Origin of the sequence: Burkholderia sp. Bp9099, from assembly GCF_003857805.1 — a bacterium.
GTDB lineage: Bacteria > Pseudomonadota > Gammaproteobacteria > Burkholderiales > Burkholderiaceae > Burkholderia.
The window spans coordinates 1-112,697 of sequence record NZ_QTPU01000022.1; the positions used below are offsets into that span (position 1 = coordinate 1).

The 112,697-nt window shown below is 66.9% G+C and carries 103 protein-coding genes, 6 tRNA genes, 1 other RNA gene, 1 pseudogene and 1 riboswitch (1 of these 112 running past the window's edge); of the genes and pseudogenes, 55 read left to right on the forward strand and 56 right to left on the reverse strand.

Annotated features, from left to right (window positions below; translation table 11 throughout):
* The 4 genes and pseudogenes from DIE17_RS24505 to DIE17_RS24520 all read right to left on the reverse strand — a co-directional run.
* A pseudogene (locus DIE17_RS24505) lies at positions 1–93 on the reverse strand (electron transfer flavoprotein subunit beta/FixA family protein); the annotation flags it as partial.
* A gap of 229 nt (positions 94–322) precedes the next feature.
* The gene (locus tag DIE17_RS24510; RefSeq protein WP_124487834.1) at positions 323–1,117 is read right to left on the reverse strand and encodes a MetQ/NlpA family ABC transporter substrate-binding protein; all 795 of its coding nucleotides are present in this window, start codon (positions 1,115–1,117) and stop codon (positions 323–325) included.
* A 27-nt stretch (positions 1,118–1,144) separates the two neighbouring features.
* Positions 1,145–1,798, reverse strand: coding sequence for a methionine ABC transporter permease (locus DIE17_RS24515; RefSeq protein ID WP_044844825.1), 654 nt, complete (start codon positions 1,796–1,798; stop codon positions 1,145–1,147).
* Positions 1,788–2,822, reverse strand: coding sequence for a methionine ABC transporter ATP-binding protein (locus tag DIE17_RS24520; RefSeq protein WP_124487833.1), 1,035 nt, complete (start codon positions 2,820–2,822; stop codon positions 1,788–1,790). The genes DIE17_RS24515 and DIE17_RS24520 overlap by 11 nt, the downstream gene beginning before the upstream one ends.
* A gap of 216 nt (positions 2,823–3,038) precedes the next feature.
* On the opposite strand from DIE17_RS24520, the gene DIE17_RS24525 reads away from it, so the two are divergent.
* Positions 3,039–3,962, forward strand: a complete 924-nt coding sequence (locus DIE17_RS24525; RefSeq protein ID WP_124487832.1) for an alpha/beta hydrolase — start codon at positions 3,039–3,041, stop codon at positions 3,960–3,962.
* 22 nt (positions 3,963–3,984) lie between these two features.
* On the opposite strand, the gene DIE17_RS24530 is transcribed toward DIE17_RS24525, so the two are convergent.
* Entirely contained in the window at positions 3,985–4,908 is a 924-nt protein-coding gene (locus DIE17_RS24530; protein ID WP_044844828.1) for a histone deacetylase family protein, read from the reverse strand.
* A 43-nt stretch (positions 4,909–4,951) separates the two neighbouring features.
* Between DIE17_RS24530 and mltB the strand changes: the two genes are divergently transcribed.
* The gene (gene mltB, locus DIE17_RS24535; RefSeq protein ID WP_082088495.1) at positions 4,952–6,301 is read left to right on the forward strand and encodes a lytic murein transglycosylase B; all 1,350 of its coding nucleotides are present in this window, start codon (positions 4,952–4,954) and stop codon (positions 6,299–6,301) included.
* Positions 6,302–6,377: 76 nt separating this feature from the next.
* On the opposite strand, the gene cysM is transcribed toward mltB, so the two are convergent.
* The 16 genes from cysM to gyrA form a co-directional block, all read right to left on the reverse strand.
* On the reverse strand, positions 6,378–7,280 hold the full coding sequence (gene cysM, locus DIE17_RS24540) for a cysteine synthase CysM (RefSeq protein ID WP_124487831.1): 903 nt from the start codon (positions 7,278–7,280) through the stop codon (positions 6,378–6,380).
* Between the two features lie 206 nt (positions 7,281–7,486).
* The gene (locus tag DIE17_RS24545) at positions 7,487–7,831 is read right to left on the reverse strand and encodes a helix-hairpin-helix domain-containing protein (RefSeq protein WP_124487830.1); all 345 of its coding nucleotides are present in this window, start codon (positions 7,829–7,831) and stop codon (positions 7,487–7,489) included.
* A 74-nt stretch (positions 7,832–7,905) separates the two neighbouring features.
* Positions 7,906–8,898: an ADP-glyceromanno-heptose 6-epimerase gene (gene rfaD, locus DIE17_RS24550; protein WP_044844832.1), complete on the reverse strand. Its 993-nt coding sequence runs from the start codon at positions 8,896–8,898 to the stop codon at positions 7,906–7,908.
* Between the two features lie 58 nt (positions 8,899–8,956).
* Positions 8,957–9,907 carry a D-glycero-beta-D-manno-heptose-7-phosphate kinase gene (gene rfaE1, locus DIE17_RS24555; RefSeq protein WP_124487829.1) on the reverse strand — a complete coding sequence of 317 codons (951 nt, stop codon included), beginning with the start codon at positions 9,905–9,907 and terminating at the stop codon, positions 8,957–8,959.
* 7 nt (positions 9,908–9,914) lie between these two features.
* Positions 9,915–11,315, reverse strand: coding sequence for a UDP-glucose/GDP-mannose dehydrogenase family protein (locus DIE17_RS24560; RefSeq protein WP_124487828.1), 1,401 nt, complete (start codon positions 11,313–11,315; stop codon positions 9,915–9,917).
* Between the two features lie 90 nt (positions 11,316–11,405).
* Positions 11,406–12,578, reverse strand: coding sequence for a lipopolysaccharide assembly protein LapB (gene lapB / locus DIE17_RS24565; RefSeq protein ID WP_124487827.1), 1,173 nt, complete (start codon positions 12,576–12,578; stop codon positions 11,406–11,408).
* A 53-nt stretch (positions 12,579–12,631) separates the two neighbouring features.
* Entirely contained in the window at positions 12,632–12,925 is a 294-nt protein-coding gene (locus tag DIE17_RS24570) for a lipopolysaccharide assembly protein LapA domain-containing protein (RefSeq protein WP_044844835.1), read from the reverse strand.
* A gap of 210 nt (positions 12,926–13,135) precedes the next feature.
* Positions 13,136–13,459 (reverse strand): integration host factor subunit beta, encoded by a 324-nt coding sequence (locus tag DIE17_RS24575; protein ID WP_034187427.1) that lies wholly within the window; start codon positions 13,457–13,459, stop codon positions 13,136–13,138.
* A gap of 22 nt (positions 13,460–13,481) precedes the next feature.
* Complete coding sequence (rpsA, locus tag DIE17_RS24580) at positions 13,482–15,194, reverse strand: 30S ribosomal protein S1 (protein ID WP_044844859.1); 1,713 nt, start codon at positions 15,192–15,194, stop codon at positions 13,482–13,484.
* Positions 15,195–15,336: 142 nt separating this feature from the next.
* Positions 15,337–16,023: a (d)CMP kinase gene (gene cmk, locus DIE17_RS24585; RefSeq protein ID WP_124487826.1), complete on the reverse strand. Its 687-nt coding sequence runs from the start codon at positions 16,021–16,023 to the stop codon at positions 15,337–15,339.
* 12 nt (positions 16,024–16,035) lie between these two features.
* Positions 16,036–17,340, reverse strand: coding sequence for a 3-phosphoshikimate 1-carboxyvinyltransferase (aroA, locus tag DIE17_RS24590; RefSeq protein ID WP_124487825.1), 1,305 nt, complete (start codon positions 17,338–17,340; stop codon positions 16,036–16,038).
* 20 nt (positions 17,341–17,360) lie between these two features.
* Complete coding sequence (locus tag DIE17_RS24595; protein WP_124487824.1) at positions 17,361–18,287, reverse strand: prephenate dehydrogenase/arogenate dehydrogenase family protein; 927 nt, start codon at positions 18,285–18,287, stop codon at positions 17,361–17,363.
* Between the two features lie 186 nt (positions 18,288–18,473).
* Positions 18,474–19,556, reverse strand: a complete 1,083-nt coding sequence (pheA, locus tag DIE17_RS24600) for a prephenate dehydratase (RefSeq protein ID WP_044844839.1) — start codon at positions 19,554–19,556, stop codon at positions 18,474–18,476.
* Between the two features lie 34 nt (positions 19,557–19,590).
* On the reverse strand, positions 19,591–20,673 hold the full coding sequence (serC, locus tag DIE17_RS24605) for a 3-phosphoserine/phosphohydroxythreonine transaminase (protein ID WP_124487823.1): 1,083 nt from the start codon (positions 20,671–20,673) through the stop codon (positions 19,591–19,593).
* Between the two features lie 172 nt (positions 20,674–20,845).
* Positions 20,846–21,445: a DUF2059 domain-containing protein gene (locus DIE17_RS24610; protein ID WP_044844860.1), complete on the reverse strand. Its 600-nt coding sequence runs from the start codon at positions 21,443–21,445 to the stop codon at positions 20,846–20,848.
* A gap of 83 nt (positions 21,446–21,528) precedes the next feature.
* Positions 21,529–24,132, reverse strand: coding sequence for a DNA gyrase subunit A (gene gyrA, locus DIE17_RS24615; RefSeq protein WP_044844841.1), 2,604 nt, complete (start codon positions 24,130–24,132; stop codon positions 21,529–21,531).
* Between the two features lie 536 nt (positions 24,133–24,668).
* Here gyrA and ompA point away from each other — a divergent pair.
* From ompA to ssrA, 4 genes are all read left to right on the forward strand, one after another.
* Positions 24,669–25,340 carry an outer membrane protein OmpA gene (gene ompA, locus DIE17_RS24620; protein ID WP_044844842.1) on the forward strand — a complete coding sequence of 224 codons (672 nt, stop codon included), beginning with the start codon at positions 24,669–24,671 and terminating at the stop codon, positions 25,338–25,340.
* Between the two features lie 154 nt (positions 25,341–25,494).
* On the forward strand, positions 25,495–26,193 hold the full coding sequence (gene ubiG, locus DIE17_RS24625; RefSeq protein WP_044844843.1) for a bifunctional 2-polyprenyl-6-hydroxyphenol methylase/3-demethylubiquinol 3-O-methyltransferase UbiG: 699 nt from the start codon (positions 25,495–25,497) through the stop codon (positions 26,191–26,193).
* 13 nt (positions 26,194–26,206) lie between these two features.
* On the forward strand, positions 26,207–26,923 hold the full coding sequence (gph, locus tag DIE17_RS24630; RefSeq protein WP_124487822.1) for a phosphoglycolate phosphatase: 717 nt from the start codon (positions 26,207–26,209) through the stop codon (positions 26,921–26,923).
* Between the two features lie 17 nt (positions 26,924–26,940).
* Positions 26,941–27,310, forward strand: a transfer-messenger RNA (tmRNA) gene (gene ssrA, locus DIE17_RS24635).
* A gap of 269 nt (positions 27,311–27,579) precedes the next feature.
* Here the strand turns inward: ssrA and DIE17_RS24640 are convergent.
* From DIE17_RS24640 to DIE17_RS24650, 3 genes are all read right to left on the reverse strand, one after another.
* On the reverse strand, positions 27,580–27,933 hold the full coding sequence (locus DIE17_RS24640) for a DUF4148 domain-containing protein (RefSeq protein WP_059599002.1): 354 nt from the start codon (positions 27,931–27,933) through the stop codon (positions 27,580–27,582).
* A gap of 320 nt (positions 27,934–28,253) precedes the next feature.
* Positions 28,254–28,523: a hypothetical protein gene (locus DIE17_RS24645; RefSeq protein ID WP_044844846.1), complete on the reverse strand. Its 270-nt coding sequence runs from the start codon at positions 28,521–28,523 to the stop codon at positions 28,254–28,256.
* 101 nt (positions 28,524–28,624) lie between these two features.
* Positions 28,625–29,731, reverse strand: coding sequence for a substrate-binding domain-containing protein (locus tag DIE17_RS24650; protein ID WP_124487821.1), 1,107 nt, complete (start codon positions 29,729–29,731; stop codon positions 28,625–28,627).
* A 130-nt stretch (positions 29,732–29,861) separates the two neighbouring features.
* Here DIE17_RS24650 and DIE17_RS24655 point away from each other — a divergent pair, with 130 nt between their 5' ends.
* Genes DIE17_RS24655 through DIE17_RS24670 form a run of 4 tightly spaced genes read left to right on the forward strand, consistent with a single transcriptional unit; the run spans position 29,862 to position 35,164 of the window.
* The gene (locus tag DIE17_RS24655) at positions 29,862–30,362 is read left to right on the forward strand and encodes an NAD(P)H-dependent oxidoreductase subunit E (protein WP_124487836.1); all 501 of its coding nucleotides are present in this window, start codon (positions 29,862–29,864) and stop codon (positions 30,360–30,362) included.
* Positions 30,359–31,936, forward strand: coding sequence for a formate dehydrogenase beta subunit (locus tag DIE17_RS24660; protein WP_124487820.1), 1,578 nt, complete (start codon positions 30,359–30,361; stop codon positions 31,934–31,936). The genes DIE17_RS24655 and DIE17_RS24660 overlap by 4 nt, the downstream gene beginning before the upstream one ends.
* A 17-nt stretch (positions 31,937–31,953) precedes the next feature.
* Complete coding sequence (fdhF, locus tag DIE17_RS24665) at positions 31,954–34,905, forward strand: formate dehydrogenase subunit alpha (protein WP_124487819.1); 2,952 nt, start codon at positions 31,954–31,956, stop codon at positions 34,903–34,905.
* Positions 34,906–34,912: 7 nt separating this feature from the next.
* Positions 34,913–35,164, forward strand: a complete 252-nt coding sequence (locus DIE17_RS24670; protein ID WP_124487818.1) for a formate dehydrogenase subunit delta — start codon at positions 34,913–34,915, stop codon at positions 35,162–35,164.
* An 8-nt stretch (positions 35,165–35,172) separates the two neighbouring features.
* Here DIE17_RS24670 and DIE17_RS24675 read toward each other — a convergent pair whose 3' ends face one another.
* Positions 35,173–36,837, reverse strand: a complete 1,665-nt coding sequence (locus DIE17_RS24675; protein WP_044844852.1) for an FAD-dependent monooxygenase — start codon at positions 36,835–36,837, stop codon at positions 35,173–35,175.
* A gap of 130 nt (positions 36,838–36,967) precedes the next feature.
* On the opposite strand from DIE17_RS24675, the gene DIE17_RS24680 reads away from it, so the two are divergent.
* Positions 36,968–38,806: a tetratricopeptide repeat protein gene (locus tag DIE17_RS24680; RefSeq protein ID WP_409333443.1), complete on the forward strand. Its 1,839-nt coding sequence runs from the start codon at positions 36,968–36,970 to the stop codon at positions 38,804–38,806.
* Between the two features lie 75 nt (positions 38,807–38,881).
* Here the strand turns inward: DIE17_RS24680 and DIE17_RS24685 are convergent, their stop codons facing one another.
* Positions 38,882–40,177, reverse strand: a complete 1,296-nt coding sequence (locus tag DIE17_RS24685) for an MFS transporter (protein ID WP_124487816.1) — start codon at positions 40,175–40,177, stop codon at positions 38,882–38,884.
* 104 nt (positions 40,178–40,281) lie between these two features.
* Here DIE17_RS24685 and DIE17_RS24690 point away from each other — a divergent pair, with 104 nt between their 5' ends.
* The gene (locus DIE17_RS24690) at positions 40,282–41,433 is read left to right on the forward strand and encodes a hypothetical protein (RefSeq protein WP_311766324.1); all 1,152 of its coding nucleotides are present in this window, start codon (positions 40,282–40,284) and stop codon (positions 41,431–41,433) included.
* 80 nt (positions 41,434–41,513) lie between these two features.
* Here DIE17_RS24690 and DIE17_RS24695 read toward each other — a convergent pair whose 3' ends face one another.
* Complete coding sequence (locus DIE17_RS24695; protein ID WP_124487815.1) at positions 41,514–42,227, reverse strand: DUF2968 domain-containing protein; 714 nt, start codon at positions 42,225–42,227, stop codon at positions 41,514–41,516.
* Positions 42,228–42,341: 114 nt separating this feature from the next.
* The gene (locus tag DIE17_RS24700) at positions 42,342–43,529 is read right to left on the reverse strand and encodes a gamma-glutamyl-gamma-aminobutyrate hydrolase family protein (protein WP_124487814.1); all 1,188 of its coding nucleotides are present in this window, start codon (positions 43,527–43,529) and stop codon (positions 42,342–42,344) included.
* A 279-nt stretch (positions 43,530–43,808) separates the two neighbouring features.
* Here DIE17_RS24700 and DIE17_RS24705 point away from each other — a divergent pair, with 279 nt between their 5' ends.
* From DIE17_RS24705 to DIE17_RS24745, 8 genes are all read left to right on the forward strand, one after another.
* Positions 43,809–44,501, forward strand: a complete 693-nt coding sequence (locus DIE17_RS24705; RefSeq protein ID WP_124487813.1) for a GntR family transcriptional regulator — start codon at positions 43,809–43,811, stop codon at positions 44,499–44,501.
* Positions 44,498–45,874 carry an amidase gene (locus DIE17_RS24710; RefSeq protein WP_124487812.1) on the forward strand — a complete coding sequence of 459 codons (1,377 nt, stop codon included), beginning with the start codon at positions 44,498–44,500 and terminating at the stop codon, positions 45,872–45,874. Before DIE17_RS24705 ends, DIE17_RS24710 begins: the two co-directional genes overlap by 4 nt.
* Before the next feature lie 149 nt (positions 45,875–46,023).
* On the forward strand, positions 46,024–46,536 hold the full coding sequence (locus DIE17_RS24715) for a disulfide bond formation protein B (protein ID WP_124487811.1): 513 nt from the start codon (positions 46,024–46,026) through the stop codon (positions 46,534–46,536).
* A 614-nt stretch (positions 46,537–47,150) separates the two neighbouring features.
* Entirely contained in the window at positions 47,151–48,155 is a 1,005-nt protein-coding gene (gene xdhC, locus DIE17_RS24720) for a xanthine dehydrogenase accessory protein XdhC (protein ID WP_124487810.1), read from the forward strand.
* Positions 48,156–48,173: 18 nt separating this feature from the next.
* The gene (locus DIE17_RS24725) at positions 48,174–49,199 is read left to right on the forward strand and encodes an adenosine deaminase (protein ID WP_044849230.1); all 1,026 of its coding nucleotides are present in this window, start codon (positions 48,174–48,176) and stop codon (positions 49,197–49,199) included.
* Positions 49,200–49,226: 27 nt separating this feature from the next.
* Entirely contained in the window at positions 49,227–49,655 is a 429-nt protein-coding gene (locus DIE17_RS24730; protein WP_124487809.1) for a hypothetical protein, read from the forward strand.
* Positions 49,652–50,968 (forward strand): guanine deaminase, encoded by a 1,317-nt coding sequence (guaD, locus tag DIE17_RS24735; protein ID WP_044848552.1) that lies wholly within the window; start codon positions 49,652–49,654, stop codon positions 50,966–50,968. The genes DIE17_RS24730 and guaD overlap by 4 nt, the downstream gene beginning before the upstream one ends.
* A 94-nt stretch (positions 50,969–51,062) precedes the next feature.
* A riboswitch (yybP-ykoY riboswitch) is annotated at positions 51,063–51,200 on the forward strand.
* A gap of 78 nt (positions 51,201–51,278) precedes the next feature.
* Positions 51,279–51,851: a TMEM165/GDT1 family protein gene (locus DIE17_RS24745; protein ID WP_044848551.1), complete on the forward strand. Its 573-nt coding sequence runs from the start codon at positions 51,279–51,281 to the stop codon at positions 51,849–51,851.
* Between the two features lie 52 nt (positions 51,852–51,903).
* Here the strand turns inward: DIE17_RS24745 and DIE17_RS24750 are convergent, their stop codons facing one another.
* Entirely contained in the window at positions 51,904–52,605 is a 702-nt protein-coding gene (locus DIE17_RS24750; RefSeq protein ID WP_124487808.1) for a DUF4136 domain-containing protein, read from the reverse strand.
* 186 nt (positions 52,606–52,791) lie between these two features.
* Here DIE17_RS24750 and pepN point away from each other — a divergent pair, with 186 nt between their 5' ends.
* The 7 genes from pepN to DIE17_RS24785 all read left to right on the forward strand — a co-directional run bounded on the left by pepN (position 52,792) and on the right by DIE17_RS24785 (position 60,688).
* Entirely contained in the window at positions 52,792–55,485 is a 2,694-nt protein-coding gene (gene pepN, locus DIE17_RS24755; protein ID WP_124487807.1) for an aminopeptidase N, read from the forward strand.
* Between the two features lie 288 nt (positions 55,486–55,773).
* Complete coding sequence (locus DIE17_RS24760; protein ID WP_124487806.1) at positions 55,774–56,787, forward strand: class 1 fructose-bisphosphatase; 1,014 nt, start codon at positions 55,774–55,776, stop codon at positions 56,785–56,787.
* Between the two features lie 209 nt (positions 56,788–56,996).
* A tRNA-Thr gene (locus DIE17_RS24765) sits at positions 56,997–57,072 on the forward strand.
* A gap of 189 nt (positions 57,073–57,261) precedes the next feature.
* Positions 57,262–58,071, forward strand: coding sequence for a LuxR C-terminal-related transcriptional regulator (locus tag DIE17_RS24770; protein WP_124487805.1), 810 nt, complete (start codon positions 57,262–57,264; stop codon positions 58,069–58,071).
* Between the two features lie 175 nt (positions 58,072–58,246).
* Positions 58,247–59,992: an FAD-dependent oxidoreductase gene (locus DIE17_RS24775; protein ID WP_124521682.1), complete on the forward strand. Its 1,746-nt coding sequence runs from the start codon at positions 58,247–58,249 to the stop codon at positions 59,990–59,992.
* The gene (locus tag DIE17_RS24780) at positions 59,989–60,201 is read left to right on the forward strand and encodes a hypothetical protein (protein ID WP_124521680.1); all 213 of its coding nucleotides are present in this window, start codon (positions 59,989–59,991) and stop codon (positions 60,199–60,201) included. Before DIE17_RS24775 ends, DIE17_RS24780 begins: the two co-directional genes overlap by 4 nt.
* Before the next feature lie 232 nt (positions 60,202–60,433).
* Entirely contained in the window at positions 60,434–60,688 is a 255-nt protein-coding gene (locus tag DIE17_RS24785) for a GlsB/YeaQ/YmgE family stress response membrane protein (protein ID WP_044848544.1), read from the forward strand.
* A gap of 80 nt (positions 60,689–60,768) precedes the next feature.
* On the opposite strand, the gene DIE17_RS24790 is transcribed toward DIE17_RS24785, so the two are convergent.
* The 4 genes from DIE17_RS24790 to DIE17_RS24805 form a co-directional block, all read right to left on the reverse strand.
* A complete protein-coding gene (locus tag DIE17_RS24790; RefSeq protein ID WP_124521678.1) occupies positions 60,769–61,251 on the reverse strand; it encodes a TlpA family protein disulfide reductase in 483 nt (160 codons plus the stop codon).
* A complete protein-coding gene (locus DIE17_RS24795) occupies positions 61,248–62,507 on the reverse strand; it encodes a sialidase family protein (RefSeq protein WP_124521676.1) in 1,260 nt (419 codons plus the stop codon). The genes DIE17_RS24790 and DIE17_RS24795 overlap by 4 nt, the downstream gene beginning before the upstream one ends.
* Positions 62,495–64,843 carry a TonB-dependent receptor gene (locus DIE17_RS24800; RefSeq protein WP_124521674.1) on the reverse strand — a complete coding sequence of 783 codons (2,349 nt, stop codon included), beginning with the start codon at positions 64,841–64,843 and terminating at the stop codon, positions 62,495–62,497. The genes DIE17_RS24795 and DIE17_RS24800 overlap by 13 nt, the downstream gene beginning before the upstream one ends.
* 127 nt (positions 64,844–64,970) lie before the next feature.
* Complete coding sequence (locus DIE17_RS24805; RefSeq protein ID WP_044848540.1) at positions 64,971–65,360, reverse strand: DUF2946 domain-containing protein; 390 nt, start codon at positions 65,358–65,360, stop codon at positions 64,971–64,973.
* A gap of 198 nt (positions 65,361–65,558) precedes the next feature.
* Between DIE17_RS24805 and DIE17_RS37540 the strand changes: the two genes are divergently transcribed.
* Positions 65,559–65,705 (forward strand): hypothetical protein, encoded by a 147-nt coding sequence (locus DIE17_RS37540; protein WP_009690993.1) that lies wholly within the window; start codon positions 65,559–65,561, stop codon positions 65,703–65,705.
* A 227-nt stretch (positions 65,706–65,932) separates the two neighbouring features.
* Complete coding sequence (locus DIE17_RS24810) at positions 65,933–66,526, forward strand: chorismate mutase (RefSeq protein WP_124521672.1); 594 nt, start codon at positions 65,933–65,935, stop codon at positions 66,524–66,526.
* Positions 66,527–66,557: 31 nt separating this feature from the next.
* On the opposite strand, the gene DIE17_RS24815 is transcribed toward DIE17_RS24810, so the two are convergent.
* Positions 66,558–67,685 (reverse strand): exonuclease domain-containing protein, encoded by a 1,128-nt coding sequence (locus DIE17_RS24815; protein WP_124521670.1) that lies wholly within the window; start codon positions 67,683–67,685, stop codon positions 66,558–66,560.
* Between the two features lie 161 nt (positions 67,686–67,846).
* Entirely contained in the window at positions 67,847–68,050 is a 204-nt protein-coding gene (locus DIE17_RS24820; protein ID WP_006476615.1) for a cold-shock protein, read from the reverse strand.
* A gap of 391 nt (positions 68,051–68,441) precedes the next feature.
* Here DIE17_RS24820 and DIE17_RS24825 point away from each other — a divergent pair, with 391 nt between their 5' ends.
* Both DIE17_RS24825 and DIE17_RS24830 read left to right on the forward strand, forming a co-directional pair.
* Positions 68,442–68,711, forward strand: a complete 270-nt coding sequence (locus DIE17_RS24825) for a hypothetical protein (protein WP_044848537.1) — start codon at positions 68,442–68,444, stop codon at positions 68,709–68,711.
* Positions 68,712–69,220: 509 nt separating this feature from the next.
* Complete coding sequence (locus DIE17_RS24830; RefSeq protein ID WP_044848536.1) at positions 69,221–70,363, forward strand: porin; 1,143 nt, start codon at positions 69,221–69,223, stop codon at positions 70,361–70,363.
* Between the two features lie 108 nt (positions 70,364–70,471).
* Here the strand turns inward: DIE17_RS24830 and greB are convergent, their stop codons facing one another.
* Positions 70,472–71,035 carry a transcription elongation factor GreB gene (gene greB, locus DIE17_RS24835; protein ID WP_124496799.1) on the reverse strand — a complete coding sequence of 188 codons (564 nt, stop codon included), beginning with the start codon at positions 71,033–71,035 and terminating at the stop codon, positions 70,472–70,474.
* 131 nt (positions 71,036–71,166) lie between these two features.
* Here greB and DIE17_RS24840 point away from each other — a divergent pair.
* The 3 genes from DIE17_RS24840 (at position 71,167) to DIE17_RS24850 (ending at position 71,519) form a co-directional block, all read left to right on the forward strand.
* A tRNA-Arg gene (locus DIE17_RS24840) sits at positions 71,167–71,243 on the forward strand.
* A gap of 61 nt (positions 71,244–71,304) precedes the next feature.
* Positions 71,305–71,381, forward strand: a tRNA-Arg gene (locus DIE17_RS24845).
* A 61-nt stretch (positions 71,382–71,442) separates the two neighbouring features.
* A tRNA-Arg gene (locus tag DIE17_RS24850) sits at positions 71,443–71,519 on the forward strand.
* A gap of 186 nt (positions 71,520–71,705) precedes the next feature.
* On the opposite strand, the gene DIE17_RS24855 is transcribed toward DIE17_RS24850, so the two are convergent.
* The 4 genes from DIE17_RS24855 to DIE17_RS24870 form a co-directional block, all read right to left on the reverse strand.
* Positions 71,706–74,072, reverse strand: coding sequence for a bifunctional (p)ppGpp synthetase/guanosine-3',5'-bis(diphosphate) 3'-pyrophosphohydrolase (locus DIE17_RS24855; protein ID WP_124521668.1), 2,367 nt, complete (start codon positions 74,070–74,072; stop codon positions 71,706–71,708).
* 63 nt (positions 74,073–74,135) lie between these two features.
* Positions 74,136–74,339: a DNA-directed RNA polymerase subunit omega gene (gene rpoZ, locus DIE17_RS24860; RefSeq protein WP_044848533.1), complete on the reverse strand. Its 204-nt coding sequence runs from the start codon at positions 74,337–74,339 to the stop codon at positions 74,136–74,138.
* A gap of 58 nt (positions 74,340–74,397) precedes the next feature.
* Positions 74,398–75,081, reverse strand: a complete 684-nt coding sequence (gene gmk / locus DIE17_RS24865) for a guanylate kinase (protein WP_124487795.1) — start codon at positions 75,079–75,081, stop codon at positions 74,398–74,400.
* Between the two features lie 6 nt (positions 75,082–75,087).
* On the reverse strand, positions 75,088–76,011 hold the full coding sequence (locus DIE17_RS24870; RefSeq protein ID WP_124521666.1) for a YicC/YloC family endoribonuclease: 924 nt from the start codon (positions 76,009–76,011) through the stop codon (positions 75,088–75,090).
* Between the two features lie 175 nt (positions 76,012–76,186).
* Between DIE17_RS24870 and rph the strand changes: the two genes are divergently transcribed.
* From rph to DIE17_RS24920, 9 genes are all read left to right on the forward strand, one after another.
* Positions 76,187–76,927: a ribonuclease PH gene (gene rph, locus DIE17_RS24875; RefSeq protein ID WP_124487793.1), complete on the forward strand. Its 741-nt coding sequence runs from the start codon at positions 76,187–76,189 to the stop codon at positions 76,925–76,927.
* Positions 76,920–77,549, forward strand: coding sequence for an RdgB/HAM1 family non-canonical purine NTP pyrophosphatase (gene rdgB, locus DIE17_RS24880; RefSeq protein WP_124521664.1), 630 nt, complete (start codon positions 76,920–76,922; stop codon positions 77,547–77,549). Before rph ends, rdgB begins: the two co-directional genes overlap by 8 nt.
* 34 nt (positions 77,550–77,583) lie before the next feature.
* Positions 77,584–78,798 carry a radical SAM family heme chaperone HemW gene (gene hemW, locus DIE17_RS24885; protein WP_124521662.1) on the forward strand — a complete coding sequence of 405 codons (1,215 nt, stop codon included), beginning with the start codon at positions 77,584–77,586 and terminating at the stop codon, positions 78,796–78,798.
* A gap of 42 nt (positions 78,799–78,840) precedes the next feature.
* Positions 78,841–78,928: transfer RNA gene (locus tag DIE17_RS24890), tRNA-Ser, on the forward strand.
* Positions 78,929–79,081: 153 nt separating this feature from the next.
* Positions 79,082–79,483 carry a hypothetical protein gene (locus DIE17_RS24895; protein ID WP_044848554.1) on the forward strand — a complete coding sequence of 134 codons (402 nt, stop codon included), beginning with the start codon at positions 79,082–79,084 and terminating at the stop codon, positions 79,481–79,483.
* Between the two features lie 161 nt (positions 79,484–79,644).
* Positions 79,645–79,938 (forward strand): hypothetical protein, encoded by a 294-nt coding sequence (locus tag DIE17_RS24900; RefSeq protein ID WP_044848553.1) that lies wholly within the window; start codon positions 79,645–79,647, stop codon positions 79,936–79,938.
* Positions 79,939–80,173: 235 nt separating this feature from the next.
* Positions 80,174–80,665 carry an energy transducer TonB gene (locus DIE17_RS24905; RefSeq protein ID WP_044848527.1) on the forward strand — a complete coding sequence of 164 codons (492 nt, stop codon included), beginning with the start codon at positions 80,174–80,176 and terminating at the stop codon, positions 80,663–80,665.
* A 287-nt stretch (positions 80,666–80,952) separates the two neighbouring features.
* Positions 80,953–82,263, forward strand: a complete 1,311-nt coding sequence (locus DIE17_RS24915; protein ID WP_124521660.1) for an MFS transporter — start codon at positions 80,953–80,955, stop codon at positions 82,261–82,263.
* A gap of 103 nt (positions 82,264–82,366) precedes the next feature.
* Positions 82,367–82,606, forward strand: coding sequence for a hypothetical protein (locus DIE17_RS24920; RefSeq protein WP_124521658.1), 240 nt, complete (start codon positions 82,367–82,369; stop codon positions 82,604–82,606).
* On the opposite strand, the gene waaC is transcribed toward DIE17_RS24920, so the two are convergent.
* Complete coding sequence (waaC, locus tag DIE17_RS24925; RefSeq protein WP_124487788.1) at positions 82,603–83,601, reverse strand: lipopolysaccharide heptosyltransferase I; 999 nt, start codon at positions 83,599–83,601, stop codon at positions 82,603–82,605. The two genes, DIE17_RS24920 and waaC, sit on opposite strands and share 4 nt — an antisense overlap.
* 180 nt (positions 83,602–83,781) lie before the next feature.
* Between waaC and DIE17_RS24930 the strand changes: the two genes are divergently transcribed.
* The gene (locus DIE17_RS24930; protein WP_260426261.1) at positions 83,782–85,365 is read left to right on the forward strand and encodes a chloride channel protein; all 1,584 of its coding nucleotides are present in this window, start codon (positions 83,782–83,784) and stop codon (positions 85,363–85,365) included.
* Between the two features lie 116 nt (positions 85,366–85,481).
* On the opposite strand, the gene DIE17_RS24935 is transcribed toward DIE17_RS24930, so the two are convergent.
* The 5 genes from DIE17_RS24935 to DIE17_RS24955 form a co-directional block, all read right to left on the reverse strand.
* Positions 85,482–85,883, reverse strand: a complete 402-nt coding sequence (locus tag DIE17_RS24935; RefSeq protein ID WP_124487787.1) for a YXWGXW repeat-containing protein — start codon at positions 85,881–85,883, stop codon at positions 85,482–85,484.
* A 157-nt stretch (positions 85,884–86,040) separates the two neighbouring features.
* Positions 86,041–86,295 carry a cell division topological specificity factor MinE gene (minE, locus tag DIE17_RS24940; protein ID WP_006486661.1) on the reverse strand — a complete coding sequence of 85 codons (255 nt, stop codon included), beginning with the start codon at positions 86,293–86,295 and terminating at the stop codon, positions 86,041–86,043.
* Between the two features lie 12 nt (positions 86,296–86,307).
* Positions 86,308–87,123, reverse strand: a complete 816-nt coding sequence (gene minD / locus DIE17_RS24945) for a septum site-determining protein MinD (RefSeq protein WP_044849298.1) — start codon at positions 87,121–87,123, stop codon at positions 86,308–86,310.
* 59 nt (positions 87,124–87,182) lie between these two features.
* Positions 87,183–87,938: a septum site-determining protein MinC gene (gene minC, locus DIE17_RS24950; protein ID WP_124521656.1), complete on the reverse strand. Its 756-nt coding sequence runs from the start codon at positions 87,936–87,938 to the stop codon at positions 87,183–87,185.
* A 166-nt stretch (positions 87,939–88,104) separates the two neighbouring features.
* A complete protein-coding gene (locus DIE17_RS24955) occupies positions 88,105–88,758 on the reverse strand; it encodes a GNAT family N-acetyltransferase (RefSeq protein WP_260426262.1) in 654 nt (217 codons plus the stop codon).
* Positions 88,759–89,302: 544 nt separating this feature from the next.
* Here DIE17_RS24955 and DIE17_RS24960 point away from each other — a divergent pair.
* Positions 89,303–90,463: an alkane 1-monooxygenase gene (locus DIE17_RS24960; RefSeq protein WP_124521654.1), complete on the forward strand. Its 1,161-nt coding sequence runs from the start codon at positions 89,303–89,305 to the stop codon at positions 90,461–90,463.
* A gap of 87 nt (positions 90,464–90,550) precedes the next feature.
* On the opposite strand, the gene DIE17_RS24970 is transcribed toward DIE17_RS24960, so the two are convergent.
* From DIE17_RS24970 to serS, 3 genes are all read right to left on the reverse strand, one after another.
* Complete coding sequence (locus tag DIE17_RS24970; protein WP_124921383.1) at positions 90,551–92,086, reverse strand: methyl-accepting chemotaxis protein; 1,536 nt, start codon at positions 92,084–92,086, stop codon at positions 90,551–90,553.
* A 292-nt stretch (positions 92,087–92,378) separates the two neighbouring features.
* Positions 92,379–92,469: transfer RNA gene (locus DIE17_RS24975), tRNA-Ser, on the reverse strand.
* A 131-nt stretch (positions 92,470–92,600) separates the two neighbouring features.
* On the reverse strand, positions 92,601–93,902 hold the full coding sequence (serS, locus tag DIE17_RS24980) for a serine--tRNA ligase (protein WP_044849213.1): 1,302 nt from the start codon (positions 93,900–93,902) through the stop codon (positions 92,601–92,603).
* A 251-nt stretch (positions 93,903–94,153) separates the two neighbouring features.
* On the opposite strand from serS, the gene DIE17_RS24985 reads away from it, so the two are divergent.
* Positions 94,154–94,420, forward strand: coding sequence for a DUF2164 domain-containing protein (locus DIE17_RS24985; protein WP_124521649.1), 267 nt, complete (start codon positions 94,154–94,156; stop codon positions 94,418–94,420).
* A 43-nt stretch (positions 94,421–94,463) separates the two neighbouring features.
* On the opposite strand, the gene DIE17_RS24990 is transcribed toward DIE17_RS24985, so the two are convergent.
* From DIE17_RS24990 to DIE17_RS25000, 3 genes are all read right to left on the reverse strand, one after another.
* Positions 94,464–95,774: a replication-associated recombination protein A gene (locus DIE17_RS24990; protein WP_044849211.1), complete on the reverse strand. Its 1,311-nt coding sequence runs from the start codon at positions 95,772–95,774 to the stop codon at positions 94,464–94,466.
* Positions 95,775–95,976: 202 nt separating this feature from the next.
* Positions 95,977–96,666: an outer membrane lipoprotein chaperone LolA gene (gene lolA / locus DIE17_RS24995; RefSeq protein ID WP_044846204.1), complete on the reverse strand. Its 690-nt coding sequence runs from the start codon at positions 96,664–96,666 to the stop codon at positions 95,977–95,979.
* A 46-nt stretch (positions 96,667–96,712) separates the two neighbouring features.
* A complete protein-coding gene (locus DIE17_RS25000) occupies positions 96,713–99,022 on the reverse strand; it encodes a DNA translocase FtsK (RefSeq protein WP_124521647.1) in 2,310 nt (769 codons plus the stop codon).
* A gap of 415 nt (positions 99,023–99,437) precedes the next feature.
* Between DIE17_RS25000 and trxB the strand changes: the two genes are divergently transcribed.
* The 3 genes from trxB to DIE17_RS25015 all read left to right on the forward strand — a co-directional run bounded on the left by trxB (position 99,438) and on the right by DIE17_RS25015 (position 101,926).
* Complete coding sequence (trxB, locus tag DIE17_RS25005) at positions 99,438–100,400, forward strand: thioredoxin-disulfide reductase (RefSeq protein ID WP_124921384.1); 963 nt, start codon at positions 99,438–99,440, stop codon at positions 100,398–100,400.
* Between the two features lie 136 nt (positions 100,401–100,536).
* Positions 100,537–101,316 carry a Smr/MutS family protein gene (locus tag DIE17_RS25010; protein ID WP_124521646.1) on the forward strand — a complete coding sequence of 260 codons (780 nt, stop codon included), beginning with the start codon at positions 100,537–100,539 and terminating at the stop codon, positions 101,314–101,316.
* Complete coding sequence (locus tag DIE17_RS25015; RefSeq protein WP_044846208.1) at positions 101,303–101,926, forward strand: trimeric intracellular cation channel family protein; 624 nt, start codon at positions 101,303–101,305, stop codon at positions 101,924–101,926. Before DIE17_RS25010 ends, DIE17_RS25015 begins: the two co-directional genes overlap by 14 nt.
* Positions 101,927–102,014: 88 nt before the next feature.
* On the opposite strand, the gene DIE17_RS25020 is transcribed toward DIE17_RS25015, so the two are convergent.
* From DIE17_RS25020 to DIE17_RS25035, 4 genes are all read right to left on the reverse strand, one after another.
* Positions 102,015–103,133 (reverse strand): ABC transporter ATP-binding protein, encoded by a 1,119-nt coding sequence (locus DIE17_RS25020; protein WP_124521644.1) that lies wholly within the window; start codon positions 103,131–103,133, stop codon positions 102,015–102,017.
* 110 nt (positions 103,134–103,243) lie between these two features.
* Positions 103,244–104,101 carry a carbohydrate ABC transporter permease gene (locus tag DIE17_RS25025; RefSeq protein WP_044846210.1) on the reverse strand — a complete coding sequence of 286 codons (858 nt, stop codon included), beginning with the start codon at positions 104,099–104,101 and terminating at the stop codon, positions 103,244–103,246.
* Positions 104,091–105,029 (reverse strand): carbohydrate ABC transporter permease, encoded by a 939-nt coding sequence (locus DIE17_RS25030; protein WP_124487779.1) that lies wholly within the window; start codon positions 105,027–105,029, stop codon positions 104,091–104,093. Before DIE17_RS25030 ends, DIE17_RS25025 begins: the two co-directional genes overlap by 11 nt.
* A gap of 138 nt (positions 105,030–105,167) precedes the next feature.
* Positions 105,168–106,415, reverse strand: a complete 1,248-nt coding sequence (locus tag DIE17_RS25035; protein WP_124521642.1) for an ABC transporter substrate-binding protein — start codon at positions 106,413–106,415, stop codon at positions 105,168–105,170.
* A 431-nt stretch (positions 106,416–106,846) separates the two neighbouring features.
* On the opposite strand from DIE17_RS25035, the gene zwf reads away from it, so the two are divergent.
* From zwf to DIE17_RS25065, 6 genes are all read left to right on the forward strand, one after another.
* Complete coding sequence (zwf, locus tag DIE17_RS25040) at positions 106,847–108,316, forward strand: glucose-6-phosphate dehydrogenase (protein WP_124487777.1); 1,470 nt, start codon at positions 106,847–106,849, stop codon at positions 108,314–108,316.
* Positions 108,317–108,402: 86 nt separating this feature from the next.
* On the forward strand, positions 108,403–109,083 hold the full coding sequence (pgl, locus tag DIE17_RS25045) for a 6-phosphogluconolactonase (RefSeq protein WP_124521640.1): 681 nt from the start codon (positions 108,403–108,405) through the stop codon (positions 109,081–109,083).
* Positions 109,061–110,989, forward strand: a complete 1,929-nt coding sequence (locus DIE17_RS25050) for a bifunctional transcriptional regulator/glucokinase (RefSeq protein ID WP_124487775.1) — start codon at positions 109,061–109,063, stop codon at positions 110,987–110,989. The genes pgl and DIE17_RS25050 overlap by 23 nt, the downstream gene beginning before the upstream one ends.
* Positions 110,990–111,563: 574 nt before the next feature.
* Positions 111,564–111,995 (forward strand): STM2901 family protein, encoded by a 432-nt coding sequence (locus tag DIE17_RS25055; RefSeq protein ID WP_124487774.1) that lies wholly within the window; start codon positions 111,564–111,566, stop codon positions 111,993–111,995.
* Entirely contained in the window at positions 111,995–112,351 is a 357-nt protein-coding gene (locus tag DIE17_RS25060) for a DUF1493 family protein (RefSeq protein WP_124521639.1), read from the forward strand. Before DIE17_RS25055 ends, DIE17_RS25060 begins: the two co-directional genes overlap by 1 nt.
* A gap of 73 nt (positions 112,352–112,424) precedes the next feature.
* On the forward strand, positions 112,425–112,697 hold the 5' portion of the coding sequence (locus DIE17_RS25065; RefSeq protein ID WP_124487772.1) for a type VI secretion system amidase immunity protein Tai4. The gene runs 189 nt beyond the window's last position; only the first 273 of its 462 coding nucleotides appear in the window; its start codon is at positions 112,425–112,427; its stop codon lies beyond the right edge, outside the window.

Below are 112,697 nucleotides of genomic sequence, written 5' to 3' on the forward strand. Positions count from 1 at the left end.
CACGTTCGCGATGTCGACGCCCGTGTTGTCCGACTTCACGCGGACCTTCACGTTGTAATCGACCACTCTTTTCACTGGCACCAGGATTTTCATGCACACGCTCCAAAGTTACGAATACGACCAGAGGCCATTCTATAGCGAGGCCTCATGACTGCGCGGCCAAGCGGACCAATCCATCGCGGCTATCGAGGATAGCGCGCCTCTCCGGCGCGCCGGCAATAGCGAACGGTCGTTCTATTTTAAAAGAGAAAAAACCCGGACGCAAAGCCCGGGTTTTCGATCATCGACTCTAATCGTCACCGGGCGCGCCCCGCATCACGTGTTACCAGGCGGCGATCACCGCGCCGCCGAACTTCTGTTCGATGAACTGCTTCACTTCCGCGGAATGATAAGCCGCGACCAGCTTCGCGACCCACGGCTTACCCCGGTCGGCCTCGCGAATCGCGAGAATGTTCGCGTACGGGCCAGTCGGGCCCTCGATCGCGATCGCATCCTGTTTCGGTTTCAACCCCGCTTCCATCGCGTAGTTGGTATTGATCGCGGCCGCGTCGACGTCGCCGAGCGAGCGCGGAATCTGCGCCGCATCGAGCTCGACGATCTTCAGCTTGCGCGGGTTGTCGACGATGTCGAGCGGCGTCGCCTTCAGCCCGGCGTCCGCGCGCAGCTTCAGGAGCCCCTGTTTCTGCAGCAACAGCAGCGCACGGCCGCCGTTGGTCGGATCGTTCGGCACCGCGATGCGCGCGCCCGGCTTCAACTCGGCCAGCGACTTCACCCGCTTCGAATAGATGCCCATCGGGAACGTGACGGTCTCCGCGACCTTGATCAGCTTGTAGCCGCGATCCTTCACCTGCGCCTGCAGATACGGATCGTGCTGGTAGCTGTTCGCGTCGAGATCGCCCGACGCGAGCGCCGCGTTCGGTTGCACGTAATCCGAGAATTCGACGACGCGGATGTCGAGGCCGCCCTTGGCCGCGACCTTCTTCACCACCTCCATGATCTGCGCGTGCGGGCCGCCCGTCACGCCCACCTTGATGGTTTCGGTCTGCGCGTGCGCGCTCGCGAACAGTGCGGCCGCGCCGAATGCGGCCGCGAACTTCAGCATGAAGCGTCGTTGCATCCTATCCCCCAACGAATGAATGTCGTTTTACTTGTGGCTCAGCCGGCGCACGAGCCAGTCGCCGAACGACTGCACGATCTGCACGAACACGATCAGGATCGCGACGACTGTCCACATCACTTCCGGCAGATAGCGCTGGTAGCCGTAGCGGATCCCGAGATCGCCGAGCCCGCCGCCGCCGATCGCACCGGCCATCGCCGAATAGCCGACGAGCGACACGAACGTGATCGTCAGGCCCGCGACGATGCCCGGCAGCGATTCGGGCAGCAGCACCTTGAACACGATCTGCGAGGTCGTCGCACCCATCGACTGGGCGGCCTCGATCAGCCCGCGGTCGACTTCGCGCAGCGCGGTCTCGACCAGCCGCGCGACGAACGGTGCGGCCGCGAGCGTCAGCGGCACGACCGCTGCGGCCGTGCCGATCGACGACCCCGTGACGAGCCGCGTGAACGGTATGACCGCGACCAGCAGGATGATGAACGGCGTCGAGCGCACCGCGTTCACGATGCCGCCGAGCACGCGATTCACGCCGAGGTTCTGCAGCACGCCCTGGCGGTCGGTCAGGTAGAGCAGCACGCCGAGCGGCAGCCCGACGAGCGCGCCGACCGCCCCCGAGATGCCGACCATGATCAGCGTCTCCCAGAACGACTGCACGAACATATCGAACATCTCACTCAACATACGAAAGCTCCTCTACCACCACACCTTGCTCGCGCAGGAACGCGAGCGCCTGCCCGACCTTGCCCGGTTCGCCGCCCGCGAGCACCGCGAGCGACCCGAACGCCTGCCCCTGGATCTCGTCGATCTGGCCATGCAGGATGTTGAAATCGAGTTCGTACCGGCGGATCGTCTCCGACAGGATCGGCTGATCGACACCCGAGCCGGTGAACGCGAGCCGCAGCAGATGCCCGCTGCCCGTCTTCAGCCGCTCGGCCACGCGCGCCTTCAGCGCCGGCGGCAGTTCCTGCGCGATCACGTCGCCGATCAGCGCGCGCGTCACTTCGTGATGCGGCTGCAGGAACACGTCGATCACGCGGCCCTCTTCGACCACGCGGCCCGCGTCGAGCACCGCCACGCGATCGCACACCTGCTTGATGACTTCCATCTGGTGCGTGATCAGCACGATCGTCAGGCCGAGCTCGCGGTTGATGCGCTTCAGCAGGTCGAGGATCGCGCGCGTGGTCTCGGGGTCGAGCGCCGACGTCGCTTCGTCCGACAGCAGTACCTTCGGCTTGCTCGCGAGCGCGCGGGCGATGCCGACGCGCTGCTTCTGGCCGCCGCTGATCTGCGCCGGATAGCGATCCTTCTGCGCGGACAGCCCGACGAGGTCGAGCAGCGGCAGCACCGCCGCCTCGATCTCGGCACGGCTCGCGCCGGCCAGCTCGAGCGGCAGCGCGACGTTGTCGAACACCGTGCGCGACGACAGCAGATTGAAGTGCTGGAAGATCATGCCGATTTCGCGGCGCGCTTCGCGCAGCGCGCCGGACGACAGCAGCGTGAGATCGCGTCCCCCGACGACGACATTGCCTTCGGTCGGCCGCGTGAGCAGGTTGATGGTGCGCACGAGCGTGCTCTTGCCGGCGCCGCTTCGGCCGATGATGCCGAACACCTCTCCCTGCGGGATCCTCAGATTGACGTTGTGCAATGCGTCGACCCAGCCGGTCGGCCCGGGAAAACGCTGCGACAGATTGCGTAATTCGATCATGTAAACAAAACGGCGGCCGGCTGGCGAGGCCCGCCAGTCGGCCGCCGAAGCATCTGGAATAGCCGGCGATTTTACCGCAAACGCCTCATTCCACTTAATAATCGATTTCGATCTTTTCATAACCAGACGAAATTAGAGGGGCGCTGCTGGGCCGCCGCGCGGCTACCGCGACTATGATCCGGAACACCGATGCCAACGAGACAGGGGACCCGCCAGATGACCGCCACCACCACGCAGGCCGCCGCACCCGCCGCCACCTCGGCATCGGGCCCGGTATCGCCGCCCGCCCCGCGGATGGGCCGGCTGCGTACCGCGGACGGGCTCGAACTGGCGTCGTATCGCTGGCCGGCCGGCGACGGCACGCTGCCGCCGCTTGCGACGATCGCGCTCGTCCACGGCCTCGCCGAGCATGCGGGCCGTTACGCGGCGCTCGCGGCCAGATTGAACGCGGCGGGCATCGACGTGCTGGCGATCGATCTGCGCGGGCACGGCCAGTCGCCCGGCAAACGCGCATGGGTCGAGTGTTTCGACGATTACCTGAACGATGCGGATGCGCTGGTTGCCGAAGCCGCCCGCGGCGCCACGCCGCTCTTCCTGATGGGGCACAGCATGGGCGGCGCCGTCGCGGCGCTGTATGCGATCGAACGCGTGCCGGCTCGCGGCCACGCGCTGGCAGGCCTCGTGCTGTCGAGCCCGGCGCTCGCGCCGGGACGCGACGTGCCGCGCTGGATGCTCGCGATGAGCCGCTTCATCAGCCGCGTGTGGCCGAGCTTCCCTGCAATCAGGATCGATGCGGCGCTGCTGTCGCGCGATCCGGCCGTCGTCGCCGCCAATCGCGCCGATCCGCTCGTGCACCACGGCGCGGTGCCGGCGCGCACCGGCGCCGAAATCCTCGATGCGATGGCGCGCATCGAGCACGGTCGCGGTGCGCTGCGCGTGCCGGTGCTCGTCTATCACGGCACCGAGGACAAGCTGACCGAACCCGATGGAAGCCGCGCGTTCGGCGCCCGTGTCGGCTCGCCCGATCGCACGCTGACGCTATACGAAGGCGGGTTCCACGAAACGATGAACGATCTCGAGCGCGACCGCGTGATCGATGCGCTGATCGCGTGGATTCACGCGCACGTGCCGGCGCGCTGAGCGCGCGCCGATCCGCTGCCGGTCAGATGCCGGCCAGCACGCGCAGGTGCGCGACCACGCTGCGCCCGAGTGCCGACAGGTTGTAGCCGCCCTCGAGACAGCTCACGATGCGACCCTGCGCATGCCGGCGCGCGACGTCGACGACCTGGGCGGTCAGCCATTCGAAATCGGATTCGACGAGACCGAGGTTGCCGATGTCGTCCTCGCGATGCGCGTCGAAACCGGCCGACACGAACAGCATTTGCGGCTTGAACGCGTCGAGACGCGGCAGCCAGAACATGTCGACCGCTTCGCGGATCGCCATCCCGTTGCTGCGCGCAGGCATCGGCAGGTTGACCATGTTCGGCGCCTGGTGATCGGCGCCCGAGAACGGGTACAGCGGATGCTGGAAGAAGCTGCACATCAGCACGCGCTCGTCGTTCGCGAACGCGGCTTCGGTGCCGTTGCCGTGGTGCACGTCGAAATCGATGATCGCGACCCGCTCGAGGCCGTGCACGTCGAGCGCGTGCCGCGCGGCGATCGCGACGTTGTTGAAGAAGCAGAAGCCCATCGCGCGCGCGGGTTCCGCGTGATGGCCGGGCGGCCGAACGCTGCAGAACGCATTCGCGTAGCGGCCTTCGATCACCGCGTCGGTCGCCGCGATCGCGGCGCCAGCCGCACGCAGCGCGGCGCGCCACGTGTCGCGGTTCATCAGCGTGTCGGGATCGATCTCGACGTAGCCGTCGACGGGCATCATGCTGCGGATGTAGTCGATATGGGCCTGCGTATGCACGCGGCCCAGCGCCACCTCGCTCGCGAACGGCGCGGTTTCGTGCACGATCAGGTCGTCGATGCGGCTCGCGATCAGCTGATCCTGGATCGCCGACAGTCGGGCCGGGCATTCCGGATGCCATTCCCCCATCTCGTGCAGCATGCAGTCGGGGTGCGTATAGAAGGCGGTTGCCATAAGCTGTCATCCGCGACGCGGGTTGCGCCGCTGGTCTCCATCAATGATGTCCATCGTCTGCCGCGAATTCGCCGCTAACTTACCACAACGGTGCGCTGCTACGCCCCGGCACGCAAGGTGCGTCGGGTATACTGCGCCGAACCCCATCGCCCTGTCCGCCCGCTTCGACATGAATTCCAGCAAGCCTGCCGCCCTTCTCTCCGCACTGTTCCGCGTTCGCGTTCCGCTCGTTGCCGCTGCCGTCGCCGCTACCCTGGCCGCCGCACCCGCCGCCGCGCAAACACAGCCTGCGAAGTCTCCCGGCACGCTCGTCGCGCAGGCGCAACCGCAGCAGCCGACGCCGCCGGGCCAGACCTTCGAAGAGGAGATCGTTCCGCAGCGTTACGCGAGCAACGCGAAGGTCGATGCGTTCATCGACGAGATGGTGAGCCGCAACGGCTTCGATTCCGCAAGCCTGCACGCGCTGTTCTCGCGCGTCAGCTACTCGGCCACGGCCGTGAAACTCGTGAAGCCGGCGCCGACGCCTTCGGTGAAGAACTGGAGCGTCTATCGTTCGCGCTTCATCGAACCGATCCGCATCAACGCGGGCGTGAAATTCTGGAAGGCGAACCGGGCAACGCTGCAGCGCGCGTCCGAGGAATTTGGCGTGCCGCCCGAGGTGATCGTCGGCATCATCGGCGTCGAAACGATCTACGGCCGCTACATGGGCAACTTCCGCGTGCTCGATGCGCTGACGACGCTCACGTTCGACTACCCGGACACGCCGAATCGCGACAGCCGCCAGGCCACGTTCCGCAAGAACCTCGAGGACTTCCTCGTCTGGACCCGCGACAACCAGCTCGACCCGACCACCGTGCTCGGCTCGTACACGGGTGCGATCGGCATCCCGCAGTTCCTGCCGAGCAGCATCCGCGAGTATGCGGTCGACTACGACGGCGGCGGCCACGTCGATCTGCGCAGCAGTCCTGCCGATGCGATCGGCAGCGTCGCAAACTACCTGAAGCAGCACGGCTGGGAAACCGACCGCCCGGTGGTCTGGCGGATCACGCCCGACACGGGCAGCCTCGGCATCGCCCAGGCGGCCGCGGACGGCCAGCCCGAACCGCACTGGGCACTGTCGCAGCTGCTGCGCGCCGGCATGACGCTCAACGAGCCGACGGTCAATATCACCACCGAAGCCGGCACGCCGGTGACCGTGGTCGATCTGCCGTCGCCGGGGCGCGCAACCGAGTACATGCTCGGCCTCAAGAACTTCTACGTGCTGACGCGCTACAACCGCAGCTTCTTCTACGCGCTCACCGTGTACCAGCTCGGCGAAGCCGTGAAGGCGCAGATGGAAGCGAGCGGCGCGCTGCCGCTGCCCGCGGCGGACACGGAAGCACCAGCGCAGTAAGCTCGGCCCGCGCAAAGAAAAAGCGCCGCTCGTGCGGCGCTTTTTTATCGCGTGATCCTGCCGATGCCGTTCCGGCTCAGGCAGGAAACACGCCGGTCGACAGGTATCGGTCGCCGCGATCGCAGACGATGAACACGATCGTCGCGTTCTCCACCTGGCGCGCGATGCGCATCGCGACTTCGCATGCGCCACCCGACGAGATGCCGGCAAAGATGCCTTCGACGGCCGCGAGCCGGCGCGCCATCGTTTCGGACGCGGCCTGGCTCACGCTCTCGACGCGATCGACGCGACTGCGATCGAAGATCGTCGGCATATAGGCCTCCGGCCACTTGCGAATGCCCGGGATGCGCGACCCTTCTTCCGGCTGCGCGCCAACGATCTCGATCGCCGGATTCTGTTCCTTCAGAAAACGCGACGTGCCCATGATCGTGCCCGTCGTGCCCATCGCCGACACGAAGTGCGTGACGCGCCCCTCGGTGTCGCGCCAGATCTCCGGGCCCGTTCCTTCGTAGTGCGCGAGCGGGTTGTCGGGGTTCCCGAACTGATCGAGGATCACGCCCTTGCCTTCGCGCTGCATCTGCTCCGCGAGGTCGCGCGCCAGTTCCATCCCGCCCTTTACCGGCGTCAGGATGATTTCGGCACCGTAAGCGGCCATGCTCTGGCGACGCTCGACCGACAGGTCCTCCGGCATGATCAGCACCATCTTGTAACCGCGGATCGCCGCGGCCATCGCGAGCGCGATGCCCGTATTGCCGCTCGTCGCCTCGATCAGCGTATCGCCCGGCTTGATGCGGCCGCGCGCCTCGGCCTTGTTGATCATCGACAGCGCAGGGCGATCCTTCACGGAACCGGCCGGATTGTTGCCTTCCAGCTTGGCGAGCAACACGTTGTTGCGTGCGCGAATCTCGTCGTCCGGCAGGCGGACCAGTTGCACGAGCGGCGTGTTGCCGATCGTGTCTTCGATAGTTTTGTAAGCCATGGAGATACCGTGAGTGCGAGGCTGATCAATCGATTGATTGTAAACCAGCGCCGGGGCTCGCGCCGGCAACCCCCATTGCGACGGTGGAATAGGCGTGCCCGCGATTCACGATCGTGCGCGTGCAGCATGCACGCAAAAAACCCGCGGCATGCCGCGGGAAGCCGTCGCAACGACGGCGACTGAAGGAGCCCTTCGCCTCGCGAGCGTTACTTCTGCGCAGTGCGGGCGGGCGCCGCGGCAGGTTTCACTGCCGTGGGCTTGCCCGCGGCGGGTGCCTGCGCACCCGAGCCTGCTGCGCCGATCGTCAACCCCTCCTGCTGAAGGCGCTCGACCGTATGGCCGCCCATGCCTTTCACGCGCGATGCAAGATCGTCTGCATTCCTGAACGGGCCGCGTGCGCCGCGCTCGTCGAGAATCGCCTTTGCCCGCGCGGGACCGATGCCCTTGATACCGACGAGTGCATCCTCGTTCGCGGTGTTGACGTCGACGGCCGCCCAGGCCGACGCGATCGCGCCGAACATCGCTGCGGCGGCAAACCATTTCCTGATCATGTGCTGGATCTCCGATGAAAAACGGTCGGCGGCTGCCGACCGTGAGACCCAGTCTAGCGATGCGACGCGCGGACTTAAACCTGGCCGGACAGCCAACGCACGTAACGGTCGACACCTTCCTGCACCGTCAGGAACGGCGCGTCGTAGCCGGCAGCACGCAGCTTCGTCTGGTCGGCCTGCGTGAAGCACTGGTACTTGCCGCGCAGCGCATCCGGGAACGGTACGTATTCGATCAGCCCCTGCTCGACCTGCTGCGCGAGCGTCAGCGGCGGCAGGCCGTCGAGCGCGCGCAGCGTGTTCACGACCGTCGACGCGATGTCGTTGAACGGTTGTGCGCGGCCGGTGCCGAGGTTGAAGATGCCCGACTTCTCCGGATGATCGAAGAAGAACAGGTTCACCTTCGCGACATCCTCGATCGACACGAAGTCGCGCGTCTGCTCGCCCGGCGCATAACCGTTGTACTCGCCGAACAGCTTGACCTTGCCTTCCGCGCGGAACTGGTTGAAGTTGTGGAACGCGACCGACGCCATGCGGCCCTTGTGCGTCTCGCGCGGGCCGTACACGTTGAAGTAGCGGAACCCGGCGATCTGGCTCTTCGCGCTCGGCAGCACGCGCCGGATCACCTGGTCGAACAGGAACTTCGAATAGCCGTAGACGTTCAGCGGCGCCTCGACCTCGCGCTCCTCGACGAAGCGCGTCGAGCCGCCGTAGGTCGCCGCAGACGACGCGTACAGGAACTGCGCGCCCTGCGCGAGGCACGCATCGAGCACCGCGCGGCTGTAGCGGAAGTTGTTGTCCATCATGTAGCGGCCGTCGGTTTCCATCGTGTCCGAACAGGCGCCTTCGTGGAACACCGCGCGTACCTTGCCGAAATCGCCGCGTGCGAAGCGTTCGACGAATTCCGTCTTGTCGAGATAGTCGTCGATCTCGCAATCGACGAGATTGCGGAACTTTTCCGCGCGCGTCAGATTGTCGACCGCGATGATGCGCGACTCGCCACGCTCGTTGAGCGCCTTGACGATGTTCGCGCCGATAAAACCGGCTGCGCCGGTGACGATGATGGTCATGGTCGTCCTGCCTGAAAAATGGGAGCCGTCCGGCCGGCGCGTGCGCCGCCCGATGCGCTCAGTGAAACAGTTCGTCGTAGCCGACGGTCGCCGTGCCGAGCTTGCCGACCACGATACCCGCGGCACGGTTCGCCAGCACGACGGCGTCGACGAGCGGCACGCCTGCGCCGAGCATCGTCGCGACGGTCGCGATCACGGTATCGCCCGCCCCCGACACGTCGTACACCTCGCGCGCGAGCGCCGGCGCGTGCAGTTCGCCCGCGGCGGAAAAGAGCGTCATCCCCTCTTCCGAACGCGTGAGCAGCAACGCATCGAGATCGAGTTCCGCGCGCAGCTTCGCGACGCGCGCGCGAAGGTCGTCTTCCGAATGCCACTGACCGACGACTTCGCGCAACTCCGCGCGGTTCGGCGTGATCAGCGAGGCGCCGCGATAGCGCGCCCAGTCGCCGCCCTTCGGATCGACGAGCACCGGCTTGCCGGCCGCGCGCGCCTTCTCGATCATCGTCGTCACGTGCGTCAGCCCGCCTTTCGCGTAATCCGACATCAGCACGATGTCGTGCTGCGGCAGCAGCGCGTCGAACCGCGCGAGCCCGGCGAGCAGCACCTCGTGCGTCGGCATCGCTTCGAAATCGACGCGCAGCAGCTGCTGCTGGCGCGCAAGCACGCGCAGCTTGATGGTCGTCGGCAGCGCCGCGTCGCGCTCGAGATGGGGCGTGACGCCACTGCTGCCGAGCAGCTCGACGATCCGCTCACCGGGTTCGTCGCAGCCGACCACGCACAGCAGCCCGGCCTGGGCGCCGAGCGTCACGGCGTTGCGCGCGACGTTGGCCGCGCCGCCGAGCCGCTCTTCCTGGCGCTGCACGTGCACGACGGGCACCGGCGCTTCCGGCGAAATACGGTCGACGTTGCCGAACCAGTAGCGGTCGAGCATCACGTCGCCGACCACGAGCACACGCGAACGCGCGAGCTGCGCGCGCGGGACCGGCACCACTTCGCGAAGGGTCGTCATCGTGCGCTCATCCACGGGAGGGGGACTGCGGATCGACGTGCGGACGCCCGATCGCATGGTAGTCGAAGCCGAGTTCGGCCATCGCGTCCGGTTCGTACAGGTTGCGCCCGTCGAAGATCACCGGCGCCTTCAGTTCGGCCTTCAGGCGCGTGAAATCCGGGCTCCGGAATTCCTTCCACTCGGTGACGATCACGAGCGCATCCGCGGCGCTCACGGCCGCGTCCTGGGTATCGACGAAATGCAGACGCGCAAGCGCGTCGGAAGCCTCGCCGAGATCGAGCGCGAACACGCGGCGCGCCTCGTCGATCGCGACGGGATCGTACGCGCGCACGATCGCGCCACGCCCGAGCAGCGCGGCGATCAGCCGACGGCTCGGCGCCTCGCGCATGTCGTCCGTATTCGGCTTGAACGCGAGGCCCCAGACCGCGAATTCGCGACCGGTCAGGTCCGCGCCGAAGCGCTGCTCGATCTTGCCGATCAGCACGTCCTTCTGTGCGGAGTTGGCCGCTTCGACGGCCTCCAGGATGCGCAGCGGCTGGCCGTTCTCGCCGGCGGTGCGGATCAGCGCCTGCACGTCCTTCGGGAAGCACGAGCCGCCGTAGCCGACGCCCGCGTACAGGAAGTGATAGCCGATGCGCGGATCGGAACCGATCCCGCGGCGCACGGCTTCGATGTCAGCACCGACCTTGTCGGCGAGATTCGACATCTCGTTCATGAACGAGATGCGGGTCGCGAGCATCGCATTCGCCGCATATTTCGCGAATTCCGCCGAACGCACGTCCATGTAGATCGTGCGCTCGTGATTGCGGTTGAACGGCGCGTACAGCTTCTTCATCCTCTCGCGCGCCACCGTGCCCGTCTCGTCGTCGTCGACGCCGATGACGATCCGGTCCGGGCGCATGAAGTCCTCGACTGCCGCGCCTTCCTTCAGGAATTCCGGATTCGATACGACCGAGAAACGGTGCGCGACGCTGCCCGCAAGCCCGCGGGCGCCGAGCGCCTCGTCGACCACCGCGCGCACGCGCTGCGCGGTGCCGACCGGCACCGTCGACTTGTCGACGATCACCTTGAAACCGGTCATGTAACGACCGATGTTGCGCGCGGCCTCGAGCACGTATTGCAGGTCGGCCGAACCGTCCTCGTCGGGCGGCGTGCCGACGGCGATGAACTGGATCTCGCCGTGCGCGACGCTCGCCTCGATGTCCGTCGAGAAGCGCAGACGCCCTGCCGCGCGATTGCGCGCGATGATGTCCAGCAGGCCCGGTTCGTGAATCGGCATCCCGCCGTTGTTCAGGATCTCGATCTTGCGCGGATCGACATCCAGACAGAAGACGTCGTGGCCGATCTCGGCGAGGCAGGAGCCTGTGACAAGACCGACATAGCCGGTGCCGATGATGGTGATTTTCATAGATGTTCCGGTACGTCCCGGTAATTGACTAACTTGCCCGCCGGGCCGGACCCGGCGGGAACCGCAGTGCGTCGGCGCCGCGCCCCGGGATCAACCCGGCATCGCAGGTTCGACGCGGCGCGGCGCATAGGTTTCCCAGCCGCTGCATCCGGGGCACTGCCAGTAGAAGAGCCGTGCCCGGAAACCGCAATTCTGGCACGTATAGCGTGGCAGATTTTTGGTGCGCTGCTTGATCAGCGCGCGCATCATTTCAAGTTCCTTACGGCGCGGCTCGTCGGCGGCCGCGATCTGCGCATCGAGCAGGTGCAGCATGCCCGACAGGTTCGGCGACTTCTCCATCTGCGTGCGCGCGAGCGTATGCGCCGCGTCCTGGCCGCGCAACCCGGCGATGTGCTGATACGCAGTATCGAGCAGGTCGTTCGACGGATAGCGATCGACGTAGCCCATCAGCAGCTCGGCGCCCTCGACCGGCTTGTCGAGCGCGACATAGGCCTTCATCAGCTTGTCGGCGACGAGCGGCAGATAAGCGGGATTTTGCGCCTCGACGCGCTTCCAGTGCTCGATCGCGGCCGCGTGATCGCCCGCCGCCTGCGCGGCATCACCGGACAGGATCGTCGCGCGGACGTTCTGCGGGTTCGCGGCAAGCGCGAGCTTCAACTGGTCGGCCGCGGCAGTGGCGTTCTTGCGTTGCAGCGCGTCCTGCGCGAGTTCGCAGTGGAACTGCGCTATTTCGGTGCCGAGCGGCTTGTCGCTCATCGATTCGATGCGCTTCGCGGTGTCGATCGACTTGTTCCAGTCCTTCTCGATCTCGTAGATCGTCAGCAGCGCCCGCTGCGCGCCCAGCGCGTAGTCGCCGTCGGCGAGCCGGTGGAAGGCCTCCTCGGCACGATCGAGCAGGCCGGCCTTCAGGAAATCCTGGCCGAGTTCGTACAGCGCATGGTCGCGCTCGTTGACCGGCAGGTCCGTGCGGCTCAGCAGATTCTGGTGCACGCGGATCGCACGGTCCGTTTCGCCGCGACGGCGGAACAGGTTACCGAGCGCGAAGTGCAGCTCGACCGTCTCGGGGTCGAGTTTCGCGACCTCGATGAACGCGTCGATCGCCTTGTCCGGTTGTTCGTTCAACAGAAAGTTCAGGCCGCGGAAATACGATCGCGGCAGGTTGGCGCTCTCCGACAGGAGGTTCTTCAGGTCATAGCGTGACGCCGCCCAGCCGAGCGCGAACGCCACCGGAATCGCGAGCAACCACCAGAAATCCAGATCCATGCGAAATATCGAAGCAGAGACGAAAACCGCGCGGGAGTCGCGCGGCGTCCGTGTTAAATGACGGGCGGCATCGGCGGCTGGTCGACGATGGCCGGGGTTTCGCGCGCCGCACGCAGATCGCGCTTCAGGCGCCCGTTCTCGAGGCGCAGGCGGAACATCGCCGGCAGTGCCGACAGCAGGCCGGCCAGCAGCCCGACGACGAAGAACGCGAGGCCGATCAGGATCAGCGGCGCTTGCCATGCGTAGCCGGCAACGAAATTCAGCGTCGCGGTTTGCGTATTGGCCAGTGCGAGCACCAGCAGCAGCACGAACACCAATACCCGGATCAGCCAGACGATAAACTTCATGTAGCCCTCTCTTTGTTGAGGTTTGCCGCGGCGCGCGACTCCCCTTCGCGGCGCCGAATCGACCCGTATTGTAAAGGAAGCGTTTCCGCGTCACCGCACATCCTGCGGATGCGCATTGCCGCACGGCAGCCGGAAATGAAAAAAGCGCCCGCAAGGGGCGCTTTTTTCTTCAGCCTTCGCCGGACGGATTCCGGGCAAGCCGAACGACGTTCAACGTTCGTCGTCCGGATCATCAGCTTTCAGCGGCTCGCCGGCGCGGCCGTCGACGCGTTCACGCAATTCCTTGCCGGGCTTGAAGTGAGGCACGAACTTCTCGGGCACCTGCACCTTCTCCCCCGACTTCGGGTTGCGTCCGACGCGCGCCGGGCGACGGTTGAGGCCGAAGCTGCCGAAACCCCGAATTTCGATGCGATGCCCTTTCGCCAAGGCGTCGGACATCGCATCGAGCATCGTTTTCACCGCGAAATCCGCATCCTTGAGGACAAGTTGCGGAAATCGCAGTGCCAGCTGCGCGACCAACTCGGATTTGGTCATACTTCAGCAGACCTCGTGAGGCTTACTGGTTCTGGCCGTCGAGCTTCGCCTTCAGCAGCGCGCCGAGGTTGGTCGTACCGGTCGCAGCAGCGCTGGTGTCCGACTGCAGGCCGCGGATCGCTTCCTGTTGTTCAGCCGAATCCTTCGCCTTGATCGACAGGTTGATGCCACGCGACTTGCGATCGATGTTGATCACCATCGCGTTGACCTTGTCGCCTTCCTTCAGCACGTTGCGTGCGTCTTCGACGCGATCCTGCGAGATTTCCGATGCACGCAGGTAGCCTTCGATGTCGCCCGTCAGCGTGATGACAGCGCCCTTCGCATCGACCGACTTCACCACGCCGTCGACGATCGAACCCTTGTCGTTCATTGCAACGTAGTTGCTGAACGGGTCGCCTTCGAGCTGCTTGATGCCGAGCGAAATACGCTCCTTCTCGACGTCGATACCGAGCACGATCGCTTCGACTTCGTCGCCCTTCTTGTACTTGCGAACGGCTTCTTCGCCGGCTTCGCTCCACGACAGGTCCGACAGGTGGACCAGGCCGTCGATGCCGCCCGGCAGACCGATGAACACGCCGAAGTCGGTGATCGACTTGATTGCGCCCGTGATCTTGTCGCCCTTCTTGAAGTTGCGGCTGAAGTCATCCCACGGATTCGGCTTGCACTGCTTCATGCCGAGGCTGATACGACGACGGTCTTCGTCGATCTCGAGGACCATGACTTCGACTTCGTCGCCCAGCTGGACAACCTTCGACGGTGCAACGTTCTTGTTGGTCCAGTCCATTTCCGACACGTGGACGAGGCCTTCGATGCCCGATTCCACTTCGACGAATGCGCCGTAGTCGGTGATGTTCGTGACCTTGCCGAACAGGCGCGTGCCCGACGGGTAACGGCGCGAGATGCCTTCCCACGGATCGTCGCCCAGTTGCTTGATGCCCAGCGAGACGCGGTTCTTCTCTTGGTCGAACTTGAGGATCTTCGCGGTGACTTCCTGGCCAACCGACAGGACTTCGCTCGGGTGACGCACGCGACGCCATGCGATGTCGGTGATGTGCAGCAGGCCGTCGATGCCGCCGAGGTCGACGAACGCGCCGTAGTCGGTGATGTTCTTGACCACGCCGTTGACGATCGCGCCTTCCTTCAGCGTCTCGAGCAGCTTCGCGCGCTCTTCGCCTTGCGTTGCTTCGATCACTGCACGACGCGACAGCACGACGTTGTTACGCTTGCGATCGAGCTTGATCACGCGGAACTCGAGCGTCTTGCCTTCGTACGGGGTCGTGTCCTTGACCGGACGCGTGTCGACCAGCGAACCCGGCAGGAACGCGCGGATGCCGTTGACCATCACGGTCATGCCGCCCTTCACCTTGCCGGTGATCGTGCCGGTGACGAGTTCGTTGTTGTCGAGGGCCTTTTCCAGCGACAGCCACGATGCAAGGCGCTTCGCCTTGTCGCGCGACAGGATCGTGTCGCCGTAGCCGTTTTCGAGTGCGTCGATCGCGACGGACACGAAATCGCCCGACTGCACCTCAACCTCGCCCTGATCGTTCAGGAATTCCTCGATCGGAATGTAAGCCTCGGACTTCAGGCCTGCATTGACGACCACGAAGTTGTGGTCGACGCGCACGACTTCGGCGGAAATCACTTCGCCGGCGCGCATGTCTTGACGGGTCAGCGACTCTTCGAACAGAGCCGCAAAGGATTCGGTATTCGGGGTGGAGGTTTGCAGGTCGGACATAAAAATCTGATTGTGCATGGCTCGCTGTGCCACGCCGGCCGGAATGGCAGGCTGAAAGGGCCAGATCGAGGTCCATACGGGGTTAAGGGTTCGAAACACGCTCCGCGCTGCCCGCGCGACGCACCTACTGCCGCCCGCCTTCTCAGGCGGGCTGGCCGAGCGCCCGGTACCACTGCAGCACCTGGTCGACCGCTTCATCGACCGAAAGCGCCGACGTATCGAGCAGCTTGGCATCTGCCGCGGGCCTCAGCGGCGCGGCGGCGCGATTGCTGTCGCGCGCGTCACGTTCACGAAGATCCCGGAGCAAGTCATCTATATTAGCAGAAAAACCTTTTTGCATCAATTGCTTATGCCGTCTGGCCGCGCGCGCCTCGGCGCTGGCCGTCAGAAACACCTTCAGCACGGCGTCCGGGAAGATCACGGTGCCCATGTCGCGCCCGTCGGCGACGAGGCCCGGCGTCTTGCGGAATGCGCGCTGGCGCGCGACCAGCGCGGTACGCACCGGCCCGTGCACGGCAATCGCCGACGCGCGGTTGCCGACCGCTTCGGCGCGGATGTCGTTCGACACGTCGACGCCGTCGAGCTGCGCGCAGCCTTCGCGAAACGTGATGTGAAGATCGTCGATCAGCTTCACGAGCGCGTCGATGTCCTCCGCCGCGATGCCGTAGCGTACGCTCGCGAGCGCGGCGAGACGATACAGCGCGCCGCTGTCGAGCAGGTGGAAGCCGAGATGCGCGGCGACGAGCGCGGCGACGGTCCCCTTGCCGGAAGCGGTCGGACCGTCGATCGTGATGACGGGGGTCGGGTGAAAGGGTCGGGTGGATTTCATCGGTACGGTGGGTCAGGCCTTGGCGAGCGCGGCGAAGCGGTCGAAATAGTCGGGGAACGTCTTGCCGACGCACTTCGGATCGTTGATTCGCACGGGCACGCCGCCCAGACTGACGAGCGAGAAGCACATCGCCATCCGGTGATCGTCGTACGTGTCGATCGCGGCGTTCGGCGTGAGTTGTTGCGGCGGCGTGACGACCAGATAGTCGGGGCCTTCCTCGACGATTGCGCCGACCTTGCGCAACTCGGTCGCCATCGCGGCGATGCGGTCGGTTTCCTTCACGCGCCAGCTCGCGATGTTGCGCAGCGTGCTCGTGCCGCTCGCGAACAGCGCCGCGACCGCGATGGTCATCGCCGCGTCGGGAATCAGGTTGAAGTCCATGTCGATCGGCTCGAGCTTGCCATGGTCGTGGCCGATGCCGCGCACCTCGATCCAGTCGTCGCCCATCGATACGTTCGCGCCCATCTGCATCAGCGCATTCGCAAAGCCGACGTCGCCCTGGATGCTCGCGCGCCCTACGCCCTCGACGCGCAGCGGGCCGCCGCCGAGCGCGCCGGCCGCGAGGAAATACGAGGCCGACGACGCATCGCCCTCGACCATGATGCGCCCCGGCGAACGGTAGCGGACGCCGGCCGGCACGACGAAGCGCTGCCAGCCGTCGCGCTCGATGGTCACGCCGAAGCGCTCCATCAGCCGGATCGTGATGTCGATGTACGGCTTCGAGATCAGTTCGCCGTCGACTTCGACGACGATCCTGCCGTCCTTCGCCTTCACGAGCGGCAGCGTCATCAGCAGCGCGGTGAGAAACTGGCTCGACACGTCGCCGCGCACGCGGATCGGCGCGTCGACCGCGATCGCCGCAGGCTTGATCCGAAGCGGCGGAAAACCGTCGTTCTGCTCGTAGTCGATCTGCGCGCCGATCTGCCGCAGGCCGTCGACGAGATCGCCGATCGGCCGCTCGTGCATGCGCGGCACGCCATGCACGCGATAGTCGCCGCCATTGACCGCGAGCGCCGCCGTCAACGGTCGCACCGCGGTGCCCGCGTTGCCGAGGAACAGGTCGGCGGTCTTCGCGGTGAACGCGCCGCGCGTGCCGGTGACGACACAGGTGTCGCCCTCGCGCGCGAGCTTCACGCCGAGCTTGCCGAGTGCATCGAGCATCACGCGGGTGTCGTCGGAATCCAGCAGGTTGGTGATCGTCGTATCGCCTTCGGCAAGCGCCGCAAGCAGCAGCACACGGTTCGAGATGCTCTTCGAGCCGGGCAGGCGCACGGTGCCCGACGCACTGGAATACGGGCCGAGATCGAGATAGTCCATGGGAATCGTCCTGTTTCCTGTTATTTCTTGACCGGTTCGGCAGCGGGCTGAGCGCCGCGTTCCTGCCATGCCTTGCGGGCCGCGCGCGAGCGCGTGAACACGGCTTCGAGCGCCGCGCCGTCGCCGGCGTCGATCGCCGCACGCAGCCGGGCGAGCACGCGCGTGTAGCCGTCGAGCTCGTCGAGCAGCGCCGCGCGATTCGCGACACACACGTCGCGCCACATTTCCGGGCTCGACGCCGCGATCCGCGTGAAGTCGCGGAAGCCGCCCGCCGCATACGAGAATTTCAGTTCGGCATCCGTCTCGCCGAGGATCTGCTCGACGAGCGCGAACGACAGCACGTGCGGCAGATGGCTGATCGACGCGAACACGCGATCGTGCTGCGCCGTGCTCATCGTGCGCACGTCGGCGCCGGTCGCCCGCCACATCGCGTCGATCCGCGCGACCGCGTCGGGTGCGTTCTCCGGCAGCGGGCACAGCACGACGTTGCGGCCGACGTACAGATCCGGCAGCGCGGCCTCGACACCGCTCGACTCGCGCCCGGCGATCGGGTGGCCCGGCACGAATTGCGCGATCCGCGCACCGAGCACCTCGCGCGCCGCCGCGACGACATCGGACTTGGTGCTGCCCGCGTCGGTGACGAGCGTCGCGGCCTCGAGCCACGGCGCGATGCGCGCGAGCAACGGGCCCGTTTGCGCGACGGGCGCGGCCAGCAGCACGAGATCGGCGCCGGCAAGCGCGTCGCGCAGTTGCGCATCGTCGTCGAGCGCCGCCGCGCGATCGATCACGCCGAGCGCGAGCGCGCGCTCGACTGACGCACGGGAACGGCCGACGCCGACGACTTCGCCCGCGCCGCCCGGTGCGCGCTCGCGCAGCGCGCGCGCCAGCGATCCGCCGATCAGGCCGACGCCGAAGATGACCAGTTTGTTGAATGCAAAGCCTGACACGACAAGAGCCAAGTGACGCGCGCGGAACGATGCCCGCGCGCGGAAGTCCAGATTCCGGGCAACGGGCCCGCACCCGGCACGACCTGCACCGGATACCTCCCGAGCCCGCCTTGGGCAGCGCCGCCCGGCCTGCCCTGCCCGCTTCGCCGCGCCGCCTGCGCGGTGCAGGCGACGGGCCGCTGCGCGTCAGCGCGCGCGCGGATACGAACCGAGTACCTTCAGGAACGCGGCCTTCTGGCCGAGCTCCGCGAGCGCGGCGGCCACGGCTGGCTCGTCCCGGTGCCCTTCGATGTCGATGTAGAAGTAATACTCCCACGTGCCGACGCGCGCCGGGCGCGATTCGAAGCGGGTCATCGACACCCCGTGCCGCGCGAGCGGTTCGAGCAGCTTGAACACCGCGCCCGGCTCGTTCTTCACCGACACGATCAGCGAGGTCTGGTCGTGACCGCTCGGTCCGGCCGGCTGCTTGCCGATGATCACGAAGCGCGTGCGGTTGTGCGGATCGTCCTGGATCAGCGAGAACGCGATCTGCAGCCCGTAGTGCGCGGCCGCGCGGTCGCCCGCGATCGCCGCGACGCTCGGGTCGGCCGCCGCGAGACGCGCGGCCTCCGCGTTGCTCGACACTGCTTGCCGCTCGAGCTGCGGTGCGTTCGCGGCGAGCCACTGCTGGCATTGCGCGAGTGCCTGCGCATGCGCGCAGACGCGCTTCACGCCGTCGAGCGTGCCGCTCTGCGTGAGCAGGTTGTGATGGATCGGCAGCGCGAGTTCGCCGCTGATCAGCAACTGCGTCTGCAGCAGCAGGTCGAGCGTGCGCGACACCGCGCCTTCGGTCGAATTCTCGACCGGCGCGATGCCGAATGCGGACGCGCCCGCCTCGACCGAGCGGAACACCTCGTCGATCGACGGACACGGCAGCCCTTCGATCGACTGGCCGAAATACTCGAACATCGCCTGTTCGCTGTACGTGCCGACCGGCCCGAGGAACGCGACGTGGATCGTCTGCTCGAGCGCGCGGCTCGCGGCCATGATCTCGCGCCAGATGGCGCTGATGTGCTCGCTCGCGAGCGGCCCCGCGCTCATGTCCTGCAGGCGCGCGATCACCTGCAGTTCGCGTTCCGGCCGGAACACCGGCGCATTGAAGTGCTTCTTGACCTCGCCCACCTCGAGCGCCACCGCGGCGCGCTGGTTGAGGAGCGCGATCAGCTGCGCGTCGATCGCGTCGATGCGGTCGCGCAGCGGTTTCAGGCGGGAATTCAGTTCGTCGTCCATGCGTAGTTGCCGTGCTGTTTGAACAGCGCTGCGCTCAGGCGCCGCGCCGTTCGAAGTCCTTCATGTACTCGACGAGCGCTTGCACGCCCTCGAGCGGCACCGCGTTGTAGATCGACGCCCGCATGCCGCCGACGGACTTGTGGCCCTTCAGCTGCAGCAACCCGCGCGCCTTTGCGCCGGCAAGGAAGTCTTCATTGCGCGTTTCGTCGGCCAGGAAAAAGGGCACGTTCATCCGCGAACGCGCCGCCGGCTCGACCTTGTTCAGATAGAAGCTGCTCGCATCGATCGTGTCGTAGAGCAGCTTCGCCTTCTCGATATTGCGGGCCTCGATCGCCTCGAGGCCGCCCTGCCGCTTCAGCCACTGGAACACGAGGCCCGCGACGTAGATCGCATAGGTGGGCGGCGTGTTGTACAGCGAGTTGTTCTCGGCGACGGTTTTCCATTCGAATGCGGACGGGCAGATCGACAGCGCGCGATCGAGCAGATCCTCGCGCACGATCACGACCGTCACGCCGGCTATCCCGATGTTCTTCTGCGCGCCGCCGAACAGCACGCCGTACTTCGCGACGTCCATCGGGCGCGACAGGATGTGCGACGAGACATCGGCGACGAGCGGCACGTCGCCGAGGTCGGGAATCTCGAACGTCTCGACGCCGTCGATCGTCTCGTTCGTGCACAGATGCACGTAGGCCGGATCGTCCGACAGCTGCCACTCGGCACGGGCAGGCGCGCGCGTGAAACCGTCGGCCGTCTTGCCGGAGGCGGCCAGATGCGGCGTGCCGTATTTCTTCGCTTCGTTGAACGACTTCTGCGACCACGAGCCCGTCACGACGAAGTCGGCGGTCTTGCGCGAGCCGAGCAGGTTCATCGGCACGGTCGCGTTCGCGCCGATGCCGCCGCCCTGCAGGAACAGGATCCGGTGGCTGGCCGGCACATCGAGCAGTTCGCGCAGGTCGGTCAGCGCCGCCTCGTGGATCGACATGAATTCCTTGCCGCGATGGCTCATCTCCATCACGCTCATGCCGCTGCCGTGCCAGTCGAGCATTTCGTCGGCGGCCTGCCGCAGCACTTCCTCGGGGAGCGCCGCAGGACCGGCGGAGAAATTAAAGACGCGCATCGTGAAAACCTCGGGAGGGACGCGACCGGCTTGCGACCGGCTTGCCGCCGGCAGAAAGAACCGCGCCTGAAAAGAAATGGCCGCTTGCGCTCGCGCGCAAACGGCCATTATCGCACTGTCATCAGGCTCCCGCCAAACCCGGCCGGACGGCCGGGCGGCGTGCCCGGACAGCTTACTTGCCCGGCTTGACTGCCGCGACTTCCTTGTCAGCCTGCGCGCGCGTCGCCTGGATCGCTTGCGGCATGTACTTCTGCATCAGGCCGTTGACCACGTCGCGGCCGACCTGATCCTGAACCTGGATGAACTTGCGGCCCGTCGGGCTCTTGTAGAACGTCGTCAGATCCTTGATCTCCGACGTGCTGTAGTACTTCGCATAGGCGTCGTACTGAGCCGACATCGCATCGTTCTGGAACTGCTGCGAGCCGAACACCTTGCCCGCGCCGTCAACCAGCTTCGGCACTGCGTTCTTCTGCAGCGTCGGCACGGCAGCCTGCTTCTGCTTGTCGTTCAGCGACTTGTTTTCCGACAGCGCGTCCGACAGGATCGCCGGCACGAGCTGCTTTGCCTGCATCTCGGCGCTGTTGCCGATAGCCGACACGAGCTTCGGCGCGTCGATCGCGTCGAGCAGATCCTTGATCGCTGCCTTCTTGTCGGCGTCGATCGGCGCAGCTGCCGCGGTCGCAGCCGGTGCGGAATTCGACAGCGCTTGCGCCATCGCGAACGTCGGCACCAGTGCAGCCAGCAGAACCAGTTGCTTGAATTGCTTTTGCATCATCACTCCCTTTTGGAAATATGAATGGTTGCTCGCCGACCGCGGCGCTTTTCGCCCGCGGCGGCTCGAGTCTCATCCGTTCTTCAGGCTTCGCCGTCCGACGCCTCGTCGGCCTCGCCATCGCCCTCTTCGGCTTCCGCGATCTGCTGCAGGCCGGAGAGCTTGGTACCCTCATCGAGACTGATGAGTGTAACACCTTGCGTGGCGCGCCCCATTTCGCGAATCTCGGACACACGCGTCCGGATCAACACGCCGGCGGTCGTGATCAGCATGATCTGATCCTCGGCGTCGACGAGCGTCGCGGCGACGACCTTGCCGTTGCGCTCGGACGTCTGGATCGCGATCATCCCCTTCGTGCCGCGGCCGTGACGCGTGTACTCGGTGATCGGCGTGCGCTTGCCGTAGCCGTTTTCGGTCGCGGTGAGCACGGTCTGCTCCTCGCTGCCGGCAACCAGCAGCGCGATGACCTGCTGCCCGTCCTCGAGCTGCATGCCGCGCACGCCGCGCGCTTCCCGGCCCATCGGGCGCACGTCGTTCTCGTCGAAGCGCACGGCCTTGCCTGCGTCAGAGAACAGCATCACGTCGTGCGCGCCGTCGGTGATCGACGCGCCGATCAGGTAATCGCCCTCGTCGAGGCCGACCGCGATGATGCCCTTCTTCATCGGGCGGCTGAATGCCTCGAGCGGCGTCTTCTTCACGGTGCCGAGCGACGTCGCCATGAACACGAACTTGTCGGCCGAGAACTCCTTGACCGGCAGCACGACGTTGATCTTCTCGCCTTCCTGCAGCGGGAACATGTTGACGATCGGACGGCCGCGCGAGTTGCGCGAGCCTTGCGGCACTTCATAGACCTTGACCCAGTACACGCGGCCGCGGTTCGAGAAGCACAGGATGTAATCGTGCGTGTTCGCGATGAACAGCGTCTCGATCCAGTCGTCTTCCTTCATCTGCGTCGCCTGCTTGCCGCGACCGCCGCGCTTCTGCGCGCGATACTCGGACAGCGGCTGCGACTTCACGTAGCCCGCGTGCGACATCGTGACGACCATGTCCTGCGGCGTGATCAGGTCTTCGGTATTCAGCTCGGTCGCGTTCAGCTCGATCTTCGAGCGGCGCGCGTCGCCGAATTCGGCCTTCACCGACGTCAGCTCTTCGCCGATCATCGTCGTGATCCGCTCCGGGCGCGCGAGGATGTCCAGCAGGTCGGCGATCTGCGCCATCACTTCGCGGTACTCGCCGATGATCTTGTCCTGCTCGAGACCGGTCAGGCGCTGCAGACGCATCTGCAGGATTTCCTGCGCCTGCGTGTCGGACAGACGGTACAGCCCGTCGGTCTGCATCCCGAACGCCGGGTTCAGGCCTTCCGGACGGTACGCGGAGCGGCCGCCCGCGGATGCGTTCTCGGTCTCGGCGCGCGTCAGCATCTCGCGCACGAGCGACGAATCCCACGGCTTCGCCATCAGTTCCTGCTTCGCGATCGGCGGCGTCGGCGCGGCCTTGATGATCGCGATGAACTCGTCGATGTTCGCGAGCGCGACCGCGAGACCTTCGAGCACGTGGCCGCGTTCGCGGGCCTTGCGCAGTTCGTAGATCGTGCGGCGCGTCAGCACTTCGCGTCGATGCGACAGGAAGCACTGCAGGATTTCCTTCAGGTTCAGCAGTTTCGGCTGGCCGTCGACCAGCGCGACCATGTTCATGCCGAACGTGTCCTGCAGCTGCGTCGCCTTGTACAGGTTGTTCAGCACCACTTCGGGCACTTCGCCGCGCTTCAGCTCGATCACGACGCGCATGCCGCTCTTGTCGGACTCGTCGCGGATGTCGGAGATGCCCTCGAGCTTCTTCTCGTTGACGAGCTCGGCAATGCGCTCGAGCAGCGAGCGCTTGTTCACCTGGTACGGCAGCTCGTCGACGATGATCGCCATCCGCTGGCCGCGGTCGATCTCCTCGAAGTGCGTGGCCGCGCGCATCACGACGCGGCCGCGCCCGGTGCGGTAGCCGTCGCGCACGCCGGCGACGCCGTAGATGATGCCGGCCGTCGGGAAGTCCGGCGCCGGGATGATCTCGATCAGCTCGTCGATCGTCGCTTCCGGGTTGCCCAGCAGGTGCTGGCACGCGTCGACGACTTCGTTCAGGTTGTGCGGCGGGATGTTGGTCGCCATGCCGACCGCAATGCCCGACGAGCCGTTGATCAGCAGGTTCGGGATGCGCGACGGCAGGACCGACGGCTGCATCTCGTTGCCGTCGTAGTTCGGCTCGAAGTCGACCGTTTCCTTGTCGATGTCGGCGAGCAGCTCGTGACCGATCTTCGCCATGCGAATTTCGGTGTAACGCATCGCCGCGGCGTTGTCGCCGTCGATCGAGCCGAAGTTGCCCTGCCCGTCGATCAGCATGTAGCGCAGCGAGAAGTCCTGCGCCATCCGCACGATCGTGTCATACACCGCGGTATCGCCGTGAGGGTGATACTTACCGATCACGTCACCGACGATACGCGCCGATTTCTTGTACGCGCGGTTCCAGTCGTTGTTCAGTTCGTGCATCGCGAACAATACGCGCCGGTGCACGGGTTTCAGGCCATCGCGGACATCCGGAAGGGCACGTCCGACGATCACGCTCATCGCGTAATCGAGATACGAACGGCGCATTTCCTCCTCTAGGGAGGTGGGCAGGGTCTCTTTGGCGAATTGATCCATGTATCCGTATCGTTTCGGAGCGAAGACGGCGAACGCCTTTCGCGTGGGCGCTGCATGCGCAACGCAACGCGAGATTCTAACATGCGCCCATCAGCCGCCGATTCGCCACCCCCTCTATATGTAAACAGCAAAAATCGCGACCACGGCAGCGGCACCGCGAACCGGCCGCGATCGCGCCCCTTCAGGCGGCTCGGGGGCCGCGCGGATCCGAGTCGCGCACGCGGGTAAACATTTGCGGCCTTTCGCGCAATTTCGCGGACCCACTCTTGACAATCTCTAAAAGTTACGGCAGGCCGGTGTTGCGCATGCACCACAAAGTTGAAGCGATCTTAGGGTGGGGAGGATTTTTTTTCGTAGGAAGGGAACGATATGGCAAAATGCCAACGCACTGAAAGTTAGACGCTGCTCGAAGTCTACACAGAGCGGTGCCGCGTTTTTTGTGCCGCACCAATGTTATACTTCGAGCAATGTATGACTTGTCACCGTCAACAGGCTCGCAGTAAACCTGCGGTAATCTCAATTTCGAGAGGAGAAATATGAATAAACTTTCAAAGCTCGCGTTCATTGCAGCTACCGCAGTTATGGCTGCATCCGCTTCGGCACAGTCGGTGCCGGCGTCGCGTCAAGCCGTCAACGACAACTGGGTGAACGGCACGGGCGAATGGGTGTGGATGAACGGCACGAACGAGCTCTGCTGGCGTGACGCGTTCTGGACGCCGGCCACCGCCAACGCGAAGTGCGATGGCGCACTGGTCGCCCAGGCACCGGCTCCGGCTCCGGTCGCACCGGTCGCTCCGGCAATCACGAGCCAGAAGATCACGTATCAAGCCGACGCACTGTTCGACTTCGACAAGGCAACGCTCAAGCCGCTGGGCAAGCAAAAGCTGGACGAACTGGCTTCGAAGATCCAGGGCATGAACACGGAAGTGGTCGTCGCTACGGGCTACACGGACCGCATCGGTTCGGACAAGTACAACGACCGCCTGTCGCTGCGCCGCGCGCAAGCCGTCAAGTCGTACCTGGTCAGCAAGGGTGTCCCGGCCAACAAGATCTACACGGAAGGCAAGGGCAAGCGCAACCCGGTCACGACGGGCTGCAACCAGAAGAACCGCAAGCAACTGATCGCCTGCCTCGCACCGGACCGCCGCGTGGAAGTCGAAGTGGTCGGTACGCAAGAAGTCCAGAAGACGACCGTTCCGGCACAGTAAGCCGCGGTTTTCGACTGCTTCAAAGCCCCGCTCCGGCGGGGCTTTTTCTTTGATGCCCGTCCGGGCGCTCGCCGCTTCGCCGCTCGTCCGCTTCTTATATACTCGGGTCTGACGAACCGCAGCACCGCCCTCCTTCCGTAGCCCGTTTGCCGACATGACCAACGCCGATCCGCACGAACTCCAGAAATTCAGCGACCTCGCCCATCGGTGGTGGGATCCGAACGCCGAATTCAAGCCCCTGCACGACCTGAACCCGGTCCGGCTCGGCTGGATCGATTCGCATGCGCACCTCGCCGGCAAGCGCGCGCTCGATATCGGCTGCGGCGGCGGCATCCTGTCCGAATCGATGGCCGGACTCGGCGCGCAGGTGAAAGGCATCGACCTGTCGACCGAAGCGCTCGGCGTGGCCGACCTGCACAGCCTCGAAAGCGGCATCACGGTCGATTACGAGGCGATCGCCGCCGAAGCGATTGCCGAACGCGAGCCGGGCACCTATGACGTCGTCACGTGCATGGAAATGCTCGAGCACGTCCCGTCGCCGGCCGGCGTCGTCGCCGCGTGCGCGACGCTCGTGAAGCCGGGCGGCTGGGTGTTCTTCTCCACGCTGAACCGCAACCTGAAGTCCTACCTGTTCGCAGTGATCGGTGCGGAGTACATCGCGCAGATGCTGCCGAAGGGCACCCACGACTACGCGCGCTTCATCCGCCCGTCGGAACTGGCGAGCTTCGTGCGCGGGACCGATCTGCATATCGTGGAGATCAAGGGCATTACCTATCACCCGATCGGCAAGCGCTTCGCGCTGTCGAACGATACCGACATCAACTATCTCGTCGCGTGCCGCCGCGGCGCGTGACCTTCCGACCGGCATGACGACTTCCCTTTCGACCGGGCGGCCCGCACTCGACGAGCCGCGCCTGCTGCACTGCGATGCCGTGCTGTTCGACCTCGACGGCACGCTCGCCGACACGGCGCCCGATCTCGCCGCCGCCGTCAACAAGATGCAGCGCGTGCGCGGCCTGCCCGAAACGTCGCTCGACGTGCTGCGGCCGCTGGCATCGGCCGGCGCGCGCGGCCTGCTCGGCGGCGCATTCGGCATCGGCCCGCAATCGGCCGGCTACGAAGCGATGCGCGACGAGTTCCTGACCAATTACGCGACGGACATCTGCGTGCACACCGTGCTGTTCCCCGGCATCGGCGACGTGCTCGACGAACTCGATGCGCGCGGCGTGCGCTGGGGCATCGTCACGAACAAGGCGATGCGCCTCACCGCGCCGCTCGCCGACCTGCTCGGCCTTGCGCCGCGCGCGGCCTGCATCGTCGGGGGCGACACAACGCCGCACTCGAAACCGCATCCGGCCCCGCTGCTGCACGCGGCCGGACAGATGACGCTCGCGCCCGAGCGCATCGTCTATGTCGGCGACGATCTTCGCGACATCCAGGCCGGCAGCGCGGCAGGGATGGCAACCGTCGCGGCTGCCTATGGCTACTGCGGCGACGGCGCCGCGCCGGCCGACTGGCAGGCGCAGCATCTCGTCGGCTCGACGCAGGAACTGCGCGAACTGTTGCGCGATGTTGGGCTATAATGTTTGATCTTATCCGCGGGGGCGACCTGGTTTCGACAGGGGTTGTGAAGCGGCTAGGGCATGTCGAGGACCCGTCACCTCGTTAATCAATGGGAAAATCGTAACTGCAAACGACGATACGTTCGCACTGGCAGCCTAACGGCCGCCGTCCTCTGCCTAGTTCACTGACGGGCTAGTGTCGCAAGACCGGTAGCAATACCGCCAGAGGTCATTTACGTCAGTTAAGCCCTGTCGGCGTCGCGACGCCAGGGTCGAAAACCTAGCGAATCGCCGTAGTGCAGCGTGTTCGTCCGCGTCGCTGCGGTTAAATCAAATGACTGAACTAAACATGTAGAACTAGTCGTGGAGCGCTTCTGGACGCGGGTTCGATTCCCGCCGCCTCCACCAAATTCCGCGCTTGACGCACGAACCCCGCACGACGCGAGTCTGCGGGGTTTTTTGTTGCCAGTGCGCCCACCTCCCGCGCCCTCCGAAAAAGCGCCCGGCCCCGAGCGGGCCAGGCGGAATGCCACCGATACGCCGGCGACAGGAGGTGACGGAGGTTCGGCGCCGTCCGCGCTGCGCTCGAGCGCAGCGGACGACGCCCTGCCCGGCACCGCGACCGGACGCGATGCATCGTCGCACCGGCCGCGTGGCCCCGCCAGGCAATGCGCAGCTTAGCTGCCGCGATACAGCGACTTCATTTCTTCCGCGCTGGCCGGACGCACGCCGATCGCACGCGAGCCCGCTGCCGATGCGCCCTGCACCTGCGCGCCGTAGCCGCTGGCGTCGGCGCCTTGCGCCTGGGCCAACGCGCTGCGCTGCTGTTCTGCAACACGCGCGGTTGCGGCCTGGATCGCTTCCGGATAGTGCGGATCTTCGCCGCGGGCGGTGTTGTAACCGGCCTGCTGGAGCTGAACCAGTTCGGCGCGAACCTGTGCGCGGGTGAGTGCCGAGCCGGACTGCGCAAACGAAACGACCGGAGCAACGAGAGCGGCAGCAACGACAACGGCTTGAACGAGCGACTTCATGATGACCTACCTCCAGATTTGTCTGATTTCGCGGTGAACACCCGTTCATCGCTGACAAACCGAAGTTTATGTAGGCGGATGCTTAAGAATAAGGCAGGTTTCAGGAAGACATCCTTCCTGGATTACGGGTTAACCCTAGAATCCCGACAGGCACCCGATCCGGCATCGCACGATCGCACTGGACTACGACCGGCCATAAAGCACGAGCCCCGCAAGGCAGCATGCCCTGCGGGGCTCGAAAAGAATCGCGCGGCATCGGCGCGGCACGGCGGCACGGCCGCACAGACGCGTCGACGACGACCCGGCGCGTCTGCCTTGGTTTATTGAGTGTCCAGCGGGCACTTCAGGTTGCAGCCGTTCGGATCCCCCATATCGCCCTTGCGGCGCAATGCCGACTTCTTGCCGCTCTGGTATTTCTGCGACGGCGCAGACGCCGCGAACGGCATCTGCGGATGCTCGTTCAGGCGGAACTGTTCGCTCAGGATGCCGCCAGGCACGCCCGGGGAATTCTGCGCAAGCGCAAACGGCGAAACAGCGACGAGAAGCCCTGCGGTCAACGCTGCCGCGGCGAAGGGAACGGAAAGTTTCATGGCGGGATGACGCCTGAACGGCGTGCTTGTTGGAACGTTGATCAAGCGGCAAGCGTAGCGCAAATCCCTCGCTGCTGCAGCGCGGCTCGCGTGCATTCCCGTTACCGTGCGTTGCCGTCCGGCGTACCGGCCGCGACCGTACCGGCGAAGCCCTCCGCGACACCGGCCAGCGTCCCGCACGCCGCCGGATCGTAGCCGTCGAGATGCGCGACGCGCTCGACGAAACGTGCATCGCGCAGCAAGGCGAGCACGCCGGCGAGCGGCCGCGAGTCGAGCTGCGCGCGTTCGCACGCGAAGTAGTAGTCCTCGTCGACGACCGGGATGAAATCGAGCCCGAAATGACGGGCGGCCGGCTCGACGCCGAAGCCGAGATCGGCCATCCCGCTCGCGACGAACGCGGCGATCGCCGAGTGCGTGAGCTCGGCCGACGCGTAGCCGTCGATACGCTCGGGATCGATGCCGATCGCGCGCAACGCGAGATCGAGCAGCATGCGCGTGCCCGACCCCGGCTGCCGATTGACGAAGCGGATGTCGTGGCGGGCGAGATCGGCCAGCCCGCCGACCTGCTTCGGGTTGCCGCGCGGCACGAACAGCCCCTGCTGGCGACGCGTCAGATGAATCAGCACGTGACGCGTGTCGTCGAGCCACGGCCGGTAGATCTGCGCGCACCGTTCGCGGAACGCGCCGCGCGGCAGATGGAAGCCGGCCAGCTCGCATTCGCCGCGCGCGAGCGCCTGCACGGCCTCGACGCTCTCGCGATACTTGATGTCGACGGCGGCCTGCGCATCGACGAGTGCGGAAACGAGCGCCGCAACCGCATAGCCGTGCGACGCATGGATGCGCACGGCGCCGTCGCGCTGTGCGAGCCGCCGGTTCAGGTTGCTCGCCACCTCGGCCGCCAGCGCGCGCAGGTTCCCGTCGAGACGGCTGCGCGCGAGCCGCTGCGCGTCGACGACCGCCTGCCCCAGCTCCGACAATGTCGATCCCTTGCCGCGCGCGGTCTCGATCAACTCGCCGCCGACGCATGCCTCCAGCGCCCGCAGCATGCCCCACGCGTGCCGATACGACAGCCCTTTCGCCTGCGCGGCCTGTGCAATGCTGCCCGTATCGGCCACGAGCTCCAGCAACGGGGCGACATCCGACAGGCTCGCCGTGCGGCCCTCCGTGTCGCGTACGGTCAGATACGCGTCGCATTCGATTCGAATCAATTATGTACTCCGATTTCCTATTGCGACTGCGAAATCTTCCGCTTATCGTTGCTCAAAATCAATCAGGACGAAGTCCCGGTGTGCACTATATGAATCAAGGGCACATATGAGACTTTGGAGGAGCACAACGATGTCCCCGAATTCCCCCGCGCCCGACGCGCTCGTCGAGCGTCATGCGCGCGCCGGCCGCTCGCTCGTCGCGATCCTGCATGCGATCCAGGACGAGGCCGGCTACGTACCGGCAGGCTGCGTCGCGCCGCTCGCGAAGGTGCTGAATCTGTCGCGTGCCGAAGTGCACGGCGTGCTCACCTACTATCACCACTTCCGCACCGCGCCGCCCGCGCGCGTGACGATCCAGATGTGCCGCGCCGAGGCGTGCCGCAGCATGGGCTGCGAAGCGCTGGCCGCACACGCGGAAGCGCGCACGGGTTGCCGGTTCGACGCCGCGCACGGCGATGGCGCCGACGCGCACGCGCCGGGCGACGTCGCGCTCGAGTCGGTCTACTGCCTCGGGCTGTGCGCACAATCGCCGTCGATGACGGTCAACGGCGTACTGCACGCAAAGGTCACGCCGGAGAAGTTCGACGCCCTGCTCGCCGACGCGGCCGCCCACACCCCGGAGGCCGCATGACGACCCGCATCTACGTTCCGCGCGATTCGTCCGCACTGGCGCTCGGCGCCGACGCCCTCGCCGCCGCGATCGTCGCGGAAGCCGAGCGGCGCGGCGTCGCGATCGAACTGATCCGCAACGGTTCGCGCGGGCTGCTGTGGCTCGAGCCGCTCGTCGAGGTCGGCACGGCCGCCGGGCGCGTCGGCTACGCGAACCTGTCGGCGGCCGACGTGCCCGCCCTGTTCGATGCAAACTGGCTCGACGGCGGCACGCACCCGAGCGGCGTCGGCCTCGTCGACGCGCTGCCCTATCTCGCGCGCCAGCAGCGCCTCACGTTCGCGCGCATCGGCCTGACCGATCCGCTGTCGCTCGACGACTACCTGAAGCATGACGGCCTCGCCGGCCTGAAGAACGCGCTCGCACTCGACGGCGACGCCGCGTGCGAGCTGCTGATCGAATCGGGGCTGCGCGGCCGCGGCGGCGCGGCCTTCCCGGCCGGCATCAAGTGGCGCACGGTCCGGCAGGCGCGCGCCGCGCAGAAGTACATCGTCTGCAACGCGGACGAAGGCGATTCGGGCACGTTCTCCGATCGCCTGCTCATGGAATGCGATCCGTACTGCCTGATCGAAGGGATGATCATCGCGGGCATCGCGACGGGCGCGACGCTCGGCTACATCTACGTGCGCAGCGAATACCCGCATGCGATCGCGGCACTCGAAACGGCGATCGAGCGCGCTCGCGAAGCCGGCTGGCTCGGCGAACGCGTGCTCGGCTCCGCGCATGCGTTCGACCTGCACGTCGCGAAGGGCGCCGGTTCGTACGTGTGCGGTGAGGAAACGGCGCTGCTCGAATCGCTCGAAGGCAAGCGCGGCGTCGTGCGCGCGAAGCCGCCGCTGCCGGCGCTCGCCGGCCTGTTCGGCCAGCCGACCGTGATCAACAACGTGATCACGCTCGCGACCGCGCCGGTGATCTTCGCGCGCGGCGCCGCGTTCTATCGCGACTACGGGATGGGCCGCTCGCGCGGCACGCTGCCGTTCCAGCTCGCGGGCAACATCCGCCACGGCGGCCTCGTCGAGCTCGCGTTCGGCGTCACGCTGCGCGAGCTGCTGTTCGACTACGGCGGCGGCACGGCCAGCGGCCGGCCCGCGCGCGCCGCCCAGGTCGGGGGCCCGCTCGGCACCTACCTGCCCGAACACCAGTGGGACGTGCCGCTCGACTACGAGGCGTACGCGGCGATCGGCGCGGTGGTCGGCCACGGCGGCATCGTGCTGCACGACGACACGTCGAATCTCGCGGAGCTCGCCGAATACGCGATGAAGTTCTGCGCGATCGAATCGTGCGGCAAGTGCACGCCGTGCCGAATCGGCTCGACGCGCGGCGTCGAGACGATCGCGCGGATTCGCGAAGGCGATACGTCGGAGCGTCAGGTCACGCTGCTGCGCGACCTGTGCGACACGATGCTCGCCGGCTCGCTGTGCGCGATGGGCGGGATGACGCCGTATCCGGTGCTGTCCGCGCTCGACCATTTCCCCGAAGATTTCGGGCTCGCCGCCGGCAAGCAAGCCGCGTCGGGTCCGGTCAAGGCTGCGGCCTGACCCAGAAGGAGCCCTGCATGTCCCTCGACACGAACAACGTCCGCCAAGGCGGCTGCGGCTCGGGCCAATGCGCGTGCAAGAGCGCCGCTGAAGCGCGCGCGCGCGATCCGTTCGACGAAACCGACTACGGCACGCCGCAACGGCATGCCGATACCGACGTCACGCTCGAAATCGACGGCCAGCCGGTCACGGTGCCGGCCGGCACGTCGGTGATGCGCGCCGCGATCGAAGCCGGCGTCAACGTGCCCAAGCTCTGCGCGACCGATTCGCTCGAACCGTTCGGCTCGTGCCGTCTGTGCCTGGTCGAAATCGAAGGCCGGCGCGGCTATCCGGCATCGTGCACGACGCCCGCCGAAGCCGGGATGAAGGTGCGTACGCAGTCAGACCGGCTGCAGTCGCTGCGCCGCAACGTGATGGAGCTGTACATCTCCGACCATCCGCTCGACTGCCTCACCTGCCCCGCCAACGGCGACTGCGAACTGCAGGACATGGCGGGCGTGGTGGGCTTGCGCGAAGTGCGTTACGGCTTCGACGGCGCGAATCACCTGCGCGACCAGAAGGACGAATCGAATCCGTACTTCACGTACGATCCGTCGAAGTGCATCGTCTGCAACCGCTGCGTGCGCGCATGCGAGGAAACGCAGGGCACGTTCGCGCTGACGATCGCCGCGCGCGGTTTCGAATCGCGCGTCGCCGCCAGCGAAGGCGAATCGTTCATGGCATCGGAATGCGTATCGTGCGGCGCGTGCGTCGCCGCGTGCCCGACGGCCACCTTGCAGGAAAAATCCGTCGTCCAGCTCGGACAGGCCGAGCATTCGGTCGTCACGACCTGCGCGTACTGTGGCGTCGGCTGCTCGTTCAAGGCCGAGATGAAGGGCACGCAGGTCGTGCGCATGACGCCGCACAAGAACGGCCTCGCGAACGAAGGCCACGCGTGCGTGAAGGGCCGCTTCGCGTGGGGCTACGCGACGCACAAGGACCGCATCACGAAGCCGATGATCCGCGAGAAGATCACCGACCCGTGGCGCGAAGTCAGCTGGGAAGAGGCGCTCACCTACGCGGCGACGCAGTTCCGCAAGCTGCAGCAGAAGTACGGCCGCGATTCGATCGGCGGCATCACGTCGTCGCGCTGCACGAACGAGGAAACCTACCTCGTGCAGAAGCTCGTGCGCGCCGCGTTCGGCAACAACAACGTCGACACCTGCGCACGCGTGTGCCACTCGCCGACCGGCTATGGCCTGAAGACGACGCTCGGCGAATCGGCCGGCACGCAGACCTTCGCGTCGGTCGGCCAGGCCGACGTGATCGTCGTGATGGGCGCGAACCCGACCGACGGGCACCCGGTGTTCGGCTCGCGCATGAAGCGGCGCATCCGCGAGGGCGCGAAGCTGATCGTGATCGACCCGCGCCGCATCGACGTGGTCGACGGCCCGCACGTGAAGGCCACGCACCACCTGCAGCTGCGCCCGGGCACCAACGTCGCGATCGTCAACGCACTCGCGCACGTGATCGTCACCGAAGGGCTCGTCGCCGACGCATTCGTCGCCGAACGCTGCGACATGCGTGCGTTCGAGCAATGGCGCGACTTCGTGTCGCGTGCCGAGAACTCGCCCGAAGCGACCGCCGACGTAACGGGCGTGCCGGCCGCGCTGGTGCGCGACGCCGCGCGCCTCTATGCGACGGGCGGCAACGCCGCGATCTACTACGGCCTCGGCGTGACCGAACACGCGCAAGGCTCGACGACGGTGATGGGCATCGCGAACCTCGCGATGGCGACCGGCAACATCGGCCGCGAAGGCGTCGGCGTCAATCCGCTGCGCGGCCAGAACAACGTGCAGGGTTCGTGCGACATGGGCTCGTTCCCGCATGAACTGCCCGGCTACCGGCACATCAGCGACGAAGTCGTACGCACGCAGTTCGAACAGGCATGGTCGGCCACGCTGCAGCCGGAACCGGGGCTGCGCATCCCGAACATGTTCGACGCGGCGCTCGACGGCAGCTTCAAGGGCCTCTATTGCCAGGGCGAGGACATCGTCCAGTCGGACCCGAACACGCAGCACGTCGCGGCCGCGCTGTCGTCGATGGAATGCATCGTCGTGCAGGACATCTTCCTGAACGAAACCGCGAAATACGCGCACGTGCTGCTGCCGGGCTCGACGTTCCTCGAGAAGGACGGCACGTTCACGAACGCGGAGCGCCGCATCTCGCGCGTGCGCAAGGTGATGCCGCCGCTCGCGGGCTACGCGGACTGGGAAGTGACGCTGCTGCTGTCGCGGGCGCTCGGCTACGACATGCACTACACGCATCCGTCGGAAATCATGGACGAGATCGCGCGGCTCACGCCGACCTTCTCGGGTGTGTCGTACGAGAAGCTCGATGCGCTCGGCAGCATCCAGTGGCCGTGCAACGAACAGGCGCCGGACGGCACGCCGACGATGCACATCGACGCATTCGTGCGCGGCAAGGGCCGGTTCGTGATCACGCAGTTCATTCCGACGCCGGAAAAGGTCACGCAGCGCTATCCGCTGATCCTGACCACGGGCCGCATCCTGTCGCAATACAACGTCGGCGCGCAGACGCGCCGGACCGAGAACGTGCAGTGGCACGAAGAGGACCGTCTCGAGATCCATCCGCACGACGCGGAGGACCGCGGAATCCGGACCGGCGACTGGGTCGGCATCGAATCGCGGGCGGGCCAGACCGTGTTGCGCGCGCTCGTGTCCGACCGCATGCAGCCGGGTGTCGTGTACACGACGTTCCACTTCCCCGAATCGGGCGCGAACGTGATCACGACGGACAGCTCCGACTGGGCGACGAACTGCCCGGAATACAAGGTGACGGCCGTGCAGGTGATGCCGGTCGCGCAGCCGTCGGACTGGCAGCGCGCGTATGCGCGCTTCAACTCGGAGCAGCTCGACCTGCTCGAGCGCCGCGCCGCCACGCCGGCCGTCGTGACGACGGGCAAGTGAGGAAGCGATGGACAACGGACACCTGGTCGACATGGCCAACCAGATCGGCGCGTTCTTCGAATCGATGCCCGATCGCGAAGAAGCGCTGAGCGGGATCGCCGAGCATATCCGGCGCTTCTGGGAACCGCGGATGCGTCGTGCATTGCTCGCCGCGCTAGACGATCCGTCGAGCGAGGCCGGACAACGCGCGGCGCCGATCGTGCGCGACGCGATCGCCGCGCACCGCGCATCGCTCGTGCCGGCCGCGGCCTCCGCCTGAGCACCCCGCTACGCGGGCACCGACATGCCCGCGAACCAGCTTTCGCAGTGGCGCAGCAGCGCGTTCGCGTCGGTGGCGGTACGGCCGCGCACCGCGATGTAGCCATCGGGCCGCAGCAGGTAGAACGACGGCCTCGAGCGGCCGTATACCTGCGCAAGCCCGTCCGTGCCGTCGCTTTCGGCATCGGCGACGCGCCATGTTCGCACGGCGCCCGGCATGATCCGCTCCAGCCCCTGCACAAGCGCCTGCGCATCCGCGGGCATCGGCGGCACGTCGCCCGTCTCGCCGGCGTCGGCACCTGCCGGTTCCTCGAGCAGCAGCAGCGTAAAGCTCGCGGGGTCGTGCAGGTCGTATAGCCGCGCGGTTCCGGGCGCCCGCCCGAGCGGCCCGTCGACCACGTGCACGAGCGCGTCGGGCGCGCGCTCGCCTGCGCGCGGCCCGCCGTCGAGCACGCGTTCGAGCGTGAGCGGGCTTTTCCGGTATTGCACGCCGAGCTCGCTGACGGTGCGGCGTACCGCGTCGCGCACCGGCCCGAACGACGCCAGCAGCGGCACGACATGATCGCGCAGCAGCTTCATCGCGCCGTGGTCGGCTTCGACGATCTGCGTGACGAGGCCGGTCTGCCGCAATACGTCACGCTCGATCGGGTGGCGCTCGGCGTGATACGTGTCGAGCAGGCGCTCCGGCGTGCCCGCGCCGAGCACGCGCGCGAGCTTCCAGCCAAGATTGAACGCTTCCTGGATGCCCGTGTTCATGCCCTGCGCGCCCGCCGGGCTGTGAACGTGCGCGGCGTCGCCCGCGAAGAATACCCGCCCGTGACGCAGTCGCTCGACCATCCGGCTATGCAGGCGGAAATACGTCGACCACGCGAGATCGCTCGGCGCAATCGACGCACCGACGCGCGCGCGCACGATCGCCTCGCATTCGTCGAGCGACGGGGTCGAGGGCGTGAGTCCGTCGGGCGATGCGTCGCTGCCGGGCGGCCGGTCGGCAACGAGCCGGTAGCGGCCGCCGCCCATCGGAAACAGCCCCGCGATGCCGTCGGGCGTCGTGAACAGATGGATCTCCTCGTCCGGCCAGTCGGGTATCGCCGCGAAATCGGCGAGCAGGAAAGTCTGCTCGAACGCATGCCCGGCGAAGCCCAGGCCAAGCAGGTGGCGCACCGTGCTGTGCGCGCCGTCGGCGGCGATCAGGTACGAGGGCGCGAACGCCTGTTCACGACCGTCCGCATCGCGGATCGTCACGTCGAGCGACGGTCCGCCCGCATCGCATGCGGTGAGCGTGACGCCGCGTTCGACGGTCACGCCGAACCCGGCCAGATGCTCGGCGAGCAGCCGCTCGGTGATGCTCTGGTCGAGAAACAGCAGATACGGATAGCGCGTTTGCAGCGGATCGAAATCGAGCCGCGCGATCACGCGGCCGTCCGCGTGCAGCGCGGCCGCATGGGCGCGATGACCCAGCGCGAGAAACGGTTCGACCGCGCGATGCTGCTCCAGCAGTTCGAGCGTGCGTGCCTGGATGCCGATCGCGCGCGAGTACGGCGCGGGCACGGCGAGCCGGTCGATGATGCGCACCGGCACGCGGGCACGCGCGAGACTCATCGCCGCGGCAAGGCCGGTGGGGCCTGCGCCGACGATCAGCACGGGCGGGATATCGAGCAGTGTGTCAGCCATGAGAACCTCGATGACACGCGATTGTGCAAGTCTACGCCGCTCCGCGTGACGGGGCCATATGCCGACCGGCCGATCTGGGGTGCCCGCGCGCAGTGTGGGAAAATACGCGCTTTCCGTCAGTTTTCGCGTCATGGAATCCGCATTCGACCGAGCGTATGCCGCGCACCGCGCGGGCCGCCTCGCCGAGGCCGAGCACGGCTATCGCGCCGCACTCGCCACTCATCCCGCCAACGCCGACGCGCTGCATCTGTTCGGCGTGCTGCGGCATCAGCAGGGCCAGCATGCCGAGGCGGCCGATCTCGTCGGGCGTGCGGTCGAGTTGCGCCCGAACGACGCCGCGCTGCAGCTCAATCTCGGCAACGCGCTGAAGGCGCTCGGCCGGCTCGACGAAGCGATCGACCGCTTTCGCAACGCGCTGACGCTCGCGCCCGAATTTCCGCTCGCGCACTACAACCTCGGCAACGCCTATGCGGCACTGCAGCGCCACGAAGATGCCGTCGACGCATTTGCCCGCGCACTTCGGCTCACACCGGACGACGCATCGATCCACAACAACCTCGGCAACGCACTGAATGCGCTCGGCCGTCACGACGATGCGCTCGCCGCGTTCCATCGCGCGCTCGAGCTGCGGCCCGGGCATGCCGGCGCGCACAACAATCTCGCGATGGCGCTGAACGCGATGGGCCGGGCCGACGACGCGATCGCCCATTTCCAGGCTGCGATCGCCGCGCAGCCGCGCTTTGTCGCCGCGCATTTCAATCTCGGCAACACGCTCGAGGCGCTCGGCCGTCATGGCGAAGCCGCCGCCGCATTCGAAGCCGCGCTCGCGCTGCACCCGCCGTTTCCGCTCGCCCTCTTCGGGCTCGCGAACGCGCTGTGCGCGCAGGCACGCCAGCGCGAAGCGCTGCCCTACTACGAACGCGCGGTCGGTCTCGATCCGTCGTTCAGTCTCGCGTGGTTGAACCTCGGCAACGCGCATCACGCACTCGGCGCGCACGAGATGGCGCTGCGCGCGTTCGACCAGGCGCTGCGCGTCGCCCCCGACCTGAAACTCGCGCAGCTGCACCGCGCCGTCACGCTGCTGACGCTGGGCGACTTCGCCCGCGGCCTGCCCGCGTACGAAACGCGCCACGACACGCCGGGCGCGACGCCGCTCGGCACGCTGCCGCGCTGGCAAGGCGAGCCGATTGCCGCGCGCACGCTGCTGATCCGCGCGGAACAGGGCTTCGGCGACACGCTGCAGTTCGTCCGCTTCGTGCCGCTCGCCCGCGCGCGCTGCGCGCGCGTCGTGCTCGAAGTGCAGCCGGAACTCGTCGCGCTGCTCGCACCGGCCGCGGCACGCTGGCGCGTGACGCTCGTCGCGCAGGGCGCCGCGAAGCCGCCGGCGGCGGACGTCGCATGCACGCTGATGAGCCTGCCGTTCCTGCTCGGCCTGCAGCCGGCCGACATCGTCGCGGGCACACGCTACCTCGACGTGCCGGACAGCACGCAGCGGCGCTTTCGCGGCTCGCTGGGCGGCCAGTCGAAGCGCAAGTTCGGCCTTGCGTGGACGGGACGCCGGCAGGCACAGGAAAACCGCTCGATGCCGTTCGACGCGCTCGCGCCGCTGCTCGCGCTGCCGGACATCGACTGGATCGTGCTGCAGCCGGCACTCGACGACGACGAACGGGCACGCGTCGACGCGCATCCCCGCATGCATCGCCTCGACGGGCGGCTGAACGACTTCGCCGACACGGCAGCGCTGATCGAACGGCTCGACGGCGTCGTCACGATCGATACGGCGGTCGCGCACCTCGCGGGCGCGCTCGGCAAGCCGCTGTGGATCATGCTGCCGTTCGCATCCGACTGGCGCTGGTTCACCGGCGACGACTGTCCGTGGTATCCGCGAGCGAGGCTCGCCCGCCAGTCCGCACCGGGACAATGGCTCGACGTGGCGGCGGCGGTCGCCGCCGCGCTGCGCGACGCCTGAATACCCGAGCGCAGACAAAAAAAGGGAGCGCGGCGCGCTCCCTTTTTTCAGTCGATGTGATGCGATACAGCGGCGTCAGGCCGACTTGTACTGGTTGCGCGCTTCGCGCGTGCGATACAACACGAGCGTCGCGATCAATCCGCAGAATGCGGCGACGCTCAGCCACAGCCCCGGTGCCGCCTTGTTGCCGGTCTGGTGGATCAGCAACGTCGAGATCGCCGGCGTGAACCCGCCGATCGTCGTCGCGAGGCTGTACGCGAGCGAGAAGCCGGCCGTGCGCACATCGGCCGGCATCACTTCGGTCAGCGCGACGACCATCGCGCCGTTGTACGAGCCGTACAGGAACGACAGCCACAGCTCGACCGCGAGCAGCCGCAGGAACGACGGATCCGCCACGAGCCACAGCACGGCCGGATAGGCCGACAGCAGCGTGAGCACCGTGAACGCGATCAGCACCGGGCGGCGGCCGATGCGATCCGACAACGCGCCGGACAGCGGCAGCCAGACGAGATTGGACAGGCCGACGCAGACGGTCACGACGAGTGCGTCGAGCGACGACAGGTGCAGCACTTCCTTGCCGAACGTCGGCGTGTATGCGGTGATCATGTAGAACGACACCGTCGTCATGATCACCATCCCCATGCCGGCGATCACGACGCCCCAGTTTTCGAGCATCGAACGCATGATCTCGCCCATCGTCGGACGGTGACGCTTCGCGAGGAATTCGTCGGTTTCCTTCAGCGAACGACGGATCAGGAACAGGAACGGAACGATCAGGCAGCCGATCAGGAACGGAATGCGCCAGCCCCACGCGGTCATGTCCTCGGCCGGCAACGCGCGGTTCAGCAGCACGCCGACGAACGCGGCGAACACGACCGCCACCTGCTGGCTGCCCGATTGCCACGACGTATAGAACCCCTTGTGCCCCTTCGTCGCGATCTCCGACAGGTAGACGGACACGCCGCCGAGCTCGACGCCCGCGGAAAAGCCCTGCAGCAGCCGGCCGAGCAGCACGAGCACCGGCGCGAGCACGCCGATCGTCGCGTAACCCGGTATCGAGGCCACCGTGAGCGTGCCGAGCGCCATCAGCCCGAGGGTCAGGATCAGCCCCTTGCGGCGGCCGTGATGGTCGATGTACGCGCCGAGCACGATCGCGCCGACCGGGCGCATCAGAAAGCCCGCGCCGAACACCGACAGCGACAGCATCAGCGACGCGAACGCGTTGCCGCTCGGAAAATACGTTTTCGCGATGGCCGACGCGTAATACCCGTAGACCATGAAGTCGTACATTTCCAGGAAGTTGCCGCTGACGACCCTGAACACGGTACGGAATTTCGATTCCTGCGCGACGGCGTGTGTGGCAGTGGACATGGAGTTCTCTCGGCTCGGAAGGCGCGACCTGCGCGCCGTGGGGATCCGACGATGCGCATGCCGGCATGGTTGGCGAATGATGCCACGCGAAGCCGACAATTGCCTTGTACCCGACCGGCGTTGCGGACGCCGCGTCCGGCTCGTACGAATCTCGGCGAAAGGCGCATCAAAATCGGATTGATCCGATCGACCGATGGCGATCGCCTGACCACAATGTCACGATTCGCGACGCACTCCGCGCCGCGGCCGGCCACGCGGCCCGCGTCGCACCGCACACCGCCCTCATGATTCCATCGCCCCTCGTTTCCGTCGAAGGCTCAATCGCCCGCCCTCGCGTCGCGCCGCTCGACGGCGTGCCGCCGTTCGGCCGCGAATGGCGGTTCGGCGCCGCGTCCGGCAGCCGCTCCGGCATCCGCTGCGTGGCAACGTTGACGACTTCGTGCATCGACGTCGACGCGCCGCATCGTGCCTGCCGCTGGCAACCGCTGGCCGCCGTACAGCCGTCGTCAGCGGGCGTACCGGCCGTTGCGGCCGGCGCCACCGGTCGGCATCGGCACATCGCACGTGCCGTTGATCGAGCACATGACCGGCGGGCACGGCATGCCGCCTGCTGGAGCATCGGCGCACTCGCGATCATCGGCGGGCTGATCGTCGCCCACGAACCGTTTCCGGATGTCGCGCGTTCGCCGGTCATGCAAATCGCCGGCGCCGTGCCGGAGCACGCGACGGAATTCACGGGTCGAGTGCGGAGCGCCGGGGCCGAGCCCGCCACGGCCATCACGCCGGCACGGCACCACGCGGCGCGGGCCGTTGCCAGTACACCTATCACATCGTCGCAGCCCGCACGCGACGCTGCGCTCGCGCCGTCGCCGCGACTCGCCGACGCCGACGGCGCGCCGGACGTACGACGCGCCGCCACCGCGGCGGCACCGTCGCCGAATCGACCGAACGGCACGCACGCGACAGCCGCGCAAGTCCACCCGCCTTCCGCGCCGCGACTCGCCGGCCGCCCGTCGATCACGCACGTCGCATCGCGCATGCCAACGCCCGGTCGCGCCGGTTCACTGCCGGTCCCGGACACCCGGCACGACCAGCACGCTTCGCTCGACGATCCACTCACGCTGATCGCGATGGCGAACGCGCTGCGCGCCGATCGCCCGGCATGGGCGGCCGACGCACCCGCCGCAGACTTCGACTGGACGACGCACCTGTCCCACCGCCGCCTGACCGACACACCCACCACGCTCACCCGCTGACGCGCGGGCAATAAAAAACCCGGCGAAGCACGCTGCGCCGGGTTTTCGTTCGTCGACCGGTCCGTCGGGCCGGCCGCTCATCACTTGTGCGCGGGCAACCCCGTTTCGGCCTGCCGCTCGAGTTGCCGTACCTGCTCCTGCAGTTCGCGCAACTGCAGTTGCGCCGCCCGCTTCTCGACCTGCAGCGCCTGCGCCTGTTCGTGCGCCGACTTCTGCCGCTGCGCGACCTCGGCCTGCTGGCTGCGCGCGACGCTCAGATCGGCCTGCAGTTGCTGCGCACGATTCGCCTGCAGCGCGATCACGCGTTCGAGGAACGTCTTCTGCGCCTGCAGTTCGGTGCGGCGGATTTCGACGTCCGCGAGTTGCGTCGTCTGCTGGACGAAGTTCGCGTACACCATTTCCGCTCGGCTCTTCTCCTGCGACTTGACCACGCGCCACAGATGCTTGTCCTGGAACAGCGCGACGTAATACGTCATCTCGCGCGGATCGAACATCAGGCTCGCGCCGTAGCTGCCGTTGTACGTGGTGCGCATCTCGACGATTCGCCCGTCGTGCAGCATCTGCGTGAGCTCGGCGACGTTGCCTTGCGCGGTCGCATCCGTCGCGGAGGCGGCGGACGCGTCGGAAGGGGAAGCCGCCTGCGCGGCATCGCCGCGCAGGCTCGTCACCGCGGGGCGCGAGCCCGCGACCGGCGCGGTCGCGTCGACGGACCACGCTGCGCCCGCGTGCACGCAGGCGGCCAGCGCAACGATCCACGTTGCGCATCGTGCAGGGGAAAAATCTCGGAAGGCCAACGTCAGACTCCGGCGAACGAATCGGGAGTCGCGATTATCGTTCAAAACGAAACGGCCGCATCTCGAATTTAACGGGATGCGGCCGGCCTTCCTGCCCGGCACTGCAAACGCCGCCTACAGGCGCGTTTCGCGTGCCGCGCGCAGGAATGCATCGAGCAGCGGCGTGCAGTCGAGCAGTTCGGCGCCGCCCGCACGATGAAACTCCGGGTGCCATTGCACGCCGACGACGAACGGCGCGCGCCGGTAGCGAATGCCTTCGATGATCCCGTCGCCGGCCGACACGGCCTCGATGTTCAGATCGCGGCCGAGATCGCGGATCGCCTGATGGTGGATCGAGTTCACGATCGCTTCGCTGCGCCCGGGAAACATGCTCGCCAGCGTCGACGAGTCCGGGAAGCGGATCGCGTGGCGATGCTGGTCGTAATGCTCGCTCACGTGCGCGTTCGCGGTCGGTACGTCGGTCGCGATGTCCTGGTACAGCGACCCGCCGAACGCGACGTTGATCAGCTGGCAACCGCGGCACACGCCGAGCACCGGCTTGCCGGACTCGACGAACTCGTGAAACAGCTCGAGCTCGTACATGTCGCGCACGCGGTCGCCCGGCCATTCGGGGCGCGCGTCCGACGCCGCGTACGTTTGCGGCGACACGTCGGCGCCGCCTTGCAGCAGCAGGCCGTCGAGATGCTTCGCGTAGTCGCGCAGGCGGATGTTGCTCGGGTGCAGCATGCCCTGGTGACCGACGGTCGGGATCATGAACACGAGCACGTCGCGCGACATCACCCAGTGCGCGATCGATTCCTCGAGATACTGCAGCGTCTTGCCGCGCAGCCCCTTCGCTCCGGGCTCCGGATGGAAGATCCGCGCCGACACGCCGATGCGCAGCGTGCGCTGAGTGATCCGCTGGCCGGCGCGATCGAATAGCCGGCGTGCGCGCGCCGCGACGATCCGGCCGAATACCGACCACGGCGTGTCGCTTTGCTTCAGGTAAGCCGGCGGCACGTTCTGCGCATTCGCGGGCGGCGGGCGCGGCGTGTCGAAATCGGGCTGCGCGCCGAAACCGGGCGGCGCTGCACCGGGTTTCGGCGGCGCTGCACTGCCTTCGGCGGCGGCACCCGCCGTGCCTGCGGCGCCCGGCTCGGCCGCCGCCGTGACCGGTGCTGCGCCATTCGCCGCGACGACCTGCGCAGCGGCAGCCTGCGTGGCAGGCGCCTCCGGCGTGGGCGCCGGACCGGAACGAGGGGAATCGGTGGAAGCGGAAGAAGTGCCGGGCAGACCGGCCGGGGGAGGCGTGTTTTCGCTCATGACGATGGTCTGGTACGTCGCTCGCGCGTATTGGATTGACGAGGATTCATTATGCTTCAGTGCACGATCGCGCGGTAAACCTGCAACATCCTGTCGAAATTGTTGCAAGTCGTCGCATCCCCCGCCGGGCGTGCCGCCGGCCTCCATCCGGCGGTATCGACGGTCGTCCGGGCAAACTGGACATCAGTGATATATCACAATAATATTCACGGATCGTCCACGTTGCCCGATCGCCCGCGCCATGACCGCGCCCCGTCCGACCACCGCGCCCCCGCCTGCATGAACGCCCTGACCGACGCCCTCCACGACCGGCCCGCCGCATCGGCGGTCAGCCTCGCCGACCGCGCGTACGCGCTGATCCAGCGCGACATCATCACGATGCGCCTGAAGCCGGGCGCCGCGCTCAACGAAGCCGACCTCGTGGCCCGCACCGGCATCGGCCGCACGCCCGTCCATCAGGCCGTCCACCGGCTGGTGCTCGAAGGGCTGCTGGCCGTGATGCCGCGCAAGGGGTTGATGGTGCAACCGCTGTCGCTCGACGACATCGTCGCGGTGACCGACGTGCGCCGCATCAACGAAGCGCATTGCGTCGAACTCGCCGCCCGCCATGCAACACCCGACGATCTCGCCCGCATGTCCGCGCTGCTCGACGACGGCCAGGCCTGCGTCGACTCGCACGACGTCGAGGGCATGATGGAGCTCGACCGCGCGCTTCATCAGACGATCGCCGCGGCGGCACGCAACACGGTGCTCGCGGAAATCCTGCGCGCGCTGCACGAACGCTCGCTGCGCTTCTGGTTCGTCACGCTGTCCGAGCCGCATCACCTGTCTGACGTCCAGCACGAACACCGCGAACTGTTCGAGCGGCTGTCCGCGCGCGACGCCGCCGGCGCACGCACGGCCGTCGAGCGCCACATCGATTCGTTTCGCGCCACCCTTGTCCAACACCTTCGCCCCCTGAGCCGCCCATGACCACCTTCACGCCCTTCCCTCCGCTCGCCCAGCTCGCCGCCGATCTCGCCGCCGGCCGGACCACGAGCCGCGCGCTCGTCGACGTCGCGCTCGACCGGATCGCCGATCCGGCCGGCCAGGGTGCCGCCGTCTTCACCGAAGTCGACGCCGACAACGCGCGCGCGGCCGCCGACGCGCACGACCGCCTGCGTGCCGCGGGCACCGTGCTGTCGCCGCTCGCGGGCATCCCCGTATCGGTGAAGGATCTGTTCGACGTCGCGGGCCAGGTGACGCGCGCCGGTTCGCGCGTGCTCGACGGGGCGCCGCCCGCCAGGGCCGACGCGGTCGCCGTCGCGCGGCTCAAGCGCGCGGGCGCGGTGCTGGTCGGCCGCACCAACATGAGCGAGTTCGCGTTCTCGGGGCTCGGGCTGAATCCGCACTTCGGCAATCCTCGCTCGCCGTACCACCGCGACGTGCCGGGCGATGCACGGATTTCCGGCGGCTCGTCGTCGGGCGCGGCCGCGTCCGTCGCCGACGGGATGGCCGCCGTCGCGCTCGGCACCGACACCGGCGGCTCGATCCGCATCCCGGCCGCCCTGTGCGGGCTGACCGGCTTCAAGCCGACCGCGAGCCGGATCCCGACGCAAGGCGGCGTGCCGCTGTCGACCACGCTCGACTCGTTCGGCCCGATCGGCCTGACGGTTGCCTGCTGCGCACTCGTCGACCGGATGCTCGCGGGCCTCGAACCGCACGTGCCGGCCGCGCGGCCGCTCGAAGGCGTGCGGCTCGGCGTGCTGACCAATTATGTGACCGACGGCGTCGACGCCGACGTCGCCGCCGCGCTCGACGCATCGCTGAAGCACCTCGAAGCCGCGGGCGCGATCGTCTCTGAAGTGCGCTTTTCCGCGCTCGACCGGCTGCCGGACATCAACCGCTTCGGCTTCTCGCCGATCGAGGCGTACGCGTGGCATCGCCCCCTGCTCGCGCAGCACCGCGACCAATACGACCCGCGCGTGCTGTCGCGCATCCTGAAGGGCGAGCCGGCGAGCGCGGCCGACTATCTCGACCTGCTCGCCGCCCGCCACGCGATGCTGGAAGAAGCGGCACACACCGTCTGGTCGCGCTTCGACGCGCTCGTCGCGCCGACGGTGCCGGTCGTGCCGCCGCGCATCGCCGAACTCGAAGCGGACGACGCCGCGTTCACGCGCACCAATGCGCTGATCCTGCGCAATCCGAGCGCCTTCAACTTCCTCGACGCATGCGCGCTGTCGCTGCCGTGCCATCCGCGCGACGCGGCGCCGGTCGGCCTGATGCTCGCGGCCGCGCCGCATCGCGACGACGCGCTGCTCGCGATCGGCCAGGCGGCCGAGGCCGTGCTGAACACGATCCGGTGACCGCCCGCGCGGCATGACGGCGGGCTATGGACCGGACGAAGCGGCGGCGGCCGGGTGCCGCACGCGCGCTGTCAGTTTCGTGCCAGATCGTTCGCGCTAAAATCGCGCGATTGTTTATCGGACCGACCAACGACAGGAATCCCGCCGACATGAACGACTCCACGCTCGCACTCCGCCGTGAACGCCGCCTGCTGATGCTGCTCGGCTGGGTGTGCATCGCCCTGCTGGCCGGCGCGCTGTATCTGCAGTACGTGAAGAACGAAGATCCGTGCCCGCTGTGCATCATCCAGCGCTACTTCTTCGCGGCGATCGGGATCTTCGCGTTCCTGGCCGCGGGGATGCGCAACTGGCGCGGCATCTGGGTGCTCGAGCTGCTGATCGCGATCGCCGCGGCCGGCGGCGTCGGCACCGCCGCGCGGCACCTGTCGATCCAGATGAATCCGGGTTTCAGCTGCGGCTTCGACACGCTGCAGCCGATCGTCGACAGCCTGCCGCCCGCCCAGTGGTTCCCCGGCATGTTCAAGGTTGCCGGCCTGTGCGAGACGGTCTACCCGCCGATCTTCGGGATCCTACTGCCCGGCTGGGCGCTGATCGGCTTCGCCGTGATCCTGATTGCCGTCGCCTCGAGCCTCTGGCGCCATCGCCGCAAGCTGGCGGGCTGACCGGCCGCGCCGCGCGATCCGGCCGACCGGTCGAGGCCGCGTGGCCGCTTCGTCCGGCTAGGCCCACGACACCGGCGCGACCCCGATGCGGCCGCACCTGCCGGCCGCGCGTAAACACCTATCCCCGCCGCCGTCCCGATTCCCGGGCGAACGCGCGTCGCGCGACATCCGCGCGCACGCCCCGCCACGCATGCGTTTCGGCCCGACGCCCGCGCGTCGGCGCCCCGATCCCGCGCGGCGGGCCTATGATCGACATGATCGCCGTCTGATAGCCCGGATCACCGCCCGGCAATGTTCCCGCCGCCTTGCGGTGCTATCTTCACGACTGGATGGCGATCTACGTGCGCGAGGCCAGGCGGTCTCACCTCCTGCGTAACGCGCGCCCGATCCGCAATGTCGACTGGATTCATCATGACAACGCAAACCATCCGCATCCGTCACCCTCATGGCGTCCGCACGTTGCGCGGCGTCGTTCGCGCGCGCCTTCGGCGCACGGCCACCGCACTGAACCCGTCGTGCGGCCGGCCCGCCTCGCTCCCGTCCGTCCTCGTTGCCGCCGCGCCCGCCAGCCCGCGCCGCGCGTCGTGCCGAATCGTCCGGAACGGAGCGTGCTGATGGAAGCCTGGCTCGGCGATCTGCAGCAACTGCTCGCACACGGCGAAGCGGCCGTGCTCGTGACGGTCGCGCATACCGACGGCTCCGCGCCGCGCGAGGCCGGCACCAAGATGCTCGTCACGCGCGACACGGCCCGCCATACGATCGGCGGCGGTCATCTGGAATGGAAGGCGATCGAGATAGCGCGGCACCTGCTGAAGGACGGCGCGCACGTGCCCCACGCGCGCCGGCTCGAACGGCTCGCGCTCGGCCCGAGCCTCGGCCAGTGCTGCGGCGGCGCGGTCGTGCTCGCGTTCGAGCGGCTCGACGTCGGCGATCTCGGCTGGATCATGTCGCTCGCGAAGCGCGTCGCGGCGGGCGCCGCGACCGTGCGTAGCGTATCATTCGGCCCCTCGCCGGGCGCGCCGCTGCTGAGCGAGCCCGAATCGCCGGCCGCGCGTGCCGATTGCCTGCTGTGGGAAACCGGCGGTGTAGCGTTGATGACCGAAACGATCGCGCCGTATGCGTTCCCCGTCGTACTGTTCGGCGCCGGGCACATCGGCACCGCGCTCGTGAAGGTGCTGGCAACGCTGCCGTGCCACGTGCGCTGGATCGACGGCCCCGATGCGGTGTTCCCGCCGGCCGAGGCACTCGCCGGGATCGGCAATCTCGCGATCGACGCGCTTGCCAGCCCGGCCGATGCCGTCGACACGGCGCCGCCGCACGCGTACTTCGTCGTGATGACGCACGACCACGCACTCGATTTCATGCTTGCGGAGCGCATCCTGCGGCGCGGCGACTATGCATACTTCGGGATGACCGGCTCGCATACCAAGCGCGCGCAGTTCGATCATCGGCTGGCGGCGATCGGCATCGACCCGGCCCAGGTCGCGCGGATGCGCTGCCCGATCGGCGTCGAAGGCATCATCGACAAGGCACCCGAAGTGATCGCGATCTCGGTGGCCGCGCAGTTGCTGCAGGCCGTCGAGGCGAACGCACCCGTGCAGGCTTCCCCCACCTTCTGACCGACCAAGAACAACGCCATGACCCCGACATTCAAGGACAAGATCGCCCGCGCTCCGAAAGCGGAGCTGCACATCCATATCGAAGGCTCGCTCGAGCCCGAACTGATTTTTGCGCTCGCGCAGCGCAACGGCGTGAAGCTCGCGTACGAATCGATCGACGCGCTGCGTGCCGCATACGCGTTCACCGACCTGCAGTCGTTCCTCGACATCTATTACGCCGGCGCGAGCGTGCTGCTGACCGAGCAGGATTTCTACGACATGACGGCCGCATATTGCGAACGCGCGCTCGCCGACAACGTCGTCCACACCGAGCTGTTCTTCGACCCGCAGACGCACACCGAACGCGGCGTGCCGATCGAGACGGTGGTGGCCGGCATCGACCGCGCGCTCGCCGATGCCGAGCAGCGCGGGCTGTCGAGCAAGCTGATCCTGTGTTTCCTGCGCCACCTGCCGGAAGAAGATGCGCTCGCGACGTTCGACGCCGCGCTGCCGCTGTTCGAACGCTATCGCCATCGGCTGATCGGCGTCGGGCTCGACTCGTCCGAACTCGGCCATCCGCCGACGAAGTTCGCGCGCGTGTTCGAGAAGGCGCGCGCGCTCGGGCTGAAGCTCGTCGCGCATGCGGGCGAGGAAGGCCCGCCCGCGTATATCTACGAAGCGCTCGACGTGCTGAAGGTCGACCGGATCGACCACGGCGTGCGCAGCATCGAGGATGCGGCGCTCGTCGAACGCCTCGCGCGCACGCGCACGGCGCTGACCGTATGCCCGCTGTCGAACCTGAAGCTGTGCGTGTTCGACGACATGGCGAAGCACACGCTGAAGGCGCTGCTCGATCGCGGCGTCGCGGTGACGATCAACTCCGACGATCCGGCCTATTTCGGCGGCTACGTCAACGACAACTACTTCGCGACGGTCGACGGACTGCAGTTGACGGACGCCGAAGTGCACGCGGTGATTCGCAACGGCTTCGAGGCGTCGTTCGTCGACGCCGCGCAGCGCGATGCGCTGATTGCGCGTCTCGATTCGTACTGGCAGGCCGCGTGACGGCCGGCATCGAGGTCTGCTAGACAGATGAAACACCGCAACGACATCCGCTTCGCGACGACCGGCCCGGCGTTGTGCCGCACCGGCCGCCTGCGTGCGCCGGGCACGCAGGCCGGCATCGCGTCCGTCGTACGCGTGGCGACGGCGGTGTGCGTCGTCGCGCGCCGCAGCCTGTCGCTGCGCGTCGTACAACGACTGTTGCGGCTCGCGATGCCGCTCGCCGGCGAGCCGGTCGCCGTGATCGCGATCGCCATCGCGATTGCGGCGCTGTCCGCCGGTACGTCGGCCATCGCGGCCACGGCCGCCGCGCTTGCGTGCGCGAGCGCAGCGCGCGGCGCCGCCTGCGCGGCTCGCCGCATCGCGCAAGCCCGGGCCGCCCCCGCCGCGTCGTCGCCCGCGCGGCACCGACCGTTTTCTTCTGTTCGCCTTACCTTGATGCAGGACCCTTCGTCATGACGCAAACCGCTTTCCGTTCCCAGCTGCTGACCTTCAACGGCGACCCGGCGCAATCGAGCCAGGCCGCGAACCACGAGACCGACGGCCTCCTGATCGTCGATGACGGCAAGGTCGTCGCGGCCGGCCCGCATGCACGGCTGGCCGCGACGCTCGCACGCGACGCGGTCGTCCACGACCTGCGCGACAAGCTGATCGTGCCCGGCTTCATCGATACGCACATCCACTATCCGCAGACGGACATGATCGCGTCGCCGGCCCCCGGCCTGCTGCCGTGGCTCGACAAGTACACGTTCCCGACCGAGCGCCAGTTCGGCGATCCGGAACATGCGCGCGAAGTCGCCGACTTCTTCGTCGACGAATTGCTCGCGTGCGGCACGACGAGCGCGCTCGTCTACTGCACCGTGCACAAGCAGTCGGCCGACGCGCTGTTCGCGGCGAGCGACGCGCGCGACCTGCGGATGATCGCGGGCAAGGTGCTGATGGACCGCAACTGCCCCGAGTTCCTGCGCGACACCGCGCAATCGGGCTATGACGACAGCGCCGAGCTGATCGGCCGCTGGCACGGCAAGGGCCGTCAGATGTACGCGCTCACGCCGCGCTTCGCACCGACCTCCACCGAGGCGCAGCTCGAGGCGTGCAGCGAACTCGCGCGCCGCCATCCGGACGTGTTCGTGCAGAGCCACGTCGCGGAAAACGTCGACGAAGTGAAATGGGCGGCCGAGCTGTTCCCGGGCCACCGCAGCTATCTCGACATCTACGATCGTTACGGGCTGCTGCGCCCGCGCGCGGTGTACGGCCACTGCATCCATCTCGACGACGAGGACCGTCGCCGGATGGCCGAGACGCGCACCGTCGTCGCGCACTGCCCGACGTCGAACTTCTTCCTCGGCAGCGGGCTGTTCGACTTCGACAAGGCCGGCGAATACGACGTGCCCGTCACGCTCGCCACCGACGTCGGCGGCGGCACGTCGTTCTCGATGCTGCAGACGATGAACGAGGCGCACAAGGTTGCGCGGCTGTCGGGCCACCACCTGAGCGCGACGCGGATGTTCTGGCTCGCGACGGCCGGCGCCGCGCAGGCACTCGATCTCGCCGACACGGTCGGCACGCTCGCGCCGCGCACCGAAGCCGACTTCGTCGTGCTCGACCCGCAGGCCACGCCGCTGCTCGCACGCCGCACGAAGCGCGCGGAGTCGCTCGAGGAACTGCTGTTCGCATTCGCGCTGCTCGGCGACGACCGCGCCGTGTACCGCACGTACGCGGCCGGCCGGCTCGTGCACGAGCGCGGTGCCGCACGCCGCGCCGCCGCGTAACCGGCGCACCTGAGCCCCACCCTGCTCCGGCATGCGCTGCGGCGCATGCCGGAGCCGTCGAATTCACCGCGTGCGGCACGCGCCGTGCTAGAATTCGCCGCTCATTGGGGAGTAGCCGCTCCGCTCGATGTCCCGCGCCCCCGGCGCGCATCGTGACGGAGGCGTCCGTCAACAGACTTGGCCGTTCGGCCATGGCGGACGCAGCCACCAAGGCCTGGCGAGACCGATGGTTCACTGCGCGCCGCATCAGGGCCCGGCGCGCGGCGGATCGTCGCTCGCACGCACAACATCGGCCCGTGGAACCCCATACGTGTCCCAAGCCTTCCTGATCTCCACCGGCGCCGTCGCCCTCGCTGAAATCGGCGACAAGACCCAACTGCTGTCCCTCGTGCTGGCCGCGCGCTATCGCAAGCCCGTGCCGATCATACTCGGCGTGCTGGTTGCGACGGTCGTGAACCACGGCTTCGCCGGTGCGCTCGGCGAATGGCTCGGCATTCTCGTCACGCCGTCGATCATGCGCTGGGCGCTCGCGTTCTCGTTCATCGCGATGGGCTTGTGGATCCTCGTGCCGGACAAGCTCGATGCGGACGAAGCCAATGCGAACCGCTCGCGGCTCGGCGTGTTCGGCGCGACGCTCGTCGCGTTCTTCCTCGCGGAAATGGGCGACAAGACGCAGATCGCGACCGTCGCGCTCGCCGCGCGCTTCCAGGATTACATCGGCGTGGTGGCCGGCACGACCTTCGGGATGATGCTGGCGAACGTGCCCGCGATCCTGCTGGGCGACCGTTTCGCGCACCGCCTGCCGACCAAGCTGGTGCACGGCATCGCGGCCGTGCTGTTCGTCGTGCTGGGGGCGCTGGCACTGCTGGGCGTCGGCGTCTGACGCACGCAGGCAAGTGGCGCGGCCGGGCGACCGCGCCGGTGTCGATACCGCGTCACTTCGCGACCGCCGCACCCGATGCCGGCGCCGCCGGCACCGCGCGCTCGTTGGCGGCCGGCGCGGCCGGCCCGCCGCGCTTGTCGACCGGCAGCCGCACCGTGCGGATCGCCCCGTTCGACAACGGGAAATCGGCGAGCGCGCTGCGCGCGAGAAACGGCATCGCATACAGCAGCGCGCCGTTGTCGCCCGTGGTGCGCGCGGTCACGTTATAGACCTCCTTGCCGGTCGCGCGCTCGGTGATCCGGATCCCGAGCGTGTAGTCGAACACCTGGTAGGTCTGCGCGACGTAGCCGGCCGGCATCGGCCCCCAGGGCCCCCACGGGCCCCACGGCCCGCCCCGCCAGTACGGCCCCGGCCCCATGAACCACGGGTCGTAGTAGACCGGCTGCGGCACCGTCACCAGATCGCTGCCGACCCCGTAGGCCAGCCCGACCAGATAGCGTGCCTGCGCGGCCGGCACCTGGCGGAACGCATACGCGGACAGTTCGTTCGCGACGATCGGCTCGTAGGTCGACTGCTCGATGCTGTGCTTCTGCGCGTCGGTGCGCGTGAAGGCGTAAGTGCGCGTCGCGTCGCTGCCGCTCCAGTCGGAGAAGGCCGTGACCTGGGTCGTCACGTAGCTGGTGCAGCCCGTCAGCAGCGCCACGCACAGGGCCGCCGCCCAGCCCGCACCGCGTTGAATCCATTCGTGTTTCATGTCGATCCTCGTCGATCCGTCACCCGTTCGTCGCACCGCGCGAACCGCACGGGATGCCGATAATACGCGGACTGCCGGAACCGGTAAAAAGTTCGCACGGCACGCGGCCGCAAGCCTTTGTACAATGGCCCGGTTCAGCCGGCCCGCGCTGCGGGCCCGATCCCCACTCCACCGATCTCGACGACCATGTCCGACAACGCCTCCTCCACCGTGATCCGCCGCGCCGACTACACGCCGCCGGCCTTCCTCATCGATTCCGTCGCACTCGAATTCGATCTCGCGCCGGCCCGCACGATCGTCAGGAACACGATGCGCGTGCGCCGCAATCCGGACGCGGCGCCCACCCCGCATCTGGAGCTGATGGGCGAAGCGCTCGAATTCCTCGGCGCACGGCTCGACGGCGCGCCGTATGGTCCGGTGCGCGCGCACGACCACGGGCTGACCGTCGAAAACGTGCCCGATGCGTTCGAGCTTACGCTCGACAGCGCGTGCGCGCCCGATCAGAACACGACGCTGTCCGGCCTGTACGTATCGAGCGGCAACTTCTTCACGCAGTGCGAGGCCGAAGGCTTTCGCCGCATCACCTACTTCCTCGACCGCCCCGACGTGATGGCGTCGTACACCGTCACGCTGCGCGCCGACAAGACCGCGTACCCGGTGCTGCTGTCGAACGGCAATCTCGTCGACTCGGGCGAACTGGCCGACGGCCGCCACTTCGCGAAATGGGAGGACCCGTTCCGCAAGCCGAGCTACCTGTTCGCGCTGGTCGCGGGCAAGCTCGTCGCGATCGAGGAGAAGATCACGTCCGGCTCCGGCAAGGAAAAGCTGCTGCAGGTGTGGGTCGAACCGACCGATCTCGACAAGACCCGTCACGCGATGGATTCGCTGATCCATTCGATCCGCTGGGATGAAAAGCGCTTCGGCCTCGAGCTCGATCTCGACCGCTTCATGATCGTCGCGGTCGGCGACTTCAACATGGGCGCGATGGAGAACAAGGGGCTCAACATCTTCAACACGAAGTACGTGCTGGCGAACCCCGAGACCGCGACCGACACCGACTTCGCGAACATCGAATCGGTGGTCGGCCACGAGTACTTCCACAACTGGACCGGCAATCGCGTGACCTGCCGCGACTGGTTCCAGCTGAGCCTGAAGGAAGGGCTGACCGTGTTCCGCGACCAGGAGTTCTCGGCCGACATGGCCGCGGGCGACGACGTCGAGTCGGCGGCCCGCGCGGTCAAGCGCATCGAGGACGTGCGCGTGCTGCGCCAGCTGCAGTTCGCCGAGGATGCGGGCCCGATGGCGCATCCGGTGCGTCCGGAAAGCTACGTCGAGATCAACAACTTCTACACGATGACCGTCTACGAGAAAGGCTCGGAAGTCGTGCGGATGTACCAGACGCTGTTCGGCCGCGACGGCTTCCGCAAGGGGATGGACCTGTACTTCCAGCGCCACGACGGTCAAGCGGTGACGTGCGACGACTTCCGTCACGCGATGGCCGACGCGAACGGGCGCGACCTCGCGCAATTCGAACGCTGGTACAGCCAGGCCGGCACGCCGCGCGTGTCGGTGCGCACCGCGTACGACGCGGCTGCGCGCCGCTACACGGTCACGCTCGCGCAGGGCTACGGCGACGCGTCGCCGGCCGCGCGCGAGACGCAGCAGGGGCCTCTGCTGATTCCGTTCGCGATCGGCCTGATCGGCCGCGACGGCCGCGACCTGCCGTTGCGCCTCGACGGCGAAGCCGCCGCATCGGGCACGACGCGCGTGCTCGACTTCACCGACACCGAGCAGACCTTCACGTTCGTCGACGTGCCGCAGGAACCGCTGCCGTCGCTGCTGCGCAATTTCTCCGCGCCGGTGATCGTCGAATACGACTACGGCGACGACGACCTCGCGTTCCTGCTCGCGCACGACAGCGACCCGTTCAACCGCTGGGAAGCCGGCCAGCGCCTCGCGACACGCGCGCTGCTGACGCTCGCCGCGCGCGCCGCCGCGAACGAACCGCTCACGCTCGGCGCGAATTTCGTCGCCGCGTTCCGCCGCGTGCTGACCGATGAAAACCTGTCGCCCGCGTTCCGCGAGCTCGCACTGACGCTGCCGTCGGAAACCTATCTGGCCGACCAGATGGCGGAAGCCGATCCGGCCGCCGTGCATCGCGCCCGCCAATTCGTGCGCCGCCAGCTCGCGACCGCGCTGCGCGCCGAGTGGCTCGCCGCGTACGAGCAGCACCAGACGCCGGGCGCGTACGAGCCGACGCCTGAAGCCTCCGGCCGCCGCGCGCTGAAGAACCTCGCGCTCGCGTATCTCGCCGAACTCGAGGATCCGGCCGACGCCGTGCGCATCGCGACCGCGCAGTACGACGCGGCGAACAACATGACCGATCGCGCCGCCGCGCTCGGCGCACTGCTGTCCGCCGCGGCGGCCGGTGCGAACGACGCGGCCGCGCGCGCGCTCGACGACTTCTACCGCCGCTTCGAAAAGGAAGCGCTCGTGATCGACAAGTGGTTCGCGATGCAGGCCGCGCAGCGCGGCACGCCGGCCCAGCCGACGCTCGCGAAGGTCCGCACGCTGATGGCCCACCCCGCGTTCAACCTGAAGAACCCGAACCGCGCGCGCGCGCTGATCTTCAGCTTCTGCGCGGCGAACCCGGCGCAATTCCACGCGGCGGACGGCTCGGGCTACGCGTTCTGGGCCGAACAGGTGCTCGCGCTCGACGCGATCAACCCGCAGGTCGCCGCGCGCCTCGCCCGCTCGCTCGAACTGTGGCGCCGCTTTACGCCGGCGCTGCGCGACCGGATGCGCGAAGCGCTCGAGCAGGTCGCGGCCGGTGCCAAATCGCGCGACGTGCGCGAGATCGTCGAGAAGGCGCTCGCGTAACGTCACGCACGCGACTCGCCGCGCGCGCCAGCGCGACGAAGCCGGTGCCGCCCCGTTGCGGCGCCGGCTTTTTTGTCGTCTGAAGGTTGGCGGAACGGGAGCCGGACCATGCGTTCGGCCCCCCGGTTTTACCGCCGCTGCCGGGCCGATCCGCCGCTCCGGGCACGCCGGAACCCGGCCGGACCGGCCGACCGACCATGTAACCGGACGAAAAAAGGCGGCGGCTCGGGAGGCGCGCCGGGTAAAATTGCGGCAATTCAAGGATTCTTTGGCCTCTCGGAGTCTGTCATGTCCATTGCCCGCCGCACCACGCTGTCCAAGTTCCTGATCGAGCAGCAGCGTGAGACCAACAACCTCCCCGCCGACCTCCGCCTGCTGATCGAAGTCGTCGCCCGCGCGTGCAAGGCGATCAGCTACAACGTGTCGAAGGGCGCGCTCGGCGAGGCGCTCGGCACCGCCGGCAGCGAGAACGTCCAGGGCGAAGTGCAGAAGAAGCTCGACATCCTGTCGAACGAGATCCTGCTCGACGCGAACGAATGGGGCGGCAACCTCGCCGCGATGGCATCGGAGGAAATGGAAACGTTCTTCCCGATCCCCGCGAACTACCCGCGCGGCGAATACCTGCTCGTGTTCGATCCGCTCGACGGCTCGTCGAACATCGACGTGAACGTGTCGATCGGCACGATCTTCTCGGTACTGCGCTGCCCGGACGGCAAACAGGCCACCGAGGAATCGTTCCTGCAGCCGGGCACGGAGCAGGTCGCGGCCGGCTACGCGGTGTACGGCCCGCAAACCGTGTTCGTACTGACGACCGGCAACGGCGTGAACTGCTTCACGCTCGACCGCGAAGTCGGCTCGTGGGTGCTCACGCAAAGCAACATGCAGATCCCGGCCGATACGCGCGAATACGCGATCAACGCATCGAACGCACGCCACTGGTACGAACCGGTCCAGCGCTACGTCAACGAACTGAACGCCGGCAAGGAAGGCCCGCGTGGCGACAACTTCAACATGCGCTGGATCGCGTCGATGGTGGCCGACGTGCACCGGATCCTGAACCGCGGCGGCATCTTCATGTACCCGGCCGACAAGCGCACGCCCGATCGTCCGGGCAAGCTGCGCCTGATGTACGAAGCGAACCCGATGTCGTTCATCGTCGAACAGGCGGGCGGCGCCGCGACGACGGGCACGCAGCGCATCATGGAAGTGCAGCCGACCGGCCTGCACCAGCGCGTGCCGGTATTCCTCGGTTCGAAGAACGAAGTCGAGCGCGTGACCGGCTATCACAACGAAGGCAAATAAATTTGCACTGCAGCACTAGACGGAGGTGCGAGACGTCAGTACAATCGCGCCTTCGCGATGTGGCCCTGACAGGCTGCATCGCAGTGAAGTGAAAGCGGGAAGTCCGCCGGATCGAGGGTTTCGCGAAGCAGCAGCAGCAAGCTGAAAAAAATTTCGCAAAACCTATTGCCAAGATCTCGGATTTGACCATATAATTTCATTTCTCTGCTGCCGGTGTAGCTCAGTTGGTAGAGCAGCGCATTCGTAATGCGAAGGTCGTAGGTTCGACTCCTATCTCCGGCACCAAGATATAAAGGCCTGACAAGCATCGCTTGTCAGGCCTTTTCTCTTTTCCGGCCGCAATTCCAGCCACGATCTCCGATGCGCGAAGTCGTGCGCCACCCTCACCGTCATTTCCGCTTGCGGGCATCCCCCGACTCCCGCACCGCACGCCGCCGATTACAATCGCCGGACCACCCGCCCCTCCCCAGCATCATGCGCACCTGGCGTCTCGAGCGACCGAACCTCAGCGGACAACTGGACGTGTCCCGTGCAACCGGTCTCGTCGCCGCGATCGGCGGCAGCGAGCCGAACGCGTTCGCCGCAGAAATCCTGAAGCTGTTCGACGATGCGCTGGCCGTCACGCAGTGCACGATCTTCGCGTACGAGTTCGGCAACCGGCCGCGCACCGTCTCGGTCGCCGACCATCGCGGCGGCCGCTACCTGCGCGACGTTGCCGACACCTATGCGCGCCATTTCTATGCGCTCGACGGCAACCAGCGAATCGTCTCGGCCGCCGGTCGCCGCACGCAGCGCCGCGACGTGCTGCTGCATCAGCAGGCCGGCGACGAGATCGGCCACGACGCGTATCGCACGGCCTGCTACCGTGGCCCCGACGTCTCCGATCGCCTCGCGTTGCTGATGCAGCCGAACGACTCGACCTGGCTGTCGATCAATCTGTATCGCGCGCACCGCAGCGGCACGTTCCAGCCGCGCGAGATCACGGCCATCGAAACGCTCGCACCGCTGATCGCGCAGGCCGCGCAGCATCACTATGCGCTCGCGGGCTCGGCGCAGATCGGCATCCCGCTACAGATGCTCGCGCGGCTGCGCGGCGCATGCCCGACACTGTCCAAGCGCGAGCTCGACGTGCTGCGCGGCGTGCTCGAAGGCCAGACCGCACAGGAGATCGGCGAGACGATCGGCGTGAAGGCTTCGAGTGTCGTCACCTATCAGAAGCGCGCGTACCGGCGCCTCGGCATCTCGAGCCAGCGCCAGCTGTTCGCGCTGTGCCTGCAACCCTGAACTTCGATTGCCGATCCTGAACGCGTCGGGGTAAATCCCGGCCCGCCGCCAGCCGTTCGCCGTACCCGGAATGGGGACAGCGGTGTCCGGCGCGGCTTCCATACTGCATCCAACCTGCCGCACGCATCGCGTCGCCGAGCGTGCGCGTTCGATCAGCGCAACCTGGAAGCCAACGATGGGCATCGAATTCAAACCCTACCCGTTCGTCGCCGTGCGTCATCCCCCGCACCTGCCGACCTGCAGCGCGGGCGTCGATACGCAGCGGCACCGCGTCGCGATCGTCGGCGGCGGCCCGGTGGGCCTCGCTGTCGCACTCGGCCTCGCCAATCACGGCATCCGCAGCGTGCTGCTCGAAGCCGATGATTCGGTCTGTCACGGCAGCCGCGCGATCTGCATCTCGCGACGCAGCCTCGAGATCATCGAGCGGCTCGGCGCGCTCGACAGCTTCATGCGCGTCGGACTGCCGTGGAGCAGCGGACGCAGCTTCCATCGTCACGACGAAGTGCTGCATTTCACGATGCCGCAGGACGAGAACCAGAAGCTGCCGCCGATGCTGAACCTCGCGCAGTATCACATCGAGCAGTTCCTGCTCGATGCCGCGCTGCGCCGCCCCGAGCTCATCGAGATCCGCTGGCAAACGAAAGTCGCGGGCGTCACGCAGCACCCGGCCGGCGCGCGCCTCGACGTCGATACGCCGCTCGGCCGCTATGCACTCGATGCCGACTGGGTCGTCGCAAGCGACGGCGGGCGCAGCACGATACGCGATGCGCTCGGGCTGTCGCTGCAGGGCACAAGCTATGAAGGCCGCTACGTGATCGTCGACATCGCGCTCGACAGCGACCGGCCGACCGAGCGGCTCGCGTACTTCGACCCGGCGTCGAACCCCGGCTCGACGGTACTCGTCCACAAGCAGCCGGACAACGTATGGCGGATCGACTATCAGCTGCGCGACGATGAGGATCCCGAAGCGGCCGTGAAACCCGAGAACGTGATCCCGCGCGTGCAGAGCCTGCTCGACATGATGGGCGAGCGCGGCGACTGGTCGCCGATCTGGATCACGATCTACAAGGCGAACGCGCTGACGCTCGAACGCTATCGGCACGGCCGCGTGCTGTTCTGCGGCGACGCCGCGCATCTCGTGCCGATCTTCGGCGTGCGTGGCGCGAACTCGGGCATCGACGACGCCGACAACGTCGCGTGGAAACTCGCGTACGCGATTCGCGGCCTCGCGTCGGACGCGCTGCTCGACAGCTATTCGGACGAGCGCGTGTTCGCGACGCACGAGAACCTGCGCTACGGCACCAAGAGCACCGAGTTCATGGCGCCGCCGTCGTTCGCGTTCGACCTGATGCGCAAGGCCGTGCTGACGCTCGCGGTCCGGCATCCGGCGTTGCGTTCGCTGATCAATCCGCGCCAGACGTCGGCCATCGCCTACACGGCGTCACCGCTCAATGCGGACGAGCGCGATGCGTTTTCGGCCGGGCCGTCGCCCGGCATGGTACTCGCGGAATGTCCGCTGATGCTGCACGCGTCGGGCGACATCGGCACCGACGAAGGCATGCGACGCGGCCACCTGACGGATCTCGTCGGTCCGCGTTTCACCGCGTTCCGCTTCATGCGTGACGGTGCGCCCGATCCGTCGTTCGCCGATCTCGAACGAAACCTGCACGACGCCGGCATACCGTTCGCGCTGGTCACGCTTGCACGGCACGCGGCACCGCAACAGCCAGGATGCGGCGGCTACGATGCCGACGGCCGGCTGTTCGACCTGTACGGCGCGCGCGACGGCACCGTCTATCTCGTACGTCCGGACGGACACGTGCTCGGCCGCTGGCACGATGCACGCGCCGCCGACGTGACCGCCGCACTCGAACGCGCGCTGCACCCGCGCACGTCGGCCAACATTCAGGAGCACGCATGATCACCGATACCGAACGCGACATCCTCTACACCGACCTGTGCCGCACGATGACCGGCATCGGCGAAACCGATGCGGCGCTCTTTCTCGCCCGCTTCGCGTTGCTGGCGATAGAGGCGATCGGCGATACGGCAACCGTCACCCGCCTGATTGCCGACGCCGGCGACGGCCTGCCCGGCACGGGCACACCGGCGCCGACGCACGGACGATGACGCAGGACGCATGACGCACAATCGTGCGGCCCCTCCTTACAGATTCATTTCGAATGACAGACGAATCCTCTGGAAAAACCCGTTAAGGGTGCATAACATTACTTAACGATTCCGACCCGTCTATCGCGTTACATTGCGTGGGCGGCGCGGCGGGTCGCATGCCGCTTCATGCAGCTTGCGGTGAAACAGCCGACGTCCGGTCATTTCGACTCAACACAAGGAGAGGATCACCATGACTCATGGCTTGATTATGTGGCTCATCATCGGCGCGATCGCCGGCTGGCTGGCGGGCGTGCTCGTCAAGGGCGGCGGGTTCGGCCTGATCGTCGACATCATCGTCGGTATCGTCGGCGCGGTGATCGGCGGCTGGCTGGCCGGGCTGCTCGGCATCACCCTCGGCAGCGGCTTCATCGGCTCGGTGATCGTCGCGGTCATCGGCGCCGTGATCCTGCTGTTCGTGATCCGGCTGTTCAGGCGCGCGGCCTGACGATCTTCTCGCGCGCCTTCGGGCGCGCTTTCGTTTGTCGCATCGAAGCGGCGCGCGGGGCATCCCCGCCGCCGTCCGTTTCAGCGGCGCTTGCCGCGCTGCAACCAGCCGTCGAGCACGTCGGTCGTCAGCAAGCCGCTGCGCGCATCGCGTGCGCCGTCGCGGCCAACCCACACGGTACGCGGCATCTCTCCCCGCCATCCCGCATCGAGCGCCGCCCGCAGACGCTCGGGCATCGGCTCGGCGTTCGCATACTGCGCGACCTGCGGCGGCAGGTTCATTTGCGCGAGCGCCTGTGCGATTGCCGCACCGTTGTCGTCGTACGCGTCCATCGAGACCATCGCGAGCTGCACGTCCGGATGGCGGCGCTGCCACGCGACCAGATGCGCGGCGTTCTCGCGGCAGTAGCCACAATCGAGCGACCAGATCTCGACCGCGAGCGGCCGTTCGTGCGCCGTCGCGTACACCTTCGCGACCTCGGCCGCGCGCAGCGGCTGCAGTCCGCCAGCCCATCCCGGCAGGCTTGCGAACACGGCGCCGATCAACACGATCAGCCGTTTCATTGCGCCCCCTCCACGGCAATCAGCCGGTAGCCGTCGTTACGCGTACGCCACGACAGGTAGATGCGGCCCGCATCGTCGAGCAGTTGCGGGTTGTCGCTCGCGCCCGACGTCGACGCGATCACGCGCGGCGCCGACCAGTGCTCGCCGCGATCGTCCGAGCGGCGCAGCTTGATCTGCATCGTGTCGCCGTCGAACGCCTTCCATGCGAGCCAGACGACCTCGCCGCGCACGACGAGTGCCGCATGCGATGCCTGCTCGGCCGGCACCGCCGGACTCGCGCCGAACGCCCACGGCGTGCCGCTCGGCCGGCCATCGGCGCCGATGCGCGAATAGAACACGTCGGCGCGGCCGTCGACGACGCCGAACCACGCAAGATGGCGCGTGCCGTCCGGCGTGATCGCGAGCGCCGGCCCGTGCTCGGGGCAAGCCTCGACATGCCAGTTCGAGAACGTCGCACGCACCGGCACGACGGACTCCGATGCCGAAACGGGCAACACCGCGAGCGCATGGTCGCGGATCTGCCCCGGGAACACGTTGCGCCACACGGCTTCGATGTGCCCGGCCGGATCGATCGCCATCGCGATGCGGCAGCATTCGCACGTGTGATCCGTCACCTTGCGCTCGGGCTCGAACGACGCACCGCCGTCGCGCGACACCGCGTAGTAGACGGCCGCCCCTTCGTACGCCTGCCCCGCCGCCTTCGCCGCGACGAGATCGCGCTTGTCGATCCACGCGATCGCGATGTTGCCGGCCGGATCGACCGCCATCATGTCGAAGCGGTGCGTGATCGCCTGCCGGTCGCGATGCACGGTGACCGGCACGCTCCAGGTCGCGCCGCCGTCGAGCGAACGCACGAAGCGCACCATGCCGGTGTACGGCGCATCCAGCGGCATCGACCACGATACGTACACCGCGCGACCGTCCGGGCTCGTCGCGATCTTCGGGCGATTCTCCGCGCTCGTGTAGATCGGCTCGGGCATCGCGTTGACGGTCACGGGCGCGGACAGCGTGCGGCCCGCATCGTCCGAGTGCGCGACGACGACGTGCGCGCCTTCGACCCATGCGACCCACAGCCGGTGCCGCGCGTCGAACGCGGCGCCGGTCGCGAGCGGCTGCTTCTGTTGCGCCGGTGCGGCCTGCATGCTCATGTGCGCCGCATGCGGATCGGCGGCTTTCGGCGCGTCGTGCGCGCCGGCAGGCGACAGCGCCGCGAGCCACAGCGCGCAGCCTGCCGCGAGCGATTTCACAGCGACCATTTCAGTTCTCCAAAGAAAGTGCGGCCCGGATACGGATGGAACACGTAGTAGCGGCGGTCCGTCAGGTTGTCGATGCCGACCGACGCAGTCCAGTGACGATCGAACCGGTAACGCGCCTTCAGGTCGACGACCGTGAAGATGCTCGTGCCGCCGTACACGTCCGGATTCACGTCGCTGTTGTCGAGCGTGTTGAACTGGCGGCCCGAGTAGCGGACGCCGACGCTCGCGAGCCAGTGCTCGTCGAAGCGGTACGACGCGAGCAGGTTCGCGCGCATGCGCGGGATGCGCGGAAAGCGCGAGCCGACGTACGCGGGATTCGCGGTGTCGGCCAGGGTCTGCGCGTTGCTCGCCGACACGTTCGCGTCGATGTCGAGCCCGCGCAGCCCGACGTTCTGGCCGCTGAACGCGAGCTCGACGCCGCGCACGCGCACGCGATCGACGTTCGAGATGTTGGTGACGGTCGACGCGCCCGACACCGTCGTCTGGCTGTAGATCGAATCGCGCAGGTCGCTCTGGAACACGCTCGCGCGCACGACGCCGACGCCCACGTCGCGCTCGGCCGTGAAGTCCCAGTCGATCGCCTTTTCCGGCCGCAGGTTCGGGTTGTTGTTGACGATCGCGTTGTTCGAGATCGTGCCCTGGAACAGCTCGCCGACCGTCGGGAAGCGGGTGCCGGTCGCGAACGACAGCCGGAAACGCCAGACGTCCGTCGCGTCCCATTGCAGCGCGACTTTCGGCGACAGCGCATTCGCGCCGCGGTCCGCGTAGCCGAGCGTGCCGTTCGCGTTGCCGAGCGCGCCGCCGTACGCACCCCAGCGCTCGTAGCGCAGGCCGAGGGTCGCGAGCCAGCCGGGCGCGAAACGCCACGCGTCCTGCGCGAACAGCGCCTGCGTGCGCGTGTCGCCCCGGTAGACGCTCGCGAGCGACGTGGTCGGCCCGGCCAGCCAGTCGGCCGTGTTGTACGTGACGTTGCGCAGGAAGTAGTTGTCGTAGTGATAGCCGAACGTGAGCGTGTGCCCCTTCACTTCCGGCGCCTCGGCCTTCAGGTCGAGCGTGCGCCAGCCCGTGCCGTCGCCCTGGAACAGCGTGCCCGCCCCGCCCTGCACGGTCGATGCCGCGCGCAGCACGTCGCGCGACACGTCGTAGGCGGAAACCACGCCCGACAGCCGCCAGCCCGAATCGAGCCGGCCGTTCAGCCCGAGCGCGTACAGCCAGTTCTCCTGGTCGCCGCGCTGCGGCGCGAACGCGCTCGGCGCGACGGTCACGTTCCGGCCGCCGAGCGACACGTTGCCGCCGTACACGGGATTGCCGGCCGCGTCGCGCAGGAAGGTTTCGCCGTGCTGCCGGAAATGGTTCTCCCAGTGCCCGAGCGTCAGCGTCGCGTCGACGCGGTCCGTGAACGCATAGCCCATCCGGACCGTCTCGTTGAGCTGCTCGGTCCGCTCGATGTTCTGCGCACCGACGATCGTGCGCGGCTTGCCGTTGGGGCCGATGTCGGTGGCCGCGCCCGTCACGGGCACCGCGGCCCCCAGCCGCGGGTTGTAGGCGGCGTTGGGGCTCGCATATTGCATCGGCTGGCCGTCGTTCTCCAGCCGGTCGAGCGACAGCGAGAACCAGAACTTGCCGACGCGGTTCGCGATCCGAGCGGTCTGGTGATTGCCACCGAAGCTGTCCGCGAACCCGTAGCCGTCGTGATAGCGCTGCGTGAAGAACTGCGTCGACAGGGACGCCTCGAGCTTGTCGGGACGCCGCGTCGTCAGCAGCACGGTCGACCCGATCGCATTGCCGGGATACAGCGCGGAAAAGGGGCCATACAGCACGTCGACGCGCGCGATATCGTCGGGCGCGATCAGCGACCAGCGCGGCGGATACGCATAGCTCGAGCCGAGCAGGTTCGACAGCAGCAGGCCGTCGGCGTACACGAGCCCGCGCGCACTCTGCAGTTCGTTGAAGTCGCGGCCGGCGAACACGCTGTTGCGGTCGCCGATGTAGCGCCTGCGAACCATCAGGTTGGGCGCGTACTTCAGCGCGTCCTCGGTGGTGACGTTGGTATGCGCGTCGATCTGCTCGCGCGTGATCGACTCGACGACGGCCGGCGTATCCGGATCGACGGGTTGCCGGCTTGCGGTGACGCTGACGGCGGTCAGCGTGTCGCCCGCAGAGGCGAGCGCGGCGACCGGTGCGGCACGGCCGGCCGGGTTGCCGGCGCCGGCGGGCACCGGCGCGGCGGATGCGCCATCGATCGAAGCCGCCTGCGCGGCCGGCCAGGCAAAAGCGGCCGCGCAGGCAAGCGCGAGCCGGCCGCGCGAGGGCCGCGCGGCGAAGGTGAACGACATGGATGAATTCCTGAAAACGTGACCGGACGCCGCCGCACGCAAGCCAACGCGCCGCGCGCAGACGGCACGGCGCGCGGACCGGGCCGCGGGCGGCACGCGCGCCACCGCGGCGCGCGAACGATATCAATCAGATCGGGACGTTTTCAGGCGGACCGCGCGGCTGCGCGAGACGGATGCCCGTGCGGGGAACATCGGGAACGGCCGGGGCGGCCGCCCGGTACGCGAACGCGCGCACGAAACCCGGCAACGCGGGCAGGCTCGTGCCGAGCGCGACGTTCGCCGCGAAGCCGGGACAGTACACGCAGTGCGGCACGCCGGCATGATCGAACGACGCCGCGCCGCGGTCGTCGCCGGACTGCGCGAGGACGACCTCACGAGCGCCTGCCGCACTGCACAACTCGAGCGTGAGCCCGCCGGAACCGCTCGATGCGAGACGCGCGTAGCCGACGACGGGCGACAGTACGTTCAGTACCAGCGCCAGCCATACGAGGCCGATCCATCGCGTCGTTCGTTTCATCGCGGTCCAGGAAAAAGTGCGCGCAAGTATAGCAAGCGGCCCGATTGTTGCCGATTGTGCAGGGTGTGATAGTCGGCATTGCTCGGCGCGCAGCAGCGCATGTGCCGTTAATACAACAGAGACAAAATCTAACGATTCGCCACTGGCATAAATCCAAGCGCGAGGTTGATAATCATTGAACCCGCTGGAGAAACGAACATGGACGAAAGACCAACCCGCATGCCCCCGCCCGAGCAAGTGATGAGCCCGGATCCGGAACCCGTCGGCGTGGAATTCCTCGCCGAATTGCCCGAGCACGTCCGGGCATTCTTCGACGAGCAGCACAAGCTGTACTCGCCGAAGTGAACCTACGTTCCGTCCTGTAACCGCCACGTGTCGATCGATATCGTGCGGTTCATCGCTGCGTTTTCGGCGCAGATCGCTTCGCACCCCGGCTGCAACGGCCTGACGGTGCCGGATCAGCGCGTCCGCTGATTCTTCTGTCGCGTCGTTCCGCCGCGCGACTGTCTTCGTCTATCCTTCTGGTTTTCCACCTCCGGCCTGTCCGGCTCTCCCTTCTCCCGATCGTTCCGATGAAACAAGCCATTCGTGCCAGCGTCGCTGTCGCCGCGCTCGGCGTCGCCCTTTTTTCGTCACCGCATATCGCGCGCGCGGACGGCGACGACACGGCGCTCACCAATCTCGTCGCGCTCGCATCGCAGCGGCTCGCGCTTGCCGAACCCGTCGCACGATGGAAGTGGGCAAACCACCAGGCGATCGAGGATCGGCCGCGCGAAGCGGCACTGCTCGCATCGGTGGAGAAGCGCGCCGCACAGTCCGGCGTGGATCCGGCGTTCGCGCGCACGTTTTTCGAGGATCAGATCGCGGCCAGCAAGGACGTGCAGAACGCGCTCTTTGCAAAGTGGCGCGCGACGCAGCCGCCGGAAGGCACGCCGCCCGACCTCGCAACCAGCACGCGGCCGGCGCTCGACCAGCTCACGCAAAAGATGCTGACGGGCCTCGCGCAAGTCGCACCGCTGCGCGACGCACCCGACTGCCAGGCGCGGCTCGCACGCAGCATCGCGAACTGGAAGACGCTCACCCGCTACGACTCCACCCAGACGCAGGCGCTCGGCACCGCGCTGTCGCACGTTTGCGCCGCAGGCGGCGCCAGCGCGATCGGCTGACGGCGGCGTCGCGCGCCGCGGCCTGCGCTGCTCAGTCGGCAGGCGTCAGTGCCGCGAGCGGAATGAGTTGCAGGCCGCGTGCGAGATGCGTCTGCAGAAGACGATGGGTATGGGGTTCGAACGCGCCGTCCGCGCCGTCGGCCACGAGCCGCACGGCCGCGTCGAGCGATTCGGCCGTACCGAGGTAGCGCCAGCCGTCGATCACGTGAAACAGGCGGCGCTCGCCGCTCGCTTCGAAAGCGACCGCACCGTCGAACGGCCAGGGCGCATTGCCCGCACGGGCGTGATCGGCTGCGGGACGCCGGTTGTATGACGGACGCAGGCGGGCGATCCACTGCGCTTCGGCGAGCATCGCGCCCAGTTCGTTGCCGGTCTCCCGCCACTCGACCCGCCGTACCTGCTGCGCAATCCGCATTTCCTTCGACGAGCGCCGCTCGCCGGTCAGCAGCGCGCGCAAGCGCTGCCGCACGCGCACGCTGCGGCCGACATACAGCGCTTGGTCGTCCTCCCCGAACAGCGCGTACACACCGCATCCGGCCGGCGCGGTATCGAGCCACGCTTCGGTCATGCCGCCCGCGAGACGGAAGTGGCGCGTCGTACGCGCAATCTGGTCGCGCAGACGCTCGAGCGGCACGATCTCGTGCAATTGCCGCCAGAACTGCCAAAGCAGATCGGCATCCGCGAGTGCCCGGTGGCGGGCGGACGGAACGAGGCCGTGCCGCTCGATCAGCGCATCGAGTCCGTGCCGCGCCTCGCGCGGAAACAGCGCGCGCGACAGGCGCACCGTGCACAGCACGTCCGGATTGAACGCGATGCCGGCGCGCTCGAATTCGGCGCGCAGGAAGCCACGGTCGAAGCTCGCGTTGTGCGCGACGAACAGCTTGCCGTCGAGCCGCTCGAACAGCGCGGGCGCGAGCGACGCAAACGACGGCGCGTCGCGCACCATCTCGTCGGAAATGCCCGTCAGCTGCTGGATGAACGGCGGAATCGAATGTCCCGGATTGACCAGCGTCGTCCATGTCGATACGCCGAGCGGACCGAGTTCGACCACGCCGATTTCAGTGATGCGGTGCTCGGCAGACGAGCCGCCGGTGGTTTCGAGGTCGACGAAGACGAGCGGCTGGTCGCAGGCGGGATCGGACAGACGGGAATCGGACATGAAAAGACGGGGGAAACGATGCTTTCGTGAGTATGCACCGGCAGATGCGTTCGCGACCAGTCCGAACCCGAATCGATTCGCCGGCCGCCGATTTTCGTGCCCCGGAAAGCAAAAAGCCCCCGCGATGCGGGGGCCGGACGTGATCGGCGAAGCGTGGCGCGTCAGACCGCCTGGATATTCGCTGCCTGCTTGCCTTTCGGCCCGACTTTCACGTCAAAGGAAACGCGCTGGTTTTCCTTCAGCGTTTTGAAGCCGTCCATCCGGATTTCGGAAAAGTGCGCAAACAAATCTTCGCCGCCATTGTCGGACGTAATAAAGCCGAAACCTTTAGCATCGTTAAACCATTTTACGATACCGGTATCCATACCTTCGTTCCCCACTCGTTTAGATCAAAAAAGCTACTGTTATAGCCGCTTCCCGAAATCCCGCAACGGCGCGCCGACACTCCCCCCAGCGCTCCGCCCGGGGACGGAGTGCTGACTTTATAAATTGGACAATCCGGGTGCGTCAAGGGAATTTTTAGGGCTTGCTTTATCAAAAAAACGCTAATGCCGCTGGAATCGATACACGATCGCCTTTTATTAATTGATCCGCATCAACAACCTGTCAATATTACCGGGATCGGATCACTAATAATCGAAATCGTGAAAAACATACCGGGGACGAATCGCTTCGGTAAATCCTCGGGTTTTTTCCGGGTTGCGGAAAACGGGGGACGTTGCGATGCTGGTGCAAAGGAAATGGAAGGAGAAGGCCATGTGGCTGGACGGATTCAAGCGCTTCGCGAGCCGGCTTGCACGCGTACGCCGCAAGTCCCGCGCGCTGGCCGAGACCCGTGAAGCGCCGTGCGACACCGAGTTCGACCCGACCTGGCACGGCGATCATTGGCAGAACCTGCTGGCGTCACCGCTGGACGCCCGTCACTACGTAATGGAAGACTGGACGTACACGCCGCCGCAGGCCGAAGCCGACGACACGCAGCCGACCGGCAAGCGCAAGCGCAAGCGGCGCTCGTACGCGCAGTAGGGATCGGAACGACAGGGCAAAAAAAAAGCGCGACTGGGAAGTCGCGCCGACAAAGGTTTGGAGATCTTTTCCGTCAACGAAAAAGTCTGCTTCGGAAAGCAGAGATCGCAGTATAGCGAGAGAACATCCTTTCATTATCCATGCCCCGCACAAACCTCTATTGCCGATGTGTCAATAATCACGCTAGGCGTGCTCTCGCCCGTCATTGACCGCCTGTCGCGATCGCGCAACGCCCGCGACACCCGATACGCAGTCCTGATTGCTTTTTTCGCGTGCTGCATTGCCGCAAAGTCTTGATGGCCGGGCCTCTCGGCGCATATGCTGATTCTTGCCGGATTCAAAATACAGTATTGCGGGAAGCAATTTTCTTCTACGCCCGGACCGATCCGTACACTGCAAATGGATATCCGACGAGGGTGCCGCGCCCAATGCGCACGGCGTCGCCAGCCTGCGACGCCGCCGATGCCCGCAGCAGGTTCGATCGACATCATCCTGTTTGGAGACAGATCATGAAAAAGACCCTGATCGTCGCGGCATTGGCGGGCGCGTACGCCACCGGCGCCCATGCGCAAAGCGCCGTCACGCTGTACGGCCTGATCGACGCCGGCATCACCTACACGAACAACCAGGGTGGTCACAGCGCGTGGCAGGAGACGAGCGGCTCGATCAACGGCAGCCGCTGGGGCCTGCGCGGCACCGAGGATCTCGGCGGCGGCCTGAAGGCGATCTTCACGCTGGAAAACGGCTTCGGCATCAATAACGGTTCACTCAAGCAGAACGGCCGCGAATTCGGCCGCCAGGCGTTCGTCGGGCTCGCGCACGAGAGCTACGGCTCGCTCACGCTCGGCCGCCAGTACGACAGCGTCGTCGATTTCCTCGGCCCGCTGTCGCTGACCGGCACCCAGTACGGCGGCACGCAGTTCGCGCACCCGTTCGACAACGACAACCTGAACAACTCGTTCCGGATCAACAACGCGGTCAAGTACCAGAGCGCGAACTACGGCGGCCTGAAATTCGGTGCGCTGTACGGCTTCTCGAATTCCAGCAATTTCTCGAACAACCGCGCGTACAGCGTCGGCGCGTCGTACAGCTACATGGGCTTCAACGTCGCGGCCGCGTACATGCAGCTGAACAACAACGTCAACGCGCTGGCGCTCGCGGCCAGCGACCCGGGCGCGGTAGCCGGCGACTGGACGTTCGGGGCCAGCCGTCAGCGCACCTGGGGCGCGGGCCTCAACTACGCGTTCGGGCCCGCGACGGCCGGCTTCGTGTTCACGCAGACACGCCTGACCGATTCGGCCAGGATCAGCGCCGGGCAGTCCGGCGTGTCGGGCGGCATCCCGCTCATCGGCGGCACGCGGTTCAACAATTACGAAGTGAACGGCCGCTACGCGCTGACGCCGGCGTTCTCGCTCGCTGGCTCGTACACGTACACCGACAGCCGCCTCGACGGCCAGACGCCGAGCTGGCACCAGTTCAACCTGCAGGCCGACTATGCGCTGTCGAAGCGCACCGACCTGTACCTGCAGGGCGAATACCAGCGGGTCAATGCGGACGGCCTGGCGATCGGCGCGAACATCAACGGGCTCGGCACCGCGTCGTCCACCAACAAGCAGATCGCCGTCACGGCCGGCATGCGCCATCGCTTCTGAGCGATGCGCGTGAGCCCGGCCGTTCGGCCAGGACCGTCATGACGAAGCGCCCCACCCGGGGCGCTCGTTCGTTTCAGCGCTGCACCGCACGCATGCGCCGCGCCATGCTCACGCGCTGCCCGACGCCGGATAGCGAACGTCGAGCACGTCGATCGGCTGGGGACCGGCCGGCGTCATCAGCGTGACGGTATCGCCGATCTTCGCCTTGATGAGCGCCCGCGCGACCGGCGAGATCCAGCTGACGCAACCGCGATCGAGATCGACCTCGTCGATCCCGACGATGGTAACGGTATGATCCTCGCCGTCCGGCGTCGCGTAATCGACGGTCGCGCCGAAAAACACCTGGTCGACGTTCTCCTGGCGGCTCGCGTCGACGACTTCGGCGAGATCGAGCCGCTTCGTCAGGAAGCGGATCCGGCGGTCGATCTCGCGCAACCGCCGCTTGCCGTAGATGTAGTCGCCGTTCTCCGACCGGTCGCCGTTCGACGCGGCCCACGACACCAGCCGCACGACCTCGGGACGCTCGACGTCGATCAGGTTCAGGAGCTCGTCCCTGAGCCGCTTGTGGCCGGCCGGGGTGATGTAATTCTTCGTGCCCGCCGGAATCGCGGGCTGACCCGGGTCGAGATCGTCGTCGTCGCCGTCCGACTCTTTGACAAACGCCTTGTTCATGATGCAGATTCAACGCATGGATGACTGATGCTTCAAGGGTACACGAAGGCGGCCTTCCCAAGATCGGGTGACATTTTTTGCGAATAAGGCTTCCCTTTTTATACAACCCTGCTATACTTCCGCTTCTGCGTGCGGCTGTAGCTCAGTTGGATAGAGTACTTGGCTACGAACCAAGGGGTCGTGGGTTCGAATCCTGCCAGCCGCGCCACCTTTTTGGGAACCTTCCCACCGTAGAAGGTTCCGACAGTTGAAGTAGTACCGCTTTGCGTGCGGCTGTAGCTCAGTTGGATAGAGTACTTGGCTACGAACCAAGGGGTCGTGGGTTCGAATCCTGCCAGCCGCGCCACCTTTTTGGGAACCTTCCCACCGTAGAAGGTTCCGACAGTTGAAGTAGTACCGCTTTGCGTGCGGCTGTAGCTCAGTTGGATAGAGTACTTGGCTACGAACCAAGGGGTCGTGGGTTCGAATCCTGCCAGCCGCGCCACCTCAGAAGGGCCTTCCTCCGGGAAGGCCCTTTTTTCTTTTCCGCCTCCCCGCTTCTCTTTGGCCCGCGCCCCGCTCGACTCGAGCCGGATCGCCACTGCACAACACCGCCCGGCCCGCAGCACGAACGAAAACGGCGGCCCGTGGCCGCCGTCGCATCCTGCCTGCCGCGAACCCGCGCGCGGCGTCAGTAATCCTGCCGCTCGCGCTCGATGCGCATGCCGCCGTCATGACGCGCGTGCACGCTGTCGTCGGTCGAGCGCTCGCGCATGATCCGCATCACGTCCGGATTGGTCCGCACGCGCCGCATCACGTTCGCCAGATGCACGCGGTCGCTCACCTGGATCACGAAGCGCAGCACCGTCGATTCGTGCGTCAGATCCTCGTCCATCGCGATGTGAACGATGTTCGCGTCCGCCGACGTGATATCCGCCGCGACGCGCGCGAAGATGCCCTTCGCGTTCTTCACGAGCGCCTTCACCGCGACGTCGAACAGACGACCCGGCTGCGGCGCCCATTCGACGTCGATCCAGCGGCCCGGATCGCGGCGATGGATGCGCTGCGCGACGCGGCAATCCGTCGTATGAATCGCCATCCCGAGACCGATGCCGATATAGCCCATGATCGCGTCGCCCGGAATCGGCCGGCAGCACGCCGACAGTTGCACGGACATCCCTTCGGTGCCGGTAATCACGACCGGCGGCGCATTATGCGCGGGGTGCCGCTCGGACTTCGGCAGATCGTCGTCCGCATCGCGGCCGCTCATCAGCACCTCGATGCGCTTGGCCATCACCGCGGCGACGCGGCGGCCGAGGCCGATGTCCGCGAAGATTTCCTGGCGGCTCTTGTTGCCCGTCCACTGGACGAGCTTCTCCCACACTTCCGGCCCCACATCGGCCAGCGCGAGCCCGTAACCCTTCAGACTCTGGTCGACGAGCCGCTCGCCGAGCTGCACCGACTCGTTCAGGCGCATCGTCTTCAGGTAGTGACGAATCGCCGAACGCGCCTTGCCGGTGCGCACGAAGCCGAGCCATGCGGGGTTCGGCTTCGAATACGGCGCGGTGATCACCTCGACGATGTCGCCGCTCTTCAGCTCGGTACGCAGCGGCAGCAACTCGTTGTTGATCTTCACGGCCACGCACTGGTTGCCGAGATCGCTGTGGATCGAATACGCGAAATCGAGCGCCGTCGCGCCGCGCGGCAGCGCCATGATCTTCGACTTCGGCGTGAACACGTAGACCGCATCCGGGAACAGGTCGATCTTCACGTGTTCGAGGAACTCGCTCGAATCGCCGGCTTCGCTCTGGATGTCGAGCAGCGACTTCAGCCACTGGTGCGCGCGCTTCTGCACGTCGTTCAGGTCCGCGCCGCCGTTCTTGTACAGCCAGTGCGCGGCCACGCCGGCCTCGGCGATCTCGTGCATCTTGCGCGTGCGCACCTGGAACTCGATCGGCGCGCCGAACGGGCCGACGAGCGTCGTGTGCAGCGACTGATAGCCGTTGATCTTCGGGATCGCGATGTAGTCCTTGAACTTGCCGGGCACGGGCTTGTACAGCGCGTGCAGCGCGCCGATGCACGTGTAGCAGTCGAGCGGGCTGTCGACGACGACGCGAAAACCGTACACGTCGAGCACCTGCGAGAACGACAGCTGCTTGTCGCGCATCTTGCGATAAATGCTGTAGATCGTCTTTTCGCGGCCGGTGATCTCGGCGTCGAGCTTCGCGTCGCCCATCGCGCGCTGGGCGGCCTCGAGGATCTTGCTGATCACTTCGCGGCGGTTGCCGCGCGCGGCCTTCACGGCCTTCTCGAGCGTCGCGTAGCGATGCGGGTTGAAGTTCGCGAAGCTCATGTCCTGCAGCTCGCGATACGTGTTGTTCAACCCGAGGCGGTGCGCGATCGGCGCATAGATGTCGAGCGTCTCGCGGGCGACGCGGCGGCGCTTTTCCATCGGCACCGCACCGAGCGTGCGCATGTTGTGCAGACGATCGGCGAGCTTGACGAGGATGACGCGCACGTCGCGCGCCATCGCGAGTAGCATCTTGCGGAAGTTTTCCGCCTGCGCTTCCTCGCGGCTGCGGAACTCCATCTTGTCGAGCTTCGACAGGCCGTCGACCAGTTCGGCGACCTTCGGGCCGAACCGTTCGGCCAGCTCGCTCTTGGTCACGCCCTGGTCTTCCATCACGTCGTGCAGCAGCGCCGCCATGACGGCTTGCGCGTCGAGCTTCCAGCCGGCGCAGATTTCCGCGACGGCGACGGGATGGGTGATGTAGGGTTCGCCGCTCTGGCGATATTGACCGAGGTGGGCTTCGTCGCTGAAGTGGAACGCCGCCTTGACCTCTTTGATTTCTTCCGGAGGGAGATACTCGGCAAGCACGCCCGTCAGTTTCGCGATCGAAACGACGCCGTGCTTGCGCGGCTGCTCCGGCGTGGCGGTCGGCCCGAACAGGTGCCGAAAGGACTGTTCGAGGACCGCGTCGATGTACTGGCGCGCAGGCGACTGGGCCGTGGCTTCGGTGGTCGAATCCGCGGAGGCGGACGATGGGGTGGTGCTCATATTCGCCTCCAGGTCGAGTCGTTGCGCGCGTGGACTACATGGCTGGAACGGGCCGGATGCGCGTTACACCGGCACCTTCTTCAGCATCTCGACGCCGACCTGGCCGGAGGCGATCTCGCGCAGCGCGACGACGGTCGGCTTGTCGCGGCTCTCGATCTTCGGCGTATGGCCTTGCGCGAGCTGCCGCGCGCGGTAGGTGGCGGCGAGCGCCAGTTCGAAGCGGTTGGGGATTTGCTTCAGGCAGTCTTCGACGGTAATGCGAGCCATGTTGGAAATTCCTTCTGAATATAGTCGTTATTCTACCTTATGTCCCTCTACCCTCGCGTCATTCCGCGTGGGGCAGATGGATGCCGAGCTCGATGAACAGCTCCGCGTGTCGCGCGTACTGCGAAGCAAAGCGCAGGCGCGTGGCCGCGACGATGCATTCGAGTTCGGCGAGTGCACGATCGAAATTCTCGTTGATCACGACGTATTCCGCTTCCGACGCGTGCGCGATCTCGCTGCCGGCAGCCAGCAGGCGCCGCGTGATCACGTTCGGTTCGTCCTGGCCGCGCTTCTTCAGACGTTCCTCGAGCGCGTCGAGCGACGGCGGCAGGATGAAGATGCCGACCGCGTTGCGGAACTGCTTCTTCACCTGCAGTGCGCCCTGCCAGTCGATCTCGAGCAGCACGTCGTGGCCGTTCATCATCTGCTCTTCGATCCAGACGCGCGACGTGCCGTAATAGTTGCCGTGCACTTCCGCGCTCTCGAGGAATTCGTGCGCGGCGTGACGCGCGCGGAAATCCTCGACGGTCGTGAAGTGGTAGTGCTGGCCGTCCTGCTCGCCCGGGCGCGGCTTGCGCGTCGTGTACGAGATCGACAGGCAGATGTCGCTGTCCTTCGACAGCAACGCGTTCACGAGCGTCGACTTGCCGGCACCCGACGGCGCGACGACCATGAACAGGTTGCCGGGATAGACGCCGCCGTGCAGCGCATGCGACGCGTGGCCGTCGCGGTTGAGGTCGGTCATGTTGCTTTACTCCAGGTTTTGCACTTGCTCACGCATCTGCTCGATCAACAGCTTGAGCGCCATCGATGCGTCGGCGAGTTCCTTCGCCGCCGCCTTCGAGCCGAGCGTGTTTGCTTCGCGATTCAGTTCCTGCATCATGAAGTCGAGACGCTTGCCGACGCGGCCGCCCTTCTCGATCACGTGACGCGTTTCGTTCAGGTGCGCGGTGAGTCGCGACAGCTCTTCCGCGATGTCGATCCGGATGCCGTACATCGTCACTTCCTGACGAATGCGTTCCGCGGCTTCCTCGCGCGTGACGATCGGCGCGCTGCCTTCGGGCGCCGCAATGCCGAGCGCTTCCTGCAGCCGCTCGACGATCTTCTGCTGATGCTTCGCGATCAGCTCAGGCACGAGCGGCGTGATGCGCGCGACGATCGCTTCCATTTCGGTGACGTTCGACAGCAGCATCGTCGCCAGCTGCGCGCCTTCGCGCGAACGCACGACGACGAGCTCGCCGATCGCTTCCTTGCCGCACGCGAGCACCGCGTCGCGGATCGCGTCCGACGACACGCCGCTCTCGGCGAGCACCCCCGGCCAGCGCAGGATCTCGCCCGCGCGCAGGCGGCCGACACCCGGGAACGAATCGAGCACCGAACGCTCGAGCTCGGCGAGCTGGCCGAGCGCCGTCTGGTTCAGCGCGCCCGCACCGATGCTCTGCTCGCCGCGCTGCAGGTTGATGCGCACGTCGACCTTGCCGCGCGACAGCTTGTTCATCAGCATTTCGCGCAGCGCGGGTTCGCACGCGCGCACGTCGTCCGGCATGCGGAAATTCAGGTCGAGGAAGCGCGAGTTCACGGTGCGCAGTTCGACCGACACGCTGGTGCCGCCGTTGCCGGTGGCCGTCGCGAGTTCGCGCGTCGCGCTCGCATAGCCCGTCATGCTGTAGATCATGGTTCGTCTCGCCGTCTGGGTGCCCTTCACGGGCGGGAATATGTCGAGGCGCCCGGCGCATTGCAAGGCGCGGGGCGGGAAGCGCGCATTATCCCATTTTTGCGTCCCACCCCGCCGGGCATGCCTGCCGTTCGGCGCTAAAATCGGGGTTTCCTCTTCCGTCCACGATTCCCCCATGACGTCTTCCCTGTCCCGCCCGAGCGGCCGCCGCGCCGACGAACTGCGCAAGGTCGCCCTCACGCGCCACTACACGAAACACGCCGAAGGCTCGGTACTCGTCGAATTCGGCGATACCAAGGTGATCTGCACCGCGAGCGTCGCCGAGCGCGTGCCCGAATTCCTGCGCGATCGCGGCCAGGGCTGGCTGACGGCCGAATACGGGATGCTGCCGCGCGCGACGCACACGCGCAGCGACCGTGAAGCGGCGCGCGGCAAGCAGACGGGCCGCACGCAGGAAATTCAGCGCCTGATCGGCCGTGCGCTGCGCGCGGTGTTCGATCTGGAGGCGCTCGGCCCGCGCACGATCCACATCGACTGCGACGTGATCCAGGCCGACGGCGGCACGCGCACGGCCAGCATCACCGGCGCCTTCGTCGCCGCGCACGACGCCGTGTCGAAGCTGATCGCGGCCGGCAAGCTCGCGCGCTCGCCGATCACCGACCACGTCGCCGCGATCTCGGTCGGCGTGTACGAAGGCGCGCCCGTGCTCGATCTCGACTACGCCGAAGATTCGCAGTGCGATACCGACATGAACGTCGTGATGACGGGCGCCGGCGGCTTCGTCGAAGTCCAGGGCACCGCCGAAGGCGTGCCGTTCTCGCGCGCCGAGATGAACGCGCTGCTCGACCTCGCGCAAAACGGGATCGGCCAGCTCGTGCAGCTGCAGAAGGACGTGCTGGGCGCCGGCCATGTCTGATGATCGCACCCTCGCGCCGCTGTCGCGCATCGTGCTCGCGTCGAACAACGCCGGCAAGCTGCGCGAATTCACCGCGCTGTTCTCGACGGTCGGCATCGAGATCGTGCCGCAGGGCGAGCTGGCCGTGCCCGAGGCGGAAGAACCGTTCGGCACGTTCATCGAGAATGCGCTGACGAAAGCGCGGCACGCGTCGCGGCTCACCGGCCTGCCGGCGATCGCCGACGATTCGGGGCTGTGCGTGCGCGCGCTGCGCGGCGCACCGGGCGTCTATTCGGCGCGCTACGCGCAGCGCGCGGGCGGCGCCAAGGGCGACGCGGCCAACAATGCGTACCTCGTCGAGCAGCTGCGCGGCGTCGCAGACCGACGCGCATACTATTGCTGCGTGCTCGCGCTGGTGCGCCACGCGGACGATCCCGAACCGCTGTTCGCCGAAGGCCGCTGGGTGGGCGAGATCGTCGACACGCCGCGCGGCGAGCACGGATTCGGCTACGACCCGTATTTCCACCTGCCGTCGCTCGGCGCGACGGCGGCCGAACTCGAGCCGGCCGTGAAGAACACGCACAGCCATCGCGCGCTCGCGCTGAAGGCGCTGCTCGCGCGGCTCGCGGAGGAACCGGCATGATCGTCTTCGTCACACATTTGCAACCGGAGGCCGCATGAGCCAGGCGGCGGAAACCGGCGCGCGCGTCGTCGCGACCTTCACGTCGCCCGGGCAGGTACGGCTCACGTCGCTGCCGCCGCTCGCGCTGTACGTGCATTTTCCGTGGTGCGTGCGCAAGTGCCCTTACTGCGATTTCAACTCGCACGAGTGGAAAGGCGAGCGGTTTCCGGAAACCGAGTACCTCGATGCGCTGCGCGCCGATCTCGAACAGGCGCTGCCGCTCGTCTGGGGCCGGCAGGTGCATACGGTGTTCATCGGCGGCGGCACGCCGAGCCTGCTGTCCGCGGCCGGCCTCGACCGGCTGCTGTCCGACCTGCGCGCGCTGCTGCCGCTCGATGCCGACGCCGAGATCACGCTCGAGGCGAACCCGGGCACGTTCGAGGCCGCGAAGTTCGCGCAATTCCGCGCGAGCGGCGTGAACCGCCTGTCGGTCGGCATCCAGAGCTTCAACGAAGGCCATCTGAAAGCGCTCGGCCGTATTCACGACACCGCGCAGGCGCGCGCGGCCGTCGAGATCGCCGCGAAGACGTTCGACAACTTCAACCTCGACCTGATGTTCGCGCTGCCGAACCAGACGCTCGACGAATGCCGGGCCGACATCGAGACCGCGCTGTCGTACGCGCCGCCGCATCTGTCGCTGTATCACCTGACGCTCGAGCCGAACACGCTGTTCGCGAAGTTTCCGCCCGCGGTGCCCGACGACGACGCGTCGGCCGACATGCAGGAATGGATCCACGCGCGCACGGCCGAGGCCGGCTACGACCGCTACGAAGTGTCGGCGTACGCGAAGCCGAATCATCAGTGCAAGCACAACCTGAACTACTGGCGCTTCGGCGACTATCTCGGAATCGGCGCGGGCGCGCACACGAAGCTGTCGTTCCCCAACCGGATCCTGCGGCAGGCGCGCTACAAGCATCCGGCCACCTTCATCGAACAGGCGATGGCCGGCACGCCGGTGCAGGAAGAGCGCGAAGTCGGTGCGCGCGACCTGCCGTTCGAGTTCATGCTGAACACGCTGCGGCTCGTCGAGGGCTTCCCGGTGCACGGCTTCGTCGAACGCACGGGTTTGCCGATCAGCACGATCGAGCCGGCACTGAAGGAAGCGGAACGGCGCGGGCTGATCACGCGCGATTTCGCGCAGATCGCGCCGACGCCGCTCGGCCAGCGTTTCCTCAACGACTTGCAGGAATTGTTCCTGCGTGACGATTGAAGCGGAACGAGGCGGCATTTCGGTTACAATGCCGCCTCGTGTGGAAGCGTGGCCGAGCGGTTTAAGGCACCGGTCTTGAAAACCGGCGACGGGAAACTGTCCGTGAGTTCGAATCTCACCGCTTCCGCCAGGAAGTTCGCCCAACCCCGTCCATTCATCGAATGACGGGGTTTTTGTTTGTCCGCGGCGCGCCGCGCACGCTGCCCGCCTCTGCCTGCCGACGCATCTCGCCCGATGCCGTTACAATCCGGCGCTCCGATTCGCGAAACGGGAAATCCACGTCATGAAGCCCTTCATCGCCTCGTCGCTCGTCGCCCTGCTGGCCGCCGTCGGCACGCACGCAGCGGCCGCCGATTCCGCCTCCGGCACCGACGCGCAAACACCGTCGTGCGCGATCGCGTACGTGAAGGGCGTCGGCGGCTCGCCGCGCGGCCTGCGCGAATATCTCGCGAGCCCGACGCCGTACAACTACCTGAAGGAAAACGAGCTCCAGTGCAAGGTATCGGATGACGGACGCGCGACGAACTGCACCGGCGTGACCTACATCCGCAACGAGCAGGTCAGCGTGTACGACGATTCCGACCCGGCGACGCTGACGGTCGTCGCACCGGTGGAACTCGAGCACGGCCAGAAGTATCCGGTGATCCTCGTGGTGCAGCGCAAGGACGCGCGCTGCACGCGGTAACACGCACCGCCTGCGGCACGCTCGACGTTGCCGCAGGCGACGCGCGCAGCCCTCACGGGCCGGGCCGCCATCGCCTAGAATTCGATCAGCACGGCGACACGACCGCCGCCGCAATTCGATGCCGCCCGCACCATCCGTGCGTGCGGCACACGGAGACCGCCATGACCGAACTGTCGACAGCGCCCGATCACGTCGATTACGAAGGCTTCGAGATCCATGTGGTGCCGGGCCTCGTCCCCGGCAGCGATGCGCGCTACACCTACACAGGCTATGTCTGCCATCCGGGCGTGAACCCCGCGCTGCCGGATCATGCCGTGCCGTTCCATGCGGACGGCGAAGAAAGCTTCGCGAGCGTCGAGGAAGCGGTGCATGAAGCCGTGCACATCGGCAAGACCATCATCGACGGCACGCATCCGGACCTGTCCGTTCTATCGCTCGTGACACACGGCTACTGAGCCGGTCGAGCACGCCGCTGCCGTAGCGTCCGGCACGCGCCGCGCGTGCGCAATCGTCGTGCCCGCAGGGTCACGTGTCATGTCACATCGCGTCGCGATGCGCGCCGGAAGCCCCGCCGAATCGCCATCATCCGCGAATCGGCACATCGCGCTTCGCGTGCTATGCGTTTGTCCCGATAACGCGCCGCGCGCAGACGCCTATCATTTTTTTATCGTCACCCTCCGGCACTCCCCCATGCCTTCTCTTCCCTGCCCGGGCGTCGACCGGCTGCGCATTGCCGCGCTGGTCGCCGCCGTCATGCTTGCCGCCTGCACGATCACGCCGCCCCCGTCGCTGCGCTCGATCCTGACGATTCCGTCGGTCATCCGCAGCGCGAATCGCGACCAGTACCGCGTGGAAGTCGCGCAGTGCGTCGCCGAGCACAATCCGTCCGCCGTGTCGCACGGGATGCCGCAGGCGATGCTGCGCTCGCTCGTCGTCGTCGCGTTCACCGTCGATCGCAGTGGCCAGCTCGTCAACGCATCCGTCTATCGCAGCAACGGCGACAGTGAAGCGGAAGCGCTCGCGCTCGCGTCGCTGCGCCGCTCGGCGCCACTGCCGCCACCGCCGTCGAAACTGCTGGACGGCAATGGCCGGCTCGAGATGATGGAAGGCTGGCTGTTCAACGACGACGGCCACTTCCAGTTGCAAAGCACCGCATCCGCGCAGGCGCAATCGATCGACTGAGCCCGCGCCCGCCCGCGTTTGCCGCCATGTCGCGGCGCTGGCTATAATTTTCCGCAATCGCGCGGCCACCCTCCCGCGCGCGTTCGCGCGCCGCACCCGGCATGCGAGCCGACCACGCCGGCACCGGGCGGCGGCGACCTATCCGTCTCCATCGTCGACCGGCGGGTGACGTCCGCGCCACGCCGCGCGTCCACGCCGCCGCCTCATCCGCTCGGCCGCTCCCGGCAAGCGCCCGCCTGCCCGAGCGCTCACCCGGCCGACCGCCCAACGACAAAACGGAGACATCCATGTCCGCATCTCCCCCGGCCGTTGCACACGCAACCGGTTCGGCCGGCGCCGTCAGCCACCGGCGCATCGTGTTCGCGAGCTTCATCGGCACCGCGATCGAGTTCTACGACTTCTACGTGTACGCGACCGCCGCGGCACTCGTCATCGGCCCCGTGTTCTTTCCGCACGGCTCCGCGACCGCCCAGGCGCTGTCCGCATTCGTCACGTTCGGCATCGCGTTCATCGCGCGGCCGATCGGCTCGTTCCTGTTCGGCCACTTCGGCGACCGCATCGGCCGCAAATCGACGCTCGTCGCGTCGCTGCTCGTGATGGGCGTGTCCACCACCGCGATCGGCTTCGTGCCCGGCTACGACACGATCGGTGCGCTCGCACCGGTGCTGCTGTGCGTGCTGCGCTTCGGCCAGGGGATCGGCCTCGGCGGCGAATGGGGCGGTGCGGCGCTGCTCGCGACCGAGCACGCGCCGCAAGGCAAGCGCGGCTGGTTCGGGATGTTCCCGCAGCTGGGCCCGTCGGTGGGCTTCCTGATGTCGAACGGGTTGTTCTTCGCGCTCGCGCTGTCGCTGTCCGACGAACAATTCCGCAGCTGGGGCTGGCGCATCCCGTTCCTCGTCAGCGCGGTGCTCGTCGCGCTCGGCCTGTACGTGCGGCTGAAAATCACCGAGACGCCGGCGTTCCAGGCCGCACTCGACCGCAACGAGCGCGTGCGCGTGCCGGTCGCGACGCTCGTCTCGCAACACTGGCAGCCGACGCTGCTCGGCGCGCTCGCGATGGTGGTCTGCTACACGCTGTTCTATATCTCGACGGTGTTCTCGCTGTCGTACGGCGTGTCGACGCTGCATATTCCGCGCCAGAGCTTCCTCGGCCTGCTGTGCTTCGCGGTCGTGTTCATGGGGCTTGCGACGCCGCTGTCGGCGTGGGCCTCGGACCGCTTCGGCCGCAAGCCGGTGCTGGTCGTCGGCGCGATCGCCGCGCTGTCGTCCGGCTTCGCGATGGAGCCGCTGCTCGGCAGCGGCTCGATGCCGCTCGTCGCGCTGTTCCTGACCATCGAGCTGTTCCTGATGGGCGTGACGTTCGCGCCGATGGGCGCGCTGCTGCCCGAATTGTTCCCGACCAACGTCCGCTATACGGGCGCGGGGGTCGCGTACAACCTCGGCGGGATCCTCGGCGCGTCGATCGCGCCGTACATCGCGCAGCTGCTCGCCGCGCGCGGCGGCCTGTCGTGGGTCGGCGGCTACGTGTCGGTTGCGGCGGCAATCAGCCTGGTCGGCGTGCTGCTGATGCGCGAAACCCGCGACGCATCGCTCGTCTGAGCCCTCGGGGCGCCCCGGGTTGGGCGGCGGGGGCCGCCGCTTACGTTCGATCCGGGGGCGCCGTCACGCACCCCGGGCTCCCTCCGCTGAAGGAGCCGCCGCAATGGACCTCCGCCTCGACAACGCCGACCTCGTCCTGATCCTGGCGCTCGCGCCGGGTGGCGCCCTGCTGCTCGCGGCGCGCTTCCGGCCGAAAACCTGGCGCGGCGTCCTGTTCGAGGCGCTTCTCGCCAACCTGGCCGCCGTCGCCGCGGTGATGACGGTCGCAGCGCTGCTCGCCAGAACGCGCGGCCCGCTTCCCCCGGGCCGGTTCATGCCGATAGCGGGCTCGCGCTGGCCCTAGGCCGTCAGCCGGTCACGCAGCGCGCCATAGGCCGGCCCGACCGCATCGATCGCATCGAGTGCCTGCGCAACCGACGGCGGCGCGCCCGGTTCGCCGATCGACAGCGCGTTCGGCGCGCCGCCGATGCCGCAATGGTGACGCGACGTCGCGACGAAAATCATCACGGTCGGCCGCTGCAGCGCGTGCGCCATATGCACGAACCCGGTATCGACTCCCACCACGAGCGCGGCCCGACCGATGGCCGCACCCAGTTCGCGCACCGACATCGCCGGCAGCACGATCGCGCCCGACGCACGCGCGGCAATGTCCTGCGCAGCGTCGTGTTCGGCTGCCGATCCCCACGGCACGAGCACGCGCACGCCGCGCGCCATCATCTGCGTAGCCAGCGCGGCCCAGTGGTCGGCGGGCCATTGCTTGTCCGGATTGGACGTGGCGTGAAACAGCAGCATGAACGGCGCGCCGTCGGTCACGGCGGGCGGCAGGTTCGCATCCTGCGGCGGGACGATCCCGTAAGCGGCGCTGCCCTCGGGGACATAGCCCAGCGCCTCGCCGGCGCTCACGCGCATCCCGTGCCACGCGTCGCAGTCCGGCCGCGGGCCGAAGCGATGCGAGTAGGCGAAGCGGGCACCCGCCTCGCCGAGATCCTGCGTCTGATAGCCGACGCGGCGCGCGGCACGCGCGAGTGCCGAGATGATCGCGCTCTTGTAGACGCCGTGCAGGTCGATGACCGCATCGTAGCGGTGCGCGCGCAGCGCGCCGATCGACGCCGAGATCGCCTTCAGGTCGCCGCCGTTCCGGAGCTTCTTGAACCGCCGCAACGGCGCGCAAAGCACCTTGCTCACACCCGGATGCCAGCGCACGACCTCGGCGCATGATTCGTCGACGGCCCAGTCGACCGTTACGCCCGGAAAGGCACGGTGGAGGTCCGCGACGACAGGCAGCGTCTGGACGACGTCGCCGAGCGACGTCACTTTCACGATGAGGATGCGTTTCACTTTTCTTATGATGAATGGGGTGGGCCGGCCATTTGGTGATGCTAACGACGGTTGCCGCGTTGATACATTACGCCGACATTACATTTGCAACAAAGTGCGACGCTTTTGTGAGGATTTGTCGAGCCCCGGCTGCATCAGGTTCTTTTTATAATGCGCTCTTTGCCCTCCCGGCTTCCGCCGATGCAACGCCCCGCCCTTCCTGCCCTGCTTTCCGGGTTGTTTCCCGCCCTCACCCGCCGCTCGCTGCGGATCTGGCGCCAGTACGGCGTGTTCTGGCTCGGCGCGATCGCCGTGGGCCTCGCGGCCGTGCTGTACGCGCGGCTGATCGACTGGGGCTACGACACGTTCCGCACGATGCGCGACCACGCCGCGTGGCTGCCGCTGCTGCTGACGCCGTCGATCGCCGCCGCGTCGGCATGGCTCACGCGCCGCTTCTTCCGCGGCGCCGAGGGCAGCGGGATCCCGCAGGTCATTGCGACGCTGCATGCGAGCCCGGGCGCGTTCGGCGCGCGGCTGCTGACCCTGCGCATCCTGTTCGGCAAGGTCCTGATCTCGTTCATGGGCATCCTCGGCGGCTTCACGATCGGACGCGAAGGCCCCACCGTGCAGGTCGGCGCGTCGCTGATGTTCAACCTGCGGCGCTTCTACCCGCGCTCGAACGCGCAGATCGAACGACAGCTCGTACTCGCCGGCGCGGCGGCCGGCCTGTCGGCCGCGTTCAATACGCCGCTCGCCGGGATCGTGTTCGCGATCGAGGAGCTGACCCGCAGCTTCTCCGCCCGCGCAAGCGGCGTGCTGATCACCGCGATCATCCTCGCCGGTGTCGTCGCGCTGGGCCTGAACGGCAACTACACGTACTTCGGCACGATCGACGCCGGCCAGCATTTCCCGAAGATGCTCGCCGTCGCCGTGCTCGTCACCGCGCTCGTGACCGGCGTCGCGGGCGGCCTCTTCAGCTGGCTGCTGCTCAATACCGGGCGCTGGCTGCCCGCGCGCCTGCTCGGCCTGTATCGCGAGCGCCCGATCGCGTTCGCGGCGCTGTGCGGTTTCGTGATCGCCGTCGTCGGCCTCGTGTCGGGCGGGACGACGTTCGGCAGCGGCTATGCCGAGGCGCGCGGCCTGCTCGACGGCCATGAACGGCTGTCGGTGCTCTATCCGTTCCTGAAGATGGTGTCGATGGTCGCGTCGTACCTGCCGGGCATTCCGGGCGGGATCTTCGCGCCGTCGCTGTCGATCGGCGCCGGGTTCGGCAACCTGCTGCACCTCGTGTTCGGCGACATGAGCCTGCCGATGCTGATCGCGCTCGCGATGGTCGGCTACCTCGCGGCGGTCACGCAGTCGCCGATCACGTCGTTCGTGATCGTGATGGAGATGATCAACGGTCACGCGCTCGTGATTTCGCTGATGGCGACCGCGCTGGTGTCGAGCCGGATGGCGCGCTTCTTCGCGCCGCCGCTCTACGAAACACTCGCGCAGCGCTATCTCGCGCCGCCCGCGGCCGCCGCTGAACCCGCCGCGGCGCCGGCGGTTGCGGCCGGCGTCGTCGAGCCGCAGGACGCGGCCACCGCGCCCGCCGATCCGCTCGACACGCTGCGCGAACGGGACGGTGGCGAGCCGGAGGCCCCGGCGGCCGGCAACGCCGCCACGCACACGCCCGCGACGTCGCACGACGACGGACCGTCCGCTTCCGGCACGACCGCTTCCGGCACGACTCCTTCCGGCACGAGCGGCCCGGCGCAGACGGGCCCGCGTACCCCTCAGTAGATCACCACCGGCGCGGGCCGATAGTAGACGGGCCGCGCCGGCACGACGATACAGCCGGCGAGCGTGATCGCGACGAGCGCAATGGCAAGGGCGGTTCTTTTCATCGCGCGCCTCCGTCAGGCCCAGTGGCCGCGCGTCCAGAACCAGTTCGGGCCGCGCTGATCCCAGTGGCCCGGCACCCAGTGCATGCCGATACGCTCGGTTTCCCAGCGACCGCCGATCCAGACGTAGCGGCCATGATCCCAGTGCCAGTGACCGCGCTCCCACACATAGCCGACGCGTGCGTCGGGCACGACCTCGTAGCGCACCGGCGGCGGCGCGTTCGGCGCGACGACGACGATTTCCTCGGCGGGCGCGGCCACCGGTTCGGCGACGACCATCCGGCCCGACTGCACCATCACGGGCGTACCGACGAGGATTTCGTCGGCGCGTGCGGCGAGCGGCGCGGCGACGGCTGACAGGCCCGCGGCGAACAGTACGAGCGAAACGATACGGCGTTGAACGGTAGAGACAGCCATCACAACCTCCTGATTGACAAATGACGCGAGCGTATTCGTTCAATGCGGGAGATCGACCAACGGCCGACAGACGCCGTGTTACGGCGCGACCGAAAGTGCAACAGGGCGTAAGACGCGCACGGCGGCAGGCGCCACCGTGCGGGGGGACAGACAGCGGTCAGGCTTGCGGAATCTCGATCTTCACTTCGAGGACTTCGAGATCGTCCTGGCGCTCGAGGCTCACGCGGATGTCATCGTTCGAAATATGGACGTACTTCGAGATGACCGCGACCAGCTCCTTCTGCAGCGCCGGCAGGTAATCGGCCGGCGGCCGGCCGCCGACCCGCTCGTGCGCGATGATGAGCTGCAGGCGCTCCTTCGCGACCGATGCGGACTTCTTCTTCTCGCCGAGGAGAAACGAAAGGATGGACATGGGCGGCCTCCGTTACTTGCTGCCGAAGAGGCGCTGCAGCAGGCCCGGCTTCTGATAATCGGTGAAGCGCAGCGGCTTGTCCTCGCCGAGGAAGCGCGCGACGACGTCCTTGTACGCTTCCGCAACGTCGGTGCCGTCGATGTGCACGGCCGGCAGGCCCTGGTTCGAGGCGTGCAGCACGGCTTCCGATTCCGGCACCACGCCGATCAGCTTGATGCGCAGGATCTCGCTGATGTCCTCGAGCGACAGCATTTCGCCTTCGCTCACGCGCTTCGGGCTGTAGCGCGTGATCAGCAGGTGTTCCTTGATCGGATCCTTGCCTTCGGCCGCGCGCTTCGTCTTCGACGACAGGATGCCGAGAATGCGGTCCGAGTCGCGCACCGACGACACTTCCGGGTTCGTGACGATCAGCGCTTCGTCCGCGAAGTACATCGCGTGCAGCGCGCCCGCCTCGATACCGGCCGGCGAGTCGCAGACGATGTATTCGAAGTCCATCGCGACCAGGTCGTTCAGCACCTTCTCGACACCGTCACGCGTGAGCGCATCCTTGTCGCGCGTCTGCGATGCCGGCAGGATGAACAGGTTCTCGCACTTCTTGTCCTTGATCAGCGCCTGGTTCAGGTTCGCTTCGCCCTGGATCACGTTGACGAGGTCATACACCACGCGACGCTCGCAGCCCATGATGAGATCGAGGTTGCGCAGGCCGACGTCGAAGTCGATCACGGCCGTCTTGTGGCCGCGCAGCGCGAGGCCGGACGCGAAGCTCGCGCTGGTCGTCGTCTTGCCCACGCCGCCCTTGCCCGAAGTCACCACGATGATTTTTGCCATTTACCCAATACCCTGTGTTCGTCAATGAGAGCCGATCGACCCGGAGCGTGCCGCGTGAATCACGTCAGGCGCAGCGGTTCGATCATCAGTTTTTCCTCTTCGAGCCGGATCTGCACCGATTTGCCCAGTATGTCGGCGGGCAACGGGTTCTCGGTCGTTCGATAGATACCCGCGATCGAAATCAGTTCCGGCTCGAGACACGTGCAGAAAATGCGCGCGTCGTGATTGCCGTGCACGCCCGCGAGTGCGCGGCCGCGCAACGGCGCGTAGATGTGGATGTTGCCTTCCGCGATGATCTCGGCACCGTGACTGACCGGCGCCAGCACCACGAGGTCTCCTTTCGCGTAAATCTGCTGCCCCGAACGCAGCGGCCGGTCGATCACCAGCGTCTGGCCGCCCGCCGCAACCGGCGTCGGCTCAGGTTCCGGCGCCGGTTCGGCTGCCGCGGCAGCGGCCGGCGCCGCCTCCGCTTCGTCGGCCGGCTTCGCGGCCGACACGCGGCGATCGCGCGCCTCGAGCAACGGCAGGCCGGCTTCCCCCGCCCAGCCCTGCGTCGCCAGCGCGACGACGCCCACCGGGCGCATCCGCACGTCGTTCAGCATCTGGCGGATGTCGGCGAGCGCGACGCGTTCGCCGTCCGCGAGGCGGCGGACGTCGATCGCGACGACATCATCGGCGAAAAACTCGGGAGTCGCTTCGAAGCGCTTGACCAGTTCGGTACGCAACGCATCGAGATCGGTCGTCTTCACGGTGAACAGCAACGTATCGACCGATCCGCTGCGCAGCTCGAAGAATGGCGATTTTTTAAGCGACATGGACACTCTGCAAAAAATTTTTGCGTATTTTACAGGCGTCCACGCGTGCGGCCATTATTTTTGGGGAGCCAGGGGGCGACGGTCGCGGCGAGCGCGCAACCGGCAGGCGGGCAGTCGGGCGGGCGGCCGGGCCTTCATCACGCCGTGCGGCCCGCGCATTCATGCGTCAGGGTGTGTTGAAGTGCGACACGAACAACGACTTCATCGCGCCGGGCATCCGCGCGATCGGCGCATGCTCGCCCGTGTTGCCGAAGCCCGCCCGTTCGTAGAAACGGATCGCGTTGCGGTTCGCATCGGCGATCCATGCGTAGACGTCCCGCGCCCCGCGTTCGGCCAGCCACGCGGTAGCCGTTTCGAGCAACAGCACGCCGCCGCGCAGGTGGCGGACCGCGTGCGCGACCCACAGCTCGCTGACGAATGCGCGCCGCTCGGGCGTCGTGTCGAAATACGCGCCGATCATGCCGGCCGGATGGCCTTCGGTGTACAGCAGGAAAGTCGTCGACTCGTCGGACGCGGCACGCAGCGCGGCGATGGCCGCCGCCGCGTCGGAATCGACGTTCAGCAATTCGGCCTCCGGCGCTTCACCGGGCGCGTAGGGCTCACGCAGCGATGCGGCGCGGAGTTCGCGATACACGCCGCCCTGATCGGCAGCGATACGACGAACGGTCAAGGTCGAACTCATGCAGGCACAGCCCCCTTCGGACAGCAAGTTACTAGCTTCAACCGAAAGCGGGGCATGAGTCAAATCGTAATTTTCAAATGACAGCGCGGATCGAAAGGCAGCACGCGTCGCGCACGCGCGGGTGTGCGGGTGCAGCATCGACGCGTCGACGGGCCGCGACGCGTGGCAGTCCGAACGGCGAAGTCGGACGCGTCGCCCCGCTCGCCTTGTCATGCTTGGCATTCATGTGGTCAAGGTCCGACGTTACCCCGCAGCGGCGCCGTAATGATCCGTAATATATGTATCCCAAAAAGCCGCGCCGCCACGCGATGTCGCGTCGCATTTATTGCATTGCAACATTCGTTGCGGACCCCGCCGCCGCATACTCGCGCGTGTGGTCTGCCGTATTCATCCGACGAGAATACCGGCTGCGCGAGCGGATCGGGCCCGCTCCGGCCTGTTTCAATCACCGTGGCGCAGGCCCCTCCCGGCCCGCGTCCTGCACGGGCCGCCGTTTGGAGTCGCCCGCCTAGCGGCGGGGTTTGGAAAGCGCGCGCGACGGTCGTATAACTGGCACAACCGGACCACCGATCCGGTGCCGCGCGCCGTGCCGCGGACCCACGACGATTCGAACGACGACAAGCGCGTCACTCGGCCGCCGCACCCGCACACGCGGGAGCCGGCCCCGAAAAGGAGGGAGACAATGGCAATGACCGACGCATCGGCCTCGGGCTGGTCGGATGGCAAACGTTATCTGTGGCTGCTCGGCGCGGTGACGATCACGCTGCCGATCCTCTCGGCCCAGCTCGCGCTGTCGACGGGCCTCCACGTGTTCTGGTGGTTCGGCCCGCTGTTCGCGTTCGGCGTGATCCCGGTCCTGGACACGCTGATCGGCGACGATCGCGACAATCCGCCCGAAGCCGTCGTCCCGCATCTCGAACGCGAGCGCTACTACCGCTACATCGTCTATCTCGCGACGCTGGTCGAATACATCGCGTTCTTCATGTGCGTGCGGATCGTCGGCACGCATGCGCTCGCGTGGTACGACTACGTCGGCTTCGCGCTGTCGCTCGGCGCCGCAACGGGCATCTCGATCAACACCGCGCACGAACTCGGGCACAAGACCAGCCGCTTCGAGCGCTGGCTCGCGAAAGTCACGCTCGCGCCGGTGGCGTACGGGCACTTCTTCGTCGAGCACAACCGCGGCCATCACGTGCGCGTCGCGACGGCCGAGGATCCGGCGAGCGCGCGCTACGGCGAATCGTTCTGGGCCTTCCTGCCGCGCACGGTGACGGGCAGCATCCGCTCGGCGTGGCGCCTCGAGAAGGCACGCCTCGAGCGGCTCGGGCATTCGCCGTGGACCTGGCGCAACGAGGTGCTGCACGCGTGGGCGATGACCGTCGTCGTGTGGGGCATCGCGCTCGCGATGGCCGGCAAGATCGTGATCCCGTTCCTCGTGATCCAGGCCGTGTACGGCGCGTCGCTGCTCGAAGTCGTCAACTACGTCGAGCACTACGGGCTCGGCCGCCTCAAGCTGCCGAGCGGCCGCTACGAGCGCTGCACGCCGCAGCATTCGTGGAACAGCAATCACGTCGTCACCAACCTGTTCCTGTACCAGTTGCAGCGGCACGCCGACCATCACGCGAACCCGACGCGCTCGTACCAGGCGCTGCGACACTTCGACGACTCGCCGCAACTGCCGGCCGGCTACGCGACGATGATCCTGTTCGCCTATGTGCCGCCGCTCTGGTATCGCGTGATGAATCCGCGTGTCGTCGCGCACTATGGCGGCAACATGGCGCAATCGAACATCAAGCCATCGATCCGCGCTCGCGTGCTCGCGCAGTATTCGGCCGCGGGGTGACGCAGGACGGCGCGGTCGCGGTCGCGGTCGCGGTCGCGGTCGCGGTCGCGGTCGCGGTCGCGGTCGCGGTCGCGGTCGGCAATATCGTCACGCGGCCTGCGGCAGCCTGAACACGGCGACCGCGTGCCGCAGCGCGCTCGCCTGCTCGGCCAGCGCCTGCGTCGCCGCCGACGCCTGTTCGACCAGCGCCGCATTGCGCTGCGTCGCTTCATCCATCTGCGTGACCGCGACGTTCACCTGCTGGATGCCGCCGCTTTGCTCCTGCGAAGCGGACGAGATCTCGCCGACGATCGACGTGACCCGCTGCACCGCGCCGACGATCTCGTGGATCGATTCGCCCGCGCGCGCGATCAGCACGGCGCCCTCGTCGACCCGCCGCGTCGATTGCTCGATCAGCGCCTTGATCTCCTTCGCGGCGGCCGCGCTGCGCTGCGCGAGCGTGCGCACCTCCGACGCGACGACCGCAAAGCCGCGCCCCTGCTCGCCCGCGCGCGCCGCCTCGACGGCCGCGTTCAGCGCGAGGATGTTGGTCTGGAATGCGATGCCGTCGATGACCGCGATGATCTCGCCGACCTTCGCCGCGCTGGCGGCAATCCCGCTCATCGTGCCGACCGCGTCCGTCATCACGCCACCGCCCGCGGACGCGATGTCCGATGCGTCGCGTGCGAGCTGCGCCGCATGCTGCGCGTGTTCGGCCGACTGGCGCACGATGCCCGTCAGTTCGGTCATGCTGGCCGCGGTTTCCTCGAGCGAAGCAGCCTGCGCCTCGGTGCGCGACGACAGGTCGTGATTGCCCGCCGCGATCTGCGCGCTCGCGGTCGCGACGGCTTCGGCATGCGTACGCACCTCGAGCACGACACCCGACAGGCTCGCCTGCATCGTCTTCAATGCGCGCAGCAGATCGGCGATCTCGTCGCGGCCGGCCGCGTCGACGTCGCGCGTCAGGTCGCCGCCGGCCACCGCCTGTGCACAGGCCACGGCGCGATCGAGCGGCCGCAGGATCGCGCGGCTGAACAGGAACGCACCGATCATCGCGATGCCGAGCACGATCAGCATGAGCACGACGCTCGCCGCGGTCGCGTGGCGCACATCGCGGCTCGCTTGCGACGATACGGCAGCACTCTCGTCGGCGATCGCCTTCGCCGCGCGCTCGAGCAGCGCGGCGGGCGCCCGGTCGACGCCCGCCACGGCCGCGTCCCCGGCCGTCGGCTCGAAGCCCGCGGCCTTGAACGCGTCGAACCCTCGCCGGTAGCCGTCGCCCATCGCCGCATGCGCGCGCATGAACTGCTCGACGAGCGTCCGGCTCTCGCCGGGCGGCAGCTCGCCGACGAGCTGCGCGGCGAGCGTGTCTACCGTGCGCTCGCGCGTCTGGAATGCCTGCCAGTACTTGTCGAGCTTGTCGGGCTGCTTGCCGCGCAGCAGCGTGTCCTTCCATTCCTGCACCTGCAGCTTGAACTGCACGAGCGTGGCCGATACGAGCCGCTCGTCGGCAACGTGCGTCTGCACGTCGTTCGCGAACGTGTCGATCGAGCGATTGAGAATGCGGATGCCGTACAGCGCGCCGCAGAACATCAGCAGCAGCGCAATGGCGAATGCGAGGGGAATCTTGTAGCTCAGCTTCATGGGACCTTGGATCGTCGGAGAACGGCGACCGCGCAAAAAAGCGCGAGCCGCCGACCGCTCTGTTAACGGCGCGCGAGGTCAAGGCTGAAGCGGGCAAGCGGCGGCGGGAACCGTGCGGGTCGAGCACGAAGCCCGTGGCGATCCGTGGGCGGCGGGAACCGAGGCAACAACGCCCAAGCGGGTGCCGGCCGATCGGTACGCGCGCGCGTACCGCACATCGCATCCACGCTCGCCACCGGGCGACCAAAACGAAAAACCCCGTGATCCTTCCGGATCACGGGGCTTCGTATTTTGGCGGAGAGGGTGGGATTCGAACCCACGGTACGGGGAAACCGTACGCCTGATTTCGAGTCAGGTACATTCGACCACTCTGCCACCTCTCCTTCCTTGCTGCTTCATTTCCCGGTTGGTCGTGTCCGGGAAAGAAAAGATTATAGAACGATCTCTTCGTAACTCACAAGCGTTTTTTGCAAATTTTTTTGCGAGCCCGTCGAAGACCGATCGCGCAGCGATCTCACGACGCCTGCGCCGGCGCTTCGATTCGCTCCATGCCGCCCATGTACGGACGCAGCGCCTCGGGCACCGTGACCGAACCGTCGGCATTCTGGTAGTTCTCCAGCACTGCGACGAGCGTGCGGCCGACCGCGAGGCCGGAGCCGTTCAGCGTATGCACGAGTTCCGGCTTGCCCTGCGCGTTGCGGAAACGCGCCTGCATCCGGCGCGCCTGGAACGCTTCGGTGTTCGAGCAGCTCGAGATCTCGCGATAGGTGTTCTGCGCGGGCAGCCACACTTCGAGGTCGAACGTCTTCGCGGCCGAGAAGCCCATGTCGCCCGTGCACAGCGTGATCACGCGGTACGGCAGGCCGAGCTTCTGCAGGATCGCCTCCGCGTGGCCGACCATCTCGTCGAGTGCCGCATACGACGCGTCCGGCGCGACGACCTGCACCATCTCGACCTTGTCGAACTGGTGCTGGCGGATCATCCCGCGCGTGTCGCGGCCATACGAGCCGGCTTCGGAGCGGAAGCACGGCGAATGCGCGGTCAGCTTGATCGGCAGCGCGGAGCCTTCGACGATCGACTCGCGCACGGTGTTCGTCAGCGAAATCTCGGACGTGGAGATCAGGTACTGCGTGATCGTGTTTTCGGCGCCGCCCTTCTCGACGCGGAACATGTCGTCCGCGAACTTCGGCAGCTGGCCCGTGCCGTACAGGATCTCGGGATTCACGATGTACGGCGTGTACGTCTCGCTGTAGCCGTGCTGCAGCGTGTGCGTGTCGATCATGAACTGCGCGAGCGCGCGGTGCAGGCGTGCGATCGAGCCGCGCAGCATCGTGAAGCGTGCGCCGGCGAGCTTCGCGCCGGTTTCGAAATCGAGGCCGAGCGGCGTGCCGACGTCGACGTGATCCTTCACCTCGAAGTCGAACTGGCGCGGCGTGCCCCAGCGGCGCACTTCGACGTTGTCGGCTTCGTCCTTGCCGACCGGCACGCTTTCGTGCGCGATGTTCGGCATGCCCAGCATCAGGTCGGACAGGCGCGTCTGGATCTCGCCGAGCTTGGCCTCCGACGCCTTCATTTCGTCGCCGATCCCGCCGACTTCGGCCATGACGGCCGACGTGTCCTCGCCCTTCCCCTTCATCGCGCCGATCTGCTTCGACAGGCTGTTGCGGCGCGCCTGAAGCTCTTCGGTACGGGTCTGGATCGCACGGCGTTCCGCTTCGAGGGCGGAGAACGCGGCGACGTCGAGGGTGTAGCCGCGATCGGCGAGGCGCTTCGCGACGCCGTCGAGGTCTTTGCGCAGCAACTGGATGTCGAGCATGGGAGGACTTGGAAAATCGTTGTGTAAGACGGGAATTCTAACGCACCGCGGGGCCGCCACGGCATTGGCCGGATGGACAGTGCCGCAAACGCGCGACGGGCGTGGCAGTATCGCATTGCCGGCCTGCGCGCCCGCAGCCGGCGAAGCGCGTTGCGCGACGCCGCGGCGCAGCGCGCGACAGCCGCCCCGGCCGGGCGCAACGCGGCGGGCAACGCACCCGTCTTCGCATCACCATCACCCGAGGGAACCCGATGGCCATCGAACTGGACAAGGATGTTCGCGACCGCGCGATCGCGTCGCTGCAACGGTATTTCACAGAAAACATGGACGAGCCGATCGGCAACATCCAGGCCGGTGCGCTGCTGCATTTCTTCGTCGAGGAAATCGCGCCGGCAATCTACAACCTCGCGATCGCCGATGCGCAGGCGCGCCTGCACGCACGGGTCGCCGAGCTCGACATCGACTGCCACGAGGAGCCGTTCGAGTACTGGAAGAAGCAGCCGGGCCGCCGGCGCTGACACGCCCCCCGGCAGCGCCGGCCGTCGGGCCGCGCGCAGCCGGTCAGTCCTTCTTGCCGGCCTCGCGGTCGAGCTCGCGCAGCCACGCGAGCTTGTCGGCGATCTTCGATTCGAGCCCGCGCGGCACCGGCTTGTACCAACGCGGCTCGCGCATCCCTTCCGGAAGATACGACTCGCCGGCCGCATAGGCATTCGGCTCGTCGTGTGCGTAGCGATACGCATGGCCGTAGCCGAGTTCCTTCATCAGCTTGGTCGGCGCATTGCGCAGATGCACGGGCACCTCGCGCGACTTGTCCTGCTTCACGAACGCCATCGCCTGGTTGAACGCGTTGTAGCCCGCATTGCTCTTCGCCGCGCACGCGAGATAGATCACCGCCTGCCCGAGCGCCAGCTCGCCTTCGGGCGAGCCGAGCCGCTCGTAGGTCTCGGCCGCGTCGTTCGCCACCTGCAGTGCGCGCGGATCGGCGAGGCCGATGTCTTCCCACGCCATCCGCACGATGCGCCGCGCGAGATATTTCGGATCCGCGCCGCCGTCGATCATCCGGCAGAACCAGTACAGCGCACCGTCCGGGCTCGAACCGCGCACCGACTTGTGCAGCGCCGAGATCTGGTCGTAGAAGTTGTCGCCGCCCTTGTCGAAGCGCCGCGCGTTCAGCGTCATCGCGCTGCTGACGAACTCGGCATCGATGGTCGTGACCTTGGCCGAGGCTGCGGCCGTCTGCGCCTGCTCGAGCAGGTTCAGGAAGCGCCGCGCGTCGCCGTCCGCATAACCGATGAGCGTATCGATCGCCTTGTCGTCGAACGCGAGCCCGTCGAGCGCGATTTCCTGCGCGCGCTTGAGCAGCTGACGCATCTCGTCGTCGTTCAGCGACTGCAGCACGTACACCTGCGCCCGCGACAGCAGCGCCGAGTTGACTTCGAAGCTCGGGTTCTCGGTCGTCGCGCCGATGAAGGTCACGAGCCCCGACTCGACGAACGGCAGCAGCGCATCCTGCTGCCCCTTGTTGAAGCGGTGGATTTCGTCGACGAACAGGATCGTGTGGCGGCCGGTGCGATTCAGCGTGTCCTTCGCCTGCTCCATCGACTCGCGGATGTCCTTCACGCCGCCGAGCACCGCGGACAGCGCGATGAACTCGCAGTCGAACGCGAGCGCGGTGAGGCGCGCGAGCGTCGTCTTGCCGACGCCGGGCGGCCCCCACAGGATCATCGAATGCGGCTTGCCGGATTCGAACGCGAGCCGCAGCGGCTTGCCTTCGCCCAGCAGATGCGTCTGGCCGATCACCTCGGCGAGCGTCTTCGGCCGCAGCGCCTCGGCGAGCGGCCGGCGCGGCTCGACTTGAAACAGGTCGGACATGAACCCTCGCTCCAGATCAAACGATGGCGGCCGAACGGGCCGCCGGACCCGACATTATGACAGCCGCGCGACTGCACCGCCGCGCCTGGTGCTTGCGCCCGATCCCGACGCCCGATGCCCGCGCCCGATGCCCGCGCCCCAAAAAACAACACGGGCCTGCCGTCGCCGGCAGGCCCGTGTCGGGAAAACGGCGTGGTGCCGATCAGCCGTTGATCACGTCCGCGCCCTTCGGCACGACGAACTTGAACGTATCGCTCTTCAGCGGCGGGTTCGTCTGGATGTTCGTGAACGTGAGCAGCGTGACGTTGCCGAACACGTCGTGCAATTCCATCGCGGCGAGCGTGCCGTTGCGGAAGCCGATGCCGATCCGCTGGAATTGCGTGTCCTGCGCCTTCGGCAGCATCTCGAGCCACTCGATGCCACCCTTCTCGCCGGCATCGCGCAGCGTGTAGTTCTTGTCGAGATCGTTGCTGCCGAACAGGATCGCGGCCGGGCTCGCGCCCAGCGCGCCGTTCAGCTTGCGTTCGGTGACCTGGTTCAGGTCGCGGTCGTACACGTAGAGCTTGTCGCCGTCGGCCTGCAGCACCTGCTGGTACGGCTTCTGGTACGTCCAGATGAACTTGCCCGGACGCGAGAACACGAACGTGCCGCTCGAGTTGTCGTTCGGCTTCGGCGCGGCCTGCACGGCGCTCGCGCCCTTCGCCGGCGCCTTGACGATCTGCTGCGTGAAATCGCCTTTCGCCGAGCGCACCTGCGACACGAAGGCCTTCAGCTGCTCGGTGCCGCCCGCGAACGCGTGCGTCGCCGCGAGCATCAGCGATGCGCCGGCGAGCGCCGCGCCGAGCCAGCGCCGCGTCGAACGAAGGGACACTGCGAACGAATGTTGCTGCATATTGCGGTTTTCTCCCTGGGTGGCCGGCGCTGCGGGCGCCGCGGACTCATTCCGCGTCGCGCGCCGGCACAAGAATTTCGCGGTTGCCGCTCGACGACATCGCCGACACGAGCCCCGACTGTTCCATCTGTTCGAGCAGCCGCGCCGCGCGGTTGTAGCCGATCCGCAGATGGCGCTGCACGAGCGAAATCGACGCGCGGCGGTTCTTGATGACGATCTCGACCGCCTGGTCGTACAGCGGATCAGACTCCTCGCCGCCTTCGCCGGTTCCCGTGCCGGCCGAGCCCTCGTCGCCGTCGGCCGTGCCGCCTTCGAGCAGCCCTTCGACGTAGTTCGGCTCGCCCTGCTCCTTGAGCTTCTCGACGACGCGATGCACTTCGTCGTCGGCGACGAATGCGCCGTGCACGCGCACCGGCAGCCCGGTGCCCGGCGGCAGGTAAAGCATGTCGCCCATCCCGAGCAGGGATTCGGCGCCCATCTGGTCGAGAATCGTGCGCGAGTCGATCTTCGACGACACCTGGAACGCGATCCGCGTCGGCACGTTCGCCTTGATCAGGCCGGTAATCACGTCGACGGACGGACGCTGCGTCGCGAGGATCAGGTGGATGCCGGCCGCGCGCGCCTTCTGCGCGATCCGCGCGATCAGTTCCTCGACCTTCTTGCCGACGACCATCATCAGGTCGGCCAGCTCGTCGATCACGACGACGATGTTCGGCAGGCGGCCGAGCGGTTCAGGATCGTCCGGCGTCAGGCTGAACGGATTCGGAATCTTTTCCTCGCGCTTCGCCGCTTCGTCGATCTTGTTGTTGTAGCCCGCCAGGTTGCGCACGCCGAGCTTGCTCATCAGCTTGTAGCGGCGCTCCATCTCCGCGACCGTCCAGTTCAGCGCATGGCCGGCCTGGCGCATGTCGGTGACGACCGGGCACAGCAGGTGCGGAATGCCTTCGTAGACGCTCATTTCGAGCATCTTCGGATCGATCAGGATCAGGCGCACCTGCTCGGCAGTGGCCTTGTACAGCAGCGACAGGATCATCGCGTTGATCCCGACCGACTTGCCCGAACCGGTCGTGCCGGCGACCAGCAGGTGCGGCATCTTCGCGAGGTCCGCGCAGACCGGCTTGCCGCCGATGTCCTTGCCGAGGCTCAGCGTCAGCGCCGACGACGCGGCCGCATAGACTTCCGAGCCGATGATCTCGGACAGGTGGACCGTCTGGCGGCGCTGGTTCGGCAGCTCGAGCGCCATGTAGTTCTTGCCGGGGATCGTCTCGACCACGCGGATCGACACGAGCGACAGCGAACGCGCGAGATCCTTCGCGAGGTTGACGATCTGGCTGCCCTTCACGCCGGTGGCCGGCTCGATCTCGTAGCGCGTGACGACCGGGCCCGGATACGCAGCGACGACGCTCGCCTCGACACCGAAGTCCTTCAGCTTCTTCTCGATCAGGCGCGACGTGAATTCGAGCGTATCGGCGGAAATCGCTTCCTGCGTCTTCGGCGCGGGATCGAGCAGCGACACCGGCGGCAGCGTCGAATCGCCCGGCAGGTCGGTGAAGAGCGGCACCTGGCGCTCGCGCTCGACGCGCTCGGACTTCGCCGGCGTGACGACCGGCGGCACGATCGTCACGGGTTCGTGATCCTCGATGCGCACACGCTCCTCTTCGACCTTGCCTTCGCGGCGCACGGCCGCGGCCTCGCCGAGCTTGCGGTCGCGCTCGGCCTCGCGGCGCAGCTTAGCGACGTTGACGGCGGACAGGATCGCCCCGCCCACGCGCTCGGCGACCGACAGCCACGAGAAGCGGAAATACAGCGACAGGCCGATCGCGAGCAGGATCAGCAGCAGCAGCGTGCCGCCGGTGAAGCCGAACGCGTGCGACATCGCACCCGCCACGGCCTCGCCGATCACGCCGCCCGGTGCGCGCGGCAGCTGCACCTTCAGCGACCACATGCGCAGCGCCTCGATGCCGTCGCACGCGAGCACGACGAGCACGAACGCCAGGATCTCGGTGAGCCAGCCGATCGGCCGCTCGGGTTCGTCGGCGACCGCCTCGTGGCGCGTGATGCGCCGGTAGTTGACCGCGATGCGCCGCCCGAGCGGCACGATCAGCCAGTAGGCCGACAGGCCGAACAGCAGCAGGATGATGTCGGCCGTCCACGCGCCGACGCGGCCGGCCCAGTTCGAGATGTGGTCGACCTGCGCGGCGTGCGTCCAGCTCGGATCGCGCCGGCTGTAGCTCAACAGGGCCATCACCAGAAAAGCGCAGAGCGCGACCTGGAGAATCCAGCGGATCTCCGTGAGGAGCTTCGACATCCGGTGCGGCAACGCCTGTGCCTGGGCGGAATAAGGAGCTTTTGCCATGAATCCGTATAAAGAGGACGGGCCGCGCGCCCGCCTGTCGTTCGATCGCGCTTATTGTAAACGCTGCACCGGGGCGCCAAGTGTAAATGACGGTTACATAAGAGGGTCGGGGCGGCCGAAGCCGATACCCGCGCACGCGATCCGGCCGCCGGTCGGCCCGTGACGCCCGGCCGCGGCAATGCGCCGCCACGGGCCGCAGCCGCCCGCCCCCAACCCGACCCGCCCAACCTGCCCCGCCACTGCTGGCGATCCGCCGACGAACGCTATCGCCACGATTGAAACTCTCGTTCGGCAGCGCAGCAACGGGGCCTTTATAATGCGCGTCTGATACCCATCTACGACGGCATCCCGGTCAACCCAGACCGTCCGGCGAGCCTTACCCCGCCCGCCGCGGCCGCCCTTTACGGATTCGCACATGTCCACGCCCAAACACGCCAAAGTCCTGATTCTCGGTTCCGGCCCCGCCGGCTACACGGCTGCCGTCTACGCGGCTCGCGCCAACCTGTCCCCGGTGCTGATCACCGGCATCGCGCAGGGCGGCCAGCTGATGACCACGACCGACGTCGAAAACTGGCCGGCGGACGCGAAGGGTGTGCAAGGCCCGGAACTGATGGCGCGCTTCCTCGAGCACGCCGAGCGTTTCAACACCGAAATCGTCTTCGACCACATCCACACCGCGAAACTGCACGAAAAGCCGATCCGGCTGATCGGCGATTCGGGTGAATACACGTGCGACTCGCTGATCATCGCGACCGGCGCATCCGCACAGTATCTCGGCCTGCCGTCCGAAGAATTGTTCATGGGCAAGGGCGTGTCGGCCTGCGCGACCTGCGACGGCTTCTTCTACCGCAACCAGGAAGTCGCGGTGATCGGCGGCGGCAACACGGCGGTCGAGGAAGCGCTCTACCTGACGGGCATCGCGAAGAAGGTCACGGTGATCCACCGCCGCGACAAGTTCCGCGCCGAGCCGATCCTGATCGACCGCCTGCTGGAGAAGGAAAAGGAAGGCGTCGTCGACATCAAGTGGGATCACGTGCTCGACGAAGTGACGGGCGAGGATTCGGGCGTCACGGGCCTGCGCATCAAGAACGTGAAGACCGGCGAGAAGCAGGACCTCACCGTGCAGGGCGTGTTCGTCGCGATCGGCCACAAGCCGAATACCGACCTGTTCCAGGGCCAGCTCGAGATGAAGGACGGTTACATCCTGACGAAGAGCGGCCTGCAGGGCAACGCGACGTCGACCAGCGTGCCGGGCGTGTTCGCCGCCGGCGACGTACAGGACAACGTGTACCGCCAGGCGATCACGAGCGCCGGCACGGGCTGCATGGCCGCGCTCGACGTGCAGCGCTACCTCGAAAGCCTGCACGACAAGAAGTAAGCGTCGAGCCTTCGCGCGCCGGGCGCTACAATGGCGTCCGCTGCCGCGAAGCGGGCTTGACCGGAAAGCCGCTGCCGTCGCGCAGCGGCTTTTTTTGTGCCCGCGCGCCCGAACGCGCCTGCCCGGTTACCGAATCATGGCGAAGAACCAGCCCCATCCGAGCGATCCCGCGAAGCGGAAGATCGCCGCCCGTCCCGCAAACCCGGCGCCCGCGGCGCCGCCGCCCGCGCCCGACGCCGCCGCATTGCGCGGCCAGGGCCTGGCCGGCCTCGGCGCGTTGCGCAAGTCGCTGCAAGGCGAAGCCGATCGCCGCGACCGCGAGCGCATCGAAACCGCGAAGGCCGAACGCAAGGCGGAAGCCGACGCGAACCTGTTCCGCAACGAAATCGGCGCGATCCAGCCGCTGAACGCGCCGCCGCGCGCGAAATCCGGCCGTACGCTGCCCGACCCGGTGCCGAAGCAGACGCAGCGCGACGAGGAAGCCGTGCTGAACGCGACGCTGTCCGACGAATTCGATCCCGAGACGCTGCTCGACAGCGACGAATCGCTGTACTACCACCGCCCCGGCATCAGTCGCGACGTCGTGCGCAAGCTGAGGAGCGGCGCGTGGATCGTGCAGGCGCAGATCGACCTGCACGGGATGCGGCGCGACGAGGCGCGCGATGCGCTCGCCGAATTCATCCGCGAAGCCGGCAAGAAGGGGCTGCGCTGCCTGCGCGTGATCCATGGCAAGGGGCTCGGCTCGATCGGCAAGGAACCCGTGCTGAAAGGCAAGGTGCGCGCGTGGCTCGTGCAGAAGGAAGAAGTGATCGCGTTCTGCGAGGCGCGCAGCCACGACGGCGGCGCGGGCGCGGTGCTCGTGCTGCTGCAGCCGCTCGCGGCGCCCGCCGATCGGGGGCCGCGTGCCGCATCCTAGGCTGACGCTCGCGATCGCGGTACTGGAGGCGATCGCGACGCTGGCGTTCGCGATCTCGGGCTTCATCGAGGCGCGCAAGAACCGTCTCGACTCGGTCGGCACGTTCGTCGTCGCGCTCGCCACCGCATTCGGCGGCGGCACGCTGCGCGACATCCTGCTCGAACGCCGGCCGTTCTACTGGGTCGTGCACGACGACTACGTGATCGCGATCTTCGTGCTCGCGCTGTTCGCGCCGTTCGTGTTGCGGATGCTGTCGCGGCTGTCGGCCGAGCGACTGCTGCTGGTGGCCGACGCGATCGGGCTCGGCATCTTCAGCATCTCGGGCACCGCGATCGCGCTCGATGCCGAGATGCCGCGCTTCATCGCGGTGATGATGGGCGTGATCACGGGCGTGGTCGGCGGGATCATCCGCGACGTGCTGTGCAACGACATCCCGCTGATCCTGCGCGATTCGCGGCCGTACGCGACCTGCGCGTTCGTCGGCTGCTGGTTCTACCTGCTGCTCGCGTGGCTGCAGTTCGACTCGGTGTACAGCGTGCTGCTCGCGACCGGCTTCATCCTCGTCGCGCGGCTCGCGACCTTCAAGTTCGACGTGCGGTTGCCGCACTGATCGCCGCCGCAACACCGGACGCACCGCCAGAAACAAAAGGGGCCGCTCCTTCGAGACGGCCCCTTCTTCATTCAGCGCAACCGCGGCCTCACGCGATCCGCTCTTCCGATGCCGGATCGAACAGCACCGCCTTCGACACGTCGAACAGCAGCGACTGCGTCTGCCCCGGCTGCGGGTTCGCGGCCGGGTGCACGCGGCTCACGATCCGCTTGCCGTTGACCTGCGCGAACACGTGCGTGTCCGGCCCGGTCGGCTCGGTCACGTCGACGCGCACGTCGATCGGCTGCAGCTTCGACGCCTCGCCGTGGTGCGCATTGCGCGCGTCGGTGATGCGCTCCGGACGCAGGCCGAGGATCACCTCGCGGCCCACGTGGCCGTTCATCCGCTTCGCGTCGAACGGCAGGTTCAGCGCGCTGCGCGCGAGGCCCGTATCGATCTCGAGCGCGACCCCGCTGCCCTGCTCGACCAGGCGGCCGTTGATGAAGTTCATCGGCGGCGCGCCGATGAAGCCCGCGACGAACAGGTTCGACGGCGAATCGTAGATTTCCTGCGGCGCGCCGAACTGCTGGACCACGCCGTCCTTCATCACCGCGATCCGGTCGCCGAGCGTCATCGCCTCGATCTGGTCGTGCGTCACGTAGACGATCGTCGTGCCGAGGCGCTGGTGCAGCAGCTTGATTTCCGCGCGCATCTCGATGCGCAGCTTCGCGTCGAGGTTCGACAGCGGCTCGTCGAACAGGAACAGCGACGGATCGCGCGCCAGTGCGCGGCCCATCGCGACGCGCTGGCGCTGGCCGCCCGACAGCTGGCCCGGCTTGCGGTCGAGCAGATGCTGGATCTGCAGCATCGCCGACACGCGCTCGACGATCTGCTGCTGCTCGCTCTTCGGCACCTTGCGGATGTTCAGGCCGAACGAGATGTTCTCGCGCACCGTCATCGACGGGTACAGCGCGTACGACTGGAACACCATCGCGATGTCGCGATCCTTCGGCGACAGGTCGTTGACGACCTTGCCGTCGATGCAGATCTCGCCGCTCGTCACGGTCTCGAGACCGGCGATCATGTTGAGCAGCGTCGACTTCCCGCAGCCCGAGCCGCCGACCAGGATCAGGAACTGTCCGTCCTCGATCTCGATGTCGACACCCTTCAGGACCGGCACCCCGTTCGGGTAGGTCTTGTACACGTCACGGATGGAAAGGCTTGCCATGCTGTGAATCCTCTGTCTCGTCTCGCGCGGCGCCACGGCGCCGCGTCGGGTTCGTTTCGATGCGCCGCGCGTCGTGCGCGGCCGGTTCCTCGTATCGGATGAAGCCGCGCTTACCCCTTCACCGCGCCCGCCGTCAGCCCGCGCACGAAGTAGCGGCCGGCGACCACGTAGACGAGCAGCGTCGGCAGCGCGGCGATGATCGCGCCGGCCATGTCGACGTTGTATTCCTTCACGCCCGTCGACGTGTTGACGAGGTTGTTCAGCGCAACCGTGATCGGCATCGAGTCGACGCCGGAGAACACGATCCCGAACAGGAAGTCGTTCCAGATCTGCGTGAATTGCCAGATCAGGCACACCATGAAGATCGGCAGCGACACCGGCAGCAGGATCTTCGTGAAGATCGTGAAGAAACCCGCGCCGTCGATGCGCGCGGCCTTCACGAGCTCGGCCGGCACGCTCACGTAGAAGTTGCGGAAGAACATCGTCGTGAACGCGATGCCGTACACGACGTGCACGAACACCAGGCCCGGAATCGTGTTGGCGAGGCCGAGCATCCCCTGCAGGCGCGCCATCGGCAGCAGGATCACCTGGAACGGGATGAAGCAGCCGACCAGCATCATCGTGAACAGCGCATCCGCGCCGCGAAAGCGCCAGTGCGTGAGCACGTAGCCGTTGAACGCGCCGATCAGCGACGAGATCAGCACGGCCGGAATCACCATCTGCAGCGAGTTCAGGAAGAACGGCTTCATGCCGTCGCAGCGCACGCCGGTACACGCGCCGCTCCACGCCTTCACCCACGGATCGAAGGTCCAGTGCGTCGGCGGCGTCAACAGGTTGCCGGTACGCAGCTGGTCGAGGTCCTTGAAGGACGTCGACAGCATCACGTAGATCGGGAACAGGAAATACAGCGCGAACAGGATCAGCGCCGCATAGATCACTGCCCGGCTGATCGTCACTTTAGGCTGCATTGCGGGTGCTCCTCGATTCCATATACATCAGCGGCACCAGCACCGCGACCACGGTCGCGAGCATCATCACCGACGACGCCGCGCCGAGCCCGAGCTGGCCGCGGTTGAACGAAAACGTGTACATGAACATGGCCGGCAGCGACGACGACGTGCCGGGGCCGCCCGCCGTCAGCGCGACGACCAGGTCGAAGGTCTTGATCGTGATGTGGCAGAGGATCAGCAGCACCGAGAAGAACACCGGGCGCATGCTCGGGATCACGATCTTGCGGTAGATGGTCGGCAGCGTCGCGCCGTCGACCTGCGCGGCCTTGAAGATCTCCGCATCGACGCCGCGCAGCCCGGCGAGGAACAGCGCCATCACGAAGCCGGTCGACTGCCACACGGCGGCGATCACGATACAGAAGATCGCCTTGTCCGGATCGTCGAGCCAGCCGAACGAGAAGCTCGTCCAGCCCCAGTCGTGCATCACCTTCTCCAGGCCGAGGCCCGGGTTCAGGATCCACTGCCATGCGGTGCCCGTGACGATGAACGACAGCGCCATCGGATACAGGAAGATCGCGCGCAGCGCGCCTTCGTTGCGGATCCGCTGGTCGAGCAGGATCGCGAGGAACAGCCCGAGCGCGACGCAGATCGCGATGAACGGAATCCCGAACCAGCCGAGGTTCGCGGCGGATGTCCACCACACGTCGTTCTGGAACAGATCCGAATAACGGCCGAAGCCGTCGAATTCGTAGTTCGGCAACAGCCGCGAATTGGTCAGCGACAGATAGCCGGTAATCAGGATGAAGCCGTAGATGAACACCACGGCGATCGCGAGGCTCGGCGCGAGCACGAGCTTCGGAATCCAGCGATCGGCGAAGGCCGACATCGGCGACGTGCGCCGTGCGGCGGCAGCGCCGGATCCGTTTCCGCTAAGAGGGGCAGCCACTTGATTCGACTCCTGGAACGAGGGTGACGCAGGCCGGGCCGGCGCCGGGTACGACACGGGCCCGCGAGCGAGCCCGTTTGCTGCACATGCAGGAACGCCCGGCCGATCCTGCGCTTCCGGCCGGGCGCCTGTCGCGCTTTACTTCACCTTCGCGGCCTTCGCGAGCGCGGCGACCGCGCTCTTCGAATCCTGCTGCGAGTTCATGAACTTCGTCACGACGTCGGTGATCGCGCCGGCCGTTGCATCGCCCTGCGCCATCCCGTGCGCGAGCGACGGCACGAAGCCGCCCGACTTGATCGCGGTCTGCTCGTCGGCATACGACTTCTTCGCGCAGTCGTCGAACTTGTCCATCTTCACGCCGAGGCGCACCGGCACCGAGCCCTTCAGCAGGCTGAACTGCTCCTGGAAGTCCGGCGTCATGATCGTCTTCGCGAGTGCGACCTGGCCCGGCGTCGCGTCCTTCTGCCCCTTCTGCTGGAAGAACACGAACGAGTCGACGTTGAACGTGTACGAATTCGCCGTACCCGGCACCGCCGCGCAGATGTAGTCCTTGCCCGCCTTCTTGCCGGCGTTCTCGAACTCGCCCTTCGCCCAGTCGCCCATGAACTGCATGCCGGCCTTGCCGTTGATCACCATCGCGGTCGCGAGGTTCCAGTCGCGGCCGTTGCGGCCCGTGTCGAAGTAGCCCTGGATCTTGCGCACCGTGTCGAACACCGACAGCATCTGCGGCGACGTCAGCGTGGCCTGGTCGAGATCGACGAGCGCCTTCTTGTAGAACGCCGGACCCTGCGACAGCACGACGTCTTCCCACAGCGTCAGGTCCTGCCACGGCTGGCCGCCCATCGCGACCGGCTGGATGCCGGCAGCCTTCAGCTTGTCGGCCACCGCGAAGAATTCGGGCCAGGTGGTCGGCACCTTCGCGCCGACCTTGTCGAGCGCGGCCTTGTTGATATAGAGCCAGTTCACGCGGTGCACCGAGAACGGCGCGGCGACGGTGTGGCCCTTGTACTTGATGATCTTGTCGATTTCCGGCGGCAGGTTCTGCTTCCAGTCGCCGGCGGCGGAATCGATGTTGACGAGCACGCCCTGGTCGGCCCAGTCCTGGATCAGCGGGCCCTTGATCTGCGCGGCCGACGGTGCGTCGCCGCTGATCACCTTGGTCTTCAGCGCGGTCATCGCCGCGGCGCCGGCGCCGCCCGCGACCGCGAAGTCCTTCCACACGTAGCCCTGCTTCTGCACGTCGTCCTTCAGCACGCCGACGGCCTTCGACTCGCCGCCCGAGGTCCACCAGTGCAGCACGGTTACGTTCTCGGCCGCCTGCGCCGCCACGGCGCCAGCCATCAGACCCGCGGCGCAGAGCGCGCCCATGATCGAGCGAACTTTCATTACTTATCTCCTCCAGACTGAATCAACTCGTGAGGTTCCCTGACGGGGAACCGGCTTCTTGATAAACGACGGGGAAATCGAGCCGCGGGACGCATTGCAGCGTACGGGGCCGATGACCGGCCGGGCTCTTACAGAAAGCGTGAATCGAGATTCAACGGCGTGTCTCCTCTTTGTGTTTCTGGCCCGCCGCGATGCCGCGGCGCGAGCCCGGGGGCGACGATGCGCGGACGATGCGCACCGTCAATGTCCGATAACATTCGGCACAAGGCGCTCCCGAAGGCGAAGCTCGCGCAGTTCATCGACCGCGCTTCTTTTTTTCTTCGCCCAGGTGCTACCCCTTGCGGCGGATTGTAGTTAAACTACAATTCAGTGTCAAAAATATTTTTATCGCACTACGGATCGCTTCCCAGCACCCCAATCGGCGGAGACACATGCATACCGATTCCAGCTTTACCTTCGTACTTTTCGGCGGCACCGGCGACCTGTCGATGCGCAAGATCCTGCCCGCGCTGTTCGAAGCGCACCGCGGCAACATGCTTGCGGAAAGCGGCCGGATCGTTGCCGTCGCGCGGCACGAATCGGATCGGGCCGGCTATCTCGAGTGGGTCGACACGCATGTGAAGCCGCATGCGGCGAAGGCGGCCGGCAAGGCATTCGACGAAAGCGTGTGGAAATCCTTCCTCGAGCGCATCGAATACGTGAAGCTCGACCTCGGCCGTGCGGAGGACTACGTCGTGCTGCGCGACGCGGTCGCGCAGCTGTCCGGCATCCGCGTGTTCTATCTCGCCACAGGGCCGTCGCTGTTCGTGCCGATCTGCAAGGCGCTCGCGTCGGTCGGCCTGAACGAGGGCGCGCGCATCGTGCTCGAGAAGCCGCTCGGCTACGACCTGAAATCGTCGAACGCGATCAACGACGCGGTCGGCGAGATCTTCGCGGAAGACCAGATCTACCGGATCGACCACTATCTCGGGAAGGAGCCGGTACAGAACCTGCTCGCGCTGCGCTTCGGCAATGCGCTGTTCGAGCCGCTGTGGCGCCGCGAATGGGTCGAGAGCATCCAGATCACGATCGCCGAGGAGCTCGGCGTCGAGGCGCGCGGCGATTTCTACGACAATACGGGCGCACTGCGCGACATGGTGCAGAACCACCTGCTGCAGCTGCTGTCGATCGTCGCGATGGAGCCGCCGCACTCGATGGATTCCGACGCGGTGCGCGACGAAAAGCTGCGCGTGCTGCGTGCGCTGAAGCCCATCGATCCGCGCGACATCGGCAAGGTCGCGGTGCGCGGCCAGTATCATGCGGGCGTGATCAAGGGCGCACAGGTGCCGGCCTATGCCACCGAGCCCGGCGTGAAACCCGACAGCCCGACCGAAACCTTCGTCGCGCTGAAGGTCGAGATCGAGAACTGGCGCTGGGCCGGCGTGCCGTTCTTCCTGCGCACCGGCAAGCGTCTGGCCGACCGCGTCGCGGAGATCGTCGTGAACTTCCGGCCGGTGCCGCACTCGGCGCTGGGCCCGACCGCGCTGCGCCCCGGTTCGAACCGCCTCGTGATCCGGCTGCAGCCGAACGAGACGATTCGCCTGTACTGCCTCGCGAAGCAGCCCGGCGAAGGGATGAACCTCGCGAGCGTGCACCTCGACCTCGCGTTCGACCAGTTCTTCAAGGAAGGGCAGATGGAGGCGTACCAGCGCCTGCTGCTCGACGTGATCAACGGCCGCCTCGCGCTGTTCGTGCGTCGCGACGAGCAGGAAGCCGCGTGGCGCTGGGTCGAGCCGATCCTGAACGAATGGGCACGCTCGCTGAAACCGCCGAAGCCGTACGCGGCAGGCACGTGGGGGCCGGCCGCGGCGAGCGCGATGCTCGCGCAGCACGGCACCTGCTGGCTCGAAGAAGAAAACTGATGCAAACCGTTGCCGTGCGCGCCAGCGCGCGGCAACGTGCCCCACGATTCGCACGAATTGAACAGACAAAGCAGTCCGGAGGAGATGTGATCGAGATCCACGCTTTCGACACCCAGGAAGCGCAAAGCGAAGCGCTCGCGCGCGCCGTCGGCGATGCGCTGCGCGCCGCGCTCGCCGGCCCCGCGCGCCCGACGCTCGCGGTGTCCGGCGGCACGAGCCCGCGCCCGTTCCTGCACACGCTGTCGCACGCAGCGCTCGACTGGGCCGGCGTCGACGTCACGCTGGTCGACGACCGCTGGGTGCCGGAGAACGACGCGGCCAGCAACGCGCAGCTCGTGCGCGACACGCTGCTGCAGCACGCGGCGGCCCCTGCCCGCTTCCTGCCGCTCGTCGACACGCGCGCATCGCTCGATGCGCACGTCGCCGCGCTCAACGCCAACGCCGACTACCGCGTGCCGAACGTCGCGGTGCTCGGCATGGGCGAGGACGGCCACACGGCATCGATCTTCGCGGACGCGCCCGAATGGGACTACGCGATCACGACGCCCGAGCGCTTCGTCGCCGTGCATCCCGGCGCCGCGCCGCATGCGCGCGTGAGCTTTTCGCTCGATGCGCTGAAGCGCGTCGAGCGGCTGTTCCTGTTGATCGCGGGCCCCGCCAAGCGCGACGTGCTCGACGCCGCGGCCGCGACGCTGCAGAAGAACGCGATTTCCCAACTGGCCAACGACAAGGGGACCCAGCTCGATGTCTACTGGTGCGCAAAGTAAGGCTGTCGTCGCGGGCCAGCATGCCGACGGCCCGCGCCTGCTCGCGGACGTCGGCGGCACCAACGCGCGATTCGCGCTGGAAACCGGCCCCGGCGAGATCACGCAGATCCGCGTCTATCCCGGCGCCGACTACCCGACGCTCACCGACGCGATCCGCAAGTATCTGAAGGACGTGAAGATCAGCCGCGTGAACCACGCGGCGATCGCGATCGCGAACCCGGTCGACGGCGACCAGGTGACGATGACCAATCACGACTGGAGCTTCTCGATCGAGGCGACGCGCCGCGCGCTCGGCTTCGACACGCTGCTCGTCGTCAACGACTTCACCGCGCTCGCGATGGCGCTGCCGGGCCTGACCGATGCGCAGCGCGTGCAGATCGGCGGCGGCGCGCGCCGCCAGAACAGCGTGATCGGGCTGCTCGGGCCCGGCACCGGGCTCGGCGTGTCCGGCCTGATTCCGGCGGACGACCGCTGGATCGCGCTCGGCAGCGAAGGCGGTCACGCGTCGTTCGCGCCGCAGGACGAGCGCGAGGATCTCGTGCTGCAGTACGCGCGCAAGAAGTTTCCGCACGTGTCGTTCGAGCGCGTGTGCGCGGGGCCCGGCATCGAGATCATCTATCGTGCGCTCGCCGCGCGCGACAAGAAGCGCGTCGCCGCGACCGTCGACACGGCCGAGATCGTCGAGCGTGCGCATGCGGGCGACGCACTCGCGCTCGAGACGGTCGAATGCTTCTGCGGGATCCTCGGCGCGTTCGCGGGCAGCGTCGCGCTGACGCTCGGCGCGCTCGGCGGCGTGTACATCGGCGGCGGCGTCGCGCTGAAGCTCGGCGAACTGTTCACGCGCTCGTCGTTCCGCGCACGCTTCGAGGCGAAGGGCCGCTTCACGCAGTATCTCCAGAACATCCCGACCTACCTGATCACCGCCGAATATCCGGCGTTCCTCGGGGTATCGGCGATCCTCGCGGAGCAGCTGTCGAACCGTTCGGGCGGCGCGTCGTCGGCCGTGTTCGAGCGGATCCGCCAGATGCGCGACGCGCTGACGCCGGCCGAGCGCCGCGTCGCCGATCTCGCGCTGAACCATCCGCGCTCGATCATCAACGACCCGATCGTCGACATCGCGCGCAAGGCGGACGTGAGCCAGCCGACGGTGATCCGCTTCTGCCGCTCGCTCGGCTGCCAGGGGCTGTCGGACTTCAAGCTGAAGCTCGCGACCGGCCTCACCGGCACGATTCCGATGAGCCACAGCCAGGTCCATCTCGGCGACACGGCCACCGACTTCGGCGCGAAGGTGCTCGACAACACGGTGTCCGCGATCCTGCAGCTGCGCGAACACCTGAACTTCGAGCACGTCGAGAACGCGATCGAGATCCTGAACGGTGCGCGCCGCATCGAGTTCTATGGGCTCGGCAACTCGAACATCGTCGCGCAGGACGCGCACTACAAGTTCTTCCGCTTCGGAATCCCGACGATCGCGTACGGCGACCTGTACATGCAGGCCGCATCGGCCGCGCTGCTCGGCAAGGGCGACGTGATCGTCGCGGTGTCGAAGTCGGGACGCGCGCCGGAGCTGCTGCGTGTGCTGGAGGTCGCGATGCAGGCCGGCGCGAAGGTGATCGCGATCACGTCGAGCAACACGCCGCTCGCGAAGCGCGCGACCGTCGCGCTCGAGACCGATCACATCGAGATGCGCGAATCTCAGCTGTCGATGATCTCGCGAATCCTGCATCTGCTGATGATCGACATCCTCGCGGTCGGCGTCGCGATCCGTCGCGCGTCGACCAACGGCGAGCTGCCGGAGGCCGTCGCGCAGGCGCGCGCACGGGCGAGCGACGACGAAACGGCCGACGTGCTCGACTGGCTGAGCCACGGCGCGTCACCGGCGGCGAAGGACGTCGCGCGGGATTGACGCTTCGGCGAAACGCCGTCGATACACGACACCCCGAATGCTGGATTCAAGCCCGGCGTTCGGGGTGTTTCACATGTGCGGCACCGCCCCGCACCACAGCGGCCCGGCAGGCATCGACGATGCCGTCTGCCGAGGGCTGCGCGTGACTCATACGTTCGTACACGCCCCTATTTTCGAACAAGTCCAATTGTCAGCAGTTGCCCAGGCTCGGTAACTTCCTTCGCTCCCCGTGATGCGGCCATCCCGGTTCGACGCGAGAAATGACGCGTTTCTCGCAGAACCCCGATTGGCATCGACAGCATCACGTTCATCCAGTTTGCGGAGAGGGATATGCCTAGACCACGCTTTTCAGCCGCATGGGCAGCAGCAATGCGCATTTATGCGCCGATAAATTCCACGGAGAAAGTTGCGCGAACGATTGGGGGCAACGTGGCCACCAATATCCAGCGATCGGGCAAAGCAGAAGTGATCAAATCCCCCGCCTTCGCTGGGAGGCAGCACCCGAGACGATAGGCAGGGGATCGTTCTCTTCGAGGTTTCAGCCTCGTCGATAGCCTGAGAGAGGAATACTATAATGAACAATACCTATGCCTTTGGTACACATCGAGATCTCACGCCGATGGAGCTGTTTTTCCTTGTCTTTGTCGATGAGACATGCAAGGAGCTTGGTGTTGACGATGTAGCAGCGGTGGTTGCCATTGTGGCCGGTCAAAATTGGATGCCAACACGAGCAAAGCCTTTTGGTACCACGCCGGGTACTTCTGTTGCGTCGATATTGAGTCGCAAGTATCTGGACTACGATTTGAAGAAGAAGATCCTCCCAACGCTGACCAACGCCAGCGTTAAGCGCTTGAGGTTCATTCTGGTGAGAAACATCGGGGTTTTCGTTGGGCGCGCGGTTCCTGTCGTTGGCTGGGTCATTGCTGCCAACGATGTCACGATGATCAGCATTCGTTCCGTGTCGCGCTATAACGCGCTTGTTAAGCCTGAGGACAAGGTGTTCTGATGAGCCAATTTACATGGAACGAGTTTCAGGATTTTGTGAGAAGGGAGGCCGGTGTTAGTCCCCAAAAAATTCTCACAAAAGGTCATGCCATCGAGGGTGATTTGGATATCACTGGCGACGATGCGATCGAGTTTATGGAGAGCTTCTTCGATAAGTTTCCGGTGCAAGTTGGAGATTTTGAGTTCAATCGCTACTTCTCAGGAGAGGGCTTCAGCTTGATTGAAGTGGCGCGGATGGCTTTCTCCAGAAAACGCCGAGAAAAATATGACAAAGTGCCACTGACTCTAGGCATGCTCTATCAGGCTATTTTGGATGGAGAGTGGAACAATCAGCGCTTGGAAAGTCTGCCGCGCTGATCGTACCTCGCCAAATAGACCGGTTTATTTTTTAGGCGATGTGTTGGATCTGTGCACGCGTCTGGAGCCTGCCATGAGACAAAATCCGCTGTTCCAGCGTGTGATATTTTTGGCACTGACGTTGGCGGCACAATCGGGCCATGCAACAGATACGACATCGTCGCCACAAGCCAGCGCCCGAACCTACGCCCAGAATTACAAGGACATGGTGCTCGCCGAGTGTGTCGCGACCGCGTATCGGAATGAACCGTCCGCTGCGATGGACGCGGGATGCAGCGCGAGTGCGCTGATGGACTGGACGTACTTCGATCTTGAACGGAATCCCGACGCGGGCAAATCGCTAGTC

Coding starts and splice junctions, on each gene's coding strand:
- DIE17_RS24510 (WP_124487834.1), bottom strand. CDS start 1,117: ATGCAACGACGCTTCATGCTGAAGTTCGCGGCCGCATTCGGCGCGGCC.
- DIE17_RS24515 (WP_044844825.1), bottom strand. CDS start 1,798: ATGTTGAGTGAGATGTTCGATATGTTCGTGCAGTCGTTCTGGGAGACG.
- DIE17_RS24520 (WP_124487833.1), bottom strand. CDS start 2,822: ATGATCGAATTACGCAATCTGTCGCAGCGTTTTCCCGGGCCGACCGGC.
- DIE17_RS24525 (WP_124487832.1), top strand. CDS start 3,039: ATGACCGCCACCACCACGCAGGCCGCCGCACCCGCCGCCACCTCGGCA.
- DIE17_RS24530 (WP_044844828.1), bottom strand. CDS start 4,908: ATGGCAACCGCCTTCTATACGCACCCCGACTGCATGCTGCACGAGATG.
- mltB (WP_082088495.1), top strand. CDS start 4,952: ATGATGTCCATCGTCTGCCGCGAATTCGCCGCTAACTTACCACAACGG.
- cysM (WP_124487831.1), bottom strand. CDS start 7,280: ATGGCTTACAAAACTATCGAAGACACGATCGGCAACACGCCGCTCGTG.
- DIE17_RS24545 (WP_124487830.1), bottom strand. CDS start 7,831: ATGATCAGGAAATGGTTTGCCGCCGCAGCGATGTTCGGCGCGATCGCG.
- rfaD (WP_044844832.1), bottom strand. CDS start 8,898: ATGACCATCATCGTCACCGGCGCAGCCGGTTTTATCGGCGCGAACATC.
- rfaE1 (WP_124487829.1), bottom strand. CDS start 9,907: ATGACGACCCTTCGCGAAGTGGTGCCGGTCCCGCGCGCGCAGCTCGCG.
- DIE17_RS24560 (WP_124487828.1), bottom strand. CDS start 11,315: ATGAAAATCACCATCATCGGCACCGGCTATGTCGGTCTTGTCACAGGC.
- lapB (WP_124487827.1), bottom strand. CDS start 12,578: ATGGATCTGGATTTCTGGTGGTTGCTCGCGATTCCGGTGGCGTTCGCG.
- DIE17_RS24570 (WP_044844835.1), bottom strand. CDS start 12,925: ATGAAGTTTATCGTCTGGCTGATCCGGGTATTGGTGTTCGTGCTGCTG.
- DIE17_RS24575 (WP_034187427.1), bottom strand. CDS start 13,459: ATGACCAAATCCGAGTTGGTCGCGCAGCTGGCACTGCGATTTCCGCAA.
- rpsA (WP_044844859.1), bottom strand. CDS start 15,194: ATGTCCGACCTGCAAACCTCCACCCCGAATACCGAATCCTTTGCGGCT.
- cmk (WP_124487826.1), bottom strand. CDS start 16,023: ATGAAATCCACCCGACCCTTTCACCCGACCCCCGTCATCACGATCGAC.
- aroA (WP_124487825.1), bottom strand. CDS start 17,340: ATGGACTATCTCGATCTCGGCCCGTATTCCAGTGCGTCGGGCACCGTG.
- pheA (WP_044844839.1), bottom strand. CDS start 19,556: ATGGACGACGAACTGAATTCCCGCCTGAAACCGCTGCGCGACCGCATC.
- serC (WP_124487823.1), bottom strand. CDS start 20,673: ATGCGCGTCTTTAATTTCTCCGCCGGTCCTGCGGCGCTCCCCGAGGAA.
- DIE17_RS24610 (WP_044844860.1), bottom strand. CDS start 21,445: ATGCAAAAGCAATTCAAGCAACTGGTTCTGCTGGCTGCACTGGTGCCG.
- gyrA (WP_044844841.1), bottom strand. CDS start 24,132: ATGGATCAATTCGCCAAAGAGACCCTGCCCACCTCCCTAGAGGAGGAA.
- ompA (WP_044844842.1), top strand. CDS start 24,669: ATGAATAAACTTTCAAAGCTCGCGTTCATTGCAGCTACCGCAGTTATG.
- ubiG (WP_044844843.1), top strand. CDS start 25,495: ATGACCAACGCCGATCCGCACGAACTCCAGAAATTCAGCGACCTCGCC.
- gph (WP_124487822.1), top strand. CDS start 26,207: ATGACGACTTCCCTTTCGACCGGGCGGCCCGCACTCGACGAGCCGCGC.
- DIE17_RS24640 (WP_059599002.1), bottom strand. CDS start 27,933: ATGAAGTCGCTCGTTCAAGCCGTTGTCGTTGCTGCCGCTCTCGTTGCT.
- DIE17_RS24645 (WP_044844846.1), bottom strand. CDS start 28,523: ATGAAACTTTCCGTTCCCTTCGCCGCGGCAGCGTTGACCGCAGGGCTT.
- DIE17_RS24655 (WP_124487836.1), top strand. CDS start 29,862: ATGTCCCCGAATTCCCCCGCGCCCGACGCGCTCGTCGAGCGTCATGCG.
- DIE17_RS24660 (WP_124487820.1), top strand. CDS start 30,359: ATGACGACCCGCATCTACGTTCCGCGCGATTCGTCCGCACTGGCGCTC.
- fdhF (WP_124487819.1), top strand. CDS start 31,954: ATGTCCCTCGACACGAACAACGTCCGCCAAGGCGGCTGCGGCTCGGGC.
- DIE17_RS24670 (WP_124487818.1), top strand. CDS start 34,913: ATGGACAACGGACACCTGGTCGACATGGCCAACCAGATCGGCGCGTTC.
- DIE17_RS24675 (WP_044844852.1), bottom strand. CDS start 36,837: ATGGCTGACACACTGCTCGATATCCCGCCCGTGCTGATCGTCGGCGCA.
- DIE17_RS24680 (WP_409333443.1), top strand. CDS start 36,968: ATGGAATCCGCATTCGACCGAGCGTATGCCGCGCACCGCGCGGGCCGC.
- DIE17_RS24685 (WP_124487816.1), bottom strand. CDS start 40,177: ATGTCCACTGCCACACACGCCGTCGCGCAGGAATCGAAATTCCGTACC.
- DIE17_RS24700 (WP_124487814.1), bottom strand. CDS start 43,529: ATGAGCGAAAACACGCCTCCCCCGGCCGGTCTGCCCGGCACTTCTTCC.
- DIE17_RS24705 (WP_124487813.1), top strand. CDS start 43,809: ATGAACGCCCTGACCGACGCCCTCCACGACCGGCCCGCCGCATCGGCG.
- DIE17_RS24710 (WP_124487812.1), top strand. CDS start 44,498: ATGACCACCTTCACGCCCTTCCCTCCGCTCGCCCAGCTCGCCGCCGAT.
- DIE17_RS24715 (WP_124487811.1), top strand. CDS start 46,024: ATGAACGACTCCACGCTCGCACTCCGCCGTGAACGCCGCCTGCTGATG.
- xdhC (WP_124487810.1), top strand. CDS start 47,151: ATGGAAGCCTGGCTCGGCGATCTGCAGCAACTGCTCGCACACGGCGAA.
- DIE17_RS24725 (WP_044849230.1), top strand. CDS start 48,174: ATGACCCCGACATTCAAGGACAAGATCGCCCGCGCTCCGAAAGCGGAG.
- DIE17_RS24730 (WP_124487809.1), top strand. CDS start 49,227: ATGAAACACCGCAACGACATCCGCTTCGCGACGACCGGCCCGGCGTTG.
- guaD (WP_044848552.1), top strand. CDS start 49,652: ATGACGCAAACCGCTTTCCGTTCCCAGCTGCTGACCTTCAACGGCGAC.
- DIE17_RS24750 (WP_124487808.1), bottom strand. CDS start 52,605: ATGAAACACGAATGGATTCAACGCGGTGCGGGCTGGGCGGCGGCCCTG.
- pepN (WP_124487807.1), top strand. CDS start 52,792: ATGTCCGACAACGCCTCCTCCACCGTGATCCGCCGCGCCGACTACACG.
- DIE17_RS24760 (WP_124487806.1), top strand. CDS start 55,774: ATGTCCATTGCCCGCCGCACCACGCTGTCCAAGTTCCTGATCGAGCAG.
- DIE17_RS24770 (WP_124487805.1), top strand. CDS start 57,262: ATGCGCACCTGGCGTCTCGAGCGACCGAACCTCAGCGGACAACTGGAC.
- DIE17_RS24775 (WP_124521682.1), top strand. CDS start 58,247: ATGGGCATCGAATTCAAACCCTACCCGTTCGTCGCCGTGCGTCATCCC.
- DIE17_RS24780 (WP_124521680.1), top strand. CDS start 59,989: ATGATCACCGATACCGAACGCGACATCCTCTACACCGACCTGTGCCGC.
- DIE17_RS24785 (WP_044848544.1), top strand. CDS start 60,434: ATGACTCATGGCTTGATTATGTGGCTCATCATCGGCGCGATCGCCGGC.
- DIE17_RS24790 (WP_124521678.1), bottom strand. CDS start 61,251: ATGAAACGGCTGATCGTGTTGATCGGCGCCGTGTTCGCAAGCCTGCCG.
- DIE17_RS24795 (WP_124521676.1), bottom strand. CDS start 62,507: ATGGTCGCTGTGAAATCGCTCGCGGCAGGCTGCGCGCTGTGGCTCGCG.
- DIE17_RS24800 (WP_124521674.1), bottom strand. CDS start 64,843: ATGTCGTTCACCTTCGCCGCGCGGCCCTCGCGCGGCCGGCTCGCGCTT.
- DIE17_RS24805 (WP_044848540.1), bottom strand. CDS start 65,360: ATGAAACGAACGACGCGATGGATCGGCCTCGTATGGCTGGCGCTGGTA.
- DIE17_RS37540 (WP_009690993.1), top strand. CDS start 65,559: ATGGACGAAAGACCAACCCGCATGCCCCCGCCCGAGCAAGTGATGAGC.
- DIE17_RS24810 (WP_124521672.1), top strand. CDS start 65,933: ATGAAACAAGCCATTCGTGCCAGCGTCGCTGTCGCCGCGCTCGGCGTC.
- DIE17_RS24815 (WP_124521670.1), bottom strand. CDS start 67,685: ATGTCCGATTCCCGTCTGTCCGATCCCGCCTGCGACCAGCCGCTCGTC.
- DIE17_RS24820 (WP_006476615.1), bottom strand. CDS start 68,050: ATGGATACCGGTATCGTAAAATGGTTTAACGATGCTAAAGGTTTCGGC.
- DIE17_RS24825 (WP_044848537.1), top strand. CDS start 68,442: ATGTGGCTGGACGGATTCAAGCGCTTCGCGAGCCGGCTTGCACGCGTA.
- DIE17_RS24830 (WP_044848536.1), top strand. CDS start 69,221: ATGAAAAAGACCCTGATCGTCGCGGCATTGGCGGGCGCGTACGCCACC.
- greB (WP_124496799.1), bottom strand. CDS start 71,035: ATGAACAAGGCGTTTGTCAAAGAGTCGGACGGCGACGACGACGATCTC.
- DIE17_RS24855 (WP_124521668.1), bottom strand. CDS start 74,072: ATGAGCACCACCCCATCGTCCGCCTCCGCGGATTCGACCACCGAAGCC.
- rpoZ (WP_044848533.1), bottom strand. CDS start 74,339: ATGGCTCGCATTACCGTCGAAGACTGCCTGAAGCAAATCCCCAACCGC.
- gmk (WP_124487795.1), bottom strand. CDS start 75,081: ATGACCGACCTCAACCGCGACGGCCACGCGTCGCATGCGCTGCACGGC.
- DIE17_RS24870 (WP_124521666.1), bottom strand. CDS start 76,011: ATGATCTACAGCATGACGGGCTATGCGAGCGCGACGCGCGAACTCGCG.
- rph (WP_124487793.1), top strand. CDS start 76,187: ATGACGTCTTCCCTGTCCCGCCCGAGCGGCCGCCGCGCCGACGAACTG.
- rdgB (WP_124521664.1), top strand. CDS start 76,920: ATGTCTGATGATCGCACCCTCGCGCCGCTGTCGCGCATCGTGCTCGCG.
- hemW (WP_124521662.1), top strand. CDS start 77,584: ATGAGCCAGGCGGCGGAAACCGGCGCGCGCGTCGTCGCGACCTTCACG.
- DIE17_RS24895 (WP_044848554.1), top strand. CDS start 79,082: ATGAAGCCCTTCATCGCCTCGTCGCTCGTCGCCCTGCTGGCCGCCGTC.
- DIE17_RS24900 (WP_044848553.1), top strand. CDS start 79,645: ATGACCGAACTGTCGACAGCGCCCGATCACGTCGATTACGAAGGCTTC.
- DIE17_RS24905 (WP_044848527.1), top strand. CDS start 80,174: ATGCCTTCTCTTCCCTGCCCGGGCGTCGACCGGCTGCGCATTGCCGCG.
- DIE17_RS24915 (WP_124521660.1), top strand. CDS start 80,953: ATGTCCGCATCTCCCCCGGCCGTTGCACACGCAACCGGTTCGGCCGGC.
- DIE17_RS24920 (WP_124521658.1), top strand. CDS start 82,367: ATGGACCTCCGCCTCGACAACGCCGACCTCGTCCTGATCCTGGCGCTC.
- DIE17_RS24930 (WP_260426261.1), top strand. CDS start 83,782: ATGCAACGCCCCGCCCTTCCTGCCCTGCTTTCCGGGTTGTTTCCCGCC.
- DIE17_RS24935 (WP_124487787.1), bottom strand. CDS start 85,883: ATGGCTGTCTCTACCGTTCAACGCCGTATCGTTTCGCTCGTACTGTTC.
- minE (WP_006486661.1), bottom strand. CDS start 86,295: ATGTCCATCCTTTCGTTTCTCCTCGGCGAGAAGAAGAAGTCCGCATCG.
- minD (WP_044849298.1), bottom strand. CDS start 87,123: ATGGCAAAAATCATCGTGGTGACTTCGGGCAAGGGCGGCGTGGGCAAG.
- minC (WP_124521656.1), bottom strand. CDS start 87,938: ATGTCGCTTAAAAAATCGCCATTCTTCGAGCTGCGCAGCGGATCGGTC.
- DIE17_RS24955 (WP_260426262.1), bottom strand. CDS start 88,758: ATGCTGCACCCGCACACCCGCGCGTGCGCGACGCGTGCTGCCTTTCGA.
- DIE17_RS24960 (WP_124521654.1), top strand. CDS start 89,303: ATGGCAATGACCGACGCATCGGCCTCGGGCTGGTCGGATGGCAAACGT.
- DIE17_RS24970 (WP_124921383.1), bottom strand. CDS start 92,086: ATGAAGCTGAGCTACAAGATTCCCCTCGCATTCGCCATTGCGCTGCTG.
- serS (WP_044849213.1), bottom strand. CDS start 93,902: ATGCTCGACATCCAGTTGCTGCGCAAAGACCTCGACGGCGTCGCGAAG.
- DIE17_RS24985 (WP_124521649.1), top strand. CDS start 94,154: ATGGCCATCGAACTGGACAAGGATGTTCGCGACCGCGCGATCGCGTCG.
- DIE17_RS24990 (WP_044849211.1), bottom strand. CDS start 95,774: ATGTCCGACCTGTTTCAAGTCGAGCCGCGCCGGCCGCTCGCCGAGGCG.
- lolA (WP_044846204.1), bottom strand. CDS start 96,666: ATGCAGCAACATTCGTTCGCAGTGTCCCTTCGTTCGACGCGGCGCTGG.
- DIE17_RS25000 (WP_124521647.1), bottom strand. CDS start 99,022: ATGGCAAAAGCTCCTTATTCCGCCCAGGCACAGGCGTTGCCGCACCGG.
- trxB (WP_124921384.1), top strand. CDS start 99,438: ATGTCCACGCCCAAACACGCCAAAGTCCTGATTCTCGGTTCCGGCCCC.
- DIE17_RS25010 (WP_124521646.1), top strand. CDS start 100,537: ATGGCGAAGAACCAGCCCCATCCGAGCGATCCCGCGAAGCGGAAGATC.
- DIE17_RS25020 (WP_124521644.1), bottom strand. CDS start 103,133: ATGGCAAGCCTTTCCATCCGTGACGTGTACAAGACCTACCCGAACGGG.
- DIE17_RS25025 (WP_044846210.1), bottom strand. CDS start 104,101: ATGCAGCCTAAAGTGACGATCAGCCGGGCAGTGATCTATGCGGCGCTG.
- DIE17_RS25035 (WP_124521642.1), bottom strand. CDS start 106,415: ATGAAAGTTCGCTCGATCATGGGCGCGCTCTGCGCCGCGGGTCTGATG.
- zwf (WP_124487777.1), top strand. CDS start 106,847: ATGCATACCGATTCCAGCTTTACCTTCGTACTTTTCGGCGGCACCGGC.
- DIE17_RS25050 (WP_124487775.1), top strand. CDS start 109,061: ATGTCTACTGGTGCGCAAAGTAAGGCTGTCGTCGCGGGCCAGCATGCC.
- DIE17_RS25055 (WP_124487774.1), top strand. CDS start 111,564: ATGAACAATACCTATGCCTTTGGTACACATCGAGATCTCACGCCGATG.
- DIE17_RS25060 (WP_124521639.1), top strand. CDS start 111,995: ATGAGCCAATTTACATGGAACGAGTTTCAGGATTTTGTGAGAAGGGAG.